Source organism: Arcanobacterium sp. (ex Cirak et al. 2026), from assembly GCF_053585065.1.
Genome location: NZ_JBQJCE010000009.1, coordinates 1 through 95,069 on the forward strand (window position 1 = coordinate 1; position 95,069 = coordinate 95,069).

General features: G+C 53.2%; 88 protein-coding genes, 2 tRNA genes and 1 riboswitch. Of the genes, 28 read left to right on the top strand and 62 right to left on the bottom strand.

All coding sequences use genetic code 11. The features are described from left to right. Nucleotides 1-97: 97 nt before the first annotated feature. From ACTOVJ_RS05660 to tkt, 3 genes are all read right to left on the bottom strand, one after another. Nucleotides 98-1,048, bottom strand: a complete 951-nt coding sequence (locus tag ACTOVJ_RS05660; protein ID WP_449502236.1) for a glucose-6-phosphate dehydrogenase assembly protein OpcA — start codon at nucleotides 1,046-1,048, stop codon at nucleotides 98-100. 9 nt (nucleotides 1,049-1,057) lie between these two features. Then, nucleotides 1,058-2,560: a glucose-6-phosphate dehydrogenase gene (gene zwf / locus ACTOVJ_RS05665; protein WP_449503578.1), complete on the bottom strand. Its 1,503-nt coding sequence runs from the start codon at nucleotides 2,558-2,560 to the stop codon at nucleotides 1,058-1,060. Nucleotides 2,561-2,711: 151 nt separating this feature from the next. Next, entirely contained in the window at nucleotides 2,712-4,805 is a 2,094-nt protein-coding gene (gene tkt, locus ACTOVJ_RS05670; RefSeq protein WP_449504107.1) for a transketolase, read from the bottom strand. Between the two features lie 129 nt (nucleotides 4,806-4,934). Here tkt and xerD point away from each other — a divergent pair, with 129 nt between their 5' ends. The 11 genes from xerD (at nucleotide 4,935) to ACTOVJ_RS05725 (ending at nucleotide 14,909) form a co-directional block, all read left to right on the top strand. Then, nucleotides 4,935-5,858: a site-specific tyrosine recombinase XerD gene (gene xerD, locus ACTOVJ_RS05675; RefSeq protein ID WP_449504108.1), complete on the top strand. Its 924-nt coding sequence runs from the start codon at nucleotides 4,935-4,937 to the stop codon at nucleotides 5,856-5,858. Nucleotides 5,859-5,879: 21 nt separating this feature from the next. Next, nucleotides 5,880-6,731: a ParA family protein gene (locus ACTOVJ_RS05680; RefSeq protein WP_449502233.1), complete on the top strand. Its 852-nt coding sequence runs from the start codon at nucleotides 5,880-5,882 to the stop codon at nucleotides 6,729-6,731. Continuing rightward, the gene (locus tag ACTOVJ_RS05685; RefSeq protein WP_449504109.1) at nucleotides 6,731-7,555 is read left to right on the top strand and encodes a segregation and condensation protein A; all 825 of its coding nucleotides are present in this window, start codon (nucleotides 6,731-6,733) and stop codon (nucleotides 7,553-7,555) included. Before ACTOVJ_RS05680 ends, ACTOVJ_RS05685 begins: the two co-directional genes overlap by 1 nt. Then, nucleotides 7,497-8,063, top strand: coding sequence for an SMC-Scp complex subunit ScpB (scpB, locus tag ACTOVJ_RS05690; protein WP_449503570.1), 567 nt, complete (start codon nucleotides 7,497-7,499; stop codon nucleotides 8,061-8,063). The genes ACTOVJ_RS05685 and scpB overlap by 59 nt, the downstream gene beginning before the upstream one ends. Further along, a complete protein-coding gene (locus ACTOVJ_RS05695; protein WP_278013563.1) occupies nucleotides 8,060-8,809 on the top strand; it encodes a pseudouridine synthase in 750 nt (249 codons plus the stop codon). The genes scpB and ACTOVJ_RS05695 overlap by 4 nt, the downstream gene beginning before the upstream one ends. Next, nucleotides 8,810-9,481, top strand: a complete 672-nt coding sequence (cmk, locus tag ACTOVJ_RS05700) for a (d)CMP kinase (protein ID WP_449502230.1) — start codon at nucleotides 8,810-8,812, stop codon at nucleotides 9,479-9,481. Between the two features lie 9 nt (nucleotides 9,482-9,490). Beyond that, the gene (der, locus tag ACTOVJ_RS05705; RefSeq protein WP_449504110.1) at nucleotides 9,491-10,954 is read left to right on the top strand and encodes a ribosome biogenesis GTPase Der; all 1,464 of its coding nucleotides are present in this window, start codon (nucleotides 9,491-9,493) and stop codon (nucleotides 10,952-10,954) included. A 166-nt stretch (nucleotides 10,955-11,120) separates the two neighbouring features. After that, nucleotides 11,121-11,435, top strand: coding sequence for a DMT family transporter (locus ACTOVJ_RS05710; protein ID WP_449503572.1), 315 nt, complete (start codon nucleotides 11,121-11,123; stop codon nucleotides 11,433-11,435). After that, the gene (locus ACTOVJ_RS05715; RefSeq protein ID WP_449503573.1) at nucleotides 11,435-11,791 is read left to right on the top strand and encodes a DMT family transporter; all 357 of its coding nucleotides are present in this window, start codon (nucleotides 11,435-11,437) and stop codon (nucleotides 11,789-11,791) included. Before ACTOVJ_RS05710 ends, ACTOVJ_RS05715 begins: the two co-directional genes overlap by 1 nt. 129 nt (nucleotides 11,792-11,920) lie before the next feature. Next, the gene (locus tag ACTOVJ_RS05720; RefSeq protein WP_449504111.1) at nucleotides 11,921-12,973 is read left to right on the top strand and encodes a hypothetical protein; all 1,053 of its coding nucleotides are present in this window, start codon (nucleotides 11,921-11,923) and stop codon (nucleotides 12,971-12,973) included. Beyond that, nucleotides 12,960-14,909: an ArnT family glycosyltransferase gene (locus tag ACTOVJ_RS05725; RefSeq protein ID WP_449504112.1), complete on the top strand. Its 1,950-nt coding sequence runs from the start codon at nucleotides 12,960-12,962 to the stop codon at nucleotides 14,907-14,909. Before ACTOVJ_RS05720 ends, ACTOVJ_RS05725 begins: the two co-directional genes overlap by 14 nt. Nucleotides 14,910-15,493: 584 nt before the next feature. Here the strand turns inward: ACTOVJ_RS05725 and ACTOVJ_RS05730 are convergent. After that, a tRNA-Pro gene (locus ACTOVJ_RS05730) sits at nucleotides 15,494-15,567 on the bottom strand. 141 nt (nucleotides 15,568-15,708) lie between these two features. Between ACTOVJ_RS05730 and pepN the strand changes: the two genes are divergently transcribed. The 5 genes from pepN to ACTOVJ_RS05755 all read left to right on the top strand — a co-directional run bounded on the left by pepN (nucleotide 15,709) and on the right by ACTOVJ_RS05755 (nucleotide 20,729). Continuing rightward, nucleotides 15,709-18,210 (top strand): aminopeptidase N, encoded by a 2,502-nt coding sequence (gene pepN, locus ACTOVJ_RS05735; RefSeq protein WP_449502217.1) that lies wholly within the window; start codon nucleotides 15,709-15,711, stop codon nucleotides 18,208-18,210. A gap of 81 nt (nucleotides 18,211-18,291) precedes the next feature. Next, nucleotides 18,292-18,735, top strand: coding sequence for an FHA domain-containing protein (locus ACTOVJ_RS05740; RefSeq protein WP_449502216.1), 444 nt, complete (start codon nucleotides 18,292-18,294; stop codon nucleotides 18,733-18,735). After that, nucleotides 18,732-19,475 (top strand): transcriptional regulator FtsR, encoded by a 744-nt coding sequence (gene ftsR, locus ACTOVJ_RS05745; RefSeq protein WP_449502215.1) that lies wholly within the window; start codon nucleotides 18,732-18,734, stop codon nucleotides 19,473-19,475. Before ACTOVJ_RS05740 ends, ftsR begins: the two co-directional genes overlap by 4 nt. A 161-nt stretch (nucleotides 19,476-19,636) precedes the next feature. After that, nucleotides 19,637-20,152, top strand: a complete 516-nt coding sequence (locus ACTOVJ_RS05750) for a MerR family transcriptional regulator (RefSeq protein WP_449502241.1) — start codon at nucleotides 19,637-19,639, stop codon at nucleotides 20,150-20,152. A 220-nt stretch (nucleotides 20,153-20,372) separates the two neighbouring features. Further along, nucleotides 20,373-20,729 (top strand): RNA polymerase-binding protein RbpA, encoded by a 357-nt coding sequence (locus tag ACTOVJ_RS05755; RefSeq protein WP_449502214.1) that lies wholly within the window; start codon nucleotides 20,373-20,375, stop codon nucleotides 20,727-20,729. Nucleotides 20,730-20,815: 86 nt separating this feature from the next. On the opposite strand, the gene ACTOVJ_RS05760 is transcribed toward ACTOVJ_RS05755, so the two are convergent. The 6 genes from ACTOVJ_RS05760 to ACTOVJ_RS05785 all read right to left on the bottom strand — a co-directional run bounded on the left by ACTOVJ_RS05760 (nucleotide 20,816) and on the right by ACTOVJ_RS05785 (nucleotide 28,054). After that, the gene (locus ACTOVJ_RS05760; protein ID WP_449502213.1) at nucleotides 20,816-21,580 is read right to left on the bottom strand and encodes a polyprenol monophosphomannose synthase; all 765 of its coding nucleotides are present in this window, start codon (nucleotides 21,578-21,580) and stop codon (nucleotides 20,816-20,818) included. After that, on the bottom strand, nucleotides 21,577-23,061 hold the full coding sequence (gene lnt / locus ACTOVJ_RS05765; RefSeq protein WP_449504114.1) for an apolipoprotein N-acyltransferase: 1,485 nt from the start codon (nucleotides 23,059-23,061) through the stop codon (nucleotides 21,577-21,579). The genes ACTOVJ_RS05760 and lnt overlap by 4 nt, the downstream gene beginning before the upstream one ends. A gap of 268 nt (nucleotides 23,062-23,329) precedes the next feature. Next, nucleotides 23,330-25,918, bottom strand: coding sequence for a DEAD/DEAH box helicase (locus ACTOVJ_RS05770; RefSeq protein ID WP_449504115.1), 2,589 nt, complete (start codon nucleotides 25,916-25,918; stop codon nucleotides 23,330-23,332). Next, nucleotides 25,915-26,226 carry a hypothetical protein gene (locus tag ACTOVJ_RS05775; protein WP_449503616.1) on the bottom strand — a complete coding sequence of 104 codons (312 nt, stop codon included), beginning with the start codon at nucleotides 26,224-26,226 and terminating at the stop codon, nucleotides 25,915-25,917. The genes ACTOVJ_RS05770 and ACTOVJ_RS05775 overlap by 4 nt, the downstream gene beginning before the upstream one ends. Beyond that, nucleotides 26,223-27,143: a helix-turn-helix transcriptional regulator gene (locus ACTOVJ_RS05780; protein WP_449504116.1), complete on the bottom strand. Its 921-nt coding sequence runs from the start codon at nucleotides 27,141-27,143 to the stop codon at nucleotides 26,223-26,225. Before ACTOVJ_RS05780 ends, ACTOVJ_RS05775 begins: the two co-directional genes overlap by 4 nt. Beyond that, nucleotides 27,140-28,054: a helix-turn-helix transcriptional regulator gene (locus tag ACTOVJ_RS05785; RefSeq protein WP_449504117.1), complete on the bottom strand. Its 915-nt coding sequence runs from the start codon at nucleotides 28,052-28,054 to the stop codon at nucleotides 27,140-27,142. The genes ACTOVJ_RS05780 and ACTOVJ_RS05785 overlap by 4 nt, the downstream gene beginning before the upstream one ends. A gap of 59 nt (nucleotides 28,055-28,113) precedes the next feature. Between ACTOVJ_RS05785 and ACTOVJ_RS05790 the strand changes: the two genes are divergently transcribed. Beyond that, the gene (locus ACTOVJ_RS05790) at nucleotides 28,114-29,205 is read left to right on the top strand and encodes a DUF3866 family protein (RefSeq protein WP_449504118.1); all 1,092 of its coding nucleotides are present in this window, start codon (nucleotides 28,114-28,116) and stop codon (nucleotides 29,203-29,205) included. 51 nt (nucleotides 29,206-29,256) lie between these two features. Here the strand turns inward: ACTOVJ_RS05790 and ACTOVJ_RS05795 are convergent, their stop codons facing one another. The 24 genes from ACTOVJ_RS05795 to ACTOVJ_RS05910 all read right to left on the bottom strand — a co-directional run bounded on the left by ACTOVJ_RS05795 (nucleotide 29,257) and on the right by ACTOVJ_RS05910 (nucleotide 52,937). After that, entirely contained in the window at nucleotides 29,257-30,207 is a 951-nt protein-coding gene (locus tag ACTOVJ_RS05795; RefSeq protein WP_449502206.1) for an ABC transporter substrate-binding protein, read from the bottom strand. Then, on the bottom strand, nucleotides 30,207-30,959 hold the full coding sequence (locus tag ACTOVJ_RS05800) for an ABC transporter permease (protein WP_449503136.1): 753 nt from the start codon (nucleotides 30,957-30,959) through the stop codon (nucleotides 30,207-30,209). Before ACTOVJ_RS05800 ends, ACTOVJ_RS05795 begins: the two co-directional genes overlap by 1 nt. Before the next feature lie 52 nt (nucleotides 30,960-31,011). After that, nucleotides 31,012-31,133: riboswitch (FMN riboswitch) on the bottom strand. A gap of 67 nt (nucleotides 31,134-31,200) precedes the next feature. Further along, entirely contained in the window at nucleotides 31,201-31,863 is a 663-nt protein-coding gene (gene rpe / locus ACTOVJ_RS05805; protein WP_449502204.1) for a ribulose-phosphate 3-epimerase, read from the bottom strand. After that, a complete protein-coding gene (locus ACTOVJ_RS05810; protein ID WP_449504119.1) occupies nucleotides 31,860-33,299 on the bottom strand; it encodes a transcription antitermination factor NusB in 1,440 nt (479 codons plus the stop codon). Before ACTOVJ_RS05810 ends, rpe begins: the two co-directional genes overlap by 4 nt. Then, nucleotides 33,292-34,215 (bottom strand): methionyl-tRNA formyltransferase, encoded by a 924-nt coding sequence (gene fmt / locus ACTOVJ_RS05815; protein WP_449503138.1) that lies wholly within the window; start codon nucleotides 34,213-34,215, stop codon nucleotides 33,292-33,294. The genes ACTOVJ_RS05810 and fmt overlap by 8 nt, the downstream gene beginning before the upstream one ends. 116 nt (nucleotides 34,216-34,331) lie before the next feature. After that, complete coding sequence (locus ACTOVJ_RS05820; protein WP_449504120.1) at nucleotides 34,332-36,407, bottom strand: primosomal protein N' family DNA-binding protein; 2,076 nt, start codon at nucleotides 36,405-36,407, stop codon at nucleotides 34,332-34,334. Nucleotides 36,408-36,453: 46 nt separating this feature from the next. Next, on the bottom strand, nucleotides 36,454-37,647 hold the full coding sequence (metK, locus tag ACTOVJ_RS05825; protein ID WP_449504121.1) for a methionine adenosyltransferase: 1,194 nt from the start codon (nucleotides 37,645-37,647) through the stop codon (nucleotides 36,454-36,456). Between the two features lie 50 nt (nucleotides 37,648-37,697). Next, entirely contained in the window at nucleotides 37,698-38,951 is a 1,254-nt protein-coding gene (coaBC, locus tag ACTOVJ_RS05830; RefSeq protein WP_449504122.1) for a bifunctional phosphopantothenoylcysteine decarboxylase/phosphopantothenate--cysteine ligase CoaBC, read from the bottom strand. Between the two features lie 12 nt (nucleotides 38,952-38,963). Then, the gene (rpoZ, locus tag ACTOVJ_RS05835) at nucleotides 38,964-39,233 is read right to left on the bottom strand and encodes a DNA-directed RNA polymerase subunit omega (protein ID WP_449502198.1); all 270 of its coding nucleotides are present in this window, start codon (nucleotides 39,231-39,233) and stop codon (nucleotides 38,964-38,966) included. A 30-nt stretch (nucleotides 39,234-39,263) separates the two neighbouring features. Beyond that, nucleotides 39,264-39,815: a guanylate kinase gene (gmk, locus tag ACTOVJ_RS05840; protein ID WP_449502197.1), complete on the bottom strand. Its 552-nt coding sequence runs from the start codon at nucleotides 39,813-39,815 to the stop codon at nucleotides 39,264-39,266. A 100-nt stretch (nucleotides 39,816-39,915) separates the two neighbouring features. Beyond that, the gene (gene mihF, locus ACTOVJ_RS05845) at nucleotides 39,916-40,254 is read right to left on the bottom strand and encodes an integration host factor, actinobacterial type (protein ID WP_449504123.1); all 339 of its coding nucleotides are present in this window, start codon (nucleotides 40,252-40,254) and stop codon (nucleotides 39,916-39,918) included. A gap of 250 nt (nucleotides 40,255-40,504) precedes the next feature. Continuing rightward, on the bottom strand, nucleotides 40,505-40,975 hold the full coding sequence (gene nusB / locus ACTOVJ_RS05850; RefSeq protein WP_449502195.1) for a transcription antitermination factor NusB: 471 nt from the start codon (nucleotides 40,973-40,975) through the stop codon (nucleotides 40,505-40,507). Beyond that, nucleotides 40,975-41,532, bottom strand: a complete 558-nt coding sequence (gene efp, locus ACTOVJ_RS05855) for an elongation factor P (protein ID WP_449502194.1) — start codon at nucleotides 41,530-41,532, stop codon at nucleotides 40,975-40,977. Before efp ends, nusB begins: the two co-directional genes overlap by 1 nt. 94 nt (nucleotides 41,533-41,626) lie before the next feature. After that, the gene (locus ACTOVJ_RS05860; RefSeq protein WP_449502193.1) at nucleotides 41,627-42,136 is read right to left on the bottom strand and encodes a shikimate kinase; all 510 of its coding nucleotides are present in this window, start codon (nucleotides 42,134-42,136) and stop codon (nucleotides 41,627-41,629) included. After that, nucleotides 42,133-43,698 (bottom strand): 3-dehydroquinate synthase, encoded by a 1,566-nt coding sequence (gene aroB, locus ACTOVJ_RS05865; RefSeq protein WP_449504124.1) that lies wholly within the window; start codon nucleotides 43,696-43,698, stop codon nucleotides 42,133-42,135. The genes ACTOVJ_RS05860 and aroB overlap by 4 nt, the downstream gene beginning before the upstream one ends. Next, on the bottom strand, nucleotides 43,698-44,900 hold the full coding sequence (gene aroC, locus ACTOVJ_RS05870) for a chorismate synthase (RefSeq protein WP_449502191.1): 1,203 nt from the start codon (nucleotides 44,898-44,900) through the stop codon (nucleotides 43,698-43,700). The genes aroB and aroC overlap by 1 nt, the downstream gene beginning before the upstream one ends. A 12-nt stretch (nucleotides 44,901-44,912) precedes the next feature. After that, entirely contained in the window at nucleotides 44,913-45,407 is a 495-nt protein-coding gene (locus ACTOVJ_RS05875) for a prepilin peptidase (protein WP_449504650.1), read from the bottom strand. Nucleotides 45,408-45,433: 26 nt separating this feature from the next. Next, nucleotides 45,434-46,183, bottom strand: a complete 750-nt coding sequence (locus tag ACTOVJ_RS05880; protein ID WP_449503145.1) for a hypothetical protein — start codon at nucleotides 46,181-46,183, stop codon at nucleotides 45,434-45,436. After that, on the bottom strand, nucleotides 46,180-47,304 hold the full coding sequence (gene mltG / locus ACTOVJ_RS05885) for an endolytic transglycosylase MltG (protein WP_449504126.1): 1,125 nt from the start codon (nucleotides 47,302-47,304) through the stop codon (nucleotides 46,180-46,182). The genes ACTOVJ_RS05880 and mltG overlap by 4 nt, the downstream gene beginning before the upstream one ends. Beyond that, on the bottom strand, nucleotides 47,297-47,746 hold the full coding sequence (gene ruvX, locus ACTOVJ_RS05890; RefSeq protein ID WP_449502187.1) for a Holliday junction resolvase RuvX: 450 nt from the start codon (nucleotides 47,744-47,746) through the stop codon (nucleotides 47,297-47,299). The genes mltG and ruvX overlap by 8 nt, the downstream gene beginning before the upstream one ends. 13 nt (nucleotides 47,747-47,759) lie before the next feature. Next, nucleotides 47,760-50,423, bottom strand: coding sequence for an alanine--tRNA ligase (gene alaS, locus ACTOVJ_RS05895; RefSeq protein ID WP_449504127.1), 2,664 nt, complete (start codon nucleotides 50,421-50,423; stop codon nucleotides 47,760-47,762). A gap of 8 nt (nucleotides 50,424-50,431) precedes the next feature. Then, nucleotides 50,432-50,803, bottom strand: a complete 372-nt coding sequence (locus tag ACTOVJ_RS05900; protein WP_449502185.1) for a DUF948 domain-containing protein — start codon at nucleotides 50,801-50,803, stop codon at nucleotides 50,432-50,434. Nucleotides 50,804-50,868: 65 nt separating this feature from the next. After that, nucleotides 50,869-51,492, bottom strand: a complete 624-nt coding sequence (gene rpsD / locus ACTOVJ_RS05905) for a 30S ribosomal protein S4 (RefSeq protein ID WP_449502184.1) — start codon at nucleotides 51,490-51,492, stop codon at nucleotides 50,869-50,871. A gap of 110 nt (nucleotides 51,493-51,602) precedes the next feature. Further along, complete coding sequence (locus ACTOVJ_RS05910; RefSeq protein WP_449502240.1) at nucleotides 51,603-52,937, bottom strand: replication-associated recombination protein A; 1,335 nt, start codon at nucleotides 52,935-52,937, stop codon at nucleotides 51,603-51,605. A 118-nt stretch (nucleotides 52,938-53,055) separates the two neighbouring features. Between ACTOVJ_RS05910 and ACTOVJ_RS05915 the strand changes: the two genes are divergently transcribed. After that, nucleotides 53,056-55,290 carry an MMPL family transporter gene (locus tag ACTOVJ_RS05915; protein ID WP_449504128.1) on the top strand — a complete coding sequence of 745 codons (2,235 nt, stop codon included), beginning with the start codon at nucleotides 53,056-53,058 and terminating at the stop codon, nucleotides 55,288-55,290. 2 nt (nucleotides 55,291-55,292) lie between these two features. On the opposite strand, the gene ACTOVJ_RS05920 is transcribed toward ACTOVJ_RS05915, so the two are convergent. Beyond that, nucleotides 55,293-56,018, bottom strand: coding sequence for a GNAT family N-acetyltransferase (locus ACTOVJ_RS05920; protein ID WP_449503149.1), 726 nt, complete (start codon nucleotides 56,016-56,018; stop codon nucleotides 55,293-55,295). 32 nt (nucleotides 56,019-56,050) lie between these two features. Next, complete coding sequence (gene aspS / locus ACTOVJ_RS05925) at nucleotides 56,051-57,844, bottom strand: aspartate--tRNA ligase (protein WP_449502181.1); 1,794 nt, start codon at nucleotides 57,842-57,844, stop codon at nucleotides 56,051-56,053. Between the two features lie 227 nt (nucleotides 57,845-58,071). On the opposite strand from aspS, the gene ACTOVJ_RS05930 reads away from it, so the two are divergent. The 3 genes from ACTOVJ_RS05930 (at nucleotide 58,072) to ACTOVJ_RS05940 (ending at nucleotide 62,448) form a co-directional block, all read left to right on the top strand. Continuing rightward, entirely contained in the window at nucleotides 58,072-58,845 is a 774-nt protein-coding gene (locus tag ACTOVJ_RS05930; RefSeq protein WP_449502180.1) for a formate/nitrite transporter family protein, read from the top strand. Between the two features lie 84 nt (nucleotides 58,846-58,929). Beyond that, nucleotides 58,930-60,417, top strand: coding sequence for an MFS transporter (locus ACTOVJ_RS05935; RefSeq protein ID WP_449502179.1), 1,488 nt, complete (start codon nucleotides 58,930-58,932; stop codon nucleotides 60,415-60,417). 84 nt (nucleotides 60,418-60,501) lie between these two features. Next, on the top strand, nucleotides 60,502-62,448 hold the full coding sequence (locus ACTOVJ_RS05940) for a DEAD/DEAH box helicase (protein WP_449504129.1): 1,947 nt from the start codon (nucleotides 60,502-60,504) through the stop codon (nucleotides 62,446-62,448). Between the two features lie 57 nt (nucleotides 62,449-62,505). Here the strand turns inward: ACTOVJ_RS05940 and ACTOVJ_RS05945 are convergent, their stop codons facing one another. Genes ACTOVJ_RS05945 through ACTOVJ_RS05960 form a run of 4 tightly spaced genes read right to left on the bottom strand, consistent with a single transcriptional unit; the run spans nucleotide 62,506 to nucleotide 67,893 of the window. Further along, nucleotides 62,506-64,092, bottom strand: a complete 1,587-nt coding sequence (locus ACTOVJ_RS05945) for a GTPase (RefSeq protein ID WP_449504130.1) — start codon at nucleotides 64,090-64,092, stop codon at nucleotides 62,506-62,508. Beyond that, nucleotides 64,089-65,804, bottom strand: coding sequence for a dynamin family protein (locus ACTOVJ_RS05950; RefSeq protein ID WP_449504131.1), 1,716 nt, complete (start codon nucleotides 65,802-65,804; stop codon nucleotides 64,089-64,091). The genes ACTOVJ_RS05945 and ACTOVJ_RS05950 overlap by 4 nt, the downstream gene beginning before the upstream one ends. Then, entirely contained in the window at nucleotides 65,797-67,134 is a 1,338-nt protein-coding gene (gene hisS / locus ACTOVJ_RS05955) for a histidine--tRNA ligase (RefSeq protein WP_449502175.1), read from the bottom strand. Before hisS ends, ACTOVJ_RS05950 begins: the two co-directional genes overlap by 8 nt. A gap of 39 nt (nucleotides 67,135-67,173) precedes the next feature. After that, on the bottom strand, nucleotides 67,174-67,893 hold the full coding sequence (locus tag ACTOVJ_RS05960; protein ID WP_449504651.1) for an MBL fold metallo-hydrolase: 720 nt from the start codon (nucleotides 67,891-67,893) through the stop codon (nucleotides 67,174-67,176). Between the two features lie 112 nt (nucleotides 67,894-68,005). On the opposite strand from ACTOVJ_RS05960, the gene ACTOVJ_RS05965 reads away from it, so the two are divergent. After that, complete coding sequence (locus tag ACTOVJ_RS05965) at nucleotides 68,006-69,382, top strand: DUF349 domain-containing protein (RefSeq protein ID WP_449504133.1); 1,377 nt, start codon at nucleotides 68,006-68,008, stop codon at nucleotides 69,380-69,382. Between the two features lie 94 nt (nucleotides 69,383-69,476). Beyond that, nucleotides 69,477-70,019, top strand: a complete 543-nt coding sequence (locus tag ACTOVJ_RS05970; protein ID WP_449502172.1) for a hypothetical protein — start codon at nucleotides 69,477-69,479, stop codon at nucleotides 70,017-70,019. On the opposite strand, the gene ACTOVJ_RS05975 is transcribed toward ACTOVJ_RS05970, so the two are convergent. The 16 genes from ACTOVJ_RS05975 to thrS form a co-directional block, all read right to left on the bottom strand. Further along, complete coding sequence (locus ACTOVJ_RS05975) at nucleotides 69,956-72,262, bottom strand: RelA/SpoT family protein (RefSeq protein WP_449502171.1); 2,307 nt, start codon at nucleotides 72,260-72,262, stop codon at nucleotides 69,956-69,958. The genes ACTOVJ_RS05970 and ACTOVJ_RS05975 overlap by 64 nt on opposite strands. A 110-nt stretch (nucleotides 72,263-72,372) precedes the next feature. Next, nucleotides 72,373-72,915: an adenine phosphoribosyltransferase gene (locus ACTOVJ_RS05980; protein WP_449502170.1), complete on the bottom strand. Its 543-nt coding sequence runs from the start codon at nucleotides 72,913-72,915 to the stop codon at nucleotides 72,373-72,375. Continuing rightward, entirely contained in the window at nucleotides 72,915-74,003 is a 1,089-nt protein-coding gene (gene secF, locus ACTOVJ_RS05985; RefSeq protein ID WP_449502169.1) for a protein translocase subunit SecF, read from the bottom strand. The genes ACTOVJ_RS05980 and secF overlap by 1 nt, the downstream gene beginning before the upstream one ends. Further along, complete coding sequence (gene secD, locus ACTOVJ_RS05990; protein ID WP_449502168.1) at nucleotides 74,003-75,907, bottom strand: protein translocase subunit SecD; 1,905 nt, start codon at nucleotides 75,905-75,907, stop codon at nucleotides 74,003-74,005. Before secD ends, secF begins: the two co-directional genes overlap by 1 nt. A gap of 24 nt (nucleotides 75,908-75,931) precedes the next feature. After that, the gene (gene yajC, locus ACTOVJ_RS05995) at nucleotides 75,932-76,303 is read right to left on the bottom strand and encodes a preprotein translocase subunit YajC (RefSeq protein ID WP_449503159.1); all 372 of its coding nucleotides are present in this window, start codon (nucleotides 76,301-76,303) and stop codon (nucleotides 75,932-75,934) included. A gap of 163 nt (nucleotides 76,304-76,466) precedes the next feature. Further along, entirely contained in the window at nucleotides 76,467-77,483 is a 1,017-nt protein-coding gene (gene ruvB, locus ACTOVJ_RS06000; protein WP_449504134.1) for a Holliday junction branch migration DNA helicase RuvB, read from the bottom strand. Nucleotides 77,484-77,486: 3 nt separating this feature from the next. Then, entirely contained in the window at nucleotides 77,487-78,080 is a 594-nt protein-coding gene (gene ruvA / locus ACTOVJ_RS06005) for a Holliday junction branch migration protein RuvA (protein ID WP_449502165.1), read from the bottom strand. Nucleotides 78,081-78,210: 130 nt separating this feature from the next. Further along, complete coding sequence (gene ruvC, locus ACTOVJ_RS06010) at nucleotides 78,211-78,831, bottom strand: crossover junction endodeoxyribonuclease RuvC (protein ID WP_449503160.1); 621 nt, start codon at nucleotides 78,829-78,831, stop codon at nucleotides 78,211-78,213. Further along, nucleotides 78,832-79,593, bottom strand: coding sequence for a YebC/PmpR family DNA-binding transcriptional regulator (locus tag ACTOVJ_RS06015; protein WP_449503161.1), 762 nt, complete (start codon nucleotides 79,591-79,593; stop codon nucleotides 78,832-78,834). It lies immediately after the preceding gene. Nucleotides 79,594-79,674: 81 nt separating this feature from the next. After that, nucleotides 79,675-80,232, bottom strand: a complete 558-nt coding sequence (locus ACTOVJ_RS06020) for an NUDIX hydrolase (RefSeq protein WP_449502239.1) — start codon at nucleotides 80,230-80,232, stop codon at nucleotides 79,675-79,677. A gap of 5 nt (nucleotides 80,233-80,237) precedes the next feature. Further along, entirely contained in the window at nucleotides 80,238-81,404 is a 1,167-nt protein-coding gene (locus tag ACTOVJ_RS06025; protein ID WP_449503162.1) for a PrsW family intramembrane metalloprotease, read from the bottom strand. 12 nt (nucleotides 81,405-81,416) lie between these two features. Beyond that, nucleotides 81,417-81,941: a hypothetical protein gene (locus ACTOVJ_RS06030; protein WP_449502161.1), complete on the bottom strand. Its 525-nt coding sequence runs from the start codon at nucleotides 81,939-81,941 to the stop codon at nucleotides 81,417-81,419. Further along, nucleotides 81,938-83,062, bottom strand: a complete 1,125-nt coding sequence (locus tag ACTOVJ_RS06035) for a glycosyltransferase family 4 protein (protein ID WP_449502160.1) — start codon at nucleotides 83,060-83,062, stop codon at nucleotides 81,938-81,940. The genes ACTOVJ_RS06030 and ACTOVJ_RS06035 overlap by 4 nt, the downstream gene beginning before the upstream one ends. Further along, the gene (locus ACTOVJ_RS06040) at nucleotides 83,059-84,036 is read right to left on the bottom strand and encodes a phosphatidylinositol mannoside acyltransferase (protein ID WP_449504135.1); all 978 of its coding nucleotides are present in this window, start codon (nucleotides 84,034-84,036) and stop codon (nucleotides 83,059-83,061) included. The genes ACTOVJ_RS06035 and ACTOVJ_RS06040 overlap by 4 nt, the downstream gene beginning before the upstream one ends. Further along, nucleotides 84,002-84,649: a phosphatidylinositol phosphate synthase gene (gene pgsA / locus ACTOVJ_RS06045; RefSeq protein WP_449502158.1), complete on the bottom strand. Its 648-nt coding sequence runs from the start codon at nucleotides 84,647-84,649 to the stop codon at nucleotides 84,002-84,004. Before pgsA ends, ACTOVJ_RS06040 begins: the two co-directional genes overlap by 35 nt. Nucleotides 84,650-84,654: 5 nt before the next feature. After that, the gene (gene thrS, locus ACTOVJ_RS06050; protein WP_449504149.1) at nucleotides 84,655-86,643 is read right to left on the bottom strand and encodes a threonine--tRNA ligase; all 1,989 of its coding nucleotides are present in this window, start codon (nucleotides 86,641-86,643) and stop codon (nucleotides 84,655-84,657) included. Nucleotides 86,644-86,841: 198 nt separating this feature from the next. On the opposite strand from thrS, the gene ACTOVJ_RS06055 reads away from it, so the two are divergent. The 5 genes from ACTOVJ_RS06055 to ACTOVJ_RS06075 all read left to right on the top strand — a co-directional run bounded on the left by ACTOVJ_RS06055 (nucleotide 86,842) and on the right by ACTOVJ_RS06075 (nucleotide 90,508). Continuing rightward, on the top strand, nucleotides 86,842-88,224 hold the full coding sequence (locus tag ACTOVJ_RS06055) for an L-serine ammonia-lyase (RefSeq protein WP_449502157.1): 1,383 nt from the start codon (nucleotides 86,842-86,844) through the stop codon (nucleotides 88,222-88,224). A 180-nt stretch (nucleotides 88,225-88,404) separates the two neighbouring features. Continuing rightward, nucleotides 88,405-88,698: a YerC/YecD family TrpR-related protein gene (locus tag ACTOVJ_RS06060; RefSeq protein ID WP_449502156.1), complete on the top strand. Its 294-nt coding sequence runs from the start codon at nucleotides 88,405-88,407 to the stop codon at nucleotides 88,696-88,698. Between the two features lie 74 nt (nucleotides 88,699-88,772). Continuing rightward, on the top strand, nucleotides 88,773-89,576 hold the full coding sequence (locus ACTOVJ_RS06065) for a transporter substrate-binding domain-containing protein (protein WP_449502155.1): 804 nt from the start codon (nucleotides 88,773-88,775) through the stop codon (nucleotides 89,574-89,576). A gap of 27 nt (nucleotides 89,577-89,603) precedes the next feature. Then, nucleotides 89,604-90,257: an amino acid ABC transporter permease gene (locus tag ACTOVJ_RS06070; protein WP_449504136.1), complete on the top strand. Its 654-nt coding sequence runs from the start codon at nucleotides 89,604-89,606 to the stop codon at nucleotides 90,255-90,257. Between the two features lie 65 nt (nucleotides 90,258-90,322). Then, nucleotides 90,323-90,508 carry an ATP-binding cassette domain-containing protein gene (locus ACTOVJ_RS06075; RefSeq protein ID WP_449502237.1) on the top strand — a complete coding sequence of 62 codons (186 nt, stop codon included), beginning with the start codon at nucleotides 90,323-90,325 and terminating at the stop codon, nucleotides 90,506-90,508. Here the strand turns inward: ACTOVJ_RS06075 and ACTOVJ_RS06080 are convergent. From ACTOVJ_RS06080 to ACTOVJ_RS06105, 6 genes are all read right to left on the bottom strand, one after another. Next, on the bottom strand, nucleotides 90,486-91,016 hold the full coding sequence (locus tag ACTOVJ_RS06080) for a GNAT family N-acetyltransferase (RefSeq protein WP_449504137.1): 531 nt from the start codon (nucleotides 91,014-91,016) through the stop codon (nucleotides 90,486-90,488). The genes ACTOVJ_RS06075 and ACTOVJ_RS06080 overlap by 23 nt on opposite strands. 70 nt (nucleotides 91,017-91,086) lie before the next feature. Continuing rightward, nucleotides 91,087-91,902: an ABC transporter ATP-binding protein gene (locus ACTOVJ_RS06085; RefSeq protein WP_449502152.1), complete on the bottom strand. Its 816-nt coding sequence runs from the start codon at nucleotides 91,900-91,902 to the stop codon at nucleotides 91,087-91,089. Continuing rightward, nucleotides 91,902-92,840, bottom strand: coding sequence for a FecCD family ABC transporter permease (locus ACTOVJ_RS06090; protein ID WP_449504139.1), 939 nt, complete (start codon nucleotides 92,838-92,840; stop codon nucleotides 91,902-91,904). Before ACTOVJ_RS06090 ends, ACTOVJ_RS06085 begins: the two co-directional genes overlap by 1 nt. 44 nt (nucleotides 92,841-92,884) lie before the next feature. Next, a complete protein-coding gene (locus ACTOVJ_RS06095) occupies nucleotides 92,885-93,907 on the bottom strand; it encodes a FecCD family ABC transporter permease (protein ID WP_449504140.1) in 1,023 nt (340 codons plus the stop codon). Nucleotides 93,908-93,909: 2 nt separating this feature from the next. After that, a complete protein-coding gene (locus tag ACTOVJ_RS06100; RefSeq protein ID WP_449502149.1) occupies nucleotides 93,910-94,788 on the bottom strand; it encodes an ABC transporter substrate-binding protein in 879 nt (292 codons plus the stop codon). Nucleotides 94,789-94,979: 191 nt separating this feature from the next. Next, a tRNA-Val gene (locus tag ACTOVJ_RS06105) sits at nucleotides 94,980-95,053 on the bottom strand. Between the last annotated feature and the right edge of the window lie 16 nt (nucleotides 95,054-95,069).

Sequence of the window (95,069 nt, forward strand, 5' to 3'; positions counted from 1 at the left end):
GGTGTCCCGTACACCAAAAAAAACTCACTATCGTTATTTGGGGGGGGCCCCCCCAACCCCCCCCCCCACAACACATTTATTATCTTCAAAATATATCTCAACTGTGAGATGACGCCCTTTGGGCGGCAAATCGGCGAAGTACTTCGCGATATTCGCGATCCTCGCCCATGACGCGAAGCTCTTCAATCAACATCGCTTGAGAATTTCGCATTGGCATGGTTACTTCAAGCGCCTTGCGATGCGGTCGTCGGATAAAAGCGTGCTCGCTCCCGACTGGCCTATCGATCTGGAGCTCACCATCATGACGAACAAAAGTTACCGAATCAATCCCTTCGCCGCCGCCATGGGAAAGCTCGACTCTGACACCGAGACGTAGCTCAAGCCACGCCGCCAGGAGGTGAGCACCACCTTTCTCCGAATTTGCCACCACCCTGATTTGCTTGATCTGTTCGTGCGGAGGCTCATCAAGTATTGACGCCAGGTGTCCACGCCAAATGGTTAACCCTGCCCACGCAAGATCCGTGTCACCAGGGGAATAATTCGCGGCGAGCTCACCTAGTCGCACTACAGGATCGTCAACTGAATTGACATGAGTAATCCTGCGTTGAGCAATCTTGCCGATACTCGTCGTCGACGGGGACGACGGCGCATCTTGAGGCCACCAAGAAATAAGGGGAGTATCGGGAAGGACAAGTGGCATGACGAGACTGCCAAGATCCGTTCCAGCGCCACCTGATGGGCGCAAGATCACTATTTCAGCTAATCCAGCGGTATCCCCAAGAATCATTTGAGCATCGAGACGCGGTTCTTTGCTCTCATTCTCACCCGGGGCGTCGACGTCAGGGTCTTCGAGAACAACGATGATTCGTGCAGGATGCGCTCGGGCGACTCCGAGAACGGAGTTAATCACCTCAGAAACCGCTTCCTCTGAAGGACTGACAGCCACGAGCGTCACCACACGGGTAAGAGAGGAAGAACCATCAGTGGTCCGCTGCCCTTCCAACCATCGGCTCACATACGCCGACGTTGTTGCTTTAAGTTCGTACATTTTCTCTCCTTACGGGCGACGCCAGGCGCGACCATCCCGTTCCAACATCTCATCTGCTTCTCGTGGTCCCCATGAACCAGGTGCATACCGAGGAATCTTGCGCTGTGCTGTCTCCCAATACTGTGTGGCCTGATCTACCAATACCCATGACAACTCCAATTCCGTTTGTTGCGGGAACAGAGGTTCTTCGCCCATGAGAACATCAAGAATCAGGCGCTCATAAGCTTCAGGCGTATATTCGGTAAAGGCATGTCCGTATCCGAAATCCATTGTGACATCACGCAAAATTGTTTGGGAGCCTGGAACTTTCGCACCGAATTTGAATGTGACGCCTTCTTCCGGCTGGATACGAATCACAAGTGTGTTCGCATTGACATTCGCTACTGCTTCGTCAGCAAAAAACTGAAATGGGGGAGTACGGAAAGTCAAGGCAATTTCAGTGACGCGTCGACCCAATCTTTTACCTGCGCGCAGATAGAAAGGCACGCCAGCCCACCGTCGATTATTGATACCAAGGCGGAACGCAGCGTAGGTATCTGTTCGTGAGTCATTTGCGATTCCATCTTCATCGATAAATGACGTGACGTAATCGCCGCCCTGCCACCCAGAATCGTACTGGGCAAAAACGGAGGATTCTTCCACCGATCCGAGAAAATGAGTTGCGCTGAGCACTTTCTCTTTTTCAAGCCGCAGCGCCTCAGGTGTAAAGGCAGTGGGTTCTTCCATCGCTGTTAAAGCAAGGAGCTGAAGAAGATGGTTTTGGATGACATCGCGCGCTGCGCCGACACCATCGTAGTACCCGCCGCGACCAGCAATACCGATGTCCTCAGCCATGGTGATTTCGACGTGATCAACGTGAGCGTTGTTCCATAAGGGTTCATAAAGTTCATTGGCAAAGCGAAGAGCCAAAATATTCTGAACGGTTTCTTTACCGAGATAATGGTCGATGCGGAAAATTTCATTGTCGTTAAAAACACTCATGACGGTATCATTGAGTTCGCGTGAAGACTCAAGATTATGTCCAAAAGGTTTTTCGATCATGACTCGACGCCAGCCAGAATTCTCATGTTTATCTAGACCCGCGCCCTTGAGTTCCTCAAGCACGTGGGGAAAGAGTTTGGGAGGAATCGCGAGGTAGAAAGCATAATTTCCTCCCGTCCCGCGTTCCTCTTCCGCCCGCGTCAGTTCCTGAGCGAGTTTGGAAAAGGTCTGTGGCGACGTATAATCGCCAATCACCTGGCGAAAACCGCTCATGAGCTGGGAAAGCACGCGCTCATCGATCCCTGTATTTGTCCCGGCCCGGATCGCTTCCTCAGCCATCTGCGAGAAATCCTCGATCCCCTTTTTAGGACGAGCCACACCAATCAAGGTAAATGATGGTGGAAGTAATCCGCGATGTGCAAGATCGTAGATCGCTGGCAAAATCTTTCTTTTGGATAAGTCACCGGTTAAACCGAAAAGTACCAAACCGGCTGGGCCTGCCACGCGTTCGAGGCGACTGTCCCAGGGCATGACAAGCGGATTTTCCCAACTGCCCACGAATCGTTCTCCTTTTTCAAGCATCAGTCATGGACTGATAACGTTCATTAATCTCAAAGAATTCCAGAAAAGCTTCAGACGAGACAGACGGGTGACAAGTATTCTTGTCACCCGTCTGCTAGCGTCACTGAGCGGCTACGATTGATTCCTTCGCAGCCTCGACGACGTGTGCTGACGTCATACCAAATTTCTCCATCAGGAGTGAGCCGTCAGCAGATGCGCCGAAGTGGTCGATTCCGACGCTACGGCCGGCGTCGCCGACAATTCCTGCCCAGCCGAAAGTCACGCCTGCTTCCACTGAAACACGTGCGCGTACCGACGCAGGAATGACCGAGTCACGGTACTCGCGATCTTGCTTGTTGAACCATTCAAGACATGGCATCGACACTACACGCGCACCGATTCCTTCTTGTGCGAGTGCGGCACGTGCATCGAGCGCAAGTTGAACCTCCGAGCCAGTCGCAATCAGTACGACGTCGACCTTCTCCGAATCAGCCAGAACGTAGCCGCCCTTGAGCGTACCCTCAGCCGAGGCCAACACGTCTCCGTGAGCAGCACCTTCACCGCGTTCAAACACAGGTACACCTTGACGTGTCAGAACCAGGCCGGCTGGATTTGTTGTGTTTTCAAGGATTCCGCGCCATGCCCACGATGTCTCGTTAGCGTCTGCAGGGCGAACCATATCCAGTCCAGGGATTGCACGGTATGCCCACAGATGCTCAACCGGCTGATGAGTAGGGCCGTCTTCGCCCACGCCTACCGAGTCGTGAGTCCAGATGAAGATCGACGGGATTTTCATAATTGATGCGAGACGAACTGGCGGACGCATGTAATCGGCGAACACCAGGAATGTGCCACCATAGACGCGCGTGAGGCCTTCGAGAGTAATACCGTTGAGGATCGAACCCATCGCATGTTCGCGAATGCCGAAGTGAAGTGTGCGCCCGAATTCATTGCCCGGGAATTTTGCTGAACCGCGATCCGACGGGACGAAGGACGGCTCTCCATCCATTGTGGTGTTGTTTGACCCAGCAAGATCTGCTGAACCACCCCATAGTTCTGGAAGAACATCCTTGAGCGCGTTGAGAACCTTGCCCGAAGCTGCACGAGTGGCAATCTTCTTGCCGGGCTCAAATACCGGAAGAGCCTTCTGCCACCCTTCAGGAAGTGAACGGGTCAAGAGTCGCTGATAAAGTGCAAACTTATCAGGATTCGTGTTCTTCCATGCCTCGAACTTCGCGTCCCACGCTTCATGCGCTGCGGCCGCGCGATCAGCCGCCTGTTGACGTGTGTACTCAAGCAAGCCGTCCGGGACTTCAAATGTCGTGTCCGGGTTCAGACCGATGAGGGTTTTCAGTCGACGAATCTCTTCATCGCCCAGTGCGTTGCCATGGGCACCTGCGGAATCTTGAATGTTTGGCGAGGGCCAGGCGATGATGGTCTTGAGCTTGATGATTGATGGGCGATCAGTGGCCTTCTTCGCCTCTTCGATGGCGTTGAATACCGCCTCGAAGTTCTCCAAGTAGTCGCCACCATTTCGGAAATCAACAGTTTGGGTGTGCCAACCATATGCTTCGTAGCGAGCCAGAGCGTCTTCCGTATAGGCAATCGATGTGTTGTCTTCGATAGTGATGTCATTCTCATCGTAGAGGACAACCAAATTACCCAGTCGCTGGGTACCAGCAATCGACGACGCTTCGGAAGCAACCCCTTCCTCGAGATCGCCCTCACCCGCGATCACGAATGTGTAGTGATCAAACGGGGAATCGCCAAGAGGGGTGTTGGGATCGAGAAGGCCATGAATACGGCGCGTCGCCATCGCCATGCCGACGGCGTTTGAAATTCCCTGACCAAGCGGGCCAGTGGTGGTTTCAACGCCGCGAGTATGTCCATATTCCGGGTGCCCAGGGGTAAGCGATCCCCATTGACGCAAACCCTTCAGATCCTCAATCTCAAGGCCGGCTCCGGCAAAGAAAAGCTGGTTGTACAAAGTCAGCGAGGAATGTCCAGCTGAGAGTACGAAGCGGTCACGGCCGAGCCACTGATCATCTTCTGGGTCGAAATTCATCACCTTCTGAAAAAGCGTGTAGGCGACACCTGAGAGTGAGATCGCGGTTCCCGGATGTCCGTTACCGACATTCTGCACGGCGTCTGCGGTCAAACCGCGGCCAACCTCAACAGCAAGCTGATCTTGCTCAGTCCAGTTGAACTCAGACATAAAAGCTTTCCTTCTTTCTTCTTTCGGAAGACGTTTCACCTGTGATTCTAACCTGAGATGTCCGTGTTTTAATCCCGCAACACATGCCCAATCGTGAAAGAATCATGTCAAATGAGCGGGAGGAGTCTGATGGATGATGTAACGCCAGTGATGAATCGGCAACTTGAGCAATACCTGACCTACCTGCATGTCGAACGCTCAGTCTCCCCGAATACGTTAGAGGCATACCGACACGATCTGACGAAATATGCACATCATCTCGTTTCACGTTCGATCCAAAATTTCGCCGACGTCGGTGAAGAAGACGCTGCGTCGTTTGTCGATTACCTGCGTCAAGAGCTCAACATGGCGGTGTCGTCAGTTGCGCGAATGGTTACTGCGGTGCGGCAGTTCCACTCGTTTTTGCTAGACGAGAGGATGGCGCAGACGAATCCAACAGCAGATCTCCATCCACCTAAAATCGGTGCTCGGCTTCCCAAGGCGATTTCTGTGGAGCAGATGGTAACGCTCATTGAGATCTCGTCAGTTGGAGACACGCCAACGTCATTACGCGACCGCGCACTAGTGGAAATTCTCTACGGCACGGGTGCACGCATTTCCGAAGCTGTGGCATTAACTGCCGACGATATTTCTTTTGAGACATCGTCGATCCGTCTTTTTGGCAAGGGCCGCAAGGAACGGATCTTGCCATTAGGACAGTTCGCGATCGATGCTCTCGAAGCGTATATCGTGCGGGGACGTCCAACCCTCGCAGCAAAAGGAGCGGGATCGTCATTTCTTTTCCTCAATACTCGAGGAAAGCCTCTCTCGCGGCAAAGTGCTTGGGGAGTTATCCAACAGATTGCCGCACGTGCCGGAATTGAAGGAATATCTCCGCATACTTTCCGCCATTCATTCGCCACTCATCTTCTTCAAGGAGGAGCAGACGTGCGTGTCGTTCAAGAAATGCTTGGTCACGCATCCGTTACCACTACTCAGATTTACACTCTGGTTTCCCCGCAAACTCTTCAAGAAGTCTATGCGAGTGCTCACCCACGTGCGTGGCACGCATAGTTTTCCGGTAGATTTAGTTCTGTGAGTGCAGAACAGATCGAGCTTTTTCATGATGGTGATCAGGACTTCCCCCTTCCACAGGAGCTGGAGTCCCACGGCCCAGCGCGCATTATCGCGATGTGTAACCAGAAGGGCGGCGTCGGCAAAACTACGACGTCGATCAACCTCGCGGCGTCTTTGGCAGGGTATGGACGTAAGGTTCTGATCGTTGATTTCGATCCTCAGGGTGCAGCATCAGCTGGCCTAGGAATCAATGCCAATGCTCTTGATCGGACTATCTATGATGAGTTGCTCTCGCTCAAGCCTGATCCGTACCGGATTATTCAACACACGTCCGTGGACAACCTCGATATCTTGCCTGCCAATATTGAGTTGTCTGCTGCTGAAATTCAGCTCATTAATGAAGTCGCACGCGAACAGGCACTGACCCGGGTTCTCTCGCCGTGTGCTAATGATTACGATGTCGTCATTGTCGATTGCCAGCCGTCATTGGGCCTCCTGACAGTCAATGCCCTCACCGCAGCCCATGGAGTGATCATTCCGTTGGAGGCAGAATTCTTTGCTATGCGTGGCGTTGCGCTGCTGGTAGAACAGATCCAGCGTGTTCAGGATCGTCTAAACCCCAAGCTGGAAATTGACGGTGTTCTCCTGACGATGGTGGATACACGTACTCTTCATGCTCGCGAAGTCATTGCCACGATCCAAGCGCAGTTCAAGGAAAAGGTTTTCAACACGAGGATCTCTCGCACAGTGAAATTCCCTGATGCGACGATCGCGGCCGAGCCAATCACCACCTTCGCTCCACAGCATCAAGGTTCGCTCGCATACAAGCGTCTCGCGCGCGAATTGATTGCCCGCGGCGCGTCCGCCTGATGGATCAATCGAGTCTCCTGGATGACTCCGCCGGTGGATTTGCCGTCGAGCTTGACGTTTTCTCCGGACCATTTGAGGTGCTTCTGGCACTGATTGCCCGCAAACAGCTTGACATTACAGAGGTCGCACTCGGTGAAGTTACCGATGAATTCTTAGCTTTTGTCGCTGCTCAGGACGAAGCAGATCTGTCCCAAATGTCACAGTTCGTCCTAGTGGCAGCGACATTGCTCGATTTAAAAGCAGCACGGTTGCTTCCACGCGACAACAGTGCCGACGAAGACACCTACGAGTTACTCGAAGCGCGCGATCTTCTTTTCGCTAAGCTCCTTCAATACCGGGCATTTAAAGATGTCGCTAGCGTTTTTGCTGCGCAACTTGCAAGTCAATCTTTGTCCTTTCCCAGGCAAGTTCCGCTAGAGGAATATTTCCGTGGTCTTCTTCCACAGGTCGACTTGCGCATCACGCCAAGCGATCTGGCTCGTTTTGCCTCAGAAGCTTTTTTGCGTAAGCCACCCGAGATTGGGATCACCCATCTTCACGACCCAGTTGTGTCCGTTGACTCTCAGATCGCCTATATTCGCGATAAACTTGCTGTCGGCGAGGAAATATCGTTTGCACAGCTCTGCGCTGATACGCCAAATGTGCCAACGATTATTTCGCGTTTTATGGCAGTTCTCGAGTTAATACGTAGCGGATTGATCCATGTGGAACAAGCGGGAGCGCTCCAACCGCTCATCATTAAACGAATAGCACACCAGGAGAAGGATGCCTCAAGCAGCACAGAAGAAAGGCGCACTCGAAGCTATTTTGATGGTGGCCAGTGAGCCGGTGCCACTCAAAGCGTTGGCATTTGCAATTGATTCTCCAGAAAAAGAGACTTTGGAGCTTTTACGCAACTTGCAAAATGAATACACTATTGATGCCGAATATCCACGAGGTTTTCACATACGTGAAGTCGGGGGAGGGTGGCGCTTGTATTCGAATCCGCGCTACGCCGACGTCGTCGCAGGTTTTGTGACTTCTGGACAAAGCTCAAGGCTGTCGCAGCAAGCTCTCGAGACTTTAGCCGTCATTGCGTATAAACAACCGGTGACACGTGCACAGATTGCCGCAATACGCGGAGTTGAGGTAGATTCTGTTATTCGGACTTTGCAAACACGAGGTCTTGTGGAGCAAATTGCAGTGGCGCCTGCCACCGGTGCCGGGCTTTACGGGACAACCGAGCTTTTCCTTGAGAAGATGGGTATGAATAGCCTTGAGGAACTTGCACCGCTCGCACCGTACTTGCCTAGCGATGATGAACTTGAAGAAATTGAGAAGGAGCTGCCATGAGACAGCAAGATATGCACAACCCGAATGGCGAACGTTTGCAAAAGATTTTGTCACACGCTGGGGTAGCCTCGCGTCGAGCCGCCGAGGAACTGATCTCGGAAGGCCGCGTCGAAGTGAATGGACAGGTCATCCGTCAGTTGGGAATCCGTGTTGATCCCACTTCGGTGTCCATTCATGTCGATGGTATGCCTGTCCAGCTTGATCAATCGAAGTTTACGGTTGCCGTTTACAAGGAACCGGGTGTCGTTTCGACGATGCATGACGACCAAGGTCGACGCACACTGGCTGAATATGTCTCTGATCGACCCGAGCGTCTCTTCCACGTTGGACGTTTGGACATCGATACGGAAGGCCTGATCCTCTTGACCAATGACGGTGAACTGGCTCATCGGCTCACACACCCCAGCTATGAAATTCCAAAAACCTACATCGCTCGTGTCGAAGGTACGGTCACCCGTGGTCTTGGCAAGGTTCTCGAAAAGGGCATTACTCTTGAAGATGGGCCAATTAACGTTGACAAATTCGTTCTTCGTGAATCGCAGCGCAAGAATTCCATTATTGAAGTGACACTGCACTCAGGGCGTAACCGCATCGTGCGCCGTATGATGGAAGAAGTTGGACATCCGGTGATGGAACTTGTGCGCACTCAGTTCGCAAATATTCAGGTTGGTCACCTCAAACCTGGACGTTACCGTCAGGTTGCGGGAAGCGAACTTGGCGCGCTTATGCATATGGTGGGGATGTAAATGATTATTGCCATCGATGGCCCGTCGGGATCGGGCAAATCAACAGTATCGAAGATGATCGCCCATCGTAAGGGATTGGCTTATCTTGATACGGGAGCAATGTACCGTGCTGCAGCATGGTGGGCGCAAGAATGCAAAATTGATCTCGACGATCACGACGCCGTAGTTGAGTCAACAAAAACCATGCCGTTTACGCCACCTCTTGATCCCCATAATCAAACGTTTGTTGTGAATGGACGTGACATCACTGCCGCCATTCGTGAACCGTCACTGTCACGTGTTGTCTCAAAGGTGGCCGTTAACCTCGGCGTCCGTGACACGCTTGGTCAATTCCAACGCGAAATTATTACTTCGGAGCAGACTGGCGGATACTCGGGTGGCAGGGGAATCGTCGCTGAAGGTCGTGATATCACTACCGTCGTTGCGCCCGACGCTGATGTGCGTGTCCTTCTGACGGCTTCCGAAGAAGCTCGACTCGCCCGACGTGCGCGCGAAGTTCGTGGCGATGCGAGCGACGCTGCGATTGCGGCAACTCGTGCGGAAGTTGTTGACCGGGATAAGGCTGATTCAACAGTGTCGGAATTTATGCATGCCGCTGATAATGTGACCACAATTGATTCGTCCGCCCTCACTATTGAGCAAGTGGTAGACGCGATCCAATCGCTGATGTAAGGAACACACATGACTGAGAAGTACACGGAGTTCGAGGACGACCTGCAGCGTGTTGACATGCTGCGCTCGTTCCTGGAGGACTACGAACTGGAAGACGAAGACGAAGCACTTCTGGAACTCGCTGATCAGGATGAGATCCTTCAGCGTCCAGCGGGTTTCCCCGTCGTCGCAATCGTTGGACGCCCGAACGTAGGGAAATCGACACTGGTCAATCGAATCGTGGGGAAGCGCGTGGCGGTGGTTCAAGATCGCCCCGGTGTCACACGTGATCGTGTGCGCTACGATGCCGAATGGAACGGAAAGCAATTCACTCTCCTCGATACTGGAGGTTGGGAACCAGATCTTGATGGCATCGACAAGTCTGTTGCCGATCAGTCCGAACTGGCGATTAATGAAGCTGACGTCATTGTCCTGGTTGTTGATGCCACAGTAGGTGCGACAAATACTGAAGAGTTCATCATTGAACTGTTACGCAGATCAGGTAAGCCGATTGTCCTTGCTGCGAATAAAGTGGATGGACCACAAGGCGAGTCCGACGCGGCAATGCTGTGGTCGTTAGGTTTGGGAGAGCCGTTCCCTGTTTCTGCTCTTCATGGACGAGGCACAGGCGATCTTCTCGATCAAGTCACCCGAATTATGCCTGAAAAGTCTGCTACTGCCTCACTTCGCCCCGGCGTGGGGCCACGTCGAATTGCCTTGGTTGGGCGTCCGAATGTAGGTAAGTCGTCCCTACTCAACCAGCTTGTTGGAGAGAACCGCGTCGTCGTTGATCCTCTTGCGGGAACAACCCGCGATCCTGTCGACGAAGTCGTGATGTTGGACAACCAACCGTGGACGTTCGTCGATACTGCGGGTATCCGCCGACGTGTCCACCTGACCCGTGGCGCAGATTACTACGCCTCGCTTCGTACTCAGAACGCGGTAGAGAAGGCCGAACTCGGGCTAGTTCTTATCGATGCGTCGGTTGCGTTGACAGAGCAGGATATCCGAGTGATGCAACAGGTTATCGATGCAGGTCGCGCAATGATCGTCATTGCGAATAAGTGGGATCTGGTTGATGAGGAACGCCGTTATAATCTCGATCGCGAATTAGAAAAAGAACTGGTTCAGATGCCCTGGGTTCGTCGCGTGAACCTGTCGGCTAAGACTGGCTGGCACACAAACCGCTTGACAACTGCAATGAACGAAGCGCTCGAATCGTGGGACAAGCGCATCACCACTGGCAAGCTCAACTCTTTCCTCGGTGAACTCGCTGCTGCACACCCGCATCCAGTGCGCGGTGGCCGACAGCCACGCATTATGTTTGCGTCGCAGGTATCAAATCGACCGCCACGTTTTGTCCTCTTTGCCACGGGCTTCCTTGAAGCCTCGTACCGTCGTTTCATCGAGCGCAAATTGCGCGAAGCTTTCGGCTTTGAAGGCTCTCCTATCGAGATTTCCGTTCGAGTACGTGAACGCCGCAAGCGCAAGTAGCCACTTGTCATGGCATTATGCCTGAGGGATAGAGATTGATATCTCCATCCCTCAGGCTGGCATTTCAGCTGCAATGTGATGTGCTAGCCTGTGGGCAGGCGTCAATCCCGCCCGCGGACGAGGGAGCCGTACCCGCACATGACCGACGGCCAGCAAAGGATTGTTGATGGCATGGTTCATATTGCTATGCTCTGGCCTGATGGAAGCTGTGTGGGCAATTGCCCTGGCGAAGTCCGATGGTTTTACGAAGCGTACACCCACTGTAGTTTTTGTCCTCGCTTCCATTCTTTCGCTTGCTGGGCTTGCAATGGCAATGACTCAGATCCCTACCGGTACTGCGTATGCGGTATGGACGGCAACGGGTGCATCGTTGACAGTAATGTATGCTATGGTCACCGGTGAAGAACGAGCTAGTTATGTGAAAATTGCGGTATTGGTAGTTCTCGTCGCATGCGTTATCGGGCTGAAGGCGGTGGCATAATGGCTTGGGCTGTTCTTATTATTTCGGGATTCTGCGAGGCGATCTGGGCCACTGCTCTCGGACAATCGCACGCTTTGACGGTGTTTTTCCCTTCCTTTATCTTTGTTGTCGCGATGGCAGTGTCGATGGGAGGTTTGGGATGGGCTCTCAAACGAATCCCCGTCGGGACGGCCTACGCAGTATGGACTGGAATCGGATCAGCTCTCACCGTGACATATGCGATGATATGGGGAGACGAGCCAGTATCTGTGCTCAAGGTAATGTTGATTACCGCAATAGTTGCCTGCGTGGCAGCACTCAAGCTTTTTCACGATCCGTTACCCTCAAGGAAGAATATCCCTGACAATGCCGACTAAATGCCGGAGTTTTCTATGACATCCACTGCTCAACAGAGACCACGTCTCGCGCCTCGACATTATTTTATATTGGTCACTGCACTAGGCTTGATTGTACGTTTCTTGGGAACACCGCTCATCTCCGCGGACATGAAATGGTTTTTATTGCCGTGGTTTGAACAGATGCACTCACGCGGAATCGCATCTCTGTCTGAACAGGTTGGCAACTATGGCCTTCTTTATCAAACTCTTATTGCCGCTTTAACCTACATTCCACTCCCGGCAGTATTCCTCTATAAGACCGTTTCGATCATTTTCGATGTTCTTCTCGCCATGTCGGCAGCACACATCGCAGCACGGATCACTGGGACATCACGCACTGATCAGCCCGCACGCGTGGCATACCTGGCACTCATGCTTCTTCCGCCATTCGTCATTAATTCTGGATGGTGGGGCCAGTGCGATTCAATGTATTCGCTTGCTGCGTTATGGACACTTGTGTTCCTCTACGAAAAACGCTACGCAGCGTCTGGGCTTTCCCTGGGACTTGCGTTCGCACTGAAGCTTCAAACGATCTTTATCATGCCCTTTATCGTCGCCGTTTATGTTCTGCGACGCCGGTTCCCATTCCCGGAGTTGGCCTACGCAGCAGCGACATTCTGGGGGAGCGGAATTCTTGCCTATTTCTTTGGTCGTTCCCTGTTGGCGCCATTGTCGATTTATGCGGGACAAACTGGTGATTTTCCACATATGGTGGTCAACGCACCAAGTTTTTGGTACTTCTTCCCGGATCGTTTCGATATTCTCCATCGACCAGCGATCCTCGTTTGCGGCATGATCCTCGCAGTCGGTTTCTTCGCAATCACCTTGAAGAAAGTTCGTCTCGATACCTGGACAAGCTATTTCGCAGCAAGTGCGTGGATGGTCTGGACATGCTTCTGTTTTCTTCCGGCGATGCACGAAAGATATTCCTACCTTTTGCAGGTCATCCTCATCCTGCTCGCGGTGAGTGCGCGCAATTTCTGGCCTTTCCTGATGATTGAAACGCTGGTGACGTGCGTGACGTACGCGAAATTCTTCCATATCGGCCCCGGTGTGAATCTCGCCATTGTCGGCGTTGAGCTCGCTGCATGGGCAGCCTTCACCTGGTGTATTTTCACTCGTTTCTGTTGCAACTTGGAGCATATTAATGACGAACAGTGACATGACATGGACCCGTCGCGAGAAGGTCTTGTGCGTATTCCTCTGTCTTATTGTGATCGCGGCCTGGTCAATTAATCTCGGTGCAAATGGCTACGCAAACAATTTCTACGCTGCAGCGTCATGGGCCGGAGCGCAATCGTGGAATGCGTTGCTGTGGGGCGCAGTTGATCCTGCGGGCTTTATCAGTGTCGATAAACCACCGCTGGCCTTGTGGCTACCGGCAATGATGATCAAAATTTTCGGCTTGCATCCGTGGGCAGTGATTTTCCCGCAGGTCATCATGGGAGGACTCACTGCAGCGCTCATTTTTGCAATGATTCGTACGGCATTGTTTGATCGCGACGAACGTGTACGGCTTTTCTGCGCTGGGGGAGGAGTGGTTCTTTTCGGTCTCACTCCTGTCGCTGCTCTGATGTTTCGTTATAACAATCCCGATGCGCTTCTCGCTCTGATCATGACAGCATCAGCAGCAGCCGCCATCAAGGCAATCGCCCGGAGACGGATCCGGTGGTTAGCTGTATCAGGTGCGTTACTTGGGTTTGGGTTTTTAACAAAGCAGCTCCAAGTTGCGCTGATTTTCCCTGCGCTCTATCTCACTGTTGCTCTCTATTTCCATGGATCTTGGCGACGACGGTGTAGCGGGCTCCTTGCGCATCTGGCATCTTTTTTGGCTACCCTCGGCGTGTGGGCACTTCCTGCCGCGCTTGTCTCGCCTCAATCGCGTCCATATTTTGGCGGGAGTACCAAGAATTCCTTCCTCGACCTCACTCTGGGCTACAATGGGATAGCGAGAGTGTCAGGCTCAGGTCAGGCTTCCGGTGGAATTTTTGACCAGATTGTTGAGCGAATTGTTCACTTGGGGCGGCTTTTTGCAACAACAAATGCGCTCCAGTGGTCATATTTCGGGTTCCTCGGGCTGGTGATTCCTGTCCTCGCATACGTGATTCTCGTGCGTCAAACTTCCATTGATGTCTCGCTCTCACCTATGCGCCGTATTGAGCAGTACCGAGCGAATCTGACAATGCCTCAGCGAACAGCTCATTCGACGATCGTGCTGTCTTATGGTTGGTTTATCACCTCGTTCTTGCTCTTCTCGTGGATGAAAGGCATGTTCCATAGCTATTACCTCGTCGCTATGATTCCTCCCATGCTCATTTCGCTGTGCGTCAGCGTCGGGATATTGATCGCCACATGGAATCGACTCTCTCGCGGACTCACTATTGTGATCGGGCTCGTTGCTATTGTGACGCTTCTTTGGCAACTTTTCCTCGCTCTTACGGCAAAAGGTTGGCTCGTATACGGAGCAGTTGCGTCCGCCGTCGGCGTGGTCGGTGCCATTATTGTTTTCACGACGGGTATCGCTAGCCGACGGGGGTGCCGTCAGTTATTAGGTGCTCTATGCATAATATCGTTCCTTGCAATTCCACTCGCAGCGACAGCGCAGACGAATGCCCTACCTCATAAAGGAAGCGTGCCAAAGGCACCGGGAATTTTACGACCCGCCGTCAAAACTGGTCAGGATCCGTGTGCGCCAGATTTTATACGCCCGGGTATCGTGGATCTCGAGAGCTCGTTTCACGATATTCAGAGGCTGACAGCGGCGAGCACATCACGTTGGCCGATTGCGACCGTGAACTCCTACTGCGCCTCGCTTTATGAGCTTGCGACGCAGACTCCGGTGATGGCAATTGGCGGCTGGGACGGAGTCGATCCGACTCCGAGCCTCGAGGCATTCATGGGGTATGTTCGCCGCGGCGAGGTCGCGTATTTCATTCCTCGCTATCCAACTCCCGGCAATGATGACCTCGAGAAGGCGTCGCGTCGGGTCACTCACGGTCCTGCCCAAGACATCACCACATGGGTATCGCAGAATTTTGAATCACTCACACTCGATGGCCGCGTGATCTTTGATCTGCGCAAACCACGAAACTCCTAGTGGCACAAAAAATACGGGAAGGACATTCTCAGTTTTGATCATGGATCGCAGCGTGTCATTCCATCACAAAGTGATCGAATACGGAAACTGATTCTCTCGAATGATGTGATGGATGAAACTTCACATCATTTCTTGTAGAGAAGAACGAAAGATTCCTGTGCAGACATTGAAATAACGAGTCGAACGAAAGGGCGAGAGTGGCCTTACTTCCGTCTCGTTTTTTAGTCTTATAGGGCAAAATGTGTTGCTGGGGGTGTAGTAGGTTTCGTTCTATTGGACGCTGCGGTGTGGGTCGGTCCAGTTGATGCCGGTGCCCCATTGGTTGATCTGTGTTTGGGCTTGATGCAGTGAAGTGCCTGGACTGTACAATGCACGGATTTGATCCAGTGAATCTCGAGCCTCAATGAGCTGGCAGTAAGTATCGACGATCTTCCCGTTTGGTCGGCGGGTTTTTCAGCAAGAAAGTCCTTGTAGCGGTGATTCCACCCAGTAAGATCGACCAACCAAGCGATGGACTCTTCCCAGGTGGCGATACAAAAAGCCCGGCATCTCCTTTTCAGCGGAATACCGGGCTTTTCAGATTGTCGGGCTAGCGGGATTTGAACCCACGACCCCTTGACCCCCAGTCAAGTGCGCTACCAAACTGCGCCATAGCCCGTCGGGTATTGATGGTAGCGCAAAAATTACAAAACTCCCAATCGAAACTTCAGGTGGCACTCACCACAATGTCCCTCTTCATCTGCAGACAAGCCCTGAAAATATTTGCAAACATACTCTATGACGAGTTGAATATGTAGTTATGACTGAAAACTTGCAACGATTCGAGGCTATGGCGCGCTCTAGCGCACTTGAGATTGCGACCTATCGCATCCACCTCGACCTTTCCGAGTCAACGACATCGCAGCGCACTTTCCCGACCTCAACAGTCGTGCAGTTAACGGCGCACAAAGATATCCAGACCTTTATGGACTTCATTGGCGAATCGGTCAGCTTTGTCCGCATCGACGAAGAAATCTTCACCCCACAGTTCGACGGCGCCCGGGTAACTCTCCCGATATTGACCGCTGGTGATCATGAAATCGAAGTTCGCGGCCGAGCCGTCTATTCGCGCACAGGGGAGGGGCTCCATCGATTCGTCGATCCCGCCGACGGCGAAACTTACCTCTATACCCAGTTTGAGCCAGCAGACGCCCGCCGCGTTTTCCCGAATTTCGAACAACCTGATCTTAAGGCGAGCTTTCTCATCTCGATGACTGCGCCGGCGTCGTGGACGGTTATTTCGAACGAACGCCAAGTGAACTCGCGCCCTGCGGGCGAAAATTCACAAGGAACTGCGTTGATGCGCTTTGGCTTCCAGGACACCAAGCGCATGTCGACCTACCTGACAGCTTTTATTGCAGGCCCCTATGCACGTTTCGCTGATGAGTACGATGGCATTGCACTTGGCTTCTACACCCGCAAGACACTCGCTCCGTTCTTCGACGCGGACGCCGTTGCTCTGATCACGAAGCAGGGTCTGGCGACTTTCCCGACAGCCTTCGGTATGCCCTATCCATGGGGTAAGTACGATTCGATCTTTGTCCCTGAGTACAATCTCGGCGCAATGGAAAATCCTGGCGCTGTCACGTTCAACGAAGATGCTTACATTTACCGCGGTGCCGCTACTCGCGCACAGTATGCTGGACGCGCCAACACCATTCTCCACGAGATGAGCCACATGTGGTTCGGCGATCTCGTCACGCCTCAGTGGTGGGATGATCTGTGGCTCAAGGAATCATTTGCAGAGTTCATGGGGGCCTGGGCATCAGCTGAGGCAACGGAATTCACCGAGGCATGGTCTGCCTTCGCAGGTGCTCGAATCTCCTGGGCAATGGCCAATGACCAATATCCAACGACCCATCCTATCGTCGCTGATATTCCAGACCTCGAAGCTGCCGATCAAAACTTTGATGGCATCACTTATGCCAAGGGCGCCGCAGTGCTCCGTCAGCTTGTTGCTTTTGTTGGCCAGGACGCTTTCTTCGCTGGCGCACGGACATATTTCCAGGCGCACAAGTTCGCCAACGCAACGCTCAAGGATCTCCTCCATGAACTCGAGATCGCGTCAAACCGAGACCTCTCTGAGTGGGCACGCCAGTGGCTCCAATCAACCTCTGTTTCTACCATTCGTGCAGAACGCACCCCTGAGGGGCTACGCCTGATCCAAGAAGGTACCGACAGCCACGGTACCCCCATCACGCGCCCGCACCGATTCTCTGTTCAATCGTTGCGCAAGGAAGGAAACACGCTCACCACTGTGGCAAACGTTCAGGTCGAACTGACCACCGACGTCGTCGTTCCGTGGGATTCTCTCGGAGGCGCCGACGTCGATGCTCTCGTTCCAAACGCTGGCGCACAGACGTACGCCAAGATCGCTCTCGACGAGCGTTCCCTCGACGCGGTGCTTGAATCTGACGTCGATGACGAATTGACGCGTTCCGTTGTGTCCACAGCACTGTGGCAAATGGTCCGCGATGCACGACTCGATCCACGTCAATACGTTACCTTCGTCTTGTCGCAGCCGACTGCTCAGCCAAGTTTACTCTCGCAGCGCACCACGGCTGCTCTCTCTGTTGCCCTGCATTTGGCACATCCAAACCTGCGACACGAGCTGATTGAACAACTCTATGACGGAGCTCGTGCAAACGTTGAAAGTTTGGAGCCGGGGACGGATGCCCACACCACCTGGTCGCGGACTCTCGCACGTGCGGCAACGATGGTGCCGCACTCCGGCTCCGTGCTTCGCGAATTACTCGAAAAAACCACCGATCAGGATCTGCGCTGGGGCTATTTCAAAGCTCTCGCTGCGCTGGGTGTGGCAGGGGAGGCTGAGCTCGAAGCAGAACTTCGCGCTTCAGGTTCGTCAGCCGATCAGGTTGCCCACCTCGAGGCGGTGTCCCTCATGCCAGGAACACGTGAAGCAACGCTTGACCGCTTACTCAACGGTGAAAATTCCAATCTCGAGGCTCAAGCCCTGATCAATGGCTTTGCCCATCCAACAGGAGCCGACGAGGCGAGAGCCGCGTTGCCGCACTACTTTGACCACGCCACCGAGATCTGGGACAAGTTCTCCCAAGAGATTGCTGAACGGATTCTGTACGGACTTTACCCAGCATCTGATCTGGATCACAGCGACGATCTGGCTGCGGCTTATGCATGGCTGGAGGCTCATCACGATGCTCCAGGAGCGCTGCGTAAGCTCATCCTGGACAAGGCTGACGATCACGAGCGCAAGCTCACAATCCAAAGAACTTTCCGGTAATCACAGGCCGGGGTGCAACCATGCGCCCCGGCCGTGAATCGGCTAAAGTTACGTTCAGATAACGGAGGGGGAAACGCAAAGATGAGCGAATTTTCAAATGACCCGAGCCAGACATCAAAGTTCTCGGCCATTGTTCTTGGAACACCGACTGAGCATCCGCAGCTGCGCGCACTGAGTGCAGACGACCGCGTCGCAATTTCGAATCTCCCTATTGATTCTGCATTGCTTATTGTTCTATCGGGGCCAAACGAGGGAGCCCGTTTCCTCCTCAACTCCGACGTGACGACAGCTGGCCGTTCAACCCGCCAAGACATCTTCCTCGACGACGTCACCGTGTCTCGTAAACATGCTCAGTTTGTCCGTGAAAACGGGGAATTCTTCGTCCGTGATTCCAACTCCCTCAACGGTACCTACGTTAATCGTGAGCTTGTAGACGAAGCCAAGCTCACTGATGGCGACGAAGTTCGTATCGGGAAATTTGCTCTCACTTTCTATGATTCACCGTTAAAGGATGCACATAAGTGAGAGCACAACCACAGGTTGCGCCCGAGTTATTAACGTCGTGGCCGCACGAGGTTTCGCACGAACCGAGCTTGAAAATCGGCGAAGTTCTTGACGTCCTCGCAACAGAGTTCCCTTACCTCGCGGCCTCAAAGTTGCGATACTTTGAGTCACTTGAACTTTTAGTCCCTCACCGAACGGCGTCTAATCAACGCTTGTACTCCGCTGCCGACGTCGAACGGTTGCGTTTCATTCTCATTGAACAACGCGACCGTTACACGTCCCTTCCACAGATCAAGGAGATGCTCAAGCAACTCGATACTGGTCTCGTCGAACGGGCTCACCCGGGTCGTATGCGCGTCTTGGCAGATAACGAGATTGTGAAGCCTCAACCGGGCACGCGTCTGCATAAGGACGAACTGGCTCAGCTGACAGGTGTATCAATGGCACAGATCGAACAACTCATCGACGCTACGCTCCTCGTTCCTGATTCTCGTGGACGACTGACCGCACATGCTGTGGATATCGTTCGTTACGTCAAAATGTTGGGGGAGAAGGGTCTCGACCTGCGAAAAATCCGCTCAATCCGCAACGCTGCGCGTGCTCACGCGGTCAACGCTGTTTCGACGCTCGAATCTGATCGCGCAAAATCCACGCCAGTCTTCCGTGAACGTGTCATTTCGGAAGCGGGAGAACTCGCTACCTTGATGTCCCATGCCTACAGGGCACTGTTGCTGGAGAGCATTGACGTCGAATTGCGCTGACAGACAGGAGCTAGGAGACAAAACCTCAAGTACAACTTGAGACATGCTGGTGAAACACGCCGTTCACCCCTCAAGTTCTTTCCAGGCGCTACACTTAACGCTGTACTTAATGAGTGATAGGAGACGACGTGAGCGAGGTTCACCCACAAAGAGCACAGGGAATGCTCTTTGGCGACACGCTGCCGGATCTGGACAATGAGTCCGGCTACCGCGGCCCAGCAGTTTGCCGTGCCATCGGGATCACGTACCGTCAGCTCGATTACTGGGATCGTATCGGACTCGTTGAACCCACGATTCGTTGTGCATCCGGTTCAGGATCTCAGCGTTTGTATTCCTTCCGTGATATTTTGGTTCTGAAAGTTGTTAAACGCCTGCTTGACACAGGTGTGTCGTTGCAACAGATCCGTGTCGCTGTCGATCAGCTCGGCGAATATGGTGTTGAAGACCTCGCCGCGGTCACCCTTATGTCCGATGGCGCCTCAGTGTACTTATGCACATCCGACGACGAAGTCATCGACTTGATTAACGGCGGCCAAGGAGTTTTTGGTATTGCGGTTGGCCGAGTATGGCGTGAAGTTGAAGGTTCGCTTTCCGAGCTTCACCCTGAGTCACTTGAACATCACATTGTTGACGAACTCGCAGCGCGTCGTGCCGTGAAGCGTTCTAACGCAAGTTAAATTTTTCTCACAATTATCAGGCGGGGGGGAGCTCTCTCCGCCTGATTCTTTTCTCTTTTCTTTTTTGACATAATGTACATTATCGGCCAAATAGAGAAATTGCTGGATATCGTCCATAAGTGACTTTTTCCCGCGTCTGCGCCACTTGGACTGTGTGTGCTATTCAGCGTCAACCCATGCTTCTAAAATAGAAACAACGTATTTTTACCTAGGAGGAAACATGGCGGAACGCTCGCTACGCGGTATGAAGATTGGTGCAAATTCTCTTGAGTCAGATGCTGGAGTCGCTTTTGTTGAGCGCCGTGAAGAAGAATACTTCTGCCCAAACGGACACCGCTTCTTCGTTACTCTCGCTGCCGATGCTGAAGCTCCAGCAAAATGGGAATGCAAGTGTGGTCAAATGGCTGATCTTCTTCGTGGCGGCGGTATCGAAGAAAACAAGAAGATGAAGCCCGCACGCACCCACTGGGATATGATCCTTGAACGCCGGTCACTTGAAGAGCTTCAAGTTCTCCTCGATGAACGCCTCGAGCTTTTACGCACTGGTAAACTGCGCGCACGCCGCCCTCAGCACTGATTTCACCGTACTAGTTCACTGTCAAGAGTTGTGGCTGTTGAAACTTTTAGTTCCAACAGCCACAATTGACATAATATGCGATTCACTCACTTATTTGTTAAACGATGACGAACAGCACCGATCAGTGATTTTACCTGTTCTGCGCGATGTACTATTCCGAGCTTCGTCGCACGGATCAAGGCTTCACTGACAATCGATTTGCTCATCTTTGACTCTCCCGCTTCTCGCTCATGGAAAGAGATCGGAACTTCCACGATGCGACCACCAAGGCGATGAATCTTTTCCGTCATGTCGACTTGGAAGAAATAGCCTGCTGATTGCACCGAATCATCATCAATTTTCATCAATGTATCAGTGCGGTAGACACGAAAACCTGCCGTAGCATCCTTCGCCGGCAATCCCAGCCACAACTTAATATAAAGATTTCCACCGCGTGATAGAACCTCACGTGCCTTTGACCAGTTCACTACCTCCCCACCACGGATCCAGCGAGAACCAATCACCAGATCGGGAGCATCAGAGGCAAAGGCTCGTTCAAGTAACAATGGCAATTGCTGTGGACGATGGGAACCGTCGGCATCCATTTCAACGACATAGTCGTAGTGATGCTCCGCCGCCCATGCGAAACCTTCAAGATAGGCGCGTCCAAGCCCATTCTTTTCTTTTCGATGCAGAACATGGATACGAGGATCACTCGCTGCTAAACCGTCGGCGATTTCCCCTGTTCCATCAGGGGACGAGTCGTCAATTACTAAAACATGTGCATCAGGAACCGCATTAAATGTCCGCTCAATCGCAACCGGAAGCGTTTCTTTTTCGTTGTAGGTTGGAATACAGATCAGCACGCTCATACGCGTTCCTTTCTCTTGCGTAGAAGTCCTCCTACAGCCACAATACCGCTAATGGAACCCAGAATGCCGAGTAGCACGACTCGTTGTTCCTCAGTAGTTGCCGCAAAAGTTTTCTGTGCTGACAGCGTCAATCGCACCACACGCGCGTCCGGGATATTATCAACAACGCGATAAACAGTGTTTCCGCGCGCGTCAATCACTCCACTAATACCCGAGGTTGCCACTTGTACAACGGCACGACCAAATTCAATCGCTCGGAACTTCGCAATCGCAAATTGTTGTAACGGCTCACCCGTACCTTGGAAAGTCGCATTATTCGTCGGAGCAACAATAAGTTGAGCACCCGATCGAATCGCTTGTGCAACGACACCCGTATCGGCAATTTCAAAACAGATAGGCGTGGCGATCGGAATTGTGCGCTGATGGAGATGGACGTTGATCAGAGCCTGCGCATGTCCGGGCACCATGTCCACTGCCACTTGATCCACAGCTGTGGTGACTTTTCTCAAGACATCTCGATACGGAATGTATTCTCCGAAGGGAACTGGATGCTGCTTCGCATAGCTGTGCACTACTTCCCCACGGTCAAGAGAAACATACTCATTGAGTCGCGTATTACCTGAAAAACTCTGCGAGCCCAGCAAAATCGGTGCCGACGTCGCTTGAGTCAGCTGTGAAATAATTGCACCGGCGTCGGGATCACGGCGAAAGTCGAGATCTGAGGTGGACTCAGGCAAGAGAACAAGATCGTGTTTTGTTGACACGATCTTCAGCGCAGCCGCAACGTGATTTCGGGTTACTTGTAACGCTCGATCCTCACCCGGAGGGTCAGGAACTGATCCTTGCACAATCGCAGCATCGAGCGTCCCGACTGGAGGCGCACCAATCGGAATAAAAATGCACGCACCAATCGCAATAATCGAGAGCATCCCAGTTGCAATAATTGTCAAACCTCGTCTCGAAATTAACGCCTGTCCGAACAAAACTGAAATTGCGACTGTTACGAAGGACACAAGAGCTACCGAACCATAGGGTGCAAGGTTCGCCAATGGGGAGTCGACGACGGTATATCCCACGCTCCCCCACGGCATGCCTCCCAGCGGCCAGGACGAACGCAGATATTCAATTGCCACCCAAATGAAAGCGGCACATGGAGCTGCACCCCACCGCAAGACTCGGGCACAACCGTTCCACAAAATCCCCACCACGACAATGAACAGAGCTTCCAGGAGTGAAAGCGCGATCTGTGCAAGAACGGTGTGTGCTGCCGACGCAGCCCAATCAAAGAGCAAGAGGAAATACGTCGTCGCCCACACCAGAGCCCACCAAGCTCCAGATTTTGCACTCCCGCGCACCGTGACGATCCATAACGCTGCCAGACCAAAAAAGGACAAAGGCCACCAGCCGAGTGGTTGTCCGGCACACCATTGTGCTATTCCTCCGCTGAGAGCGAGAAAGCAGGAGACGAAAAAGTTTTTCACTACTTAAGGATACGGGTGGAAAAGAGAAAACAGCGAGCCCCACAACGTTCCTCGGACCGTCACAGTCTCTGACTCTGTCACGTTTTCTATCGAACGCCGTGGGACTCGCTTCACAGCTCATCGCGTAGTTCCACGGTACGGGTCATACCGCTGAAGAATCAAACCCTAGATCGCAGTATCTCTCCGTGTAAACGGAGATTTTCCCACCACATCACCATATGTGCCATGCATCACTTTCTAAGAATCGGAGTGTCTATCGGCGTGTCGCCTATAACCAATCCCAGCGCTTCAGCTTCCTCTTTGCCTCGCCAGCCGTCTGTCCAAACCACAGTCCATCCCCCACGGATTCAATTTGCCCGAGGAGATCAATCAACCGTCGCATTGCTGAGATGAAATCACCAACAACAAGCCGTCCTTCGCGCAGCACGCTCTCGAGTTCGCCGCCGTCGGCCCACCGTGCCACTGCACCCATCGCTCCTGGAAAAGGCTCGGGAGTGCGTGAAATACCAGCATCGGCTTCTAGCATCAACAAGTAATCGACATTCGCACCGATCATTCGCCACGAGTCCCGTAGCGACGGCGACGTCGGCGGACGGCTTCCTAGCCGCCGATCGCACAAGAAGGAGCTTGCGACGCCTGCGAACTCAGCCGGAGTAAGGTCACGCATATTGGGAGCAGCGAGCGAAAGACACACTAGCAAATCTGCCTCGTTGTGAATTCCCTTCAACACATAAGCTCCTGCGCTCGACGTGAGCTGTTCATCGTGGCGCTGAAGATATCCGATGCGCTCTAGGACAGAGGCAGTAGCATCGAACTCTCGAGCGACCGAATCGTCGAAGTTGGCTGCCATGTGTTCAAGCTCAACAATTCGCGCATCGAGTGAGATCAATTCTTCTCCTCGGGCAAGATGTTGGGCTAGATCAGGACACGTATGGACAGGATGTGCGATCAATTCAGCGTTCTCTCGAACCGCAAAACGATCCCATGACCCCATCAAGTCTCGGTCTACCCCGAGTTCACTGCGTTCATCCACAGCGGCGATGATTGATTCGGCTAGCTGTTCACGCACATCGTCATTCTTAAGTGAACGCCCAAATGGAATCTCAACAGATCCTAAATGCCGCATCTGAGCAGAGAGATCTTCCAGACGCAGCCAGTACATTTCGCCAAACGCATTGATCACACGAAGTTTGCCACGTCCGACCGAAAGAACAAGCGCGTATTCAAGTTCGCCACCAATCGCGTATGCATAAAGCTGCCCCGTACCAGCGTCAGCATACGACTGACGGATCCGACGCTGGTACTCAACTTTCGCTTGTCGTCGCTGTGCTTTCGAGGCGCGCGATGCCCCCGCGCGTAGACGCAGATACTCCACCACATCGCCACGGTCACATTCATTGGCAAGCTCGTCTTCGATGTCGGCGAGCCGGGTACGCACACGCGCAAGACGTCCCTGAACCTGGCCCAGATCGGCATTGCGCTGATACTGTGCAAATGATGTCGCCATAATCTGCCGAGCCTGCTCAAGCGAATAGTTCGCTAGCAGATTCACCACCGTGTTATACGACGGGAAGAAAGCGCTGATCAGCGGTTCAATCTGTCCAGCCACAAGCTCTGCAAGCGCGTCATAATCCAGATCATCAGTATCAATAACAACGGCGGTACCAATGTCATCTTTTCCTCGCCTTCCAGCACGGCCAATGAGCTGCGTATATTCAGTTGCCGTGAGATTGACGAAGTCTTCACCGTTAAACTTACGCAATTGGTCAATAATGACGGTCGATACTGGCATATCGATTCCTAAAGCCAACGTTCCTGTAGCGAACACCAATTTCAGTAAACCGGCGTCCATCAGAGATTCGGCCAGCTCCTTCAGAACCGGAAACATACCGGCATGGTGTGCGCTAAAACCACGGCGCATCGCTTTCGCCCAAAATCCCCACCGAACAGCTTTTGCATCTGCATCTGTGAGCGTCTCACGAACGGCGCGAACACGTCGATCAACTTCTCGTTGCGCATCAGGAGAATTCAGAATCACGCCGCTATCGAGAAAATCTGCCACCGCCTGATCGCAACCTTTGCGCGAGAAAATAAAATCGATCGCTGGCAGGAGCCCACGTTCGTCCAATGACGCAATAAGGCGACGACGTCGGGCGGGACTCACTGCCTGACGCTCACGACGCCGAAAACCGGTCTCTTGGCGAGGTTTACGAGCCGGGACACCAGAATCGATCGGTATCAGGGAGCGCCCACGGGCAAGGAACTGTTGTAAAGGAACCGGACGCACAGTGGAGACCACCACTGCTGTCGGGCCACGGACAGAACGCAGCCATCCCGAGAATTCCTCAATATTCGCAACCGTTGCTGAGAGTGAAACGAGTCGTGTATGCGAGGGAAGTTGCAAAATCACTTCCTCCCATACGGGGCCGCGTGATGTATCGCCAAGATAGTGTACTTCGTCAAGGACAACATAGCCGATGTCAGCCACGCCTGCGTCACGTGAGAACAACATGTTGCGCAATACTTCGGTCGTGACAACGACGATCGGGGCGTCGCGATTGATCGTCACATCTCCCGTCAGTAGTCCAACGTTTTCTTCGCCAAGACGTGCAGATAAGTCTTTATACTTCTGGTTCGACAGCGCTTTAATGGGGGCTGTGTAGACACAACGAGAAAGGCGCGCCAGAGCCATTTCGACGGCGAACTCAGCCACCACTGTTTTTCCTGAACCTGTCGGTGCGCATACCAAGACGTCCATGTCACGTTCAAGAGCCTCAATCGCCTCGATTTGGAAAAGGTCAAGAACAATACCGCGATGGGCGTAGTCATCGGCAAAATTTTGGGCAATCGTGCTCACTGTGTTCTCTTTTCAAAAGTTTCTTGTGCTTGTGTCCACCGAACAAGGGCATTATTCAAGCGCCGATCGCGTCCAATAGCCCGCTCGTGACGGATGCGCTCGCGAGCGGCTCGTGCACACGCTTGTCGATCACGTGCGTCTCCTCGATCAGGTTCCTGTCTCGTTTCTGTTCTGGTCTGCGCTACTGACGCACCGAAGTCGGACAGGGAATGAACCACGCGTTTTCCACTGTGCCACACTCCCCTAACTGACCTGACGAAATATACGCTCAGAGTAGTGATTCCGATTCCAAGAATCCACCAGATCATTGACTCTCCTCATAATGTGCCAGAAGTTGGGCCAATTGCGCCCGAGTACTGTGTGACCTTGCCTCGATCAGATCCTGTCCCAAACGGATGCACACAGTTGCTAACCAAAAATCACGTGCTCGAAGGGTGATAGTGAGTGGGTCAGTGCCAGTCGTTTTTTCCACTGGTGCTGTTTGTGCCACCCAACGACCAGTCGGCCGGACGATAATCGATGCCACAGGGCCAAACGGCGTTTCTCTTTCAGTTGCGTATTTCACCGCACTCTTCGCGTCACGTCCAGAAAACTTGGTGTCGGTAATCTCAACGCTGCCGATACGATCGAGGCGGAAGTGCCGCAAGTAGCGATCCCCGACGTCGGCCTTGACATAGGCTGAGCTCCCAGCACATATATCGATAATCCCGACGTCGTAGATTTTCGGGTGTGCGCGCAGTCCATCATTGACCCAATACTCGAGTTGAACACGTTTTCGCTGTCGTTTAGCTTGCACAAGAGTGTCCATCATGTCAGTGCGGATCCGCCTTACCGGTGGCGCCCAGAGAGCCGATGCGTATCCTGCACGCTCTCCGGCTTGCATCAGTTTCTCGCGTAATGCCAAGAGATATTGGGCTGTGTGTTCATCGGATGCTTCCAAAACATTGTCCAAAAGAGCAAGGACGGACATGAGTTCGCCAAGGGTCATCATCGGCGTCTGCACATGCCCAACGAAAGTGACTAATTCATCGTTACTTTCAGGAATGTCCAGATCCCACGGACTGTAAGCACCAGTAGAGTCATTAATCTCAGTGAGGAAAATTTCCTCCAGTTCGGCGCGAATTACTCGTACAGGTGCCGAAAAATGCTGTGCGAGTTGGCAAATCGATGCTGGCGTTGTATCAAGATATGCCATCATCGCAAGTTGACGTGAAAGACTTGTCACTGTGAGACCTCCACCGCGTGTCGCAGACGCGCCACAAAGTCGTCGCGTATGGCCTCAGGGCCAACAAGCTGGATATCAACTCCGTAGAAAATAAGGAGTTCAAAAAGTTCATCACGTGAAATTTGGCGAAGATCTAATCGATCCCATCCCTTATGCGGGCTCGGATCTGTTGCCTCAGTAGCGCGCGCATACAAGGGCGTACATGCGCCGGCTTTGACATCAACAACTGCGTCGATAAGCGAGAATGCATCCTCAACTGCAATTGGCTGCGATGTGATCGCATTTTCAGTGACGATAACCTCACCCACAATACGATCAACCTTAAAAATTTTCACACCCGAGGCGGTTTTACTCCCAATTTGGATAACCTTCCCACGAACATAAAAAGCGCCAAAGTTAATAGTGATCTGCCATGGATCAAGCACATAACGGCGCTGCCCGTGGGTGGAATCATAAATGAAAGCAATACTTTTGCCTTGAGAGATCGCGTGCGCAATGCGCGGAGCCTCGTCCCCCGTCGGAACGCTTGCAGTGTACACTCCCGATGGCCCGCTGTTATGACCTTCTGCAAGAAGCTTATACAACCCCGATTGCGCAGTTTCACCTGGCATCGAGAGCGAACGATGATCGAGGAAGTCACGCAAAACTCCGAGCTCAGCTCCAGTGCCCGTAATATCGATTGCTCCAGTGGTGTTCAGCACGTAACGGTACTCACTCCCCTGAACACTCACCTCATGTCCTGCCTTGCGCAAGTCAGCGATATCCCGAGCAATGAGACGTTTGAGTGTAGGACCTGGCGAATAATCGGCATATGTCGGCAACGCCATTATTTGATTGATCGTGGGCTGCGTCGTACGCAGATACGCTAAAAGCGCGAGTCGTCGCTCAGACGCAGTCCTCTTATTACTCATGGTTTCCACTTTAGTGCACTACTCTTGGAGACGTGATGATGTGGAGAGAAGGAACAATCGTGGCTGAACGCAAGTCGTGGGGCGCAGCCATCGAGTTCACGGTGTCGCTTGGCGCCGATGGTGAAGCCCGCGCGCTGGCGTATGTTCCACAAGTTGGATTGCCGCAGATAGGGGATCGCGTTTTGCTCTCAGCCTCGGCAGTCTCTCGTGGTTTAGGCACCGGCGGATACATGCTGATCGTTGCTATCCCTGACCGACTTCCCGCAGATCCGCTTCCATCCCCCGGGCACATCATGAAAGCTCGATACACACCGATGCAATTCATGGTGCAATCAGTTGATGAGCAGGAATCACCATATTTCGAGCTGCTCAAAGAGGCAGATTCCATCGATGGGATGCCCGTTGTTGTCGCTGACTTACATTCAGCACTCCCGGCAATCGTCGCTGGAATTCACAAAACAGAGCCTGCGGCACGCGTTGCCTATATCCAGACAGACGGCGCCGCACTTCCGGCATGGTTTTCTCAGGCTGCACGATCGATGACCGACACCGGCCATATTCTCGGCACTATCACAGCGGGCCAATCCTACGGTGGTGAACTTGAAGCGATCAATATTCACACAGCACTGCTCGCTGCACGTCTCGTATGGAAAGCCGACGTCGCTGTCGTCACTCAGGGGCCAGGAAACGCAGGCACCGGGACAAAGTGGGGGTTTTCAGGGACTCAAATGGGTGAAGCAATCAATGCAGCCGCGATCTTAGGCGGACAGCCGATTGCGTGTTTGCGTGCCTCAGATGCTGATCCGCGCGAACGACACCGCGGAATTTCACATCACACGATGCGCGTCCTCACCGATATCGTTCACGTCAATGCCATTGTTTCAGCGCCTGCCCTCGATATCCGAGATCCACTGATTGCCCAGATTGACCGTGCCGCTGTTAACAAAATGGAGAATCAAATCGACGAACTCTCAGACCAATATCTCATTGATCGGATTTCCACCCGTGGACTAGTTGCTACGCTCAAAAACGCGCCTGCTCCCCTGCGCTCAATGGGACGTGGCCTCGAACAGGATCCGTTATCCTTTATTGCCGCAGGTGTAGCAGGCATCAGTGCAGGCAAGCGAATACCACGTATGACAGCGAAATAACAAATATGTGGCGGTATATACCGGATATCCGGTATATGCCGCCACATCAATCTATTTCAGTTCGATAAAAGCTTTTGTTACATCAACATGGTTCTTGAGTAGTCCTGACTTGTCCAGGAAATCTGCCATCTTGACCCACTTTTGTCCATCTTGCGCGCCGAATTCTCCGTCTTGGTAGAGCATCATCGTTTGGGCAAGAACATTTTTCGCATTCTCACGCTGCGCATGATCGACAAGCGCAGGAACATATTGTGTGATGATATCGAGTGTCTCTTGTGGATGTTGAACAGCAAAATCTGCACCCTTGTGAAGAGCCTCCACTAGCGCTTTTTGAGTTGATGTGGTCATTTTCTGTGCCATCGAGCCAAGCCCCACAGAAATCAATGGCAGATCTCCAAGCGAAATCGTGCGAACTGGGAATCCTGCATGGGTCATCGACACAGCGTCATTGTTGGCGTAACCGAGTACTGCATCTACTTTCCCAGTTGATAGAGCAGCAGCTTGTGTGTATCCAATAAACTGCGGTGTGGCATGGATACCACGAGCTTTCAACGCCAAAAATGCGAAATAGTTTTCGCCGTAATTGCCCGGCATTCCGATTGTTTTGCCGTTAAGATCATCAAGCGACTTGATGGGAGAATCCTTCCCCACAATCACAACTACTGGGTACTTCCGATACAAAGTCGCAAAGTTCACCACGTCAGTACCTGTGCTTCTGGCGACAAGCATCTCTGAAGCGCCAGCAAAAACAACATCCTCTTTTCCCGAAGCGAGAGCTCCGAAAAGGGCTTCTTGCGCACCGTGATGACGCAACGTTACGTCCACGCCGGCGTCGGAGAAGTACCCCTTCTCTTTGGCAACGTACACGGGTGCAAATTGCACATCGGGAATGTAGGTTAGACCAAACGTCACTGCTGGATCTGCCGACGTCGGTGCTGTTGGTGCTGCGCAGCCTGCCACGAGAGCGACAACAGCAACAATTGTTCCGAGGATTTTCTTCATTATTCTCCAAATAGTGCCAATGCGAGTCGACGCTCGACGCCTCGCACAACTAAGTAGATAGCGATCGCTGTGACCGCCAGAATTGCCACAAGAGCAAACATTCCAGGAACGTCACCGAGGTTCTGAGCCGAGACAAGATTGATTCCCAGGCCGGTTCCTCCGCCAATAACCATCTCCCCTACCACAGCACCGGTCATCGATAATGTCGAGCCTGTCCTCACTCCCGCAAGGATCCCTGGCGATGCCAACGGCAGCTGAATATTCCACCAGAGCTTCAGCGATCCAGCACCGTCCATTCGTGCGGCCCCGATCACTTCTGGATCGACACCTCGCGCGCCGACAGCGGTTGAAACGATGATCGGGAAAATAACCATCACCACAACCAGCGACACAATGGACACGATCCCATACCCGACCCATGTCACGAGAATAGGGGCAACAGCCACGGCAGGGATAGCTTGAGACGCCGCAAGATAAGGCTCAAAAATCTCCGACACCAAACGCCAATTGGCAATTGCGAAACCGACAGGAATCCCAATACTCGCTGCAATCACAGATCCCAGTATGGCTTCGCTCAGGGTTTGAACGGTCATGGGAAGATAAATACCTGCCGCAAATCCCTCGTAGAGTCGGCGCACAACCTCGAATGGGCTCGGGAGCGCCCACGCTCCCACAGTGCCACTAGAGGTAACAAAGATCCACAGCACGATACACCCGATACCGAATGCAAAAGGTGCGACAAAGTGGCGCATGTTGTGTCCTCCCGAGCACTACCCGGGGTGCGCACCCGCAACGAAAGACGGGCACATGCTCCTCCCATCCGGACTTTGACCGTCGGTCGAGGAATTTCACCTCGTCAACCCGCGGATGCGGGCTCGCGGACTTTCACCGCCGGTTCAGACTTACACTGACCCCCGGAGCATTTGCTTCATCGCTAGTTATAGCACACGAATCCGAATCAACGTCAATATTTCGCCGAGCGCAGTAAACCTCTCAGTGCCTATGCCTACTTGCCAATGCCCGCAGCGTTTCGATCTCTTCAGATGCGTCATCAGAGCCGAAAACAGCTGAGCCTGCAACGAATGTGTCTGCTCCGGCGTCGGCAGCACGTTCAATCGTGGAACGTGAGATGCCACCATCGACCTGGATCCAGACGTCGAGTCCACTCTTGCGCACTGCTTCGCGTGTGCGTGAGACTTTCGACATCATGGAGTCGATGAATTTCTGGCCGCCAAAACCGGGTTCCACCGTCATGATCAAAATCATGTCAAATTCATCCAAGATATCGAGCAATGGTTCGATCGGTGTCGCCGGTTTAAGAGCGATACCTGCGCGAGCTCCCATGGCACGAAGCTCACGGGCAAGCCGCAGTGGTGCAGTTGCAGCTTCAGCATGGAAAGTCACCGACTGAGCGCCAGCTTCTACAAATGACGGTGCCCACCGATCAGGATCTTCGATCATCAGATGGGCGTCAATCGGGAGATCAGTGGCGCGCGCGATCGACTCAACCACAGGCATACCGAGTGTGAGATTCGGGACGAAGTGGTTGTCCATGACATCCACATGTGCCCAGTCAGCATTCGAAATTTTCGCCAGTTCGCTTGAAAGATTGGCAAAGTCAGAGTTGAGGATCGAGGGATTAATACGAACACTCATGCGCTCTCCTTTAATGGCTTTGTGATCAGAACAAAGAACATAGCGTCGCTGTGATGAAGATCGGGCCACAGCTGAACCATTTTGTCAGCGGAATCAATCGTCATCTTCGCTTGTGCTGATGCGATGGGGCCAGCGTCAACAAGTTGTGCATCCGTGCGCTCGAGGAATGATTCCACGACAGAACGCGTCTCCTTCAGGTACGGCGAGCATGTCGAGTAGCACATCAGGCCCCCCTCACGTAGAGCAGCGTATCCAGAATCGAGTAGTTTGCCTTGGAGAACTGCCAAGTCGAGAGCATCACGGGCCTCCTTGCGCCAGCGAGCTTCCGGACGACGTCGGAGCGCACCAATTCCAGTACATGGAGCATCGATCAAGATGCGATCGTATGCCTGAGGTTCTTCAACACCAATCTCAGTGCCATCGCCTAAACGAAGATCAACGATATCGCTCCAGTGACGCACTGAATCGGCAACGAGATTCAAGCGATGCTCATGAATTTCGTTGGCGTGAATCCTCGCGCCACGCTTGACTGCGTATGAGGCGAGGGTCGCAGTTTTACCACCTGGCCCCGCGCACATATCGAGCCACAGCCGGTCACGGCCTTCTAGCGGCGCGTTAGCGAGTGTCCGTGCAATCAGTTGCGACCCTTCATCCTGGACACCAGCCAGCCCATCCTTGACAGCAAAGACACGATGCGGTGCACCAGATGTCAGCAAAAGTGCTGAATCAACAAGTTTTCCAGGAGCCGATGTCATCGACCCACGTTCAATATCTGCTTCAAGATCACCCAGTGTGATTGCACGAGCAACAAGGGCAACGTGAGCCGGCGTGTTGTCTGCCTTGAGGACTTTCAAAATGTCTTTGTGAGGTCGACCTGACGCATTGAGAGCTTGAGACAGCGCCCGAATGATCCATCCGGGGTGAGAAAACCATCGTGAAAGGAACGCGACAGAGTTTGCTTTACCGCCAACATCAGTACGAATAATTTCTTGCCATTCCTTCAAACTACGTTCAGATACGCGATGAAGAACTGCATTGACAAATTTTGACGCGCCCGTGCCGATTTCATTGCGCGTCAAAGTGACCGTCTCATTGACAGCAGCATGAGGTGCTGTCCCAAATTCGAGGAGCTGGTGGGCGCCCATGCGGAGCAAGACACGAACTGGAAGGTCTGTGTCCTCAATACGACGTCCCCCCATGCAGTGTTCGAGAATAGCATCCCATCGGCCTTGCAAACGTAAGGTTCCGTAGGCCAGATTCGTGGCATATGCAGAATCACGACGTCCGAAGTGCCATGATCGTAATTGTCGCGGCAAGACGATATTTGCATAAGCACCATCAGCCTCAACGTCCATGAGGACGTTAAAGACAGCTAATCGTGCTTTATCCGACGCCGAACGGCCCGGAACCCAGTGAGAGGGACGTTCCTTAGACATTGTCTACCTCGAATCGTGTATCGCCCTTGAGGCCACGCAACCAGTCAGCTGCTGACATATGTTTCTTACCTGCGGGAGCTACCTGGCTCAACACCACATCTGTACTTCCGGTGCCAGCAATCGCTCGTTTTCCAACAAGTTTGATTTCACCTGCGTTCAGCGACGCCTCGGTGAGAACAGTCACGGGGCCAAGTTTAATACGCGCACCATCAATTGTTGTCCACGGGCCGGGGGACGGTGTGGTTCCAAGAATCATATTGGCAATGCGTTCAGCACTCCACGAAAAATTCACCCGTGCATCCACCGAGGTGAGCTGCGGCGCATAAGTTGGTTCACCCACTTGCGGTGTTGCAACAGCCGTTCCTGCTTCGAGCTGATCGAGAGTACGGCATAGCTGCGCGGCCCCAGCCAGGGCAAGCCTTTCTAGAGTTTCGCCTGCTGTCAATTGCTTATCACGCGAGAACGACTCAATATCAAACACATCTCCGGTGTCAAGGCCAGCTTCGATCTGGAAAACGGATGTTGCGATCTCACTGTCACCATTCATGATGGCGTACTGAACAGGTGCAGCACCACGCCACCGTGGGAGAGCTGAGAAGTGAAGATTGATCCACCCGTGCGTCGGAACATCGAGGAGATTTTTGGGAATGATCAGACCGTAAGCAACCACCGCAACAGCTTCTGGAGCAAGTTGTAAGATTTTTTTATGGATGTCGGTGCCCTTGAGACTTTTCGGAGTCAATACTGGGATGCCAAGTTCTTCTGCAACAGTGTGGACAGGTGAGGCCATCAGCACGCGTTTGCGCCCAACTGGGGCAGGCTCACGCGTGAGAACAGCGATAACCTCATGTTTTTCTGCAAGCAGACGAAGAGATGGCACGGATGTTTCAGGAGTTCCAGCAAAAATAATTCGCACCTGTCTATTCTACTGCCATTATGCTCAATGCCGAATCGGATAGGTCTTTCTCGCATAAGATCACGTCCACGTCAGCGTATTTCCATGGAGACGTCTACTCCGATGATGCATTCATGTCACAGCATGGCATCCATTTTCACACGTACTGTGGGAGCAGTGTGCGCGGCAGAAATCTCGCGAATAGCAGCACGAATGAGCAATGTCCTATCGGCTCGGAAGCTCTCATCGAATCGAAGAAAAATCGTGCGCTGGGATCCGGCTGCTGGCTGAGGCCCTAACACGGTCATCCCTGGGATGACCCCGTGAGCTCCGCCCGTCAGAATAGCCTCAAGGGGAACCTCGTCATCGAGTTCGAGACCTGATGACAGAGCACGAGTTCTCAGTACTAACAGAAACATGCGTAGGTCGTCCCATTCACCCGTCACTTCGCACCAAACCGAGACAGGCGGTTGACTCAACATCTCACGTTCGGTGATGGCTTCGCGAGCCCAAGTATCCCATGAGGAGGTGACTAACGAAATAAGTTGATGAGGAACATCTCCTACAACAAGAAGTTTGCCGCCCTGATCCCTCGGTTTAATTCTGGCAGCAATATGCGCCAAAGTTCGAAGAAAGTAGGTCTCGGCATCAAGGTTCACCGAATGTAACAGGTAGCCCGCGTCAAGAACAACGCCGGCGGCGTAGCCATCGATTGTCGCTGGGGCAATTCCTGGCGTGGAAACGACGATTTTTGGTTTTCTATCAACCTGAGAAATAGATTCGCCGACTCGATTGAGATGGATGGGAACGTCGCGGAATGCACGACCAATTTCCTGCGCAGTGCGATGAGAACCAATCCGCACAGCACGCAACTTCGTAAAGTGGCAATTCGGACACCGAAATGGGAGCGCTGGTGTAGCACAAACATGGCAACGTGGAGGAGCCTGGGGCGAATCAATTCCGAGAGTGCCACCGCATTGAGAGCAAGAAGCAATTTGTCGGCATCGAGCGCAAGCCACCAGCGGAATATACCCAGCACGTGGCACTGTCACAAGTACTGGCCCGTTTTCAAGCCCAGAGCGAATGACTGAAAAGACAGAGGAAGGCATACGCGACCACGGAGCAGATTCATAAACGAAATCGGCCGCATCGAGGAGATGGGCAGATGTTGAGTGATCCCACACAAGGGGTTCAATCAACTCAATTTCGCCTTCACGAGCTGCATGTATGAGAGGTAACGACGGCGCATAGCTTAACGATATAAACGTGGCACCTTCTAGCTCGCAACGAACCCGCAATAGTTCACGCACGTGAATATACGGGCTACGTGGCTCACGCATAGCACTATGATGATCATCAACAATGACCGCACACCCGAGATTTTCAATTGGCGCCCATGCCGCGTTTCGTGTACCAATAACGATTCGAGCGTGGTGGAATCGAACAGCAAGGAATTGGGCGTAACGCTGAGCCTGATCTGTCTGTGAAGTCATCACAGCAATAGGCTCGTCCAGATCAGCAAGTTGCTGAGCAAGAGAATTCGCCATCACTGGTGTTGGAACGACGATGAGGATGCTCTTTGAACGGTTGAGAGCCGTCTCAACGATGGGCTTGACCATCTGCACAATTTTATGTGCTGGCGCGACCCGAACCGACGCTGCGCCACGGTGACCAATGCGAGCAATAAACTCTGCCGCACCGACGTACTGATTCCAGACTCCATAAGTTTTAGGTGCCATTCGCAGGTCAAATTTTGGCGCATCACATGAACCGAAGTCTTTTTCTGCGCGCGCATGACGTTGGGGAACTGCCAGACGCAAGCAATCAGCAACCGACGCAGCTTGCCGCTGTGCAATGACCTCACACAACCGTTCAACGTTTTTGCTGAGAACGGGAAGATTGGAATAGACACGTGCGAGTGGACGCAATGCACCTGAAACCGTTGTCTGTGAATCACGGGCAACGATAAACGCATCGACTTTACGTTGTCCAATGGGAACAACAACGCGTGCTCCAACAGGGACAGAAGCAAACTTCTGAGGGATCTCGTAGTCAAAAATACGATCCATATGCGGCTGAGGCATATCGAGACGTACATGCGCAACAGGAGACTCGACATCGCCTGTGAGCATTCGCGGCACAGGTTCTAGCGTCAGCAGTTCCTCTTGTGCCTGCGCCTCCCCTAGTGAGAAAAGACTGTCAAGTTCGTCCATAACGCAATTGTGTCATAAGGGGAGGAGCACTTTTGACAGCTGCTTGTCACAGAGCGGCAAGAAGATCCTTCACTCGATCTGTCCGTTCCCACGTGAAATCGGCATCGTCACGGCCAAAGTGACCGTAAGCTGCCGTCGCCTTATAGATCGGGCGAAGCAGGTCAAGATCACGAATAATTGCCGCTGGACGAAGATCAAAAACCTTGTTCACAGCAGCCGCGATGCGTTGTGGGTCTGCTTTTTCGGTTCCAAAAGTCTCCACACGAACAGATACAGGGTGAGCCCGACCAATTGCGTACGCCACTTGGACTTCACAACGGTCAGCCAGCTTCGCAGCGACGACATTCTTCGCCACCCAACGTGCAGCATATGCAGCAGATCGGTCAACCTTGGAAGGATCTTTGCCGGAGAAAGCGCCACCGCCGTGACGAGCCATTCCACCGTAGGTATCGACGATGATCTTACGACCAGTCAGGCCAGCATCACCCATCGGCCCGCCGACAACGAAGCGACCAGAAGGATTGACAAGAAGAGTGAAATCATCGTCGGCGAAATCTGACGCGAACTGAGCAAGAACCGGTAGAACAACATGCTCACGGATCGCGTTCGTGAGCCATTCCTGGCTGACATCAGGGTCATGCTGGGTGGAGACCACAACAGTTTCGAGAGAGACCGGCATACCCGTGTCGTCGTAGTTAACCGTCACCTGGGTTTTACCGTCGGGACGTAGCCCGGGGACGACGCCGTCGCGACGAACTTGAGTTAAGCGCTCAGCGAGGCGATGCGAAAGGAATACAGGCATCGGCATCAACTGCGGCGTTTCATTGGTCGCATAACCAAACATCAGCCCCTGGTCGCCAGCACCCTGACGATCAAGTGGGTCAATGTCCCCGCCACTACGTGCTTCGAGAGAATCGTGAACGCCTCCGGCAATATCTGGGGACTGTGCGTCGATCGAGACAGAGACACCACACGAGGTGCCATCAAACCCTACAGCAGACGATGTGTAACCGATTTCGCACACAACTTCACGAACGATCTGCGGAATCTCAACATATGCCTCAGTCGTAATTTCGCCGGCCACGTGAACTTGCCCCGTGGTGACAAGAGTTTCAACCGCCACGTGAGCTGCGGGATCCTCAGCCAAGATCGCATCAAGGATCGCATCGGAAATGCGGTCACTTACCTTGTCCGGATGCCCTTCAGTTACCGACTCCGATGTAAAAGGCTGCAGTGCCATTGTCACTCCTTGTCCAATTGAAAAATTCACCGCGAATAAGGCTACCGTGCTTACGAAAGGTTAGCCACGATGGCATCGACAATAGCGACGCTTACCTCATGTTTACTTCCTTCAGCATGTGCGACAGCACGACCGTTCGTGTCCACAATTGTGATTTCCGTGTCGACATCTCCAAAGCCTGAGTGTGCGCCGACCTGGTTGATCACGAGGAGATCTGCCCCTTTGCGTTTTGCCTTCGCCACACCATACTCATATGCGGTATGCGCGTCGTCGCCAGTTTCGGCGGCAAAGCCAACAACCACTTGTCCGTCGCGACGTCGATGGTGTGCGAGATCGGCAAGAATATCAGGATTTTCTTCAAGATCCAGGTGCAGTTGACCTTGCCTTTTAATCTTGGTTTCGTGGGCAACCACATGGTAGTCCGACACTGCTGCAGCCATCACCACGACATCGGCAGATAGCGAGATATCATTCATTGCTGAGTGGAGCTGTGCGGAAGTTTCTACATCAATGACGGTGGCACCCGGGAGCTCGCGGCGCACCGAAGGGATATTGGCTGCAATAAACGTCACGGAAGCACCACGTTTGAGAGCTGTTTGAGCCAGCTCAATCCCCATCCGTCCAGAAGATCGATTCCCAATAAAACGCACAGGATCGATCGGCTCACGTGTTCCCCCTGCACTAATGACGATATGAGCACCGTGTAATTCATCCGACGTCGCACCAGAGAAACCACGCGAGACGAGATTAGCAATCGCAATCGAGGCAATATCTTCCGGCTCCATCATCCGACCGACGCCGCTATCCACCCCTGTCAGTCTGCCACTGACTGGTCCAGCAAAAATTGCTCCTCGTGACGCAAGCAGCTCAATATTGGAAACAGTAGCCGGATGCTCCCACATCTGGGTATGCATTGCTGGCGCAATAATCAGTGGACACGTTGCCACCAGCGCAGAGGCCGTGAGCATATTGTCTGCTATACCGGCCGCTAATTTTGCGATCGTATTGGCAGTTGCAGGGGCGACGATAAACAGATCTGCCCTCGCGCCCGTTCGCACATGAGCCACCTCGTCGGCATCCTCTGGGACGTGGACATATGCCGGGTATCCTGAAAGTGCCTCCCACGTAGTACGACCGACCATTTCGAGCGACGCCGGTGTCGGAACAACACGAACGTCTGCACCCCACTCCTTGAGGCGACGCAGAAGAATCGCGCTCTTATAGGCTGCGATTCCCCCGCTGACGCCCAGAAGAATCTGGGGTCGAAAAACGCCTCCCGAGCGGGAGGCATTTTCATGGATCATCGTCATAGTCGATTACTCGGCATCCGAGGACATCGTAAGCTTGTCCTCTACGATCTCTTCAAGAGCAAGCGAAAGTGGCTTGTCTTCCGGAGCCGACGGGATAAGCGGGCCGACAGTCGTAATGTTGCCATCGCCCGACTTGAGCTCCTGGCGATACTCGTTGATCTGACGAGCGCGCGCGGCACCGTAGACGGCAAGCGTGTACTTTGAATCCACACGCTCGAGCAGATTATCAATAGCGGGCTTCGTAATGCCTTCAGGATTTGGGGTAGTTCCGTACATAGTGCCTCCTTAAGTCAGCGAATCTTCAGTTTACTCGTCCACGCCGAGAATTTGCAGTAGCTCGTCGGTGGCTTGAGCCACTGTATCGTTGACAACGATGTAGTCAAACTCAGATTCCGAGGCGAGTTCAACCTTGGCAGTCTCAAGCCTGCGAGCCTGATCCTCAGCAGTCTCGGTACCGCGAGCACGAAGACGGTATTGAAGATCTTCAAATGACGGCGGTGCAAGGAAGATTTGGATTGCTTCAGGCATTGATTCACGAACCTGACGGGCACCTTCGAGATCGAGCTCAAGAATTACCGTTTTTCCAGCATCGAGTGCATCTTCAACGGGCTTGCGAATGGTTCCATACTTGTACATGCGATGAACGATTGCCCATTCGAGCATCTCCCCAGCTTCAACCATGGCATCAAACTTCTCATCCGAGACGAAATGGTAGTCCACTCCATCGGTCTCACCTGGGCGTGACGGACGCGTGGTGGCAGAAATTGAGTACCACAGTTGGGGAGCTCGAGCAAGGAGCTCCTTGAGCACAGTCCCCTTCCCCACCGCTGTGGGACCAGAAATTACGAATGCTTGCATGGATCCTATGGTGCCACGTTTTCACGTCGCGCGATCAAAGATAGACGGTGTCGGTGAGACACTTCACCGACACCGTCTATCTTTGATCGTCAACGAAAGATCATCCAAACAGATCAATCAATGCTTTTGCTTGGTGCGGACCAAGCCCTGCCACGCGCCGTGATGTCGCGATATTCGCAGACTCCATAATCGCTGCAGCTTTCGCTTCACCGATACCCGGCAAAGATGTCAGCATTGCGCTGACTTTGAGCTTCCCAGCGATGTCATCTGACTTCGCTTGTTCAATGACTTTGGATACGCGGATCTGGCCTGTCTTGAGTTTCGATTTCAGCTCTGCACGCTGTGCACGTACTGCTGCAGCTTTCTCGAGCGCCGCCTTGCACTGTTCCGGGGTGAGTGTGGGAAGAGCCATCATAGCCTCCTGAAAACGATCGGACACGAAGTTATTTGTTACATATCTTATGAATAATGTGGCCTTCACGCGTACTTTTGAGAGGCTCAAATGTCTTTAAAATAGCCATCCAAAGCGTTTACGCAGGTCAAACCTTGAAGATGAAACGGTTTACATCGCAGTTACACCGCTCACATTTTCATATCTTCCATAATGACAAAGGGAGGTGTTGGCCAGACTGTGATTTGTCTAGCCAACACCTCCCCCACGTGTTCACAAAAATGTTAACGATAAATCGTTAACCCTCCTCACGTCCAGAATTTTCAAGCTCCCAGATTTCTGAAACGCGATTGAGAATGCCCATCGTGAACGAAACGGACTTATCTGTCGAGAACTCACGTGCAAGTGACGCAACCTCATTGATTACTACGGGGCGATCAACTCCCCCATACATAAGTTCGACAGCGCCGAGCCTCAGAAGATTACGATCAACAATTGTCATTCGATCAATCGACCATGCACCCGAAGCAGCTTCAATCATCGAGTCAATATTCTCCATATTCTCAATGAAATGGGAGACGATCTCGACGCCATACTGTCCAATCGGTACCTGATGTGTTGATTCGCTTTGACGCAACTTGAGTAAATCTAGCGCGTCGCGAGAACTCAAGTCTTTAAAGTCGATCTCGTACAGCACATCAAGAGAACGCTGACGCTGCAGCGATCTGCCCTTACGCCGTCCATCACGGCGAAACTTGTTCTGTGCCATCAGGCGCGTGTGAGGTATTCGCCCGTGCGGGTGTCCACCTTGATCTTGTCGCCTTCATTGACGAACAACGGAACCTGAACTTCGTATCCGGTCTCAACCGTTGCAGGCTTAGTGCCTGCGTTTGAGCGATCGCCTTGGAGACCAGGCTCGGTGAAAGTCACTTCAAGAACAACCGATGCGGGGAGTTCGATGAACAGAACGGTTCCCTCATTCGTTGCCACTACGGCATTCTGGTTCTCCAGAAGGAAATTCTTAGAGGAACCGATCACATCGGCTGAGATAGGAAGCTGCTCGTAAGTGTCCAAGTCCATGAACACATAGTCAGTTCCATCATTGTAGAGGTACTGCATATCGCGGCGATCAACCGTTGCAGTTTCGACTTTGACGCCTGCATTAAACGTACGATCAACGTTCTTTCCCGAAAGGACATTCTTCAACTTGGTACGAACGAAAGCTGGACCCTTGCCCGGCTTAACATGCTGGAACTCGACCACCTGCCATAGCTGGTTATCGATCTTGAGCACCATACCGTTCTTCAACTCATTTGTTGTTGCCACGTGAACCTTCTTCCTGGGAACCAAAAATATTTGCCCCACAATGATAGCTCACCAATGCAAACTGTCAGCATTGACAAGACAATTATGAGCGATCTTACGCGAGAGATGCTGCAATCTCAGCAGCATCACGATCAGAGGTTTCGATAACCTCGTTCACCACTGGTTCAGTCAGGAGACGCAATGTTTCCATCAATTCACGCAGATGTCGTCGAGGCATCATGATCGCTGCCGAGTGTTGTCCCATCATGCCGTTTCTACGAACTAACGTCGATAAATCAGCATGAAGCCACACAACACGTCCACCTTGAGCGCTCATCTCCCCGAGCGCAGCCATAGCCGCGCTGTTGTGTTGCAATGACTCACTCGAGGCTGCAATCACAAACTTTCCGTCGGCGTCAACCTGATCTAGAAGCTCTGACAGCACGGATTCGCTCATCCTCACTCGTTGTTCGCGTGGAACCAGGAGATAGAGGTCTGCGAGGTCAACTCCGAATCGGTGGGCAACAATTTGCTCCGTATCCGCAGCGGTATAACCAAGATTTTGTAGCTCACGCGCGATGGAGCTCTTTCCACTTCCCGGCGCGCCAAGAAGAACAATCGTCATTTCACTCCAATCGCATCAAACGCTCGGTCGCATCCATCAGGTGCAGCCACAATATGTGCTTCCCCGACATCACTCAACACAACAAATCGTAGTTGTCCATCACGCACTTTTTTGTCAGCAAACATATACTTCATCAACTCGCGACGATCGGCATTCGGAGCGTTAACGGGCAAACCCACCGCTGAAAAGAGATCCCGATGAAGCTTCGCCAATTGCGGTTGCGCAAGACCTTCCGCAACAGCTAATTCGGCAGCAAAAACGCACCCAATAGCGACTGCTTCTCCATGTGCCATCGTGTACCCACTGGCGGCTTCCAAAGCATGAGCCAACGTGTGCCCATAATTTAAAAGCTCGCGTTGGCCTGATTCATGAAGATCAGCCGAAACGATCTGTGCCTTGAGCGAGATTGCCTGGACAGCAACCTCGTTCAACGCGGCTGACGTGGGATCGAGAATCCTTTCCTTCTGTTCCAGCACTGTCTCGATAATTGGAGAATTCGAAATGAGACCACATTTGATGACCTCCCCCATTCCTTCCCTCAATATCGGGAGCGGCAAAGTAGCTAGCACATCAAAATCGGCAAAAACACCAACAGGCGAGTGAATCGCTCCAATAAGGTTCTTTCCAAAAGGCATGTTGATCCCGGTCTTCCCTCCGACAGCTGCATCAACCATTCCCAGAAGTGTTGTTGGCACACTAATCCATGGGATCCCACGTAGCCACGTCGCACTCGCAAAACCGCCGACGTCGGTCGTCGCTCCTCCCCCTACAGCCACAAGAACGCCGTCGCGCGAGACTCCCATCTCATGAAGACGATCCCATATTTTCTCCACAACTGTCACCGTCTTTGATTCCTCACCACGTGGCAAGGTGAGAACCGTGGCAGGTGTGCCAAGGTGCCTCATTGACCTGGCGATGTGGTTCGCGAGGTGAACCACATCGGGAGACGTGACGATCACTCCCGCCGCGTAATTTGCGGCACAACGAGCTGCGAGGGGGGCAACGGCACGTCCAATAACGACGTCGTAAGGGTGCTCAGCGTTGACTTGTCGAACAACAGGAGGATTTAATAATGCATTGACCACCACTGAGGTTGTGTGTTCCGTTGAAAACCGTGATGAATCCACAATAATATTTGCGTTCTCGTAGTAAAGGGCGGAACGCTCTGCGCGCAATCGCGCAATTTTTTGCCCGATGTGTGAGGTGAATAAGGGGCGCGCGGAGCGTCCATGCTTAACGCGAGCAGCGAGTACTTCGTCGGAAGCGTCGACAAGGACTACAGGGACCTCTTGTAGCAATGCACGCGTGCCTGCGTCAAGAATCGCGCCGCCTCCAAGCGAGAGGATTCCGTCGAATCTCTCCATTGCTTTCGCAACAGTCACAGCTTCAATCTGGCGAAAGTGGTCTTCGCCAACGCGGAAAAGGTCAGCAATCTTTTTGCCAGTAGAACGTTCGATCAGTGAATCCGTGTCTTCGAACCCGACGCCAAGACGGTTCGCGACTCGTCGTCCAATTGAACTCTTCCCACTCCCCGGCATTCCAATAAAAACTGCACGTACCATCAGCGCTGCATCTCCGGAATATGCGCGAGGAATCCGTCAAGGTTGCGCCTGACTTCTGCGAGAGAATCTCCCCCCGTCTTATCAAGGAGAGCCTGAGCGATAACAAGTGCCAACATTGCCTCTGAAATAACAGCGCCCGGAACCACTGCACACGTATCCGAACGCTGATGGTTCGCCGTCGCACTGGCACCCGTCACAATGTCGATTGTCTCAAGAGCACGCGGCACTGTGGAAATAGGTTTGAATGCTAAACGGACATTGATGGCTTCTCCATTCGACATTCCGCCTTCAATTCCACCTGCCCGGTTTGTGCGTCGGTGGACGCGATCACTGCGGTAAATTTCGTCATGCGCCTGCGAACCACGGCGCATCGCAGAGGCAAATCCATCACCAATTTCCACACCTTTGACCGAGGGAATTGACATCATTGCACCCGCAATTCTTGCATCCAATCGTTGGTCGTCAACTGTATACGTCCCCAACCCCTGCGGGACATTCCACGCCGTCACTTCAACGACACCGCCAACAGTGTCACCTGCTTTTTTCGCCTCATCGATCTGCGCAATGAAGCGCTTGGCAAGTTCTGAATCGAGTTGGCGCACTGGGCTTGCGTCCAAGGCTTGTGCCATCTGCGCTGATGCTGGTGGCACTTCGGAGTGAACCGATCCGATACCAATCACCTGCGAGACGATTTCGATGCCAATAACTTGGCGCAGGAACTGTCTGGCAACTTCCCCGAGTGCCACCCGAGCAGCTGTTTCACGCGCGGAGGCACGTTCAAGGACATTACGAGCCGAGGAAAACCCGTATTTATTCATCCCGACGAGGTCAGCATGTCCCGGACGTGGCTGAGTCAATGGCCTGTAGCGTGCGATCTCCTTCGCGTCTCCTTTCCCGTTACTACGTACCAGAGCACCGTGAGAAACGGGTTGGGGTGACATCACAGCCTCCCATTTAGGCCATTCAGTATTTCCGATTGTCATGGCAATCGGCGATCCAAGAGTTCTGCCGTGTCGCACTCCCGAAAGAATTTCAAGCTGGTCTGCTTCAAATTTTTGTCTGCTTCCCCGGCCATAACCATGGCGCCGACGTGCAAGTGCTTTTTCAATTGCTTCGGCACTGATATCGACACCCGCTGGGATTCCCTCAATGAGCGCTACTAAAGCTTTTCCGTGTGATTCACCCGCAGTTGACCAATGCATAGGAGCATTATCTCATGCTAACGCGTCAACGCACGCACATCCGGCAACAAGAGCAGGACCGAATGGGTGAGTATCTCCCCGATGCAACCGCCGACGAACCATCAGCGCACCAAGTGCCACACAGTGACAAGCAATCGCGATCACACACGTCCACCATATTCGCTGCGGCACAAGTGTTCCTTGCCACAAAGCGATCGCAAGGAGTAAGCGGGCATCTCCTAGTCCGATGAGACGTCCTCGGCTGGCTAACGAAATTCCCGCAACAACACCTGCGCAGCCGACACTCCACATCCAATGGAGTAAAGGCGCCCCCTGAAATATTCCCGCAATCACGGCCACAATGATCGCACTATTCGTCCACGATACTCGTAACGTTTGGGTGTGAAAATCTAAGCGGGCATTTGCGATCAATGGGAAATAAAATATTCCCATCAGTGCAAGTCTCCAGGGAGTGTCCTGGTTGATAAAAGCGCACAAAACAACCGCGATAGTGAGTAAAAGAGTCATGGCGACACGATATCTCGGAGTCGCCATCACGTCGCAAAGTTTTCCACAATCTTTTCAATAACGCTAAGATCGGGATTCACTCCGGTAAGGATCCGTTGCGCATCTTCAATTTGTCGAGCAAGGATTGCCTCATACGGAACACCGCCTCCTTCACCAGGAGCGACACGGACGACAGGTACCCCACAGTCCTGTATCTGCGCATTCAAATCCTGCGGGATCGTGCCGCAGATCATGAGCGAATCGAATTCGTCAAGCCGACCGATAAGCGCATCGAAACGCACGGCAGATACATCGAGACCTAAACGGTGTGCTGCTGATATTGCTGAACCCGGTCCTGCCGAATTGAGGGGTGCAAGAAAAATTGAGCGTGCTTTGAGTTCTACCGCACTCACAAGTGCGCTCGCGGCAAGTTCTCGGCCACCGAGGATCGCTGTCCTGCCAAGTTCGATACTCGCAACACGAGTTGCACGCACAATTCCGGAAGTCAGCGACTGACAACCGATTGCCATACGCGCGTTGCCCGTCGGTTGGAACGCCACCACAGAACGAACCGATGTCTCTCGTGCAAGGCCATCGTCAAGATCAGTCACGCCGGCGACAGCGGAACATAAACTCGGATGAAACTCGATACCGACGACGTCGTCAGACGCATGTCGGATAATATCGGCAACCTCGGAAATTGAGGCATCTCGTCCAGTGGCGTCAACTCCCGTCGCCCGATGCGCCGCGATGACGCAGTCACGCCATCGCGACGGGCCAACGACCTCAATTCTCACTTCTTATCCTGTGGGTGATCTTCAAGCCACTTGCGGAACTGCGCAACATTCGCGTTGTGCTCATCGAGATTATCAGCGAACTTTGTCTCACCCGTATTGAGATCGACGGTGACGAAAAACAGCCATTTTCCTGCTGGAGGGTTGATCGAATCACGAATAACTTCCATCGACGGATTCGAAATCGGAGCAGGTGGGAGACCCTTATGGCGATAAGTGTTGTAAGGGTTATCATTCTTCAGATCGGCAGCTGTCGGAACGCCGCCACTCTTTCCCACACCGTACAGAACGGTTGAGTCCATCTGGAGCAGTCCGTGAGAGACCGATTTATCCTCAAGTCGGTTAAGGATGACGCGAGCAACCTGACCGCGATACTTTTCAAAGCTGACTTCGCGTTCAACGATCGAGGCAATAATGAGCTGACGTTGCCACTGATCTTGGGAAATCCCTAGCTTTTCGAGTTCACTAATGCGCCGTTCGACCATCTTCTTGAGCGCCTGAGCGGGAGTTGTCCCCGGGTCGAAATTATATGTCGCAGGTGAGAGCCAACCTTCGATATTGCCCTTGGCAACACTCGGAAGTCCAATCGCTGCAGCGTCCTTCGATGCAGAAACAATGTCCTCAAGCGGAATCTGCATGACGTTGGCCATGCGTTCAAATACGTGACGGGCAGTAAATCCTTCGACAACTGTCACACCCGCGTTCGCTTTCGCTGCTGGATCAAGAAGACGAGCGACTGCACTCGCTCCCGACATTTGCTTGCGCATTGTATAGGAGCCAGGCTGAATCTGTGCCGCGCGAGGAGACTCTTTGAAGGCTGAAACGAAAGAGGCAACAGACTTCACGACGCCTTTTTCCTGGAGAATCTTTCCCATCGCTGTACCAGTAGCACCTTCAGGAATGGTGACAACGATTTCCCCTGTCCCTTCACCGGTATAATCCGAAACGGACGTTGACATCAAGGTCTGCTTCACCCACGGCACCACAGCGAAGCCGACTCCGGTGACGAGCATCGCAGTGACAAAGAGAGCGATCGCTGTCTTGATCTTACGCCGACGAGCACGTTCCCGACGTCGCCCGGCTCCTGGCGAGTGTCCAGAGTCCACACCGAAGAATTCAGACATCGTTGGTCCTTTCAATCAATTCACCGGGTTCGCGCCCTGTGTTCTTTTCAAATTGCAGTGCCGACTCAAGAATAACGACAGCCGCGACTTGGTCAATAACTGCGCGATGAGAAATCTCAGCTCTCCCGGCTTCATGGAGCTGACGATGTGCCGTAACGGTGCTCATCCGTTCATCAACGAGACGAATAGGCACATTCACTCGTTTAGACAAACGTCGCGCCCATCTACGACATTCCTTAGCGGATTTTCCTTCAGTTCCATCCATATTCAGAGGGAGCCCGACCACTACTTCAATAGCGTCAAACTCATCGATCCAGCGAGCAACTTGACCGAAATCATTTTTCCCTCTGGCTAACGTAGCAAGAGGGGTTGCGAGGATCCCGGCCGAGTCGCACTTGGCGACGCCAACGCGTGCCATACCAACATCGACCGAGATCCTCACTCCCCGACGAAACTCAGGCAAGTGCACCCCGAATCGTCTCAAGTGCTACATCAATCTTGGAGATATCCGTACCACCTCCCTGAGCGAGGTCAGGACGGCCACCGCCACCGCCACCGAGAGTCTTGGCGGCAAGCGAAACGAGGGCACCAGCCTTCACACCATTCTTTTGAGCTGCTTCGTTGACCGCAACAACAACCGAGGGACGTCCGTTTGCCACGCCGATAAGGGCGACGACTCCTGCCTCAGAACCGAAGCGTGCACGAAGATCCGTAGCTGCAGTACGAACTTCGTCTGCCGATGCCACATCACCAATCTTCGCGATCACAGCGTCGACGCCACCAACTCGAACACGCGAAGCAAAAAGCGAATCGAACGTCGATGCGAGCTTATCGTATCGAAGTGCTGCAATTTGCTTCTCAGCTTCCTTAAGACGATTGAGCAACGAGTCAATATGCTCAGGAAGTTCCTCCGGGCGAACCTTTGTCAGGGATGCAAGGTGCGAAACCATAGCGCGCTCACGAGCCCCTTGAGCATAGGCCCCTGGCCCAACGAGAGCTTCGATACGGCGAATACCCGAACCAATGGACGATTCTCCGAGCACCGAGACAAGACCAATATTGCCTGTCTCAGGAACGTGCGTTCCTGCACACAGTTCGCGCGACCAATCACCGCCGATGGAGACAACACGAACTTCTTTTCCGTACTTCTCTCCAAACAGTGCCATTGCGCCCGACTTCTTGGCGTCTTCTAGACTCATGATCTGATCTGTGACAGCAAGATTTTCTTGCAATCGCTGGTTCGTACGCTCCTCAATTTCGTGCATCGTCGCTGTCGGAACAGACTCTCCGTGGCGGAAGTCGAAGCGAAGACGCGACGGTGAATTCTCAGAACCTGCCTGGGTCGCTTGTTCGCCGAGGTACTCGTGGAGAACCTTGTGAACCATATGCGTGGCCGTGTGGGCACGCGCAATTTCTTTACGACGCTGAATATCGATTTGAGAGAACACTGAGTCATCCAGCGCAATGGAACCTTCTGTCAGAGTACCGCGGTGGACGAAGAGCCCTTTCACCGGCATCTGTACATCGTCAACTTCGAACATGCCGCCGCCGGACACAGAAATTGTTCCATGATCGGCAAGCTGTCCGCCTTGTTCAGCCCAGAATGGCGTCTGATCCAGAACAATATCGACTTCGGCTGGTGCTTCAGCAGCAGGAACAGGCTGTCCGTCCTTCAAGATTGCGACAACTTTGCCGTCTGCCGAATAATCCGTGTATCCAAGGAAGTGGGTATTACCGCCTTCTTTCGCCTGGATTTCATGGTAGACGGTGGCATCCACGTGACCGGTCTTCTTTGCACGCGCATCGGCGCGAGCACGATCCTTCTGCTCTTGCATGAGTGCGCGGAATTCGCCTTCGTCAACCTTGACACCTTTTTCGCTGGCCATCTCAAGGGTGAGATCGATTGGGAACCCGTAGGTGTCATGCAGAGTGAATGCGTCCGAACCTGACAGCGGAACGCCTGCCTTGGACGCCTTCGCTACGGCAGCATCAAAAATTTGCGTGCCTTGATTGAGAGTACGGCGGAATGTGTCTTCCTCGCCGTATGCAACCCGAGAAATACGATCAAATTCTGCCTCAAGTACAGGGTAGGACTCTTTCATCGCATCCTTCGACGCTGTCAGGAGAACAGGAAGTGCCACATCGTCATAGCCCAGAAGACGAACCGAACGAACAGAGCGGCGAATCAGACGACGGAGCACGTAGCCACGACCGTCATTTCCTGGGGTGACGCCGTCGCAGATCAGCATCAGTGCCGAGCGCACATGGTCAGCAATGACACGCATCTGTACGTCGTCGTCGGCATTGTCGCCGTACTTCTTGCCAGTCAGCTTCTCTGTCGCCTCAATGACCGGGTAAACCTGGTCAGTTTCGTACATATTCGGCTTGTCTTGCAAAATAAATGCTAGACGCTCCAAGCCTGCACCCGTATCGATCGCCGTTTGGTCAAGATCTCCCAGAAGAGGGAAATCCTTGCCTTCGCCTTCACCGCGCAGGAACTGGTCAAACACCAGATTCCAGATTTCCAAGTAGCGATCGCCGCCCGGATCAACAGTGCCTCCGACAGCTTCGGAGCCGTAAGCTGGGCCACGGTCGTAGTGAATCTCTGCACACGGACCTGCCGGACCCGGCTGACCCGTGGACCAGAAGATTTCTTCACGCTTGAGCTTGACGATGTGTTTCGGATCAACACCAACTTTGACAAGGGCGTCAAAAGCAACATCATCTTCTTCCCAGATGGTGACCCACAGGCGATCAATCTCTAAACCATAACCACCTTCATCAACCGATGATGTGAGCAGGCCAAACGCCAGATCAATAGCACCTTCTTTAAAGTAATCACCGAAAGAGAAGTTGCCGCACATCTGGAAAAAGGTGCCGTGACGAGTTGTACGACCGACGTTTTCGATATCGTTCGTCCGAATACATTTCTGTACTGATGCCACACGCGGGTATGGGGCTTTCTCCGTGCCGATAATGTATGGAATGAACGGCACCATTCCTGCAATCGTGAACAGGATCGATGGATCTGGTGAAACAAGCGAGATTGAATCTTCGATCTTATGGTTGTGCTTGTCGAAGTACTCAAGCCAACGACGGCGGATTTCAGCTGTACGCATTCTCTTCCTTAGTTTTCCTGATTCTCTTCGCGGTGAGAGAAAGTAGTTTTCACTTTCGCTGCTCCCTTTCGTAGAGCGATAAACGGCGCTCCGACGGTGGAGGTTACGAGAGTAGTCATCGCGGAAATATCTTCTGTGGTTCGGGCAGCCGCTGCGGTGATCTGATCCAAACGAGCGACTTGATTATTCGCGCCAGCAACTGTCTGAGCTGCTTCGTCAATCGCTGGCAGGGTGTGCTCCGTGAGTTCACGCAGTGATTCAGCAAGCCGATCAAGTACACCAGAGAGCTTATTCAGGGGTCGAATCATGAAATACACGAGAGCCAAGAAGGCGAGCGCTGCAATAAGCGCCGCAATCTGTCCGAGAGTCACAGGTTCCATGGATGATAGTTTACCTGAATACAGCAACGCGCCGCGGTGAACCGCGGCGCGTTGCGAAGTGATGATCAGCGCGAGTAGTGCTCGACGACCATCTGAATCTCGCAGGTGACCGGGATTTCCGGACGCAGTGGGAGACGGACGAACTCGAAACGCAGCTTCTCAAGATCAACCTTGATGTACTCAGGAACAGCTGGCAGAACGTCAGCATGCTGACCCTGAGCAGCGGCAAGGAACATCGGCGAGGTCTGCGACTTCGGCTTAACCTGAACAACCTGGCCAGGCTTAACACGGAACGACGGGCGATCAACGTGCTTGCCGTCAACGAGGATATGGCCATGAACCACAATCTGACGAGCCTGGGCGATCGTACGAGCGAAACCAGCGCGAAGAACGAGCGCATCAAGACGCGATTCTAGAAGAGCCATCAGGTTCTCACCCGACATACCTTCCATCTTACGGGCTTCATTCCAGATCTTGCGGAGTTGAGCTTCGCGAATGCCGTACTGGGCACGAAGACGCTGCTTCTCCTTCAAACGGATCGAGTAATCGGAATCCTTGACGCGGCCACGGCCATGCTCACCTGGACGGTACGGGCGGCGCTGCATGTAGCGCTCAGCCTTAGGGGTCAGAGCAATGCCGAGGGCACGGGACATGCGCACAGACTTGCGTGCGCGGTTCTTCGAAGACATGTTTCTCCTGTCGACTTCTTGGCACATTTCACCGGATTTCAGCGAAACGCGGGGCCAACCACAAGGGCTAAGACCCCAGGTGTTGCATGAGCAACCCGATAACTATAGCACTATCCGTTCAAAATATGCTGGATCTTCGCCATTCGCTCCGTGATCTGTGCCTCGAAGCCTCGCTCTAGCGGCTCGTAATAAACAGTCCCACGCAATTCATCCGGAAGATACTGTTGCGTTGCAACACCATTGGGTAAGTCATGCGGGTAAATATAGTTCGTGTTATGTCCAGTCTGCGCAGCAGCAATCTTTGATGCCTTCACACTTTGATCACGCAAATGCACCGGTACTTGCCCGACTTTTCCAGCCCGAACATCGGCGATTGCCTTGTTAATCGCCAGATATGCACGGTTCGATTTCGGGGCTGTTGCCAGGTGTACCACAGCCTCGGCAAGGATAATTCGTGCCTCTGGCATACCCACGAGAGCTACCGATTGAGCCGCTGCAGTTGCTGTTTGAAGCGCAGATGGATCAGCCATTCCAATATCTTCCGCTGCTGAGATCATCAATCGTCGAGCTATAAATCTCGGATCTTCGCCGGCCTCAAGCATACGGGCAAGGTAGTGCATTGCAGCGTCCACGTCCGAACCCCGTATCGATTTAATAAAAGCCGAAATAACGTCGTAGTGTTGATCACCGTCACGATCGTAACGCACAGCATAAACGTCAACCGCCGCTTCGACATCGGCGAGAGTCACATGCGCTCCCCCGCCGCTTGCGGCTGCTTCAAGAATTGTCAGCGACCGCCGCCCGTCAGCTCCCGCAAGCCGGATGATTGCCTCACGAGCGTCGGCGTCAAGCGTGACGCAACCGGACAAGCCTCGTTCGTCAGCAAGCGCCCGATCGATCAGCAGCCCGACGTCGTCGGAACCGAGCGGATGAAGCGTGAGTAAGAGGGAACGCGAGAGCAGCGGAGAGATAACAGAAAAGGATGGGTTCTGTGTGGTTGCCGCAATGAGAACAACCCAGCGATTTTCGACTGCCGGTAACAGGGCATCCTGCTGCGTTTTGGAAAACCGATGAACTTCGTCAACAAACAAGACAGTTTCTTGCCCGTCGGTCATCAAGTGGCGCTTTGCGTCCTCGATCACGTTGCGCACATCTTTCACACCAGCAGAAACAGCGGAGATCTCGACAAAGCGCCGATTACCTGCTCTGGCGACGAGATAGGCGAGTGTGGTCTTCCCAATCCCCGGCGGACCCCATAAAAATATTGAAGACGCGGCTGACGCATCACCTTCGATCATCCGTGTCAGCGGTTGTCCAGGACCGAGTAAATGTTCCTGTCCAACCACCTCAGCAATCGTCCGTGGACGCATTCGCACTGCGAGAGGCGCATGCGAATGATCGGGTGTCCCGACGTCGTTAATTATTGCACTTTCAAAAAGATCCACACACCCATCGTAGGGGTTTCCCACGCCCAACATCAGTTGAAACCACGTCATTGACGTGACGCGTTCGCCCTTAAGAAAACTGCTATTCTCCTTGCTGCCGCAGTGCCACGATAGAAATATGTTCACAGGTATCGCTCGGATTGTTGATCGATTCCCTCGATCAATGGTGGCAGCGTGGGTCGCCTTCGTTGCTCTTGCATTACTCGCTGCAGTATGGGGTTTCGGTGCTGGTGGACTTTTTACGCGAATGGCAACCACCACGTCACTTGTCCCTGGCTCTCAGTCCGACATCGTTGCTCAAGCAACAAACGAAGAATCTGGGCATCGAGTGCTTATTTCCGTCACCGGCACATCCGCGCAAGAATCGCGAGAAGCGTTAGCTCAATTGCGACACAAGGTCGAGCCACACGGCCAAGTGACGGATCCGCTTATCGTTGCTGAAAAATTCGCGCATGCGAAGATTGACCAGCGCAACCGGGCGACTACTGAAGAAAAAACCGCCCAGTTGCGTGATCCAAGTGCTGATTTGATGAGTGCAGATGGATACGCCGTCGTCATCACTTATGACCACCCTGATGACGAACCGCGCGTGCTCGACGCGGTCAACACATTTGCTCGGACAATTGCTCCAGCTCATGCACGTGCTGTCTCTCCGCACCTGTTTGAACATGCCGTACTCGGACAGGTGACACAGGATCTCGTGACGGGTGAAGCAATCGGATTGCCAACAGCACTCGTCTTACTGATTGTTATCTTTGGCGGGCTACTTGCCGCCGGATTACCTCTCGTAACTGCAATAGTGTCGATCGTGATTGGTATGGGCGAAGTGTGGGGATTGACGTTCGCTACCACAGTGGATTCCTATATCCTCAATGTTTTATCCATCATCGGCCTCGCACTCTCAATCGACTACGGACTGTTGATGGTCTCGCGTTTCCGAGAAGAGGTCGGCCAGGAATTAGTTCGACATGGATATTCCCTCACCACCGGTGACCTCCCCGACGACGTTCATCATCTTGTGCACACTGCCGTCACTGCCATGATCACGACTTCTGGGCGTACAATCGCCTACTCCGCACTGACCATTATCGTCTCCATTTCTGGTTTACTCACGATGGCTCCCCCGATGATCAAGATGATCGGCGCCGGGGCTATGCTTGTCACTTTCATCGCGGTGGCATCAGCATTGACACTCTTGCCAGCATTGATTGTTCTCCTCGGTCAGCGGCTCGTTCGTCCATCGATTCTGACTCGAATCCCTCATTTAGGAAAGTTTGTGAAAGGCACGGGTGATCGCACAAGCGATGACGGAGTCTTCTCCCGCATTGCAGCAAAAGTCCACGCCCACCCGTGGCCAGTATTGCTTTCAACGGTGACATTACTGATCATTGCTGCCTTGCCAATTGCCTCGCTGCAAATGCGTTCGTCCTTCATCGAAAACGTTCCCCAGAATTCCTCTGTTCTCGTCGGGTATCAGGAAATCCAAGATCGATATCCGCTCCTACGCACACCCGAGGCAACAATTCTCTTTCCTCGCGGTGAAGAGGCACCAATACAACAACTGGCAGCGATAGACGGAGTCACACAGATCGGTGCTCCCCGTCAGCTCGATCATCGACAAGCAGTTGATGTTTATGTCAACGCGTTGGATCCCGTCGGCGCGAAAGTGGCCGACGTCGTGACCGCCTTGCGTTCAACATTCCCACGCGCCGACGTCGGTGGCGCAGCAGCGATGCAAGCAGACTTCAACACAGCTGTGCTCAGTGCAGCCCCAGGAGCAATCGCCATGATGACTGTCTCAGTACTGATTTTGCTGTTCTTCATGACTGGCTCGTTTATCGCTCCGCTCAAAGCACTCATCATTAATTCATTCTCTTTGATAGCGGGGATGGGAATCACCGTATCACTCTTCGAGTACGGGCTATTCGGACTGCCTACCGTTGGAGGACTTCAGACATTCGTTGTGACGTTGAGTTTCGCTTTCGGTTTTGGGTTGGCGATGGATTACGAAGTCTTCTTGCTTGCACGCGTGAAAGAGATGTGGGATAAGGGGAACTCAAATGACCGAGCCGTGGAACTCGGGCTTCAACATTCTGGGCGCATCATTACGTCTGCTGCAGCAATTATTATTGCGGTTTTCGTCGGTTTTATTTTTGCTGACATGCTGGCGATCAAGCAGATCGGAGTCGCCCTAGCCATCATTGTTTTCCTCGACGCATCAATCGTCCGCTTACTACTTGTCCCAGCGTTGATGACTCTCATGGGTAACTGGAATTGGTGGGCACCACGATGGGCGAAAAAGTTCTACGAAAAATTCCGTCTCGCGAGCTCAATGCCACGCGAGACGGAATAGTGTCAGCCCAACTCGATGAAGGGTTCTCGACGACCTTCAATCAGATGAGCCCCATTCGTCAGTCCGACACGTGAGTAAATTCGACATGCTCCCTCATTCCATGCCCACATACCAAAGTAAATGGCGTCATGGGATTCCAAAGCGATATTGACCGCCGCAACCATCAGTGTCGACGCATACCCGCGTCCACGAAAAGCCGGAACAGTGCCAAGACCATGGAAGTAAGCCAATCTCTGTTCGCCAACCACATGGGTTTCACATCCCATTACTGCCCCAACAGAACCTTCCTCAGCAAACGCAACAAACCACGAGAGCTTGTCGAAAGACTCATTGGCATCGGAAATGGGATTCGATGCAGCCAATGCCTCGCGAATATCATCGGCATACTGAGCTAAATCGTTACTCCCGTGAGTGAGCAATACAACGTTTTCGGTGCCTGCGACTGGTTGTAGCGGAGAATCCGCGTACCAAAACTCCCACCGATATCCCCATTCAGGACCGAGAAATTGCGCCATATCTTCCGGCAACGCTTCACGGATCTCAGTGGTCATAGTGGTGATGTCGGGACGCCAATCTCCACCAATCTGAGCGATAGCGGAAATCGCAGAGTCAGGATCCCCCGCTGCGATTAACTCACGCTGGCCATCTTTTTCTTCTAAGCGCACGCCGAACTGGTGGTCAGATTCCTCAAAGAGAACCCGACCACCCGTTCGCCCTTGCACAGTCATTTGCCAAAAGGCATAGCCAGAATCGTGTGCAGTCAGTTTTCTTCCTTCTTCACGCCCGATTTCTTCGGCTTGGCATCCACGCCAGCCTCCTTACGTTGCTGAGTTGTAATCGGTGCAGGAGCATCCGAAAGCGGATCCCAGCCGTTGCCGATCTTCGGGAAAGCGATGACGTCGCGAATCGACTTAGCACCGACCAACAACGAGACGATACGATCCCAGCCGAAAGCGATACCACCATGAGGCGGAGCACCAAACTTAAAGGCATCGAGGAGGAAACCAAACTTCTCCTGAGCAGCCTCAGCATCCAGTCCCATCACCTTGAAGACACGCTCTTGTACTTCGCGGCTGTGAATACGAATCGATCCTCCACCGATTTCGTTGCCGTTACACACGATGTCGTAGGCGTAGGCAAGCGCATTGCCCGGATCTGTATCGAACTTCTCCAGCCACTCCGGCTTGGGTGAGGTGAACGCGTGGTGCACTGCAGTCCAGGTACCATCGGAAATCGCCACATCACCTTCGGCCTGTGCCGCCTTCGTCGGCTTGAATAACGGAGCATCGACAATCCAGACGAATGCCCATTCGCCTTCCTTGATCAGGCCACAACGCTCGCCGATCTCAAGGCGAGCTGCACCCAGCAACTCGCGCGACGCTGTCGGCTCACCCGCAGCAAAGAAGATGCAGTCGCCATTGGTTGCACCTGTCGCTTCGAGAAGACCCTCGCGCTCGGCGTCGGAAATATTCTTCGCGACTGGGCCGCCTACGGTACCGTCCTCGGCAACCGTCACATATGCAAGACCCTTCGCCCCACGTGCCTTCGCCCACTCTTGCCATTTATCGAAGGTGCGTCGTGGCTGGGATGCGCCTCCTGGCATGACAACCGCACCGACATACTCGTTCTGGAACACACGGAACGGAGTGTCCTTGAAATATTCGGTCAGGTCGACAAGTTCTTGGCCGAAACGCAGATCCGGCTTATCCGAACCATACTTCTCCATCGCTGTTTTATAGGTCATGTGTGGGATCGGCGTCTCGATCTTGTAGTCGATCAGGCTCCAGACCTCAGTAAGGATGTCCTCGGCAACCTTCATTACGTCTTCTTGCTCGACAAAGCTCATCTCAACGTCAAGCTGGGTGAACTCTGGCTGACGATCAGCGCGGAAGTCCTCGTCACGGTAACAACGAGCGATCTGGTAGTAGCGTTCCATACCTGCAACCATGAGCAACTGCTTGTACAACTGTGGCGATTGAGGAAGTGCGTACCACGATCCTGGAGCAAGCCGAGCCGGAACAATGAAGTCACGCGCACCTTCAGGCGTTGAGCGAATCAAAGTCGGAGTTTCAATCTCGACGAAGTCATGGCCGTCGAGGACGCGACGCGCGGCTTGCGACACCTTCGCACGCAGGCGAATTGCTTTCTGCTCGTACGAACGACGTAGATCGAGATAACGGTACTTCAGGCGCGTTTCCTCGTTAACTGATCCGGCGTCTTCTGCGTGATCCGACACCTGGAACGGCAGCGGCGCCGAAGGGTTCAGGATCTCGAGTTCTTCGGTTTCAAGTTCGATATCGCCAGTGGGAAGATTCGGGTTAGCATTGCCTTCCGGACGCTCCCGTACGACTCCCGTAACTTTCACAACAAACTCGTTACGGAGCTCATGTGCAACCTCTTCGCGTACTGTGACCTGAGCGATGCCTGAAGCATCACGCAAATCAATGAATGCGATGCCGCCATGATCACGGCGACGATCAACCCAGCCTGTGAGAGTAACTGTGGAGCCGATATCTTCCTTGCGCAGGGAACCTGCCATTCGCGTGCGAAGCACGTGTCCTCCTTTTATCTTGTGTACACCCGCGAGACGAGCGGGCGGCACTTCACGCGAGACGGGCGCGGAGTGCAACATCCAGTTTACGCCCCTTGCGTGTCCTCCTCTCTCTGGAACACAGGTGAGTCACTCCTCAAACGCGCATCCACGTCGGACAGAAGTCCTGCGTAGCCAGCGATGTTGACACTAAGATGATCAGGCTAACCAACTTTTCGGAAGGAACTGCCGTGACAATCACTGAATCCATCACCCAGCAAGCCGACGTCGGCCTCGCAAAGTCAGCGAAAGCGAATAATCCCGGCGGTTATCTCGTCGGGGGCTCACTTGCGGGAGCTTTCGTAGGAATCGGATGTTTGATCATGTTTGCCGCAGTGTCCAAACTCTATGTCGCGGGTTCATCAGTTTCTGGATTGATGATGGGGCTGACCTTCGGTATCGGACTTGTTCTCGTAATATTTGCAGGCGGAGAACTCGCAACATCAGGAATGATGATTATGCCGCTCGCCGCGTTGAAGAAAGCTGTCACCGTTGCGCGGGCATCGTGGTTGATCGTCTTCATGCTCATCGGCAATCTCGTTGGTTCGATTGTTATGGCTGCGCTTTTCACGCTATCCAATGTCTTCGGCCACAAAACCGCAAACTGGCAGATGCTTGATGCCGTTGTTAGTGGCAAATTGTCAAAGGGTGCCCCAGAAATCTTTTTTCGCGCCGTCATGTGTAATGTTATGGTCTGCCTCGCCATCTGGACGATTGGCCGAATGAAGAATGAAGTTGCTCAGATTATCGTCATTGCGTGGGCAATCACAGTCTTTGTCGCGGCAGGTTTTGAGCACGTGGTTGCGAACATGACGATCTTCTCCCTTGCCCTGATGAACTCAGCTGGTGGAGCACATTTGTCGAATGTCGCACTCGCTCTTCTTCTGGCTGGAGTGGGCAATCTCGTCGGTGGCATGGTCGTTGTTGGCGGGTCATTTGTCTTAGCTTCACACATGGAGAAATAAGCCTTCAGTCGGAGGAAAATCGGTGCCGCGGTTCATACGTGTTGGTCTTGCACCTTGAGGCATTTTCGCGAAACGATTGGTTCTGTGAGTAATAAGCAACAATTTACCGAGTCTCAGAGCGAATACTGGTTGAGGCTTTTATCCGTCATTCTCATTTCGCTCATCGCTTTCGAAACAATCGCAGTGACCACTGTGATGCCATATGTGGTTGATCTCCTCAACGGGAAAAACCTCTACGCACTGGCCTCGGGAATCACTCTCACAACTCAGCTCATTACCACAGCGCTTGCTGGCCGATGGGCCGACAATCGTGGGCCGAATCAACCGTTGCTCACCGGAGCTGCTTTATTTATTAGTGGTCTCCTCATTGTTTCTGTGGCACCCACTGTTGAAGTCGTCGTCCTCGGACGTGCTATTCAGGGACTCGGATCGGGTCTTGTCGTCGTGCCGCTTTTTGTCCTTGTCGGTGCCCACATTCCAAGCGACCGCCAACCTTCACTTTTTGCCACCTTTGCGGCAGCCTGGGTCGTTCCGTCGCTTCTCGGACCGGCAGTCGCTGGACTCATTGTCGAGTATGTTCATTGGCGTGTGGTCTTCGCTGCTGTCCCCCTTGTTCTTTTGGGGATGTTCCCACTTCTTGTGTCGAAACTCCGCCTGTTCCCTGATACTCATGACCCGCGCGCACGATTCCGATTGGGAGATACTTTTACGTTCGCGCTTCTGGTAGGAATTTCGGTTGGCGCTTTGCAGATGCTCAGCACACTCGGCGACGACGGTTTCAAAACTTGGGCTCTTGCGATGATCGCGATTTGCTCGGTTGCGGCTTTCTTTTTCGTTCGTCCGCTTGTCCCTGCCGGAACCCTGTCTGCCCGACGCGGGGTGCCCTCGATTATTCTCCTTCGCGGAATCGTTTACGGCACATACTTCGCGGTAGAGATTTACCTACCGCTTATGCTCAAGAACGTTCACAACTGGGGTCCAAAACGTGCTGGTCTCGTGCTCGCCGCAGGCGCTGTGACTTGGGCTCTGGGCTCATATCTACAAAGTTGCGCAGGCGAAGAACGCAGAAAACGCATTCCCACGATTGGTGTCATTTGTCAGATCATCGGTTCAGCAATCACCATTGCTGGATCTTTCCACGAAGTCACAGGGGTTCTCGTTATTGTCGGCTGGCTCATCGCAGGCCTCGGCACCGGATTGACCTACCCACTCTTGCTCGTTTTCGCTCTCGGATATACGCCGAAATCCCGTCACGGCAAAATCTCTGCAGCAGCTCAAATCGCAGACAATATGGGCGCGGCCGCGTGTATCGCTTATGCAGGTATTGCATTTTCCATGACAGTCGACCTCGGTCATTGGGCATTTCTTACTGCAATTTGTTCGATGTTAGTTCTGCTATTAGCAGGTCTTGTTGTCTCACGACGACTCGGTTTGGAAGATCCTCCCTCTGCTGAATCGAGCGACGAGTCCTGTGCCACCGGAGTCACTGCTACACCGAACGCATACCAGCACGGCGATGTTGTGTCCGAAAGCACCACGCCAACCTCTCCAGATAACGAAGAAAACAAGTAGGCTGGAAGAACGGCCTTGCCCCACTAGTTCAGATGTGTTTTCCGGGGATGGCCAAGGGGCCGATTCCCCAGATTGGATATTTTTGTGACCACATTTTCTGAACTTTCCCTGCCCGAAAACCTTCTTCAGGCTGTGACCGAACTCGGTTTTACACAGCCCACCGAAATCCAAGAACAGGCCATTCCGCATCTCCTTACTGGCCATGACGTCATCGGTGTTGCACAAACCGGAACAGGAAAAACCGCCGCCTTTGGCCTTCCGCTTCTAACCCACGTTGATGCGGAAAAAGACGAAGTCCAGGCACTTGTTCTCGCTCCAACTCGCGAACTTGCGATGCAGGGTGCCGATGCAATCTCGACGTTCGCTGCAAAAACTGGCGGACTCGAAGTCGTCTCTGTCTACGGTGGTTCGCCCTACGGGCCACAATTACGGGCTCTTGAGCGCGGCGCACAAGTTGTTGTCGGAACGCCCGGCCGTATCATGGATCTCATTGAACGCAAGGCACTAATCCTCTCGCATGTGACGTACTTCGTGCTTGACGAGGCCGACGAAATGTTGCGTATGGGCTTCGCAGAAGACGTCGATACCATTGCGACATCCTTGCCGAAGGAACGCATTACTGCTCTGTTCTCCGCAACTATGCCTTCCTCAATCCGTCAGGTTGCCCAAGAGCATATGAGTGACCCTGTCGAAGTCACGGTGACGCGTCCGGCGTCAACAACCGATACGATTCACCAGACTTACGCAGTGGTTCCGTCACGGCATAAGACTGGCGCGTTGGCCCGAGTCCTCGCTACCACCGAGGCTGATGCTGCGCTCGTATTCGTACGTACCCGTGCAACCGCGGAAGACCTGACGATCGAACTTTCAACACGCGGTGTCCAAGCTGCCGCCCTCTCTGGCGACGTTGCTCAAAAAGATCGCGAAAAACTCGTCAATCGTCTCCGTGAAGGTTCCATCGATGTCCTCGTTGCGACCGACGTCGCCGCGCGTGGCCTCGACGTCGAACGCATCGGTCTCGTCGTCAATTACGATGTCCCCAAAGAAATTGATACCTACGTGCATCGTATCGGCCGCACTGGACGTGCAGGTCGCGAAGGAACGTCACTGACATTCGTCACGCCAAAGGAAAAGTTCCGTCTGCATCGTATTGAAAAAACAACTGGTGCCCAGATGGAAGAAGTGGATCTTCCAACCCCTGCACAGGTCTCTGCACTTCGCGCAAGCCGGCTGATCGAATCTGCGATCGAACGCGTCAATGTTGGGCGTCTGTCGGTCTACGAAAAAGCAATCGAAGAGTTCCTTACGCATCAAGCTGACTCTGAGTCCCCCATGAGCCTGGAGCAACTTGCATACGGTCTGATCGCGATGGGAGTGCGCGACCCTGGACCTCGTGGCGATGACGAGCCTGAGCATCTGTCCATCCGTGGGGGGCGCGATGAGCGTTTACGTACTGAACGTAATGGCCGCGGACGTGACAAGGGCGGACGTAAAACCTTTGCACATAACGGAACAATGTATCGCGTCGAAGTTGGTAAGAAGGATGGCGTAGCTCCAGGGGCTATCGTGGGCGCTCTGACGAATGAAGGTGGCCTTACAGGTTCTCAGCTGGGCAAGATTGATATCTACCCCACCTTCTCGCTGGTCGAGATTGCACATGAGCTTGATGAACGCACAATCTCTAAAATCTCCCGTGCACAGGTTTCTGGACGTGAGCTGGGCATTCGCAAAGATCACGGCCCTGCAAAGGGCACACGGGGCTCATTCAAGCGTGACGGCGGTTTCAACAAGCGTGACGGCAGCTTCGGGCATCGGAAGAACCGCGATGATTTTGACCGACGTCCCATCCGTGACTACATTGATGACCCTGATCAGCAATCTCGACGAGATCGTGAACGTTCCGCTCGAGATCCGTACGAATTCCGAAAAGCACGTGCTGATCGTGCCTTCGGCGATCGACGGAAATCGAACGAACGCGGAAGCTTTCGCAAGAATGGCTTTCGCAAGGGCGATTTTCGAAAAGGGCGCTAGGTAAGTGACGAGTCGCCGGTTTCCCACTGCGGAAGCCGGCGACTCGTTTTCTCTTGCTTAGGCCTTGACGTTCCCCATGATTATCATGGCGTCCACAAATCCCTTATACACATGGCGCTCATGAACAAGCGGCTCAAGGACAATATCCTCAGATGCATGAAGGACAGCATTCTCGATCCGCGCCCGTACACGGCGCTCAACCTTCGCTTCCCCACGTCGAACAAAAAATGCACCACATATGCTCAAGATAAGGCCAACGGCCATTCCAAAAATGCACAGAAGTAATGGCACCTCAAAAATTCCCAGTCGCGCAGGGTCCGGCAAGAATAGGCCCAGGGTCGGACCAAAAATTTTCAGTCCGAGCCAGAGATAACCTGTGATCGCTACAAACGCAAACAGCCACTGCATAACGTTAGCGACGCGCCACCAGATCGGCGTCCGGTCAGGCTCGACATTCACGCTAGCGAGCAATGTGTCGATCCGAGAAAGAAACTGTTCGAGATGGTGCTGTCCCTGTGTCTGTACTTCACGTGCCCACATCCTCGGCATTCCCTCAGTGGCACGGGCGCAGAACCGTCGGCCTTCACCCTCAGCGGCTGCAAGATAGCCTGGAGAAGGAATCAGGCCCGTCGTGGGAGCGACTTTGCCCATCGGTGTGTCCAAACGCAAAATTTTCAGAGGATCACGACGCTGATGGAACCACCGTGTAAACCACCAACTTGTTCTCAAACTTGCACGAATACGATACGATCCGCCCGCAGCCCGTGCCACAGTTTCAGCGCCGCTTGCTTGCGCCACAGCATGTGCGACAGGAGAAAAAGATGGCATCGGTGCCAGTTCATATTTGCCATGATCTGCAACGATGGTTGCACTGATTCTATTTGACATCATGCGCAGATCCGCTGCGATCTTGGTTCGCTGAGCATCGGCTGCCTTCACTTTTGCTCCGAGTAACCGGGAAAGCTCAACTAGACCTTCCCCACTCGCCACGGACACAGGCAGAACGCGAACGCTAACCCCATCGTCAGTCACTAGCCGAGCAACGTCTCTTTCAACATATTGACGTTCGTCGGGATCGAGCATGTCCACTTTATTCAAAACGACAACAAGTGACTCAGAGTGTTCGCGCAACTGGGAGAGATAGTCTTCGTGAACTACGGCATCAGCGTATTTCTGGGGATCTAACACCCACACAGTGACATCGGCACGATCGATAATTTCGCGTGCTTTGCGTTGGTTTTCTATCTGCATCGAATCGATATCGGGAAGATCAACCAACATAATTTTCCCAGTTGTGGAAAAACGCTCCCCCAGCATCGGACGGACGTGGCGACGACGGATGTCGAGCCAGTTAAGTAATGCTGGTTCATGGACATTCATCACAGCCATCGGATCAGATGTCGTGGGGCGCAAAGGAGCAACCTGTGCAAGCGGTTCTCCTGCAATCGCGTTGACAAGAGCGGATTTTCCAGATCCGGTTCCTCCCGCGAAAGCGATCACACAGATGTCGTCTCCCACTTGAGTACGAGTAACGGAAAGCTCGAGAACTTTCAAGGCTTCGTCGATGATTTCCTGGGGAAGAAAACCCTCGCCCACATCAAGGGCATTTCGAAGCGCACCGATTCCTTCAGCGACGCATGTCATCGAATTTTTCCTTCCCTGTTAATCTGTGCAAATGCAGCCTCTAACTCCTTTTTGATCTCTTGAGAAATATCTAGGGATTCGAGCGCGTCGTCAAAAATACGACGATCTGTCCTCACAAAATTTTCAACGCGATCATTGAGCAATTTCTTTGCTCGTTGCGCAAGTCTTCGAACGGCATCCTCACCGAAAATCGCTTCGAGCAGCTTTTGTGCAACAACGGCAGTACCACCCGCCACAGCGATCTCACCGCCAACAAGTCCTCCTGTCGAGGCGAAGACGACGATGATCAGTGCTACTCCCACTGCATTCACAGACGTTGCAAGTGCTCGTGCCATTGTTTTCTTTCGTGTGCCCTGCTCACGCACAATCTCAAGGATATCTCCGCGCCAATCGTGAATGAGGTCAGCAGCTACAGCCTCACGCTCGGATCTGTCACGTAGATTCTCATGCACATATTTGACCAACGTCTCAGCAACCCCCACGGACTCCCACGCTCGAAGTACCTGTGCAATTGCTGCCTCGGTTCGTTCCACAAGCAATGCGATCAGGCCGTCGTCGATTGCGGACTCTATCTGAGTGGTCGGGGGATTCGTCCGAGTTGTGAAGTAGGAAGAAAGACGATCACGCATTGCGCTTACTCCGCCTTCGAGCCGTCGCATCCACTCCCCTGTTCCCACTACATCCTGCCAACGAGAAAGCACCTCGCCGCGAAGAAGGGTTCCATCAACTAAAGTCTGTGCAAACTGTTCGTCAGCCGTCGCAAAAGCAGAATCGATGTCCCAGCGCAAAGCATCGCGGGTGGCAAGCTGATGTCCATATCCATCGAGAATAGTTGATGCATACCCAGAAAGAGCCTGAACTGCGCCGTAAAGAGTTTGGCGGACGACACTTGCTCGCGCAGCCTCGTCGTCAGCGATGGTCATCAACCAGCGACGGACTGATTCAATATCAGCATGTGCAAGTCGGCCATCTTCCAGCTGTTGTTCGGCAATCATAAACAAAGGAGCACGTGCCAATGCGCGTTTTTCGAGACGCGAGACAAGATCCGAGCGGACGTCCGCCCCGACGCCTGGTGGTACACGATTGAGAACGATACCCAGAACGATATTACGTTCAGCAGCTTCTCCTAGAATCACCCATGGAATTGCATCCCCGTATCGCGCTGCTGTGGTCACAAAGATCCACAAATCTGCTGCCGCCAGGAGCTGTGAAGCCAGCTGACGATTCTCCTCAACGACGGAATCAATATCCGGAGAGTCAAGCAACGCTAAACCTACGGGAATCGCCTGCGATGAAACCAGTTCAAGTGCCAGGGAAGAGTGCTCGTCAGTCTCGCCACTCACTCGCGCAAGTTCCGGCAAGATCCGGGCATCAGCAAAGGCTTCGGCATCATCAGGATGAAAGATAAGTGTTGGACGACGCGTCGTCGGACGAATTGCGCTAGACCGCACAACACTTTCACCGACGAGTGAATTGACAATTGTGCTCTTTCCCGCACCCGTCGATCCTCCGACAACACACACTAACGGAGCGGAGAGATTTTCGAGACGCGGAATGAGATAGTCACGCAACTGGGAACGTGAATCCGCGACGATGTCGCTGATTTCGTCGGCACTGCGAAGGGTGAATGGGAAATGCAAGCGCTTCAGCGTGTCCTCAAGCACATATAAAGATGCGAGAAGATCGGAGCTGGGGCGATGCAATTCACTCATGGGTCAGGCTCACTAGCTGTGCCACCATGTCTTGTTCCGGCGGCATCCACGAATGTTGGTCAGCACTCACCTGCTCGCCCGAACGAATATCCTTGACCTGCTCGCTGAGAACACCGTTATTTTCCTGAGTAAACCATACAAATGGAATCCCCCGACGCTCTGCATAGCGAATCTGCTTGCCAAATTTTTGAGTGTTCGGGGAAACTTCCGTGGCCACCCCTCGTGCACGTAGACTCATGGCGATCTTATCCGCATGAGCTCGTTCACCTTCATTGTTCACAGCGATAAGAACAGCAGTGGGAACCTTTCGCGAAGCGCCAACGAGTTCCTTTCCAATGACGCGAGCAAGGATACGTGACACTCCGATGGAGAGCCCCACGCCCGGGAAAGTTCGCTTGCCATCACTGACGAGAGAATCATAGCGTCCACCTGAACACACAGAGCCCAAATCTTCATGTCCAACAAGGGTGGATTCGTAGACCGAGCCAGTGTAATAATCCAGGCCACGTGCAATTGACAGGTCAGCAACAACCGAACCCTCAATGAGTTCATTCGCGCCCTCGATTAAGCGCACGAGTTCATCAAGTCCTTCGTCAAGGAGGTCATTACGGAACCCAAGAGCAAGCACTTCGTCGGCAACGCGAGCATCCGTGCCGCCGATGTGAGCCAGCTTGAGAGCAAGCTGTGCTTGTTCCTCACTTGCACCGACGTTCTGTGCCAAGGTGGCTGCCACTCCAGTAGGGCCAATCTTGTCCAGTTTATCGACGATTCGCAGCGTCTCTTCTATATCTTCAAGACCAATAGCATCAAAGAATCCCTGAGCAACCTTGCGGTTCGATGCGCGAATCACAACGCGTGGAATTGGAAGCTTCGAGAGAGCATCAACCATAACCAGCGGCAACTCCACCTCGTGGTGAAAAGCGAGGGTGTCTTGGCCAACGACATCGACATCAGCCTGAACAAACTCACGGAAACGCCCATCCTGCGGACGCTCACCGCGCCAAACCTTCTGAATCTGGTAACGACGGAACGGAAAATCGAGCTTTCCAGCGTTTTCCAACACGTAACGAGAAAGCGGAACCGTCAGATCGAAGTGGAGACCGAGTTCAGCATCCTGTGAATCACCGCCCTGCAAGCGGTTAAGGAGGTAGATTTCCTTCGAGGTCTCGCCTTTCGCAAGGAGGCGAGAAACGGGCTCTACCGCACGAGTCTCAATTCCACAGAAACCGTGGAGCTCAAAAGTCGATCTGAGCGTGTCCAAGGCACGCTGTTCCACGATTCGTTCTTGCGGTAGCCATTCGGGAAAACCAGACAAAGGTGCAATCTTCATAAACTTTAGTATCTCACGTCTTGGCTGGCGTAGCCCAATTTACTCTAGGAACATCCTCAAATACGGGTTTGAGTTAAGCTCACGTGAAAGTTTCGTTGCTGGGCCGTGTCCAGGAAATACCCATGTTTCCTCGTCTACGTCGGCAGCGATCCGTCGTAGAGATTTCTCCATCGCACGAGGATCCGAACCAGGAAGATCAGTGCGACCAATTCCATTATTGAACAGCACATCGCCTGAGAGCATCATGTGCCCGCCCTGACCTGCTGCGAGAGGGAGGCTATCTCCCGGATCGACGTATCCGTCGAAGAGAAAGACTGTCGAACCTTGGGAATGACCCGGCGCAGCCAGCGCACGCAAGGATATGCCGTCCACGATTTCGGTGGAAGCGTCATAGAATTCCCCCGGCAACGCCCGCACGTCACGTGGACGAACCCACGACGCCGATCCCACGGCGCTGAAGAGGGGCGCCAGTTGCTCAAGTCCCGTAGTGGCAAGGGGATCATCGAGCCGGAAGAGATCTTCCGACGGGATGAAGACAGGCGCGTCGCCCGCGACCTCCGCACAATCCCAGACATGATCAGCATGTCCGTGAGTCAGCAGAACTGCACCGAGTGTTAGTCCCCTTTTTTCAAGAGCCGACGGCACCCAGGTTGCTGCACCAGCACCAGTATCGACCACTAACGCAACTTTCGCATCGGCGTCGGCGAGCACATAAGTATTGGCTCCAATGACAGTTCCACTGAAACGCAAGAAAATCATAATCTGACTCTACCCCAGCCACGTGAAACCGCGAAAATTCAGCGGCATTCGCGTAGAGTGGTGGCGTACCAACACGTGAACGGTATCAATTACCCCGTCTGAAGGAGTCCTCATGTCGGATACCATGTCTACCCCGGCAAGCAACGAAGCCGCCGAAACCACTCAACTAAACGCCACACCGGCACCCGTAACGCCAACACCAGCGCCTGCAGCACCAGCAGCGCCCGCTCCTCTCACGGAGTCCGAAGCGGCTGAAGCCGCCAAGTGGGGACGCGTTGACGACGAGGGTAACGTGTGGCTGACCGACGGCGAAGGAAAGGAAGTGCGCATCGTTGGCCAGTACACAGCTGGTGGAACTGCCGCTGATGCATTGACACTCTACGCTCGTCGTTTCCTGGATCTACAGTCTCAGGTTGCTCTACTTGAAATGCGAATTAACACGATCTCGCCCGAAGAATCGCGCAAGTCGCAAAAGCATCTGAGAGCACAGCTTGAAGAACCGGCTGCGATCGGTGACATTGTTGCGCTTCGTACACGAGTAGATGCCACCTTGCCGCTCATTGAGCAGCGCGCCGAAGTGGTCAATGCTGAGCGTGCTGAGGCCAAGAAGAAAGCGCTTGAAGAGCGCGAGGCTATTGTTGCTGAAGCAGAAAAGATTTCTGCACAGGATCCGTCCACAACGCATTGGAAGAATTCCCGAACGGCGCTCGCTGAGCTTCTTGACCAGTGGAAACATGCACAGCGTCACGGAGCGCGTATCGATCGCCCCACTGAAGAGGCGTTATGGAAGCGTTTTTCGTCAGCGCGCACGCAATTTGATCGCCATCGTCGCCAGTACTTCTCTGAGCGTGACAAGGCAACCAAAGCGACCGTTAATGCAAAGGAAGATCTGATCCGCCGCGCTACAGAGTTGCAAAATTCTACTGATTGGGGCGCCGCGTCAGCAGCATACCGTCAGCTCATGAATGAATGGAAGGCTGCTGGTCGCGCAGGACGCAAGGAAGATGACAAGCTGTGGGATCGTTTCCGAGCAGCTCAGCAGGTCTTCTTCGATGCGCGTAACGCTCACAACAACCAGCTCGACGAAGAATTTAGCAAGAATCTGGCAAAGAAACTTGAACTTCTCAAGGAAGCCGAAAAGCTCGTACCTGTCAGCGATGTCGAAGTTGCCAAAGTAGCAATCCGCGAAATCGGCGAGCAGTGGGACAAGATTGGTCGTGTGCCGCGTGCCGATGTGGGTCGCACCGAGGGACGTCTGCGCGACATTGAGCAAGCGATCCGTGATGCTGATTCCGAACAGTGGCGCAAGAGTGATCCAACTGTTGCCGAACGAACGAATGGTATGGCCGCCCAGCTGGAGGTACTAATCGCTGAACTCGAAGGCCAGCTTGCTGAAGCGAAGGCTGCAGGTGACGACAAGAAGATCAAGGAATACACTTCGGCGCTCGAAGCGCGTAAGCAATGGCTTGCTGCTGTTCAAGCTGACTGAATAAAGTAGCACACTGCGATTTATCGTTCGGGGAGGTTTCCACATTTGTGGAAACCTCCCCGAACGTTTTTTATCGACATTGCAGAATCATCACATGACATCCCTATTTATTGACATCTCACACAGGCAGCACGAAAGCCTGTCTCATGAGGGGCTAGTAGTGCAGGTGGGCGAACTCGGACTCGTGGGAATCGATTTGGTCAGAACCGTCCACTCACGCGCCCGCATTATTTCTCTTGCGCACAGCGGTTCGATCGCATTTGGCTATACCGCATTATGGATCCACACCGGCAATCAAGCAGGAATGGTTCGGACCAAACTCGAAACTTCACTGCCTGATAGCCAGTGCGTGAAACGTAAAAAATACTCTGAAAAAGACCTGCAGAAAATAGGGTCGATCATGGTGACCACACCTGAACGGACACTACTTGATCTTCTCCTGCACAACACCGCTGATGCACTGGCAAATGTCTATTCTCTTGTCAGAGCAGGGTGCGATCTTGACGCTGTCGCACGCCGAGCCGGTGAGCTCGAGTCTCTCCACGGGATCGGTCAGGCACGGATTATTGCACGTCAGTTGCCTGCCTCGGTTGACACACGCCGATCAGATTCGCGTTTCGATCCAACAACTCGATAAGCGTCATAAACGCCATCAATCTTGCGAAGTTCCTTCAGAACGACACTCAGATGACGCGGATCTCCCATCTCAAACTGGAAGGTCGAACGTGCTACGCGCTCTTTCGAAGTATTCATCGAGCCCGAGAGCATATTGATGTCATGATCAGAGAGCACCTTGGAAATATCAGCAAGGAGTCCACGCCGATCAAGGGCTTCAATTTGGACTTGTACCACAAACACCGCATCTTGAGCATCTGCCCATTCAATGGCGATGAAACGATCACGATCTCGTTGAAGGCTCACAACATTCGGACAATCTGCACGGTGGACGGAAATTCCATTGCCACGAGTCACAAAACCGATGATGGGATCAGGAGGGACAGGAGTACAGCACTTAGCGAGTTTGACGAGCACATCTGTGTCTTCAATGGAGGACACAATGACTGCTGAGCCTGCTTCACCTGAGTGCCTCATAATACGTGTGGGAGTGACAGCCTCCGCCATCGACTCCTCGACTCCTGCAAGTCCGCCCTGTGAAGAAATCAGTTTGCGTACGACAGACTCAGACGAAATATTGCCCTCACCGATCGCACTATAGAGATCCGTGACGTCCTTGCGGTTGAGGTCTTGAGCCACCGCGCGTAACGTCTCGTGCGACATGAGTCGCTGGACTGGCTGATTCTTGCGACGAATCGCCTTTGCGAGCTTCTCTTTTCCTTCCTCAATCGCTTCGTCCCGTCGAGATTTTGTAAACCACGATTTGATCTTGGCACGCGCACGAGGCGTTGCGACGAAATCAAGCCAGCCACGAGATGGCCCAGCTTCAGAGGATTTAGCCGTCACAATTTCCACTGTATCGCCAGACTCAAGTTTGTGATCCAATGTGACCAAGCGATCATTCACCTTTGCGCCGACAGTACGGAAACCGACTTCTGTATGGACAGCAAAAGCGAAGTCCACCGGTGTCGATCCAGCTGGCAACTCCATAACCTCGCCTGCAGGTGTGAAAACATACACCTGGTTACCCGACATCTCGTACCGTAATGAATCAAGAAACTCTGACGGATCTGCCGTATCACGCTGCCAATCCACAAGCTGCCGCAACCATTCAAGCTGGGCATCTTCTTGCTTTTCCTGACCAGTGCCCTTTGTGGCGTTCGGATTCTCTTTATAACGCCAGTGAGCAGCTACGCCAAATTCGGCTCGCCGATGCATTTCGTAAGTACGGATCTGGACTTCAACGGTTTTCCCGCCAGGCCCCATTACCGTGGTGTGAATCGACTGGTACAGATTGAATTTTGGCGATGCAATGTAATCTTTGATCCGTCCCTGAATTGGGGTGTACGAAGAATTAACAATGCCAAGAGCCGTATAACAGTCTTGGACTTCGTTAACCAGGACACGAATACCGATAAGATCGTAGATATCTTCAAAGTCACGCCCTCGAAGAATCATCTTTTGATAAATCGAATAGTAGTGCTTTGGGCGTCCTGAAATTGTGCACTTCACTCCGGCCTTGGCGAGTTCTGACTGGATCTTTACTTTGATTTCTTCAAGGAAACGCTCACGCTCAGGGGCACGTTCCTGAACCATCTGCTCAATTTCTGCATAAACTGCTGGATAAAGCGTCCGAAAGGAGCGATCTTCAAGCTCCCATTTGATTGAATTCATTCCCAAACGGTGTGCCAAAGGCGCGAAAATTTCCAGAGTTTCGCGAGCTTTGCGTTGCGCCGATCCCGCTTCAACATAACGCCACGTGCGAGCGTTATGAAGGCGATCACCAAGTTTAATGAGAAGAACACGGATATCTTTCGACATCGCGATAACCATCTTGCGGACGGTTTCTGCCGCCGCAGCTTCACCGTATTCGACCTTATCGAGCTTCGTCACGCCGTCGACAAGGAGGGCAACTGTCGAACCGAATTCCCTTGTCAATTCTTTGAGTGTGTAATCCGTGTCCTCAACAGTGTCATGGAGCAGCGCAGCAACAATTGTCTCCTCGTCGAGACCGAGTTCAGCAAGGATAGTAGCGACAGCGACCGGATGGGTAATATACGGCTCCCCTGACTTGCGCTTCTGTCCGCGATGTTTTTCTTCAGCAACAACAAAAGCCTTCAGAATGCGTTGTTCATCCAACCCACGTCCTTCGATCGCCGCCATAATCGGCTCAAGAAGAGCTGGAACCTGCAGTGACTTCTTCCCGCCCAACCACGCGAAACGTGAACGCAAACGTGTTGGGACTGCACCATTGTTGTCGCTCATGAACAGATTCTACGTCAGAGACGCGCAATCGTGCCGAACGTGGTTCAATCCACGGAGAAAAATGTGGGGAACGCAAACGAGCGCTCCCCACATTGTCATTGTCATGATGCCTAGTATGCGATTACCGAATCGATTGGAATATTCTCACCCAAACGCTCACGACCACCAAGATCTTTGAGCTCAAGCAACACACACAACGCAACAGGAACTGCACCGGCTTGGCGAATCAGATCGAATGCCGCACCGGCAGTTCCACCCGTAGCAAGAACATCATCGATGACCAAAACGCGGTGCCCATCTTCAACGGTGAAAGGCTGAAGCTCCATCCGAGCCGAACCATACTCAAGGTCGTAATCCACGCCGACGACAGGCCCGGGGAGACGACCAGCCTTACGAACAGTCAACATGCCGACGCCGAGCGCAACGGCAAGTGGCGCACCAAGGATAAACCCACGAGATTCAAGACCGGCAACGGCATCAACTTTTCCGCGGTAGTGATCCGCAAGCATGTCAATGAGAGCTTTAAACCCTTGAGCATCCGCGATCAGAGGCGTGATGTCGCGAAAGAGTACGCCTCGCGCAGGAAAATCCTGCACTTCGCGTACGTGTGAACGCACCATCTCGACAGTGTCATGCGGGAAAACTTCGGACATCACTTCTTCTTTCGTTTCTTCGCGCCACTTTTCGAGCGCATGCCGGTGGGCACATGAGACGTGTCAATGTTACCCGAGTTCTCCTCTGACAAGTCGGACTTGGCCATCTTGTCTCGTGATTCGGAACGCATCTTCATTACTGCTTCGGTGTGAGCTTTAACGTTGTCGTTACGCATTCCGAGTGCCACGGCAAACGGCGCAGCGAGGAAGATCGATGACAGCGTCGACAAAATCATGCCCACGAACATCACTAGAGCCAGATCGCGGAGGGTATCCGCCCCGAGCAAAAGTACACCCACGAACAGGACACTCATGACGGGAAGCAAGCCGGTGATCGAGGTATTAAGAGAACGAATCAGGGTTTGATTGATGGCCAGGTTCGCCGATTCTTCGTAGGTCATATCGTTTTGTCCACGAAGCTCAACAGTGTTCTCACGAACCTTGTCGAAAACCACGACAGTGTCGTAAAGGGAATAACCCATAATGGTCAGCAAACCAATTACCGTCGCCGGCGTAATCTCAAATCCACCGATCCAGTAGACGCCGAGAGTGACGATGAAATCGTGCAAGAGTGCGCCCATTGCGCCAACAGCAATTGCCCACGAGCGGAAGTAAATGGTCATGATCAGCGACACCAGAACCATGAATACGATCATCGCGCGAATTGCCTTCGACATAATGTCCGCACCCCACGAGGGGCCGATGAAGGTAGAGGTCACTTCTGTCTCGTTGACCTGATAGGCCTGTGCTAATTCTGAACGAACCTGTTGGGTCTGTTGATCCGTAAGCTCACCAGTCTGAACGCGGATCGTGTCGCTTCCAACATTCGATACACGTGGCGCAGTGTCTTTACCAATCTTCGTAACGATATCAGTCGCTGGCTTAAGTGATGTTTGAGAAGTGCCCGAAATTGTGAACTGAGATCCACCGCGGAACTCGATTCCTAGATTAGGAGAAATCGTTGCAAAAGAAAGCAGTGACACAAGGACGAGGACAATCGCAGCACTGAACCAGTACTTGCGCTTTTGAATCAGCGGGTAAGAGGTCTTGCCCGAATAGAGGTTATTTCCCCAAGAATACATCGACATCAGTTCTCACCTTTCGCTGCCTGGCGCTTCTCGCGACGCTCGCGTGCTCGAAGCTGTGCGAGCGATTCGCCCTCACGACGCTCGAGGTGAACTTCGCGCTGATGCTTATTTGCTGTTGTGTGATCGGAGACGAAACGAGCATCGGGATACTCGTCGGCCGAGAGTGCCTGTTTTTCAAGACCTGTGACACCAGAACGAGATTTCTTCTGTGTGTCAAAGGAACGAACCCGACCGCGCCCCTGGTAAATCGCTGGGCCTTCGAGTTTCTTGGTATTCAGACCGGAATACGCCTTGCCCTGCCCAAAGAAGGCAGTCTTTCCCAGGTACGTCATCAACGGATAGGTGAACATCATGACGACGATCAAGTCCAAAACTGTTGTAATACCAAGGGTAAAGGCGAATCCGCGTACGGAGCCGACGGTCAAAATATACAGAACCACAGAGGCAAGAAGGTTAACCGCATCGGAAACGATAATCGTGCGGCGGGCACGGATCCATCCGTGCTTAATAGCACTGGTGACAACGCGGCCGTCGCGAATTTCATCGCGAATACGCTCGAAGTACACAATGAACGAGTCCGCTGTCACACCAATAGAAACGATCATCCCCAGGACGCCGGCCATCGAGAGCCTGTATCCCATCCCCCACGAGAGCAAACAGATCACAAAGTATGACAAGCCGGTAGAGAGAAGAATCGATGCTACCGCGACCACGCCCAGCGCATGATATTGCCAGATCATGTACGCCACGATAATCACCAAACCGATAAGTCCAGCGATCAAACCTGACTGAAGTTGATCGGCGCCAAGGGTTGCCGAAATCTGTTCTTCAGACTGAACCTGGAAATTCAGTGGAAGGGAGCCAAAGCTGAGCTGGTTAGCCAATGATGCGGCTTCGGGAGCAGTAAACGATCCGGTGATTTGTGCACCACCCGAAATTCGGCCTGAGGGAACCGGTGCAGAGAGCACCTTGCCATCAAGCACGATCGAGAACTGATTGCGTGGGCTTTGGAGCTGGGAAATACGAGCTGTTGAGTCAGAGAATGCCTTCGAACCGGCAGCGTCGAATTCCATATTCACAGCGTAGCCACCTGTCGGTGTGCCTTGGTTGTTCACAGCCGGGCCGGAAGTCGCCTGCGTGACGTGAGACCCTTCCACTTCTGCCGGACCGAGGATGTACTTATTCGTCCCTGACGAATCGCAAGCCACAAGGGCTTTCTTCGGATCGTCACCCGTTGCTGCAAGCTGAGCCTCTTGTGATCCACATGTGAGCAGGTACATGTCCTGCGTGGTCTTCTCCGTGATCCATGCAGTGTCCGATGGGTTTTCGGGCTTCTTCGCCGGCTCGTCTGAGATCTTTCCATCGCCGTTCACATCTGCCAAAACTTCGATGTTTTTCTTGATCTCTTCTTGTGTCATCGACTTTTCGTTACCTGCAACAAGCTTCTTGTTTGCGGCTTTCATCGCAGCAGCAATGGCAGGGGCATCAAGCTTGTGGCTCTGAGTGATCGCAAGAACTGGGCGCATACGCAACACAGCTGAAGTGCGCACAAGGTTCAGGGTCTCTTTGCTTGGGTTTCCAGGAAGTCCGACGACGATATTCGATCCACCCTGTGAGTTGATTTCAGCTTCAGCAACACCAGAAGCATCGACACGCTGCCGGATAATCTCAATCGCTTGAGCAACGTCAGCATCAGTGATTTCACGCCCATCGGTCGAGACTGGAGTAAGGATAATCTGGGTGCCGCCCTCAAGGTCGAGAGCGAGATCTGGAGTGAAACGACTCTTGTCCGTCGTTAGGGAGCCGTAGGCAAGTGAGCCCACCAACACCACAATCATCACGACTAAGAGCACCAGCTGCTTATAGAGCTTAGGTTTCACTTCCGCATGAGAGGAGTGAGACATTGTTGTTCCTTTACGTGGAGAAAATTACTTGTCTGAGTCGGATTGCGCAGTGGTATCTTCCGAATTATCAGAAGGTGCCGCTGGCATGGAAGTCTCGATTTCCTCCACAACGTCGTCGGAGGCATAGCCCAGAGGAAGATCCATTTGCTGCAAGATCGCGCGCTTCATCCATACTGTTTCGTCACCCGAAGGCGATTCAAGAGTCACCGCGTCGCCGTCGATATCGACAATACGTCCAAAGAAACCGGAGTTTGTCACCACATTTGTGCCGACAACAAGCGCCTTTTCACGCTCCTCAGCTGCCTTTGCTTGAGCCTTGCGCGCACCGCGCGACATGAACCACATCAGAGCTACCATGACCACCAAAATGATGATCAGCTCAAAACCACGGGGCATAAATCTATCCTTCAATCAGACCACGGCCGCACTGGCCATAACGGATAAACTCTACACGAGTGAGAGAAAAACCAACGGGAAAAACTCTGCAAAAGTAATGAGATACTCACGTATCACAATACGTGATGATGTTGAGGAAGTTTTTGGCAAGAACGATCGTTGTCTAGCCAAAAAGTGTCTCTGTGTCAGGGGCAGTCAGGCCTAAGTGTGACCACGCCAGTGACGTTGCCACGCGACCACGTGGCGTACGAACGATAAAACCTTCGCGAACCAAGTAAGGCTCAGCAACCGTTTCAACGGTCTCGGGCTCTTCCCCTACAGATACAGCAATTGTTGTCAAACCGGCAGGACCACCATTAAAACGACGGCAGAGCACATCAAGAACGGCACGATCAAGCCGATCGAGGCCAAGTGAATCCACTTCGAAAACATCTAAAGCAGACTTCGCTGCAATGAGATCGAGGACACCAGTTCCACGAACTTGCGCCCAATCTTGAACACGGCGAAGCAAACGATTTGCAATACGCGGTGTGCCACGGGAACGAGAAGCAATTTCTCCAGCTGCATCCGCATCGATTTGCGCGTTAAGTTTCATTGCATTGGCAGACACAATCTGGGCAAGTTCCTCGACTGTGTAATAGTCAAGATGCGCTGTAAAACCAAAGCGGTCTCGCAAAGGCGCAGGGAGCAACCCTGCACGAGTCGTTGCACCGACAACGGTAAATGGAGGAAGCGGAAGCGGAATTGAGGTTGCCCCTGGCCCCTTCCCCACCATGACATCCACACGAAAATCTTCCATCGCAAGGTAAAGCATCTCCTCAGCGGTACGCGCCAAGCGATGGATCTCATCGATAAAGAGGACGTCGCCTTCTTGAAGAGCTGAGAGCACGGCAGCAAGATCTCCCGGCTTTTGAATAGCTGGTCCAGAAGTGAGGCGCAATGCCCCGCCTACCTCAGCCGCGATAATCATTGCAAGGGTTGTCTTTCCCAGTCCAGGCGGCCCTGAGAGCAGGACATGATCAGGTGATTTCGCGCGCGCAATTGACGCATCGAGAACGAGTGAAAGTTGATTGCGCACTGTTTCTTGACCAACAAACTCACCCAAACGTTTTGGTCTGAACGCCGCCTCCTGGGCACGCTCAGTATCAGTGGCATCCGGAGCCATATCGAATTGCGACATCTGTTACCTCCGCGATCCAAGAATTTGCAAAGTAGTACGAAGAAGATCCGCAGTGCTTGTACCGGTAAATGTTTCGCGTGCCTGGCGCAGAGCGTCTTCCGCTTCAGACTCTCTCCAACCCAGCGACATTAGCCCTTCAATCACGGCTGGATCCGCTTGATCAGGCTCAGGTGCAGTTCCCGTAGGAGTCTGGGACGCAGGACCGAGCTTGTCACCAATTTCGAGAATCATTCGTTGAGCGCTCTTCTTTCCGATTCCCGGGACACGGCTGAGAGCCTTTTCGTCTTTTGCGGCAAGAACCTGGCGAAGTTCATCTGGCGAAAATACGGCGAGAACAGCTAATGCGATCTTCGGCCCAATTCCCGAAACACTAGTGAGAGTCTCGAAAATCGCCTTCTCATCCGTCGAGGAAAAACCAAAGAGAGTCATCGAGTCTTCTCGGACGACTAAGGAGGTCCACACATGTGCCTCGTGCCCAATTTGCAGATGTGAGAGCGTAGCAGAGTTTGCGAAAATCTGATATCCCACACCAGCAACATCGATCACAGCACCGCAGATCCCAACCTGGAGCACCTGTCCTCGAATTGACGCGATCACATGATCCCCTTTCGAACGTTTGTACGATTCTACCGTGCCCATGCCACTCAACGCCAAAAGTATCGCATGAGGCGATACCACCAGTGCTGTGCCATGTGATATCGCCAATGCTCAGCAACGCGTGGCAGTACTATTCAGGTGCCACTGCGCCATGCCGACGAGTTAATCGCTCAGCATCGGCCCATATTTTTTGAGCTGGCGTTAACCCCGGACCAGAATTATCGGGCAACATGCCCGCACCACCGTGTTGTGCACGTGTCGTATCAACCATATGATCTGCTCCGCCGCGCCATGCCTGACAAATTGCGATGGCGAGCGCATCCGCTGCATCCTTTGGACGTGGCAGTTGCGGCAAGCCCAGGATGCGTTGAACCATCTGCTGAACCTGTAACTTTTGTGCACGACCATTTCCAGTGACTGCAGCTTTCACTTCAGACGGCGTGTGCGATCCTAGAGCGACCCCAGCACGAGCTGCAGCAAGAAGAACCACTCCTGCTACTTGAGCCGTTCCTGTCACCGAACGGACGTTTTCCTGTGCGAAAACTCGTTCGTAAGCGACGACGTCTGGAGAAAAACACGCAATTTTTTCTTCCAGAGAATTGAAGATCGTCAAAAGACGTCGATGTGGCGCGACCCGCGGATCAGTTCGCGCCACATCGACGTCAAGCATTTTCACGCGACGTCCACCTTCGGCTTCAATCACGCCGAGACCACACCGCGTCAATCCGGGGTCTACTCCCAGAATGATCATTTACTCGTCAGCATCCATCTGCTCGGCAATCTCGTCAGGAATATCGAGGTTGGAGTACACATTTTGGATATCGTCGATATCGTCAAGCGCGTCGATCAGGCGCATCACCTTATTCGCTGCCTCAACCGAATCTACAGTCACCTTAACATCGGGCACGAATTGGACTTCGGCTGAGTTGTAATCCATGCCGGCTTCCTGGAGAGCGCTACGCACGGCAACCAGGTCGTTGGGGGCGCTAATCACTTCGAAGACATCGCCTTCGTTATTCACTTCTTCGGCACCTGCGTCAAGCACTGCCATGAGGACGTCGTCTTCGTTGTTGCCTTCTGTCGGAACTTCGACGACACCCTTGCGGTGGAACATAAACGACACCGACCCCGGATCAGCGAGAGTACCACCATTGCGTGTCAGACCGACTCGCACGTCCGACGCCGCCCGGTTGCGGTTATCGGTCAGACATTCGATCAGCACAGCGACACCGCCCGAGGCATAGCCTTCATACATGATCGTTTCATAGTTGACCGCATCTGCACCTTCACCCGAACCACGCTTGACAGCACGATCAATGTTGTCCGCCGGAACAGAATTCTTCTTCGCCTTTTGGATCGCGTCAAATAGTGTGGGGTTACCAGCAGGATCGCCACCACCGGTGCGGGCTGCAACTTCAATGTTTTTAATCAGGCGTGCAAAGAGCTTACCGCGCTTGGCATCAATCGCCGCCTTCTTATGTTTTGTGGTTGCCCACTTTGAGTGTCCGGACACAGATTCTCCTTCGTAAGTTCACAAATTCGCTCACCATAATACCGCGTGCGAGGCTTAGCTCGCCGGTAGCTGGCTCACAGGCTAGGTTTCAGTGACCTCGATCACGCCCCCATCCCAGTTCTGCCACGACCGTAGCATCGCCGCAAGCCCCTGGGGATAAAATGGTGTCACGGACTGATGTTGTTCGATCTGCCCAGGAAAAAACCACCGATACTCATCCAGCAGCTGTTGCTCGAGTGGTGTCAGAGCCGTTCCTTGCATGTGATCGAGTTGCTCACGTTCCTCATCGCTGACATGCAAAAGATAAAATTCTTCATCCTGCTTTCGTACCTCACGTGCAAAATGGAAAGTGGCATGACGAATCAGAACTGGCCCTACCAGCCGATTCGGGTCGACAACAAGCCCTGTCTCTTCGCCTAGCTCACGTACAGCGCCTTCTCTGGGCGTTTCACCTGCCTCAAGACCACCACCCGGTGTGAACCACCATTGATGCTTGTCATCATCAAAATCATGGCCAAGGATAAGAAAAATTCGCCCTTCACGATCCAGAACAACGACTCGTGCAGCAACCCGATGTGGAAAACCATCGATGTCGCGGGGCCACTCGTCGGCAAGCTGCTGTGCGCTTTCCTTTGACATCTCGTTCACATGAACACCTCTCGAAGTTCAGCAATATTATTTAAATGTTCTCGTTGAGCTGCGCGAACCTGACGCTGATTCTCAGTTCCGCGTCGAACTGCGCGAGTCCTGAGATGGCCGAGCCGCAACAATTCGCTATGAAGCTGACGCATCGCTTCGGCGCCGACGTCGGCAGGATAGCCCTTCGTTACCGCACGTTTCGCTGCCCACGCTTTCGACCGACGTCGTTCTGCTAGCGTCATCGTGAATGCCAGTTCGGTGGGAGCGATCTGTCCCCCAGCGACGAACGATGCTAAGCCCGCACGTACCGACTCTTTTTCCTCACGATGAGCGTAAAGCACCATCATGATTGCAATCACGGCGATTGGAATCGTATTGACCATTTTGTACGTTCCGTAGGTCATACCATGCCACCCCAGCGCGTTGTTATTGAGAAAATGGAAAACCCACGCTCCCATAAGTCCAGGAATTGCCCATAACACCACCATGATGCGTCTGCGAGAGTACTCAGCAAAGCCCACAAAGAATCCGAAGAAGGCCGTATACGTGTCATGCGAAAAAGGTGAATCGAGAAAGCGCACCTGGAATGTGTTCGATAGCGTGGTGGCATACTCGGTGAAGTATAAAACGTTTTCGGTGAATGCAAATCCAGCACCGATGAGTGCGCCGTACACGATGCCGTCCGTCGGACCATTGAATGCCCGCGAGAAGGTGACGAAGATGATGATTACTCCCAGCCCCTTAATGAGTTCCTCCGAGAGCGGAGCACCATATGATGCGACCCATGCTGTGATTTCATATTCTCCTGAACCTGGTGGAAGGAAGTACGGAGCAAACGCTTGTGCCCAGGCGTTGAGGAAGAGCGCACCAAAAATTGCAGCTCCTCCTCCCCACGTCAACGCCACAAAATACAATGCCCCTGGCTCAGGTTCCCACGAGTCAATCACCCACACGAACACGAGTGTGAAGGCCAGTGGAATCAGGGAAATGAGAACTGAGCGAGCGACATCTGCGTTATTGGCGTGTGTAAAGAGAACCGGCCATGCCAGAGTTAGTGAGATCACCGACGCCGTTACAAGACCCACGACACCGAAGACTTCCAGTAGGTGAACACGCACAGGTGACTTCCATATACGTCCAGCATCTGCTCGAAGCAGTGAATAGCGAACCATCCTCAAGCTCCCTTATTCGTCATCAAGGTCAACCGTGGACGGAATAGGGGCTGTGCCGTAAAGGCGAAACACACGCACAAGTAAATTTCCACGCACACGTCGTGCCCGCGATACTCGAGAATTGTGGAACATCCGCGCCATTCGCACCCGTTCGCGGGCCTTCTCAAGAGGCTCAATGGGCGAGTCGAGTTCATCAACAGTCAGGCGCAATGCACGCGATAATTCTGATTCACGAGCAGGACGATCAGTAGGAGCATGAGTTCCGATCGAGACGTGATCCAAACCGTCGTCGACGATGGGGAGCATTGTCGTGTCAAGAACATTCGTTGCTGCGTCTGCAAGAATCATCGCTCCAGCAACATCAAGTTTCCCCGACGACGCGGCTGCCAAAGCTTGGTGGGCGCGTTCGTTGAGCGCATTTTCGAGAACTCGTCTGCTACGAGCCACTGCGCGATTAAGGTTGTCCAGTTTGCGTGCACGCAAGATGATCGCGATGATGATGACCACCACACACAGAGCAAGGATAACCCACATCATGATGCTGGCCTTTCATGTGCACAAATAATAGCTGTGTCGTATACCGATAGAATCTGTGAGGCAACGGAGGACCAATCATAACGCCAGACCTCTGCCTGCGCTGCGTGAGCAATCTGTTGACGCAGATCTGGATTCTCAAGCGCATCACCGAGAACGCGTGCAAGATCACTGCTGTTGTCGTTCTCAAAGTGGAGACCGAACTCCCCGTCTCCTAATACTGCGCGGAAGGCAGGAATATCCGACGAGACAATAAAAGCACCAGCGCTCATCGCTTCAACCAAAATAATTCCGAAGGATTCTCCGCCAGTATTGGGCGCGATATACGCATCGACCGATGCTAACAACAGCGCTTTATCTGCGTCTGTGATCGATCCCAAGAATGTCACTGAATCGGCATATGTGCCAAAGAGCTCTGAAGCGGCAGCGCGGTCACCTTTTCCTGCAACAAAAACACGCAAGTGCGGGAACCGAGCCTTGAGATCGGCAAGCGCAGCGGCGAGAACTCCCAGACCTTTGCGCGGTTCATCAATACGTCCAAGAAATGCAATAGTGGGAGATTCGGGAGTTCCGGTAAAACGTTCATCTTTGCTCGCTTCAAGGTCACGAACGAACACACCGTTGGGGATCACCCAAGCATCCCCACCAAGGTGTTGAACCATTGTGCGACGAGCCTCTTGGGACACAGCAATCCTCGCTTCAATTTTGTCCAGCAAAGGAATGATAAAAGGCGAGGCAAGCCTGAGCATACGCGAAGTGTCCATTGCTGTATGGAACGTCGCTACCACCGGGCACGATGCACTCATCAACGCCAGCATCGACACCGAGGGGGTGAAAGGTTCGTGAACATGCAAAACATCGAAGTCACCGTCACGCAACCACCCGCGGACACGATGATTGACCTTCGGCCCAAATGCAAGCCGTGCAACCGATCCGTTGTATTTGATTGGCGTTGCGCTTCCCGCACTCGTCACGAAAGATTCCAGATCGGCGTCGGGATGTGCTGGAGCGATGACAGATACCTCATGGCCACGTGAAATAAGCTCTTTCGCAAGGTCGCGGATATGGAATTGCACTCCCCCAGGCACATCCCAGGAGTAGCCACACGCAATGCCGATCTTCAACGATTCTCCTCTTCTTTCACATGTCGCTTCGCTAGTCGTTCACGATCCAAATCTTCGACAAACACTTTCTGGAGCATATGCCAGTTCTCTTCGCGCCCCGGCAAATATTCGCCAACGGCATCCATCCATTCCTGATTCATTCGTTCAAGATCTGCGCTAAGTTCGACTTCAGGATGAGGGAAAATCGGTTCACCAATGTGAATATGAATGCCCGACGTCGTTCCCGCCCGACGTCGGCGCTCTGGTTCCGTTATGTGTTCCGTTTCAATGAAGACCGGAAACATCGGAACCTGATGTTGTCGGGCGAGGAGCGCAGCCCCCACAGCAACACGGATGGGATGTCCGAGCAGATTCACTTCAATTCCTTGTGCAGATAAGTCACGATCGCACAGGAGCGGCACAAATACTGTGTCGTTCATGTCTGTTTCAAGAGCATGGATCGCTCCCTGTCCCTTCACCCCGTGATAGATCGTCATTCCCATCTGTCGTCGTAGCTGAAGAAAGTAGTCGGCAACTTCCGGTGGATTCAGTTTCTCCGCGAGGGTATGAACCGGAGCGAGGTTCCAGCTCGCCCATGCTCCGGCCAAGTCCCAATTACCCATGTGGAGAAGGGCAGCAGGAAGTGCCTTGCCACGATCAAGATACGTCGTCAGTTTTTCCTTTCCGCTGACTCGCACTCGCGCGTCCACCTGTTCACGAGTGAGATGAGGGAGGCGGAAAATCTCGTAATAATAGGTCATGTACAAACTCATGGCCTTGCCGCTTCGAACGTATTGTGCCCATGAACCGTTCAGGGAACGAATTCGTTGAAGGTTGATCCTCAACTGGCGAACTGAGGCAAGAGTCGACCATCCCAGGGCGGAACCAATCATCCGAGCAGTAAAACGTCCGAGCGGCTCGGGAATCACCCGAGCCGCTCGGGTCGCTCGCTCGAATACCTTAGCGCTTACCACGATTTTCACTGACTGCTTCATCAGCCAAGATTTGCCGGCGAACAAAAGCCATACGTTGCCCAACAGTAAACAGTGAGGCAAACGCAATCAGCCACATGCCCACAGCGAAAACCCAATCACCAAAGAACACTGTCAAAATCAGAACGATCCCGGCAGCAACCAACCGATCAGCTCGCTCAGCAAGGCCTACTGCCGCGTCTTTTCCAATCGCTTGGGCACGTGCGCGGGCGTAGGGAACAATCGCACCCACGAGCCCGGCGGCAAGAGCGCCTGAGATCCCCCATGCCTGAGTTGCAGGGGCCGCGTGCAGATACGCCCACATCGTCAGAGCCCCAAAGATCGCTGCGTCAGTGACACGATCCATCGTCGAATCGAGGAATGCTCCCCACTGTGAAACTGTGCCCGTGATTCGCGCAATCTGCCCATCGAGATTATCGAAGACAGCCAGAAGTGACGTCACCACAATGCCCCATACAAGGTGGTTAGTGGTAAAAAATCCGATTGCTGAAGCACATGTCGCCAAGCCGCCAACGAACGTCGCAGTATTGGCAGAGACATGAAGTTTCACTGCCGCCCGCGCAAATGGTCCGAAGACCACTTGCGCGAACGGGCGACCACTACGAGAGAGCATCATCAACCTCACTGATTCTCGTGTGAGGCAATGGCTGTTGTAATACGCTCAACAGCTTCGTCGATCGCAATGCCATTGTGCTGGGATCCGTCACGTAGACGGAAAGACACAGCCCCGGCGTCGGCGTCTTCGCCACCGGCAATGAGAACAAACGGGATCTTTTCCTTCGACGCATTGCGAATCTTCTTCGGGAAACGATCGTCGGACGCATCAACTTCGACGCGCACACCCTTCTCACGCAGCTTCGTTGCGATATTCTCAAGGTACCCAATGAACGGCTCCGCGACGGGGATACAACGCACTTGAACAGGCGCAAGCCAAGCGGGGAAAGCACCTGCGTAGTGCTCAGTGAGAACACCGAAGAACCGTTCGATCGAGCCAAAGAGTGCGCGGTGAATCATCACTGGACGCTGGCGCGAACCATCTGGAGCTGTGTACTCAAGCTCAAAACGTTCCGGAAGATTGAAGTCGAGCTGAATCGTCGACATCTGCCAAGTGCGGCCAAGTGCATCACGTGCCTGAACTGAAATCTTCGGGCCGTAGAATGCTGCGCCTTCAGGATCAGGAATAAGCTCGAGGCCTGAAGCATCTGCGACCTCCTGCAATGTGCGGGTCGCTTCTTCCCAGATATCGTCGTCGCCCACGAACTTCTTCGGATTCTTTGTCGACAGCTCAAGATAGAAATCATCCATGCCGTAGTCCTTGAGCAAGGACAACACGAAATCAAGCAGCGATGTCAGTTCATCCTTCATCTGCTCACGGGTGCAGTAAATATGGGCATCATCCTGGGTGAAACCGCGCGCACGGGTCAGCCCGTGAATGACGCCAGACTTCTCGTTACGGTACACCGTTCCGAACTCGAACAGACGCAGCGGAAGCTCACGGTATGAACGGCCACGGCTGCGGTAGATCAGGTTGTGCATCGGGCAATTCATCGGCTTGAGGTAATAATCGGCACCTTGCTTGGTGATGTTACCGTCCGCATCACGTTCCTCATCCATGTGCATCGGAGGGTACATCCCATCGGCATAGAAAGACAGGTGCCCCGAAACTTCAAAGAGATTCTGCTTGGTGATGTGGGGGGTGTTGACGAAGGAATAGCCAGCTTCAAGGTGACGCTGGCGGGAGTAGTTCTCCATTTCCATGCGAATGATGCCGCCCTTGGGGTGGAACACTGCAAGACCGGAGCCAATCTCATCGGGGAACGAGAAGAGATCGAGTTCTGCACCAAGCTTACGATGGTCACGGCGCTCTGCTTCCTTAATACGCTCTTGGTAAGCGACGAGCTCATCCTTCGTTGGCCATGCCGTGCCGTAGATTCGCTGGAGGGAGTCATTGTTCTGGTCACCTCGCCAATAGGCAGCCGATGAGCGCGTCAGGGCGAATCCATTGCCGATGAGCTTGGTCGATGGAAGATGCGGACCGCGGCACAAATCGCTCCAGACTGTCTCGCCCTTGCGATTAATGTTGTCATAGATCGTCAATTCACCGCCGCCAACTTCAATGGAAGCACCATCAGCGTGCGAATCATGATCGCCCTTGAGACCAACCAATTCAACCTTGTAAGGCTGATCGGCAAGTTCGCTCACAGCATCGGAGTCAGAGATGACCCTCCGGACAAAGCGCTGACCTTCTTTGACAATGCGCTTCATATCCTTTTCAAGTTCCTTGAGCATTTCTGGAGTGACCGATGGGATGTTACCAAAGTCGTAGTAGAAGCCATCAGCGATGAACGGACCGATGCCAAGGTTCACTTCGGGGAACTTATTCTGAACCGCCTGCGCGAGGACATGGGTGGCGGAGTGACGAAGAATGTTCAAGCCGTCTTGTGAAGCAATGTCGACACCCTCAACTGTGGCACCATCAAGCCCTTCGAGCGATGTGTACAGATCTTTGAGCGTGTTGTTCACTCGGATCGCCACGATGTTTTTCTGCCCCTCGAAGAGGTCTGCTCCGGTCATTCCCGCCGAGATTTCGCGAACCTGTCCGTCCAACATGATGTGTGCCAATGGATTCCTCCTGGTAAAGCCCTACGCCATACCGGGGCGCCGGGCATTTTTCTTCTGTAGCGTCACTATCCTACCTGCTCTGTCGGGACGTCGGCGGATTAGCTTTGGGCGCATTTGCTCACCTTTCATCAATCGCCACCCGTGACATATCTGCACGGACGAGCAAAAACGGGCTAATCTGTGCACATGGCTTTGAGCGTTTTTGATCTGTTTTCTATTGGCATCGGCCCGTCGTCTTCACACACTGTCGGCCCGATGCGCGCAGCTGCAATGTTTTTGGATTCGCTCGGCGATTTGACCCAAGTCGAACGAGTCGAATGCCGCCTGTATGGGTCACTCGGAGCAACAGGCGTCGGTCATGCAACAGATAAAGCAGTCATGATCGGTTTGATGGGCGAGCAGCCTGAGTCTGTTGATCCTCAACGTGTCACTCCGCTTGTCCACAAAGTCGAAGAAGAGCTGGCACTCAATCTTGGTGGCGTGAAAGTCATTGATTTCCCACCACAGCGGGACATTATTTTTCTGGGGCGTGAAGAGCTCCCTGGCCACCCTAACGGGATGACGCTTGAGGCGTGGAACAGTTCCGGAGAGAGTCTGGCTCACACTACCTATTATTCAGTTGGGGGCGGCTTCGTCGTTGAAGGGGATGTCACGCCGGATGAACCGGTGATCGCAGATGAACATCCTGTTCCCTATCCTTTCCATACTGCGGCAGAGCTTCTTGAAATCTGTGAGCACGAAAAACTCTCGATTGCACAGGTCGTCATGGCAAACGAGCTCACGTGCCGGAGGGAGGATGAAGTGCGAGCGGGGCTGCTTGAGATTTGGCAAGTGATGAAGGACTGCGTCACCAACGGAATAACGTCCGACGAGGGAATCTTGCCTGGTGTTTTGCGCGTTCCGCGTCGTGCCCCGGCCTTAGCAGCATCACTCAAGGAACGCGACGACGCCGATGACCCGTTGCGTGGTCTGGACTGGGTGACGTTATATGCACTTGCCGTCAACGAAGAGAATGCTGCGGGAGGACGGATTGTCACCGCTCCGACAAACGGCGCCGCGGGCATTATCCCCGCTGTTTTGCACTACTACATGAGCTTTTGTTCCGGCAACGAAGAAGGAGTCATCGAATTCTTACTCACTGCGGCAGCAATTGGTATGGTCGTCAAAAATAATGCCTCTTTGTCGGGTGCTGAGGTCGGCTGCCAAGGTGAGGTAGGGTCGGCGTCATCAATGGCTGCTGGTGGTGTCACTGCAGTCCTCGGGGGAAGTCCTCGACAAGTTGAAAATGCCGCGGAGATTGCCATGGAGCATAACCTCGGCTTGACCTGCGATCCGATTGCAGGACTCGTACAAATTCCGTGTATCGAGCGCAATGCAGTGGCATCAGTCAAGGCTCTGACCGCTGCGCGTACTGCGCTGCGTGGAAACGGAGAGCATCTGGTTTCGTTGGATGATGTCGTGCGTACGATGAAAGAAACTGGGCGCGACATGCAAGTTAAGTACAAGGAAACCGCTCTCGGCGGCCTTGCGGTACATGCTGGCATTCCCGTCTCAATCGTTGAATGCTAAATTGCCACTTATTGGTGGCGCTGGCGATAACTAGCGCCACCAATATTTTTCTTTCCTCACCCTGACGTTGTGAGTCTCGATTTACACACACTTGCACTTCACCTCACTAAAGTGCTAAAGTGTCGGTATTGGGAAGGCCTACCTCAACCTCAATTCCTTCCCCAGTATGGAAGGCACACAGTGGAACGCAAAATCGCTCAGTTAGCCGATGCACTCTCACGCCTTGAGTCTGCCGATGCAGTGTACGCCCTACTTGAGGATCTGTGCACAATTCGGGAAATTCAGGATATGGCACAGCGTCTCGAAGCGGCCAGAATGCTTGACGACGGCGCGTCCTACCAGGAAGTCACCGATACTCTTGCCATTTCCTCAGCCACGATTGCACGCGTAAATAAGGCACTGCACTACGGCGCCGGCGGGTATAAAGCGGTGCTCGCTCGCCTCGGATCACAAACTTCACGACACGCCAACTGACATCCCAGCGTCATGCGCTCTTCACTAATCGCGGCGCGACTTTCTTTCACCCTCTGTTGCTGTCAGGAATGTTGATGACACTGAAAAAAATATACTCACTCGCCGCTCTTGCACTGCTCACATTCAGCGGATGCGGGCAACCGGCGACCCTGAACCCCACACCACAGGCCGGAATGGAATTTGCCGTCGGCTTCGACCAGGGATATCCACCCTACGGATATCTTGGCAACGACGGGAACTACACCGGATTTGACCTCGATCTCGCGGCAGAAGTCGCCCGGCGAAACGGGTGGCGTTTCTCTGCCCAACCCATCAACTGGGATACGAAGGACGCAGAGCTCAATACTGGCGCAATCAGCGCGATATGGAACGGATTCACCAAGGAAGGGCGCGAAGATCAATACACTTTCTCTGATCCCTATATGCTCAATGGCCAGGTCGTCATCGTTAAAGCGGGCTCTGCCATCAACTCTCTTCGGGCACTCGCTGGCAAGAATGTCGTGACCCAAGTTGATTCAGCTGCACTCAATGTTCTCTCCACTAATCAAAAAGCACTTGCTGATACTTTCGCTTCCCTCCAGGAACGCGATAATTACAACACCGCTTTTATGGAACTCGAATCTGGTGCTGTCGACGCCGTCGCCTGTGATTTGTCGATCGCTGAATTCCACATGGCAGCAAACCCCGGCGCCTACGTGAAACTGGCCGACCCGCTGTCGAGCGAACACTACGTCGTCGCCTTCAAAAAAGGCCGGACAGCACTCGCCGACGCAGTGACTCAAACACTGCGTGAAATGAGCGCCGATGGGACTGCCCAACGCATTGCGAAAAAATATGCCCACGATGGCCTGGCCTGGGAAAACTGGCTGCTCAAATAACATGCTGACGAACGAAACGAGAATTCCATGTCTATTTCCGTGATGTTGATCGGCCTGTGTGAAGGGCTCGGACTGTCGATCGCACTTTTTGTCCTCACGCTCGTCGGCGCTCTACCTCTCGGCATTCCGATCGCCTTCGCGCGAATGAGCAAAAATATGTTCCTTCGGTGGATTGCACGTATTTACATTTCGATTATGCGAGGCACTCCGCTCATGCTCCAGATGCTCGCAATCTACTTTGCCCCGTATTACGTGTTCGGTATCGAGCTCAATTCACACTCAAAATTTATCGCCGCTGCCGTTGCGTTTATCCTCAATTACGCAGGATATTTTGCTGAAATCTACCGTTCCGGTCTCGGTTCAATTCCGCGTGGGCAGTGGGAGGCAGCCGTTGTCTTGGGATACACACGCCCCGCCGCATTCAAAAGAATCATCTTCCCACAGATGATCCAACGCATTTTGCCAGCTACCGGCAATGAAGTGATCACCTTGATTAAAGATACCTCCCTTGCCTTCTCTCTCGGAATTCTCGAGATGTTTTCGGTGGCAAAAGCCCAAGCCGCCGCAACGGCCTCGATGATGCCGTTTATGTTGGCCGGTCTCATTTATTGGGTGGTCAATTTCGGTGTCGAGATCGCCTTGGGAAGAATCGAAAAACGTTACAACTACGAGATGGTGTGAAAATGTCTGTTGTCTTTGTGTGCAATGCACGCAAATAGTACGGATCACAAGATGTTCTTCGCGGCATCGATTTTGATATGGCCGAAGGTGAAGTTGTGGCCGTTATTGGCCCTTCAGGTGGAGGAAAATCGACATTGCTTCGCTGCCTCACACTGCTTGAGACTCTGGATTCAGGTTCTCTGTCATACGGTTCGATTGACGTGGCCACCGACGACGGCACCCGAGCATTCATTGCGGGCGCGGAGAACTGACGGTTTCCACCCAATATCGGCGTATCTTTTCTCCCTCAAGATCTGACGTGTTCTCAAGCACGCCTCCATTGGCTTCGATGACACGACGCGATGCGAGATTTGACTCGGCACACGTCACAAGTACGCGTTGATGCCCAAGTTCGCGTGCACAATAGTCCACGGCGAGAGCCAGCATGTTGGTTCCATAACCACGCCGACGGTGCTCTGGCAGCACGGCGTATCCGATATGGCCAGCGAATGCGAGCAAGTAGCCGTTCAGTTCGTGACGAATACTGACTCGCCCAATGAGCTCGCCGTTGTAGAACGCACCCATGAATGTGGCGGGAACGTATCCGCTTGGCAAATTCTCGCCTATTTTTGTTTGCGCCACTTGAGTAAGAAATTCGGGCCATGGCAGAGAGGAGTCGCCTAAGAGAAAATCGAAGTTCTCCTGACTCATGATGCGGTGAGCGTTTCGTGCGGCGAGTTCATCTCTGTTCGTTAACTCCCGCAGCACTAATTGCCCCATGGTTTTCCCCCTGTGTGCGCATCATGAGAAATATTGGCACTGATCTTCTCATATCCTGTGGATATTGTTGTTAAACGAGGTGCTGAGAGTGCGATGTTGCATAAGCAACTGGAAGATTTCGCCCCGTCACGGGATCCGTCACCATCATGCTTGCCAGACCGAATGCTTGATCAATCAACCGTGAATCCAACGTTGATTGGGTCGGACCTTGATCAACAATTTTCCCCTCATTCATCACCACCAAATAATCTGAATACTTTGCCGCGTGGATCATGTCGTGAACCACCATGACAATTGTGTGCCCCTCCTGATTCAGCTCACGTACCAAATCAAGAACCGCAAGTTGATGGGCAGGATCAAGGAACGTCGTCGGCTCATCAAGCAACATAATGTCAGTGCGTTGAGCGAGCGTCATGGCGATCCACATCCGCTGACGTTGTCCGCCCGAGAGCGTGACTGCTGAGCGGTCAAGCAGGTGCTCCACTCCTGTTTGCCGAGCGGCAGCGTCAATGATCTGATAGTCAGCGTCTTTCAGGTTTGCGAACGCACCCGTATAGGGATACCGCCCAAAGGCAATGAGCTCACGAACACTCATACCTTCAGGAACTGTCGGTTGTTGGGGGAGGAAAGACAAACTGCGCGCAAATTGACGAGCCGTGAGAGAAGCAATTGGCTCACCTGCCATCTCAACTGTTCCCGCGCTCTGAGACAATTGCTTTCCCAAGACTTTAAGAAGTGTCGACTTACCACACCCGTTGGGGCCGATGAGAGCTGTTACTTTGCCAGCAGGAATTTCACAACTGACATCGTGAAGTACAAGCTCAGCCCCGTATCCAGCACATACATGGGCACACCGCAAGGCTGTACCTGAATTTTTCATCATCATTACGCCCTTCCTGTCTTCGTCACACGCATGACTAAAGAGATAAAGTACGGCGCCCCAACCAAAGCAATCACAGCACCGACCGGGATCTCCGTGGGAGCAAATGCCCAACGCCCGACGGCGTCAGCTCCGACCACGAGTGCTGCTCCGCCGACAGCCGCCACCGGAATTTGTCTCGTAAGATCCTGCCCTACCAAGAGCTTTGCCGCATGAGGAACAAGTAGCCCGACAAAACCGAGAACTCCAGCAGCGCTGACAGCCGCAGCCCCACATACAACGGCAATTGCAATGGCGCCCAATCGCAGACGCCCCGGTGCAACGCCGACACCCCGCATCGTTGAGTCGGTGAGGATCAATGCGTTGAAATGTCGAGCAAATACCGCAGCACCGACACATCCACACGCAATGATGGGTGCAACCGTGATCGCATCGTCAATCGTTCTGGCATAGAGCGATCCTTTGAGCCATGTCATCGCTGCGCCGGCTTCAGGTGCCGCACGAACCAACAGAAGTTGGGTAGCTGTCCCCAAGCCGACTGAGACGGCAACTCCGGTCAACGCTAAACGCGCCGGATCGGTAGCCGATCGACCACTGGCAATAAAAACGCCAGCTGCTCCCACAACTGCTCCAACAAACGCAATAGGCGTCAATAGACTCGCTGGGAGTGTACCGAAGCCGAGAAGCGCCACAACTGCAAAGAACCCGCCTCCTGCTGTGACCCCGAGAGTATCGGGTGAAGCAAGAGGATTGCGCAATGCTATCTGGAGAAGACATCCTGATACCGCCATGCTTATCCCAGCGAGAGCACCAACCATCACTCGAGGCATACGGTAGCGCCAATACAGATCATCTCCCGCGAGAACACCTGCGACGACTTCGTCGAGGGGCTTGTCCACCGCTCCAATAGCAAGACCCACCACACAGGCGAGGACTAAGAGCACAACTCCTATGAAAAACACTGCGATGAAACGTCGCGATATCTGTGTCACCACTGGCCTTTCTGCTTCCGGGTGGATCCCCCATGGTGGATCCCCCACAGAAGAAGTGGGATACCTGCCATTCCCGTCACGATACCGACGGGAGTCTCAGCCGGCGCCCACAGATATTGAGCCACTGAATCTGCAGTATGCAAGAGAACTGCGCCGATGCATGCCGCCAGAATAAAAACACGCCGATGATTCACCCCGCATATGTTGACTGAAACAGTGGCGGCGAACAAACCCAAGAAACCAATCGGTCCGGCTGCGGCAACACATGTCGCTGTCAACACAACAGCGAAAATAATGCTGATATGGCGGATAACCGCCGGGTTCGCCCCTACAGCCCGACTCAGATAATCTCCGGTGGTGAGGACGTCGAATGCACGTCCGGCCACCACGCATAGAGGAAAAATGACGATAAGTGCGCAGATCGCTGGTGTCACGTCGCCTATCCGAACCCCGCCAAGGCGTCCATTGAGCCAGGCGAGCACCGTCCCCAACTGCGCTTCATCGAGAACCAAAAGAATCGATGTCAGCGCACTGAAAAGCGCAGATACGGCAAGCCCCAGAAGAACCATCTTTTGTACAGCACTTGTGCCGTCATGCACCGGCGAGCTTCCATGCATGCTCAAAGAAATTGTCAGAACCGAGGCAATAACCGCCCCGCCCAGCGCACCAAGAAGCGACCAGGTAGCCGACGTCGACCCCACAATAAAACCTGTGACAACGGCTCCGAAAGCCGCACCAGAGTTGACTCCCACGATCTGCGGATCGGCAAGGTAATTCCCCGTTGCAGTACGCAACAGGACTCCCGATACTCCCAAAGCAGCGCCAATAACCAGTGAAGCAATAAGGCGATCTCGAGTGACTCGCCAGACTTCGTCATACAACCACGGTGCTTGTTCTGGAGGAACAACTGCCGCCAGCTGCCATATCCCTTGTCCAGCTATCGTTACCATGCACACAACAAGGACAGCCCAATAGAGTCTGTTTCCGCTTTGAGAGCGTGTGCTACGAATCGAAGACACGGTTACTTGGTCGCGATGATAAGATCAATCATCGCTTCGGCAGCAAGCGGGCCGCGTGAGCGTGACCAAGTGTCTTGATCGACGTCGACGATGTTCTTCACGACGCCGCCGTAGGGACTTTCGTGGAAACCCTTTGTGTCGTTGTAGAGGTAGAGCGTGTCGAGTTTCATCGCCGGGAGTTTATCTCCGGTCAGCTCAGCTACGTCTGTCTTCGATTCGAGGGCTGATTTCTCTCCGTTGTAACCGTATTCATAGCCTGCTGCTGTCAGGAGCGAGCCGGCGAATGAATCTTTGACCCAGGTATACAGGGTGTTTTTCGACCATCCGACCAAGGCTGTTCGACTCCCCGGTGCGACCTTCTTGCGAGCGAGGGCGATCTTATTCATCAGCCGCTCGCGCACTGCCTGTGCCTTTTCTTCACGCCCGAGTTTGGATGCGATCTTATCCATCGCATCCAAAACATCAGTGTAACGAGCATCAGAATATGCCTCTGTCGGAGCAATCTCCTTGAGTTGTTTTATGATTGCGCCGTGGCGAGTTGGACTTGCCAAGATCAGATCTGGAGAAAGGGACTGAATCACCTCAAGATTCGGTTGTTTCGCCTGTCCAACTGAAGTAATGCCGTCAAGCTTTCCTTTCAAAGTGGTGGGAGCCTGGGATTTTCCGATTTCAACGATGCCCACAGGCTGCACGCCTAGTGCGTGGAGGATTTCTTCGTATCGCCAGTCAAGTGCGACAACTCGCATCTGGTGAGCTTTCTCTGCTGCCGACGAGGTATGTGTTGCATTGTTCTGTCCAGAACACCCGGCCAGACCCGCGAGTAGGGCGAAAAGGGCAAGGAACATAGCGACAGCAGGCATCGACGACCTGAATTGGCTCATACCACGCGTCATATTTTTCGAGAAAGTTAGCATACCCTAATTAAACAGGATGTCACCCGGGCGAGGCAACACAACAAATCTCACAAAACAAGTGGTTGAATCAATTCGACGCGCATGAACAACGAATGGTATTTGTCCTGGGCTTTAAAAAGAAAAAGCCCGAAGGGAAGATCTACCTTCGGACTTTATCGTGGGCGATACTGGACTCGAACCAGCGACCTCTTCCGTGTCAAGGAAACGCGCTAACCAGCTGCGCCAATCGCCCATTATTTAATTGAGAG

What these genes read in the sequence shown, in the direction of transcription:
- ACTOVJ_RS05860 (WP_449502193.1), bottom strand. Translation starts at nt 42,136, where the DNA reads ATGACGATTGTTCTTCTTGGCGCGCCGGGAAGTGGAAAGAGCTCCATC.
- aroC (WP_449502191.1), bottom strand. Translation starts at nt 44,900, where the DNA reads ATGCATTGGTCAACTGCGGGTGAATCACACGGAAAAGCTTTAGTAGCG.
- pepN (WP_449502217.1), top strand. Translation starts at nt 15,709, where the DNA reads ATGACTGAAAACTTGCAACGATTCGAGGCTATGGCGCGCTCTAGCGCA.
- yajC (WP_449503159.1), bottom strand. Translation starts at nt 76,303, where the DNA reads ATGCCCCGTGGTTTTGAGCTGATCATCATTTTGGTGGTCATGGTAGCT.
- ACTOVJ_RS06030 (WP_449502161.1), bottom strand. Translation starts at nt 81,941, where the DNA reads ATGATGTGGGTTATCCTTGCTCTGTGTGTGGTGGTCATCATCATCGCG.
- ACTOVJ_RS05950 (WP_449504131.1), bottom strand. Translation starts at nt 65,804, where the DNA reads ATGAGTGAATTGCATCGCCCCAGCTCCGATCTTCTCGCATCTTTATAT.
- scpB (WP_449503570.1), top strand. Translation starts at nt 7,497, where the DNA reads ATGCCTCAAGCAGCACAGAAGAAAGGCGCACTCGAAGCTATTTTGATG.
- rpe (WP_449502204.1), bottom strand. Translation starts at nt 31,863, where the DNA reads ATGAGTGTTCGTATTAATCCCTCGATCCTCAACTCTGACTTTGCCAAT.
- ACTOVJ_RS05720 (WP_449504111.1), top strand. Translation starts at nt 11,921, where the DNA reads ATGAAATGGTTTTTATTGCCGTGGTTTGAACAGATGCACTCACGCGGA.
- der (WP_449504110.1), top strand. Translation starts at nt 9,491, where the DNA reads ATGACTGAGAAGTACACGGAGTTCGAGGACGACCTGCAGCGTGTTGAC.
- coaBC (WP_449504122.1), bottom strand. Translation starts at nt 38,951, where the DNA reads ATGATCCATGAAAATGCCTCCCGCTCGGGAGGCGTTTTTCGACCCCAG.
- zwf (WP_449503578.1), bottom strand. Translation starts at nt 2,560, where the DNA reads ATGCCCTGGGACAGTCGCCTCGAACGCGTGGCAGGCCCAGCCGGTTTG.
- metK (WP_449504121.1), bottom strand. Translation starts at nt 37,647, where the DNA reads ATGGCACTGCAGCCTTTTACATCGGAGTCGGTAACTGAAGGGCATCCG.
- ACTOVJ_RS06055 (WP_449502157.1), top strand. Translation starts at nt 86,842, where the DNA reads ATGGCTTTGAGCGTTTTTGATCTGTTTTCTATTGGCATCGGCCCGTCG.
- ACTOVJ_RS05725 (WP_449504112.1), top strand. Translation starts at nt 12,960, where the DNA reads ATGACGAACAGTGACATGACATGGACCCGTCGCGAGAAGGTCTTGTGC.
- ACTOVJ_RS05660 (WP_449502236.1), bottom strand. Translation starts at nt 1,048, where the DNA reads ATGTACGAACTTAAAGCAACAACGTCGGCGTATGTGAGCCGATGGTTG.
- ACTOVJ_RS05785 (WP_449504117.1), bottom strand. Translation starts at nt 28,054, where the DNA reads ATGAGTAATAAGAGGACTGCGTCTGAGCGACGACTCGCGCTTTTAGCG.
- ACTOVJ_RS06020 (WP_449502239.1), bottom strand. Translation starts at nt 80,232, where the DNA reads ATGTCAAAGGAAAGCGCACAGCAGCTTGCCGACGAGTGGCCCCGCGAC.
- ACTOVJ_RS05975 (WP_449502171.1), bottom strand. Translation starts at nt 72,262, where the DNA reads ATGAGCGACAACAATGGTGCAGTCCCAACACGTTTGCGTTCACGTTTC.
- gmk (WP_449502197.1), bottom strand. Translation starts at nt 39,815, where the DNA reads ATGCAAGCATTCGTAATTTCTGGTCCCACAGCGGTGGGGAAGGGGACT.
- pgsA (WP_449502158.1), bottom strand. Translation starts at nt 84,649, where the DNA reads ATGATGCTCTCTCGTAGTGGTCGCCCGTTCGCGCAAGTGGTCTTCGGA.
- ruvB (WP_449504134.1), bottom strand. Translation starts at nt 77,483, where the DNA reads ATGTCGCAATTCGATATGGCTCCGGATGCCACTGATACTGAGCGTGCC.
- rpsD (WP_449502184.1), bottom strand. Translation starts at nt 51,492, where the DNA reads ATGTCTTCGAAGAACCGCGCACGCAAGTCTGTGCGCATGTCCCGTGCC.
- hisS (WP_449502175.1), bottom strand. Translation starts at nt 67,134, where the DNA reads ATGAAGATTGCACCTTTGTCTGGTTTTCCCGAATGGCTACCGCAAGAA.
- xerD (WP_449504108.1), top strand. Translation starts at nt 4,935, where the DNA reads ATGGATGATGTAACGCCAGTGATGAATCGGCAACTTGAGCAATACCTG.
- ACTOVJ_RS06065 (WP_449502155.1), top strand. Translation starts at nt 88,773, where the DNA reads ATGACACTGAAAAAAATATACTCACTCGCCGCTCTTGCACTGCTCACA.
- ACTOVJ_RS05695 (WP_278013563.1), top strand. Translation starts at nt 8,060, where the DNA reads ATGAGACAGCAAGATATGCACAACCCGAATGGCGAACGTTTGCAAAAG.
- ACTOVJ_RS06100 (WP_449502149.1), bottom strand. Translation starts at nt 94,788, where the DNA reads ATGAGCCAATTCAGGTCGTCGATGCCTGCTGTCGCTATGTTCCTTGCC.
- ACTOVJ_RS05915 (WP_449504128.1), top strand. Translation starts at nt 53,056, where the DNA reads ATGTTCACAGGTATCGCTCGGATTGTTGATCGATTCCCTCGATCAATG.
- ACTOVJ_RS05755 (WP_449502214.1), top strand. Translation starts at nt 20,373, where the DNA reads ATGGCGGAACGCTCGCTACGCGGTATGAAGATTGGTGCAAATTCTCTT.
- aroB (WP_449504124.1), bottom strand. Translation starts at nt 43,698, where the DNA reads ATGGTACGTGCAGTTTTTATTGGAATGCCGGGGAGTGGGAAGAGTTCA.
- alaS (WP_449504127.1), bottom strand. Translation starts at nt 50,423, where the DNA reads ATGCGTACAGCTGAAATCCGCCGTCGTTGGCTTGAGTACTTCGACAAG.
- ACTOVJ_RS05900 (WP_449502185.1), bottom strand. Translation starts at nt 50,803, where the DNA reads ATGGAACCTGTGACTCTCGGACAGATTGCGGCGCTTATTGCAGCGCTC.
- ACTOVJ_RS05760 (WP_449502213.1), bottom strand. Translation starts at nt 21,580, where the DNA reads ATGAGCGTGCTGATCTGTATTCCAACCTACAACGAAAAAGAAACGCTT.
- ACTOVJ_RS06040 (WP_449504135.1), bottom strand. Translation starts at nt 84,036, where the DNA reads ATGAAGCAGTCAGTGAAAATCGTGGTAAGCGCTAAGGTATTCGAGCGA.
- ACTOVJ_RS06025 (WP_449503162.1), bottom strand. Translation starts at nt 81,404, where the DNA reads ATGGTTCGCTATTCACTGCTTCGAGCAGATGCTGGACGTATATGGAAG.
- ACTOVJ_RS05740 (WP_449502216.1), top strand. Translation starts at nt 18,292, where the DNA reads ATGAGCGAATTTTCAAATGACCCGAGCCAGACATCAAAGTTCTCGGCC.
- ACTOVJ_RS05685 (WP_449504109.1), top strand. Translation starts at nt 6,731, where the DNA reads ATGGATCAATCGAGTCTCCTGGATGACTCCGCCGGTGGATTTGCCGTC.
- ACTOVJ_RS05960 (WP_449504651.1), bottom strand. Translation starts at nt 67,893, where the DNA reads ATGATTTTCTTGCGTTTCAGTGGAACTGTCATTGGAGCCAATACTTAT.
- ACTOVJ_RS05750 (WP_449502241.1), top strand. Translation starts at nt 19,637, where the DNA reads ATGCTCTTTGGCGACACGCTGCCGGATCTGGACAATGAGTCCGGCTAC.
- ACTOVJ_RS05715 (WP_449503573.1), top strand. Translation starts at nt 11,435, where the DNA reads ATGGCTTGGGCTGTTCTTATTATTTCGGGATTCTGCGAGGCGATCTGG.
- ruvC (WP_449503160.1), bottom strand. Translation starts at nt 78,831, where the DNA reads ATGATCATTCTGGGAGTAGACCCCGGATTGACGCGGTGTGGTCTCGGC.
- ACTOVJ_RS05965 (WP_449504133.1), top strand. Translation starts at nt 68,006, where the DNA reads ATGTCGGATACCATGTCTACCCCGGCAAGCAACGAAGCCGCCGAAACC.
- ACTOVJ_RS05980 (WP_449502170.1), bottom strand. Translation starts at nt 72,915, where the DNA reads ATGTCCGAAGTTTTCCCGCATGACACTGTCGAGATGGTGCGTTCACAC.
- thrS (WP_449504149.1), bottom strand. Translation starts at nt 86,643, where the DNA reads ATGTTGGACGGACAGGTTCGCGAAATCTCGGCGGGAATGACCGGAGCA.
- ACTOVJ_RS05810 (WP_449504119.1), bottom strand. Translation starts at nt 33,299, where the DNA reads ATGTCTAAGGAACGTCCCTCTCACTGGGTTCCGGGCCGTTCGGCGTCG.
- ACTOVJ_RS05875 (WP_449504650.1), bottom strand. Translation starts at nt 45,407, where the DNA reads ATGACTCTTTTACTCACTATCGCGGTTGTTTTGTGCGCTTTTATCAAC.
- nusB (WP_449502195.1), bottom strand. Translation starts at nt 40,975, where the DNA reads ATGGCACAGAACAAGTTTCGCCGTGATGGACGGCGTAAGGGCAGATCG.
- ACTOVJ_RS05710 (WP_449503572.1), top strand. Translation starts at nt 11,121, where the DNA reads ATGGCATGGTTCATATTGCTATGCTCTGGCCTGATGGAAGCTGTGTGG.
- ACTOVJ_RS06080 (WP_449504137.1), bottom strand. Translation starts at nt 91,016, where the DNA reads ATGGGGCAATTAGTGCTGCGGGAGTTAACGAACAGAGATGAACTCGCC.
- cmk (WP_449502230.1), top strand. Translation starts at nt 8,810, where the DNA reads ATGATTATTGCCATCGATGGCCCGTCGGGATCGGGCAAATCAACAGTA.
- ACTOVJ_RS06085 (WP_449502152.1), bottom strand. Translation starts at nt 91,902, where the DNA reads ATGATGATGAAAAATTCAGGTACAGCCTTGCGGTGTGCCCATGTATGT.
- ACTOVJ_RS05970 (WP_449502172.1), top strand. Translation starts at nt 69,477, where the DNA reads ATGACATCCCTATTTATTGACATCTCACACAGGCAGCACGAAAGCCTG.
- tkt (WP_449504107.1), bottom strand. Translation starts at nt 4,805, where the DNA reads ATGTCTGAGTTCAACTGGACTGAGCAAGATCAGCTTGCTGTTGAGGTT.
- mltG (WP_449504126.1), bottom strand. Translation starts at nt 47,304, where the DNA reads ATGTCTGAATTCTTCGGTGTGGACTCTGGACACTCGCCAGGAGCCGGG.
- ACTOVJ_RS05945 (WP_449504130.1), bottom strand. Translation starts at nt 64,092, where the DNA reads ATGACATGCGTCGCTGAAGGAATCGGTGCGCTTCGAAATGCCCTTGAT.
- ACTOVJ_RS05800 (WP_449503136.1), bottom strand. Translation starts at nt 30,959, where the DNA reads ATGCGCCACTTTGTCGCACCTTTTGCATTCGGTATCGGGTGTATCGTG.
- ACTOVJ_RS05795 (WP_449502206.1), bottom strand. Translation starts at nt 30,207, where the DNA reads ATGAAGAAAATCCTCGGAACAATTGTTGCTGTTGTCGCTCTCGTGGCA.
- ACTOVJ_RS06070 (WP_449504136.1), top strand. Translation starts at nt 89,604, where the DNA reads ATGTCTATTTCCGTGATGTTGATCGGCCTGTGTGAAGGGCTCGGACTG.
- secF (WP_449502169.1), bottom strand. Translation starts at nt 74,003, where the DNA reads ATGTCGATGTATTCTTGGGGAAATAACCTCTATTCGGGCAAGACCTCT.
- secD (WP_449502168.1), bottom strand. Translation starts at nt 75,907, where the DNA reads ATGTCTCACTCCTCTCATGCGGAAGTGAAACCTAAGCTCTATAAGCAG.
- ACTOVJ_RS05820 (WP_449504120.1), bottom strand. Translation starts at nt 36,407, where the DNA reads ATGGACGAACTTGACAGTCTTTTCTCACTAGGGGAGGCGCAGGCACAA.
- rpoZ (WP_449502198.1), bottom strand. Translation starts at nt 39,233, where the DNA reads ATGTACGGAACTACCCCAAATCCTGAAGGCATTACGAAGCCCGCTATT.
- ACTOVJ_RS05920 (WP_449503149.1), bottom strand. Translation starts at nt 56,018, where the DNA reads ATGACTGTGCAAGGGCGAACGGGTGGTCGGGTTCTCTTTGAGGAATCT.
- ACTOVJ_RS05775 (WP_449503616.1), bottom strand. Translation starts at nt 26,226, where the DNA reads ATGATCTGGTGGATTCTTGGAATCGGAATCACTACTCTGAGCGTATAT.